The sequence below is a fragment of the Roseobacter sp. HKCCD7870 genome (assembly GCF_037830315.1).
GTDB lineage: Bacteria > Pseudomonadota > Alphaproteobacteria > Rhodobacterales > Rhodobacteraceae > M30B80.
Map to the genome: position 1 here is coordinate 280,197 of NZ_JBBLYO010000002.1, position 112,303 is coordinate 392,499.

The window sequence follows — 112,303 nt, forward strand, 5'->3', positions numbered from 1 at the left end:
AGTTGAATGTTGACGGCGGTCTGTTTGAAGACCAGAGGGAGATCGAGCAATTTTTCTCGTTTATAGCAAACGAGGTTGTCAGCCATCGGCTGACAACCTCGTCTTTCTCCCAGTCTGAGGTGGTGGCGCCCACAATCGAAGAGGGAAGCGAGCAGCTATTCTTCGTTGTGAATCCCGGAGCGAAGCTTGACCTCAGTGGAGACTACCGCAGCGTGATGGCGTTTCTCACTGCGATAAGGGACCTAGACAAGGAAATTGTCGTGAGTGAGCTAGTGCTGGGGCATCCTGAAGTGCCGCAGGGTAATGCCGATGTTGCCCAATCTGGCGACCTAGCTTTGTCGTTAAGTCTTCAGGTATTTCGATTTGTGAGTATTGCACAATGAGACGACAACGGCCGCATCTTTGTAGTTTGGTGATATTAACGTCTGCGGGATTGTTGGCCTCGGCTGTTGCGCCGGCCCAAACTATTCCACCGAATCCATTTGTTAGCAGGCTAGAGGCCCCTGGCCGTCTGGAACCAGTCGGCATTGACGCGTCCATAAGCGATCAGGAAGACACCGCGGACGAGCTCGAAATTGGCTTGGAAGTGGTGGGCGCTGCATTGAGCGGAGAAGTCCGCATAATTACATTGAGACGGGATCAAGGCCTTGTATTCAGTGTTGCGGAGGGGGAGGTGATCGATGATAATCTCAAGGTTATTGAAATCGGTGACCATCATGTAACCTTGGAGCGTATTGATGATAACACGCTTCTGCAAATAGAGTTAATCGGGGGTTATGATGATTAGAATTCGATTTTCTTTGATGGCCCTAATGCTCTTGATTGGTTGCGACAATATTGGGCCGTCGCTTGATGTTGATGCTGGTGAAATTGCCAACGAGACCATTTCTGAGGTGCGGGAGCGAGGTGCGTTCTGGGATCTGTTCCGGCCCACGCCGGGTGGGGCTAGTGCGCTATTGCCCTCGGGTAGGACCGTGGTCGCTCAAGAGGTGTTGGTTCGCGCGCCGGTTATAAGTGACGCTATTCCAGATAGTTACCCCGATATTTCTGTATCTGTGACAATGCGTGATGTTGATGTGCGGGAGGTTTTAGACGTGATGCGTTCTCTCGCCAACATAAACATGGTTGTAAGTAGTGAAGTAAGTGGAGTGACGTCGGTCGCCATGGAAAGTATCCCCTGGCGCTCGGCAATGGAAACAATTCTATCATCTAACCGTCTCGGTTTTAGGACAACGCGCGGGTCGAGTGTACTAGAAATCTACACTCTGTCGGAATTGAGTGAAATTGAGGCAGCAGAACTAGCCCGAGCGCGCCAGTCGGTTGAGTTGCGTGGTTTGCGCGATGGTGAGACTTATCAAGTCACGACTGCTTTCCACCGCGTACGCTACGCCGACATTGAAAGTGTGGCCGAGCAAGTGGCGCAGCTCTTTGGTGCATCCACAGAGGACAGTGAGGGAACGCAGAGTTCCAGTATTGTGCCGCCCCTCGTCATTGTGCCAGACCTAAGGACGAATTCTGTCATGCTGCGGGGATTGGAACATGAAGTTGTGGCTGCATCTGACTTGCTCGAGACACTCGACGTTCCCACGCAGCAGGTCCTAATAGAGGCGATTGTTGTCGAGGCTTCGCAAAGTTTTGGATCTGCCCTTGGTATGAGACTGGGTGTGGACTGGGCGTCTACAAGTGGCAGTGTCACGGTTGGCGGATTGCAAGGCGGTCCAGCCGCGCAGGCTCTTGGAAGTTCCGCTGGTACGGTATTTGATTTCAATCCGGGTGGGAGTAATGCGGCGATTGGCATACTGAGAGAAGTCGGGTCGACCGATCTGCGCGCCGAGATAACCGCGCTACAAGAGGAAGGCATTTCGAGGATTGTTTCTAATCCCCGAGTTTACGCAGTTGACAATGCTGAGGCACGCATATTTCAGGGGATTGAAATTCCTTATGAAAGTGGCGCCGCCGAAGGAGAGCCGACATTCAAGGAGGCTGGACTTAGCCTTGTTGTGACCCCCTCAATTACTGGAGACGGAAACGTATTTTTGGATGTTCAAATCAATAAAGACAGCCCAAATTATTCGCAGAGCTCTACCTTCCCCTCTATAGACAGGTCCGAGGTATCTACTCGCCTACTTGTGGCAGATGGCGCTGTAGCTGTCATTGGCGGCATCATGGAAAGCAGCAGGTCTGAAAATCAAGAAAACCTTCCCGGGGCGACTGGGATATTTCGTAACATTTTTGGGGGGTCGGCGACTGAGACGTCTGATAAGGAATTAATCATATTTCTGATACCGCGAATTCAGTAATCGCAGGAAGCTTGACGACTGAGACTGCAGCACTACATAATTGAGATTAAAATATGTGTTGAGGATCCACTGGAATGCATGCGCTGAACGAGGATGAACACAGTCAATCGGAGCACTCTTCAACGATCGCTTCGTTGCGTACATCGGAAACAAACCCTGTGAAAGTTGCTGATATTCGGCATAGGGCGTTCCCGCAAGTCAGTTTGTGCCTGGATGCGATTGTGGCCGAGGCCATGGATGCTGGCTCCAGTGACATTCACATCGAGCCGTATGAGGTTGAGTGTCGTCTTAGGATTCGAGAGAGCGGTGTTCTAGAAGAAAAGAGAGGGTTCGCGCGCTACATAACTCAAAATTATGATGCGCTGATTGCCCGCATTAAGATTGTAGCTGGCCTCGACATTGCTGAGAAGCGCTTACCGCAAGATGGTGCATTCACCTATAAAGTGAAGAACAGGGAAATTGACCTGCGGGTGTCGATATTGCCCACTAAGCATGGCGAGCGGGTGGTCATGCGACTGCTAGATAAGTCTGGGTTTGAAATATCGCTCGCAAATTTGAACTTACCTACTGACAGTCTCAATCTGTTAATCCGCTCTATATATCGCACGCAAGGTTTAGTTCTCGTGACCGGCCCTACTGGAAGTGGTAAGTCCACTACTCTCTATGCAGCCCTCACGGAACTGAATTGTGCGGAGCGAAATATACTGACGGCTGAGGACCCGGTTGAGTATCAGCTTGATGGGGTGGGCCAAGTGCAAGTTAGGGAAGACATTGGTCTCACATTTGAGGCCGCACTTCGCTCGTTTTTGCGTCAGGATCCTGAGGTCCTACTCATTGGCGAAATTCGCGATCGTAACACGGCTGACATCGCCATCAAAGCTAGCCTGACCGGTCACTTGGTATTGAGTACCCTTCACACCAATGACGCGGTTGCCACCGTTACCCGTCTTATAAACATGGGAATAGCTCCCTATCTCATTTCTGCATCACTGGAACTGGTTGTTGCGCAGCGTCTACTGCGAAAGATTTGCCCTCACTGCAAGGCGCCTCACCCCAACCAGAATGAGCTGTGGGAACAGGCGCATTTTATGTACGGTCATAGCTTCATGTCTGATAAAAGAATTTTTTATCATGGGACGGGCTGCGAGGCTTGCAATCACACTGGCTACAAGGGCCGAATGGCGATTTACGAGATGTTCTCGCCAAGCGATGCGGCCAAGAACCTTATCACGAACGGAGCCAATTATTCGGCGCTCTACGAGCAGGCCAAGGCAGACGGCCTGCACACACTTATCGATGACGCGGTGCGATTGGTCGACGCGGGTGAAACGTCACTGTCGGAGGTTGTGAGGGTCTTGAGTTCATGAACACTTTCGTTTGGTCTGGCTTTGTTTCTGGCGAGCGTAAGGAAGGTGTGGTGCAGGCCCCGTCAATGGAAAATGCGGTGTCGCTTTTACGTTCTCAGAGCGTGATCATAACCAAAGTCACTCCTCAGACTGTTGAGTTGGGTGCTGACGATACGATCGGGCCCCCGCAAGACCTTGATAAAGTCGTGAGAATTAAAGTCCCCGCGAAAGAGAAGTTAATTCTTCTGAAGAAATTGCAGACCATGCTATCTGCAGGTCTGCCGATCGTTGACAGCCTCGAGATGATAATCGCGCAGTCCTCTAAGAAGATGAGGCCGATCGTTCAATTCATTTACCACGACGTGCTAGAGGGTGTGCCGCTGTCGGATTGCTTCCAGAAGTTCCCAAAGCAGTTTGATACGGTTGTAATCAACTTGATCAGCGCTGGTGAGATGAGCGGCCAGCTCGATGAGTTCCTTAGTAAAGCTGTAGCATACACAGAGCGGCAGGCAGGTATTCGCAAGGCTCTCAAGTCGGCCGTCACTTATCCCGCTGTCTTGTTGACCGTAGCAGTTATGGTCGTCACGGTCATGATGGTGAAGGTGGTGCCCTCGTTTCAGAACTTATTTTCCAGTGGTGGTAAAGAACTGCCCGTCCCAACTCAGGTGGTCGTCGATATCAGTAATTTCATGCGCACGCCTGATAAAATTCTGCCTGTTGTAGCGATAATTTCCGCATTGTTAGTCGCTCACCTATTTTTTTCGCGCCGGCGCGTTGGGTATAGGAGGCGCTATCACCTGTTTTTGCTTAAGCTCCCCGTTGTCAAAGGACTTATAATTAATTCGAATTTGGCAAAAGTTTCTATGATCGTTGGCAACCTGTACGAAGCCGGAGTGTCTCTGATCGACACCCTAGAAGTTACCAACAAATCGGTTACTTTTGAGCCTATCAAGGACGCACTTCACCAAGTGCGATATGGCATTGTCGAGGGGCGCTCGCTGTCCCAGTCCTTTTCACTTTATCCCAGCCTTTTCCCCCCTACTTTTACCGCGCTGATCCAAGTGGGTGAGAATAGTGGCCAGCTGAGTAAGATGCTAAGCTCTATCAATGAATACTTTGGCGCAGAATTCGACGACAGTGTTAAGCAATTCACCGCATTGCTTGAACCTATCATGATTGTTTTCATGGGTATTGTGATTGGGGGTATCCTTGTGGCGATGTACATGCCTATGTTTTCGATGGGGGAGGCCTTTTAAATGCGTGGAAGTACTGCACTTTTGTCGGCGATGTTTTTAGTTACAGGTGCCGCAAACTCATGGGCGTGCACCTATTCCGACTATTTGCTGACTTTAGGGAACCACAATTCGGCCTTTGAAGACTTTTTGGTGGCATCTGACCAAAACGTTGGAGATTTGGATGGGCATATTGTTGAGGCGGCTTACCCCGTATGCGATAGGGCTGATCTCTTTAATTTTGTGTATTTTTACATCGCCGGTGACGCTGTTGGCCTCGTAGGAAATTCCGTCACCTTCGGGGCGGTGAGTGACGCGGAGGCATATTATTCTGAAATTCTAGCACATTTATCAGCTGACTATGACCTGGAGGAAAGTAGAACCGTCCAAGGAGATGACGGGGTTATTAGCGAGCGGCACGCGCGCCTCAGTGGCCAAGCTGGTACCCTTACCCTCAATCTGGCGATGGTCACGGAATATGATTTTGGGGAGTATGCCGTGTATCTTGAGAGCTATGCCGGTCAGAGTCATCCTCTGTTGCAGGAGGCGCAATGATTTCTGTTATGCAAATGACGATCTCTCGGCTTTCTGCTCTGCTGTTTCTGGTGGCTCTTACAATGGGTGGTGATCTCCAAGCTAAAGCGCCTCCGCCTGGTACAAATGCCTCAAACGGTGCGGCCGACATATATTTTGCGATTGACACGTCGGGTAGTATGTCTTGGTCGCCCAACGGCTTTAATCTATATGCGCGCGGGATGGCGCAGGGTTGCTCTAGTTCGTATTACACTTATCGTTACTCAGGAATTTCATCTACAAGTCGATACTATTATTATAGATATTATAGATACGGTCGCTGGTATACCACATATTATTATTTGCCATATTACAACAGCCAAGATCGCCGATATTACCAATATCGTAGTTATTCCTATAATCAGAACGGCCGCTACTACTACAACTCTAATATGGGATTTGTCACGAGGGCACTGAGGGATGTCGTGACTGAGCCAGACTTGGCCGCTAACGCACATTTTGGACTGAATACTTGGTCCAGCTATGACATCAATAGATTTTATCCTTCGTCAACTGGTGGAGCGACCATTAATAGGATGGTTGAGCAGTGTGACGCTGCCTTTCGTCCAAGTGGAGGTACATCGCCAGATCATCCGCTTGAGGAAGCATATAGATATTTCGCTAGACAGGGATCAACCGTGAATACATGCGGCGGCAGGCAACGCGCAGTGATTTTGCTCTCGGATGGCCAGTGGAGTTCTTACACCCAAAGCAGAGCTATCAGTTGGGCTAACAGTTTGCGTGCCATTGGCGTCTCAACATTCGTGGTTGGTTTCACCACACTGACGAGTAATTCTGCTGCTGGCAGAAATTACTTTGACTTGGCGGCAGCTGGCGGCACCACGCCAATATTATCCAGTAATATCCAGACTATCACAAATGAGATAAAAAATTATATTCGGTCGATAGTGCAAGCCAATCTCTCCTTCACTTCGCCCGTGATTCTGCCTTCGATTTCAGGAAGTGACAGAGTTTACCAGCCAGATTTTGTATTTAGCCAGCAGGGGCAGTGGCGTGGTAGCCTACGCGGGTATGAGCTTCTGCCAAACGGCTTTATTAACCAAACTCGCGGCGAGTTGTTCGATGCAGGAGAGCTGCTGAACAGTGTTCGAGCGGCCGACCGAAGGATTTGGACTGTTATGCCGGGTCTTGGTTACTCAGCGTCAGGTGGTGTGGGCAATTTGACGGCCACGCATCTGGCACATATCCATGCGCAGACCTCGGCAAGTACTGGTTTTTCTCAGTCTCTCTACACGAGCCAAATGATAGATTTCATCCGTGGCGTGGACGTTTTTAATGATAACGACCTCCCGAATAATGCCCATAATGAGCGTTGGAAGTTGGGAGATATATATAACTCGACCCCAACGCTAGTAGGCCCGCCCACTGCCGATGTTCGCAACACTGCCGTCAGTAGTGTGCGAGATGTTTCAAGTGCGTCAGAGTATCGCTCTCTAACAAACTATCGATCTTTCCAGTCTGGCACCTCATGTGGGACCCGCTGCTCAAGCCGACCGGACGTGATCTACGCGGGCTCGAACGGTGGACTGTTGCATGCATTTGATGAGAACGGACGAGAGCTTTGGGCGTTTATGCCGTATGCGTTCCGCCACCAATGGGGTACCAATAATCCTGAACGCAGGTTGCAGCGCCGTTCTACCGCAGTGTACGGCGTTGACGGTCAAATTGTTGCACAGGATGTATTTGTTGGTGGTCAGTGGAGAACTTACCTAGCATTTGGGATGGGGAGGGGAGGCAGAGCTTTTTACGTTCTAGATGTGACCGACCCGAATGCCCCAACTTTGGTGTATGGAGTTGAAAATAACTTGGCCAATGGCGAAGTCTTAGTACTGACTGGGAATGGTAATGTTCGTCGTTGGTACTCTAACCAACCAGCAAGTGACATATCAGATTACGAATTTCTAGGTTTTACTACCAGTACGCCGCGTATAGAACTTAAAAACGTCGCCGGATTACCTCGTTGGGTCTTGTCTATACCAGCTGGCTATGACTCGAGTTCGGCGACGCAGGTTGGAAAAGCACTTTTTGAGTTAGATTTGGACACGCTCCAACTGATTAATGGCGGGGCAGTGTTTGTATCGGACGATGGTGGCGATGGGATTGCGAATGCCGTAATTGCGGATGCTGACCTAGTAGACAAATCTCTGTTCATTCCTGCTGGTAGTCGGGTCGACTATGCTACCATTCTAGCTGAACGTGAGGGCGTCCTTTCAATCGTGGACGGAGGCACTTACGGCCGACTTGTTGATTTAGAGGCATCCTCAGCGCTCGACAGGCAGTTATTTTTTAGCCCGACAACTGCATATGACCGGCGCGGTGTGATGAATATTTTTGGGGCCACTGGGGACTATTTCAATATTCAAAACCGCGATCGCCGTAACGCGAACGTGGTGTTTGGCGTTGACTTAGATACTCAGCTGCTAGGTAATGCTGGGATTGGGGCAAATGGCAATCAAATGCTGTTGCCGGCAGTCGTAAGCCAATTGAGCGGTATGTGGTCAGCCAATTCAAATTCGAGTTGCCCCTTGTCGGAAGATTGGAGGTACCAACTTAATACCTATGAGAAAGCCTCCGGTGGCGTGGCAATCACGTCCTCATCGGTCTTTGTACCGGCTTACACACCTGCTGCAAATTGTATTGGTACTTCCAGGCTACTTGAGCTCGACCTCAATTGCGGCATTTTGTTAAACTCATACAGTTTAGGCGAGGGGATGGTAACCACACCAGTAGTCTATCGTAACAGAATTTACGCAGGAATCAGTTCTAGGACCACCCCACAGGGTGGGGGACAATACCAAAATGCGGTCAGGGAGGGTAACCTAATTGTTATTGAGCCTGCGCAAGCCATATCACCCGATGGAGAACTGACTTTTGAGAGTTGGACAGAATATTAGAAATGAGCTGGGCATTTTTAGTATTTATTCTTATTATAGGGGCTTGCTGGGGAAGTTTCATCAATGCCGTTGGTGGACGAATGCTTCGTAGACTTTCTGCTGATAACCCTGACGTATATGTAGAACATGGGTTGGCGCTCAGTCACCGCTCAAAATGTTTTAATTGTCAAAGCCTATTAGGCCCAACGGAACTTATTCCGTTATTATCATATTTATTTCAATTTGGTCGCAGTTCTTGCTGTGACAGGCCCCTACCAATAAATTATTTTGTTTCCGAAGTTCTGTTTTCTTTGGCGTTTCTATATTTAGGTATTCGTGAGATCTCTGCCACTGAATTTTTCAGTCTCATAGTATTGGCTTCTGCGCTTTATCTGCTTTGTCTTGCAGACCTGCATAGAATGGAAGTGCCCATATTTTTAATCATAATTCTTTGGATCATTTCAGCAATTTACTGCTTAGTAATCAAAGAAGAAAGTTATCTAGTCTACATCTCTTCTATAATAGTGGCCTTCACACTTCTCTTTTTGCCAGGTTTCCTAACGTCAATGATTATAAAAAAACCAAGCTTAGGGATAGCAGATCCCCTGGTGTTTTCGGTATTATCTCCGTATTTCGAACTATGGCTACTGCCTTATTTTATGCTTTTGTCGTCTGTAATTGGTATTTTTTGGTGGATTTTAAATAAAGATCGCGGAAAAGTTCCATTTCTGCCTTCTATTGTTCTAGCATTCACAATCCTTTACGTCGCTCAACAAGCCGCGATTTATGGAATAACCTGATCTGATCGGCACGGCGTGTTTAGCTCAGAAACTGAGTTGGCTTAAAAGTTGTTGGATTTCTAATTATAGTGTAATTGAAGCGTTTTGTGCGCGTCAATAAACTCCCAGTCATAAGCCACGCCAAGCCCTACGCCATCAGGCAATTGGACCGTGCCGTTTTCGTCAATGCAGTCCAGTTGGTCAGTGTAGCCGCATTCATACACTGGCGGCACTGCATTTGGGCAGTCAGGCCCCACCAGGGCCACCTCGTAGAAGTTTGAGTTACGACTGCGGGCGATCATGTGGCGATGCGCGGGCCCACAGGCATGCACCTCGACATCCACGCCAAAACTTTCGGCCATATTATGAATTTTAAGGCAGCCCGTGATCCCCATGTCATATTCTGGATCAGAGCGCAGGAAGTCAGTGCCGCCCGCAATTAAGAAGTCAGCTTTGGGTTCAACACCACGCACGTGTTCAGTTTGTAGCAGCGGCGTGCGCAACATTTCGCGTAATTTCTTGTGGGCAAAAGCTGAGACGCCGCTGTCGCGGTAGGGATCTTCAAGCCAAAAGTAATTGGCTTCGTCGCAGGCCTTCCCGACATAGAGAGTGTCTGCGAAATTGCGCAACTGACAGGCTGGGTCGAGCATTAGCGTCATCTCATCGCCAACAGCCTTACGCACGTGAAGCACTAACTCTGCCTCCTCTCGGGCATTGCCATCATGCCAGCCGTGGATTTTAAAGGCGCGATATCCCATTTCCTTGCAGGCCAAGGCGAAGTCACCGTAGGCCTCCTTGCAGTCTAGCCCGCCACTGCGGTCGCCGTGGTAGGTGCTGGCATAGGCGGGGAATTCCCGCCGGTGGCTACCGAGTAGTGTTGCTATTGAGCACCCAAGCGCTCTCCCCTGCCAATCCCAAAGGGCGATATCAAGCGGCCCATGACCCATGTGATCAAACTGGCGGGCCTCACGCTTGAGGTCGTCGTAAATCCCCTCACGCTCCTCCGCGTCCCGGCCAATTAGCATTGGCGCCAGCATCTGCATTTGCCCGAATACCGAGAGTGATGCCCCCCAGTTCACGACGTAACTTCCAATGCAGCCATCTCCGGTCTCGATTTCGACGGCGTACTTTTTGATTGGAGTTGATGCGCCCGGCCTGTAATAGAGCCCGCCGATTGAGCTACCACCGGCGGATGGTGCCAGATTTGCGGCCTCGAATTCAAATTCAGTGAGGGTGACTCGCGTAATCTTGGTCATTCAAAAGTTTCCTAATTCAATTGATTGATGAGGGGCAGGCCCTCAGCCAGGCGCGTGATGTTGTCCGCGATTGTTGCCTGCCGCCGCGCTATGGTGCCGTTTGTCCATCCGGACATGTGCGGCGTCATAACTATGTTCGGTAGATCTTCGAAGCGACGTGTCGCGGGGCGGTGTGGTGTGGAGGCATCAGTTGGATAACTGTACCAAGTGTCTATGATTGCGCCGCCAATTGTCTCGTCCGCGAGGGCGTCATACAGCGCGTCTTCATCTACCACGCCTCCGCGGCCAACGTTCAGGAAGACGCAGTGGCGCTGCATGGCGGCGAAGGCTGAGCCGTTAATCAATGAGACTGTGGAGGGCGTGAGCGGGAGCGTGTTGACCACAATGTCGACCGCGCCCAGCATATTGTTGAGTTCGTCGAGACCGTAAACGGCGGTATAGCGTCTGTCGGTGACGGGGCTTCGATTGGCAACGTGCACCGCCATGCCAAAGGCTACCGCCCGATCCGCGACTGCCTGCCCGATGTGGCCATGGCCAATGATCCCAATGCTCTGAGCGCCCAGTTCGGTTCGCAGAGCCGTGGGGCCTGCGCCCGCCCAAAAATTCCAGGCGCCCGCTCTCAATTGAGCGTCTGCCGTCGCCAGGGGGACATGACGGGACAGGAGGGCGGACATCACATATTCGGCAATCGCATTCTCGTGACCGAAGGCGTTACACACTTTGCAGGTGGCCGGAAGAGCGTCAAATGCCACCTGGTCGTACCCTGCCGCGGGTAGCTGGAACAGTTGCGCATTTCGAGCTGTGACGGGGGACTTGAAGTGGACACCCACTACAACGTCTGCCGCGTTAAGTGCATCCTGAGCAATTTGATCAACCGCGTCTGGTACGCTGGTGATCTTATGGGGGATCGTTAACAGGTCGGATACTCCCGGTAGAAAACTTACTGCATTCGCTCCGTAGAAGACAATTTTCATTCTGATCACCCTCAGAGAACTGAAATCATGCCGCCATCGGCATAGATAATTTGTCCTGCAACGTAGTTAGAGGCGTCCGACGCAAGATATATGCACGTGCCGGCTAATTCCTCGGGCCGCCCCCATCGCCGCATTGGTGTGCGTGACTTGACCCACTCATCAAACTTTGGGTTGTTAATAAGCGCCTCGTTCATGTCTGTGACCATGTAACCGGGTCCAATAGCATTGGCCTGAATGCCCAATTCTCCCCATTCCGCTGCCATGGCTTTAGTAAGCATTTTGATGCCGCCCTTGGCTACAGTGTAGGGAGCCACCGTCGCACGCGCGAGCTCTGAGGTGAGCGAGCCGATATTGATAATCTTGCCGTGGCCGCGTTCGGCCATCCGCTTAGCTGCCTCGCGACCAACAATGAAGGCGGCAGTCAAATTTGTGTCTAGTACGCGATGCCAGTCCTTAGTCTCCAGTTCAAGCATTGGTTTGCGAAACTGGATCCCCGCATTGTTGACCAAAACGTCAACTTTAATTCCGTTTGCATCAAGTTCTTGGAACGCACAGATAACGGATTGCTCATTGGTGACATCAAAAGCGGAAACTCTAGTGCTCAATCCCAGTCCCTGTAGCTGAGCGCGGGCAACCTCGAGGTTCTCGCCGTTAGTACCATTTAGGATTACACTTGCTCCGGCCTGTGCCAGACCCTTAGCAAAAGCAAGTCCCAGCCCGCGTGAAGACCCTGTAACCAGTGCGGTCTTTCCTGTCAGATCGAAGAGCGTAACGGTCATATTAACCCTCCTAATAATGCCCTTTGGAGAGCTTGGCTTTTAAGGCGTCAGGAAGCAAGGCCATCGCAATCTTAGTTAAATTTTGGTCAGGATTAAAATAGACCAATGAAAAACAATCTTTAAAACCAGGATTTTTGCCTAGGATGCTCTAGCACGCTTCTGTTTACAATGTATTGAGGTGTTCTCCGGTCAGCGTATGACAGAACGCTCCCGATCGCATCTCGTGCGATGTTATCGAAGCATTCATCTGTCCAGCATAATGAGTGAGATGTAGTGATCACATTTTCCATTTTGAGCAGTGGGTTCGCCATGTCTACAGGCTCTTGTTCAAAAACATCCAACCCTGCGCACGATAGATAATTTTTTTGAAGCGCCTCGATCAGATCAACTTCCTTAATCACTGGACCACGTGCCACGTTTATTAGAGCTGCAGTTCGCTTCATTCTGGACAACTTACTCATGTCCACCAGGTGATAAGTATCCTGGTTGAGTGATGTCGCTATAATTAGGACATCACTTTTTTCAAAAAGCTCCTCAGTACTTAACTTTTCCGCGCCCAAAGCACTTAGTTCTGCTACGGAGCAATTTGGGTCGGCGGCTGCTAATTTCATTTCAAAAGGTTGCACAAGGCGAAGTATTTCTTTGCCGATGCTGCCCGCCCCGAGGACACCTAACACCTTACCAGTCAGCCCCGTGCCCATGTAATCTGCATTGTGGGACCACCCGCCGGCACGCGTCAAATTATGCTTCTCAATAATGCGATGGGTCGCAGCCAACATCATAGTTATGGCCATCGTAGCAACCGGGCGGCGCACCGCATCAGGAGTATTGGTGACCATAATTCCTAAGTTGCTCATGCCATCAATATCAACGGAGTCAAAGCCCACTCCGTGGCGCGCCAGCAGGCGTAACCGACCAGTAAAGGGGCCAGTGCGTGGCGCTATTTGTGAGAATGAAACTTTCTCCAGCATTAAGTAGATCGCATTGAAATTTTCGGCATCGTTCGCGCCAATTTCGGTCTTTTCTGCCGGTAGGATCGTGGCATCAATGTCCGGGCGATCCATGAGTTTTTGCAAGATCTGTGGATCGAAGCACGGTGCACCGTCACTTCCAAAAATTGAGCCCGATATGCCTACTCTGAACTTCTGCACATCAATTCTCTACGTTTTTGTTACTGAGAGAATTGATGAAATTAATTCCGCTGTTTAGCTCCGCCTTGAGCAAAATGTGATCTATGCCATAGGCAATCATACGAAATCCATGCCCCCAATACTCCTCGGCGATCGCTTTGTTGACGGCCATGAAGCCTGAAAGTTTCCCATTTTTGTTGGCTGCAGATACAATCCGCGACACAGCGGCAAGATAGTCGGGGTGATCTAGTTGCCCGGGTATACCCATAGAGCTGGTTAGGTCGAAATGTCCCAGCCATAGCACGTCAATACCCTCGACGGCAGCAATTTCGTCCACGTTTTTAAGCCCTTCAGCTGTTTCGATCATGGCGATTAAAATGGTTTTTTCATTGGCGTCTGCCATAATCGCCGCCGGGGCCCTGTCTGAGTAGTCGTCGTGTGCCACACCAAATGCAGTGCCGCGCTTGCCAATCGGTGGGTAGTAGGCCCGCTTTACAAGGTCTCTTGCCTGGTCAGCACTTTCTATCATGGGTATCATCACACCATGGGCGCCTATATCTAGTGCCTGACCGATTGTGTTCCCTTCCACCGTAGGCACCCTAACAAACGGCGCTATATCGAGCCCCCTGCATGCCGCCATTTGATTTTTTAATGTCTCAAATCCAATTCCGGTGTGCTCCATGTCATACATCAGAAAATCAGCACCCGCGGACGCGGCTATCATGGGCATCCCAGTGGAGAAAAATTCGAAGACTAGCATCCCGGAAAGGTGGCCTTTAGCCACCTTAGTCTTTGTTACGCTTTTTTTGTTTTCTAGAACCATTGTCTCGACACCTTTTGATCAAACAAACTGTGTCTAGTGGACCACTTAAAAAGCAAGAAAATTTTAACCGCGTACCGATCCATTTTTTCTAGCAACTCCGCCAACGCGCTCCTGAAACTGGCCTAAATTGAGGGCTATAGACGTAATCTCCATCTAACGAAAATTGATGGCCAGTGCGCTGTAAATTTGTCATTCTTTGATTTTTACAAGTTAAAGAAAAGGTGCATCATGATTGAAAATCCGCCCAGGTTAATCATCAAGAAGAATATTAGCCGTCCTACCAAAGCGCAGGTCGCGGCTTTTCAAAATGTACCGACTAGCTTTGTTGCAGATGCGCTAGATGGAAAAGGCGCTCTGAGTGAGAACATTCAACCTCTGGGTGCGGGCCGAGACATCAAGTGTGTCGCGGCAGGACCAGCAATAACGGCTTATTCGGGTCCGGCTGATGTTTTGGCTAGCTTTGCTGTACTGGATTTAATCGAAGGCGGCGAGATGGTAGTTGTGTCTTCTGACGCCCATCAGGGTTGCGCTGCGGCTGGCGATCGATTGATAGGAATGTACAAAAACTGCGGCTCTGCTGGATTTATAACCGATGGCCCCGTCCGCGATTATTCAGGCATCGTCGAAGTAGGTCTGCCGGTTTGGTGTACAGGCCTCACACCTGCGTCTCCCTACATGTCGGGGCCCGGAACAGTTGGCTTTCCAATTCAAATTGGTGGCCAACAGGTTGAGACCGGTGACATGATTGTTGCTGACCTTGACGGAGTAGTTGTAGTTCCCTTTGCCAAGATCGATGATGTTATTCAAAAGCTGGAACGCATCAAATCTCTCGAAGCCGAGTTGGATGCGCAGGTCGCACAAGGCCTTAAAATGCCAAAGTGGTTGCCAGATTTAATGAAAGGCAGTGATGTCAGATACGAAGATTAGAAGTGCCTAAGACTTAACGCGCTGCATTTCACTCAATGCTAGAAAACTAACTAATTTCAGCCACGCCCCCTGCGCGCCTGGAGGTTCAGTTTAACCAAAATAGGCCGCTCCTACCGTGAAGCCTACCAGACCACACAGAAACTGGGATTTAAGCACAAAATGGCGCGTCGCTGGTCCAGCGGTGGATTGGTATGTGGCTCTGCGTCGAGAGTTTCTTCCGCGCTTCTTCCCATGATTTTTTCCAAGCTTTCCAGTCTGTCAGAACTTGGCCTGGATTTGCTTTGCTACGCGCAATAAATTCTGGGAAGTGTGATCTACCTGTAGGCTGCCCGGTTTTGTTGAAGCGTATATCGAAAGACCACCTGAATTTATCCGTCATGTTGTCTAGTGAGGCGTGGGGCGTCAACGGATGTAGGATTAAAATACCACCCGACTTAACTGGCAAAGGTATTGCACTACTTTGTTCTATAAAGCCGTCCGCTATCGCGGTCTGCCGCTGCGGGCAATGAGGCAATAGGCTCTGCTCAGTTTTCTTTGGAATAACTTGCAGGCAGCCGTTACTGACAGTCGCGTCGTTTACAGCACACCACACGGTAACCATGTCGGTGGTGTCGGCTTCGTCGTGGGCAACGCCGCGGTCTTGATGCCATGCAGTGTTGCCAATGTGAGCACGCACCTCGTCCTGGTGCAATCTTTTCGCCGGTGGTTTCAATCGAACATGTTGGATTGGGTTAGAAGTGATTTCAGGACCAATGAGATCTTCCACGATATCAAGAAGTCGGTCAGCGGTGAGGAGTTTGAAAACGGCGGGACCAAAGTGCATGGGCGTGTTTTCAGTGATTTCATCCCCCGGCAGGGAAATATCCATCGGCTGGAACCAGTCACACCCTGCTTCATAGCAGTGCATAAGCTTGGTGTAGAAGTCTTCTTTTTTTATGCTAGCTGCTATTTTCCCTTCGGAAATCCAGCCGTCAACGAGCTCATCGAGTAGGTTTTCGTATTCTTTGCGTACGGGTTCCAAGATAGTTTCTTGGTCGAACACATCCTCGACCACGAGGTAGCCATTGGCGTGAAAAGATTCTTTTTGTTTATCTGTCAGCACATCAATGCCCTCCCAAGCTCAATTCACCACGCATCTGAGAATTACAGTCACGCTCTAAGCTAATCAGCAGATAAAAATTTGGTCAAGTTTTTAGCGTATTAGGCCGGTCTCTCAAAAATTGTAGCAATCTACAGGAGGACTTCGAAGGTTCTGCCTAGCTGCTTGGCATACGTGTTATTTGATAAAAACTGGAAAAACCTTTTCATTAGTGTGAATTTTTTTTGCCAAATAAGGAAATTAAAATAGCCATGCTCAGTGCAATCGAAGGGCCAATCCCAAATGCGAATAAAAGAGTTCCGATGCCCACAATTCCACCAAGCAGCCAGCCTACGGTCACCACCAAAATTTCAATAGCGCTGCGAACCCATACAATCGGTAATCCCGTAATCCTCTGAGCTCCTGTCATCAGGCCATCACGCGGTCCCGGGCCAAGATTGGCAATCAAATAAATTGCTCCACCAAATCCAGTCGTGAATACACCCAATGCGCCTTCAGCTACTTTTAAGACTGGTTCCTCAAAAACTGGGATATGTGGCAGCGCCAAATCCATCACTGAGGCCACGATGATAATGTTTAGAATGGTCCCGATGCCCGGCATTTGTCTTAGCGGGATCCACAGAAGAAGCACTGCACAGCTGACCACAAAAGTCGTCAAACCTATGCTCCAGTCGGTAAGGCGTGAAATCCCTTGAGCAAAAACCGTCCATGGGCTCACTCCTGATCCGGATGCGATCAGGAGTGTCTCCCCAAACCCAAAAATTATTAGCCCAAATATGAGCATGGCACACGATGCAAAAGGGGGGCGCACACTCAGTGGGACCGGCGCACTCCAAAAGAGCTGTGGTATGGTTTTAATTTTGAGAAAGCTCAAGAATGCTCCGAAGTCATATCGTTTATGTTGTGATCATGACGCTCACACAGGATCTAAAGTGGCAATAAATAAATCAACTATGGAGGCAAACTATTCAGTGTTTGCTAGCCGCTATGACGAGGTTCCAGATTTTCCCTGGTTATAATCTCCACGGGCACGTGAATGTTGTCACTTTGCCCGTTGATTAGGTAGTTTAGGCAAACATTTATGGCGCGCTCAGCCATCAGTCTCATATCTTGGTGAAGAATAAATTGAAAAATGCCCTCTCCTAGATGACTTCGGGTTCTGCGTGTTAGGTTGTGTGCAATGACGCAAATTTCTGAAGTTAAATTGGCCTCACACAGCGCACGCACAATTCCTTCGTTGCCGCCACCTACATTGTACAGCCCGACAAAGCCGGGAGTGTCACGGATAATTCGGCTTAAGTGCTCATGATTTTGTTCCGCGGTGTCATGGCCTAGCACAGTTTCCAGTATTTTAAGGTGCTTCGCGTGGCTCCTGAGATAAGAGCGAAACCCCATTTCTCGATTTTCGTGGGAACGATACAACTGGCCGCCCGAAATAATTACAACTTCGCCGCCGTGAGGGCATGCTAGTCCCATTAAGAGCCCCGCAGTTCGCCCCGCCGCGCGTCCGTCACTACCAACAAACCCAATAACTGGCGCATTAGGCAGGGGGGAGAGAAGACTAAGGCAAGGCACTCCTCTATTATTGAGATAGGAGACAGCATCACGAACTCGTGGATCTTCTAGAGCCTGAAATATAACCACGTCCCATTTGCCTGAGCCACAGTTGCGTAGTTTGCGAGCCAAAGCGGCAGGCTCTAGCTTGGGCGAAAATGCGCATTCGACAATGGCATTCCCCAAAGCGCCAAACTCGTTAAAACATTGTGCAAGATATTCAGTAGATAGCCCGGCCATTTCAGGCAAAATCACCTTTACATGCCATGGCCTAGGGCTGCGCGCCGTCCACGCACCACTCTCTATTGCAGATTTGGCTTGGAGAACCTTTTGTCTGGTTGCGTCCGACACATGGCTGCGCCCATGTATAACCCTATCGACAGTGGCACTGCCAACATTGGCGAGACTTGCAATTTCCTTGATACGAGCGCGACCAGTCATAGGGTACTTAATACATCAAAATACATCAAATAAACTCGTTTAAAATCACATATCACATCAAAATTCATCAAATATGAAAGTTGCAAGTGATTTTTCTTGGCTTTTGGCCGCTTGTGCGGTGCTTTTTAACGGCGGATGGCAAGCACAACGGTGGAGGGTGATTATGAAGGCAGCGGTTGTTGGCCTTGGGGATATGGGCAGCGGCTTGGCTTTGAATTTGATCAAGGCTGGCTTTGAGACTTGGGGCTTTGACATTGATCAGAAGCGAATGGCTAGTTTTTCTGAGTTTGGAGGAAAACCGGCAGAAAATTTGTTCGAGTTAGGCCGCAATGTCGACGCAGCCTTCGTAATGGTGATGACTGGCGCGCAGGCCAAGGAGGTAATCTTTGGAAGGGGTGGGCTAGTGGAGGCCATGCGTAAAGGCGGAATTATTCTGATCACTGCCACAATCAAGCCGCATGAGCTTGAAGAGATCGCAGAAGGATTAAAATCGACTGGACTGGATTTGGTCGATACTCCAGTGTCGGGCGGGTTCCCGGGAGCGCAATCGGGCACACTTACAATGATGGCCGCAGCTCCTTCAGATATCCTTGATCGTGCGGCGCCTGTCATGGAGGCTGTGTCAGCCAAAATTCATTGGGTTGGGTCAGTCCCCGGACAAGGTCAGACAGTTAAGGCGTGCCTGCAGACAGTAATTGGATCGATTTTCGCAGCGAATTTTGAGGCGTGTGTTCTTGCTGCAAAGGCGGGCATTTCGGGGCAAGTGATCCACGATGTTTTCACCACATCCGGAGCTGGATGTGGCGTTACTAAGGCGGCTCTAGAGAATATAATCGACCGTAAATTCGAGGGGACGGGCAGTCACATCTCTACCATGCACAAGGATTTAACCATTTCCCTTGATTTGGCACAGCAAATGACTGTGCCGCTGCATATGGCTGCTCAAGCGATGCAAGTGTTTCATGCAGGTAAAATAAAGTACCCCAATGGAGACAATTGGGTTTGTACGCGGGTTATTGAGGAAATAGTCGGTGTAGAATTGCACCGCGATGGGGCGAGGGCAATTAGATGAAACTTGGTGTGATTTGTGACGGTATCAGCCGGGATCTCTACCATGCCGTCGATGTAATGGATGAGTTCGACCTAGAATACGCAGAGTTACAATTTGTTTGGGATGCCGAGGTGGGTGATCACACGCCAAAGCAGATCAGAGAAATGGACAGTCTCTTGAGAGATCGCGGTAAGCCCGTCTCCTGCCTCTCCCGTCACATCTTTGCGGGTATGACCCAAAACAACAAACCCGGTGACACACTCCACACAACCCATATGGACGCACTTAAACGCGTCATCGACATGGCACACATTTTAGATGCGGGATTAGTACGGATCATGACGCCAAAGAAGGAGCAAATACTTTGGGGTAGTCATGGAGCAGAGCAATGGAACGTCGCGAAGGGCGCGTGGGACGCTATCCTGCCGCTGATTGCGCCAGCAATCGAGTTGGCCAGGGCTGAACGTGTCAAGTTAGTTGTTGAAACGGGTAATGGCACGATGGTTAATTCCAGTTACACGGGTCGTCGTCTGATTGATGATCTGGATGCAAAGGACGTCTTGGGCGTTCTGTGGGATCCAGCTAATAATTGCTGGTGTCACGAGGAGGCATTTCCTGATGGCTACATGGAATTGAGCCAGGGTTACTTAGCCCACGTTCATATCAAGGACGTCCAAGTTGACACCCCACGGGCACACCTTGAAGTGCGCCGAATGGACGAGGGACAGCTTGCACCCTACTTTCCCAAAATTGCTAGTTCCTTACGACAAGACAGCTACCAAGGAGTAATCTCTTTTGAGAGCGTATATCACAAGGGAGACGGAGACTTTGAAGCTGGTTTCAGGAGCTGTATTGATCGCTTTAAGGCGCATTTTTCTAGTTAGAATTGTAAGCCTACTAGTGCCCAAATCTTCTCAGATTTGAAAATCGTGAGAGTGATGGGTTTTGAAAATCAACGTTCATTTGAGTTCGCATCAGAGCGTAGGGCCTTGAAGAAATGTTGACCCTAAGCATGGGAACGCCAGCTTTTTCTGTTAAGCCTAGGCCATGGCCTACGAATTTAGTCCCAATCGGCGATGTATTGGTCAGCTGGTCGTTGGCCTGCATCGTACCTTTGTCCAACTCATAAGCCATTCGCGCGGCCGTGCCCGTTCCAGTGGGACACCTGAAGATCGTGTTAGGATGTCCATAAATTGCTCCTGCGCTTTCGAATTTGTCTGAACCGGCCTGAGTTATAGGCCCAAGGAAATTCACAAATTTAGGTGCCTCTAACGGCCCCAACACTGGGTGGGTTGCGTCAAAGTCAGGTTCGATTGCTTCGCAAATCGCAAGTCCGATAGTTTTCATTTTCGCAAGATCGGCTGTGTTGATTTCTAGACCGAACTGCTCAGCATCAACCGTGACGAATAGTGCCCCACTCCATACAAGAGCTACATCGACCTTACCATGATCGGGCAGGGCAAGCCGTATCTTTGGATTGATCACGTACGAGGCGTCACCTTCGACAATCATCTCTTCGATGACATCACTCCTTACTGTGGCTGTCGCTTGGATCAAACCAGCTGGCACTTCGTGAGTGATTTTGTTGCTCCCCTCCGATTTTGGTAGCATGCCGGCCTCCATCAGAGCGAAAAGCGTTGCTGCTGTGTTAGACCCAGAAAAATATGGATACCCCATACATTCCATGATCACTTGGCCAAACGGTGCCTCGCTAGTTGTTGAGGGAAAAGTTAGGTTGGCACACATATCTTCATGGCCCATCGGCGGCGCAATCATTAAACTTCGCAGAGTGTCAAATTCAGAAGTTATTAGGTGGCGCATTTCAAAGGCTGATAAACCTTTTGGTATCGGAATTCCGCCAATAATAACCCGATGGTAATCCCCGCCGACATCCACGTCGGCTATATCAACTAGCCAATTATCTTCGGGCATAAGGTTCACCAAATTTTTTCCATTTTGCATCTGGAACCACAACAATATTGCCGACGTAGTTCTTTGCCTGGAAAGTCTTTTGTGCGTGGTGCAATTGCGACAGAGGAAAAATTCCGCCGAGAGTTGGACCAATTTTACCGGCCTCAATGTAGTCTATTATTCGAGCAAAATCCTCGGGTTGCCCTTGAGAGGAACCATGGATGTTCAAAAATGCCATGTATACGGTATGTAAATTGATGCGTGGCGTGTATCCGGAAATAGTACCTGCAGAGATATAATGTCCATCAGGCCGCAGGGCTTGCAAAAGACCGTGGAACATGGATCCGCCGACCTGATCAATTACGACGTCGATAGACCGATCGCTAAGGGCGGCTCCTCTAACTGCAACTAAGAATGCATCCTTATCGAACTTGCCACTTTGATCTGTGAAATCCTGGCGGCAGATACAGGCCTCTGCTCCAAGTGATAAGATCTGCTCCTCTTTTCCACGGCTGGTAACGGCATAGGGTATTGCCCCGCGTGCGCGGGCAAGTTGGATGGCAGCAGAGCCCACACCGCCTCCTGCGCCCGTAATCAGAATTTTGTCTCCCGATTTTGCGTTGACCCGCGACAACATATGCTCAGCAGTCAAAGTGGCGCAGCCAAATGTTGCCAATGCTGCATCTGGGATATTACGCTGGATTTTGTGCGCATTGAGCGCGGGGACGACCACATAGTCAGCGAAGCCCCCGTCTGCTCCGTGCCCAATATAGTCGACATTGTACAAATCCATTCGAGGACTGCCGTTTGTATCTTTCGCATGATAAATGCTGAAATCTACCAGAACGCGTTCTCCCAGACGATTTCGCGGCACCTTGTTGCCAACCGCCGCAATACGGCCGACGATGTCTGCCCCTTGAATGCGAGGAAAGCTAAGTCCTGTCTCACCATTGGTGGCGGCGATAGAGGCTGCGGCACTGGCCTCGTCTAGATCGCTGTTTGGGTCAAAATCCACTGCGTATTGAGCTTCGCGAACTTTGATGTCCGTATTGTTTAATCCGCAAGCACTCACTTCTATGAGTACATCGTGCGCGCCTGGTTGAGGTACTGGGAAGTCATTGTAGTAAACTAGCTTCTCGGGTCCACCATGCCCCGTTAACACCATCGCCGACATTGTTTTTGGTATTGGCATGCTTTCCTCTCAATCTAATTTGGCGATCAGGCGTGAACAGACTGAAACAAGCTAATCAAATCATCAAGGTGTAATACGTAAGAGATAAATTTTGTGGATATCCCATGAAGAGTTCAGGGTAAGCTTGGTGCCAATTAAGGTCAGCTTAGGTGGCCTTGCTTTTAGTTTTTTGGGATGTCTTTTATTGCCATGCGGGTCAAAGTTTCTTGGCTCGCGCTTGAGGTTTAAGTGCGCTACCAGTTTTAGCCAGATGGTTATATTTTGCGAAAGTAGTCCCTGGTGGCAAACGAAAACATAGATACCCGTTCGGGCCTCGCATTAGCTGTATCAGCTTACCTGCTTTGGGGAATACTTCCTATTTACATGAAGCTACTTGCCCATGTGCCACCGGCTGAGGTTGTCGCTCATAGGGTGGTTTGGTCTGTTCCAATAGCTGCCGCAGTTTTGATATCGCTGGGTAGAGTGTCTGACCTTGTGCAGGCCCTAAAGTCGCCGAAGATGTTGTCTATGGGCCTTTTGACCGCGGCACTCATCTCTTTCAATTGGACAGTTTATGTTTGGGCGATAGCTAACGACCACGCGCTAGATGCCGCGCTAGGCTACTATATTAATCCCCTCTTTAGCGTTGCACTTGGGGCTATTTTTTTGAAAGAGCGCCCTAACTTAATTCAGCTTGTGGCAATCAGTTTTGCAGTAATAGCGGTGGTAATACTGACAGTTTCAGCGGGTAACCTGCCTGTGGTGACAGTGGCTCTTTTTGTGAGCTGGGGTGTATACGCACTGGCCAAAAAACGTTTGCCCATTGGCCCCAATCAAGGCTTCCTTTTAGAGGTCTTAGTTTTGCTGCCATTTGCGTTGGGTTACATATTTTATTTAATTCTAACTGGAGCGGATAGCTTTCTCGCAGAGGATCCCGTGACAACGCTGTTGCTTCTGGGGTGTGGTGCGGTGACTGCTGTCCCTTTGTTGTTGTACTCCAATGGCGCTAAGCGGCTGCGTCTTACAACTATTGCTATTTTACAATACATTGCTCCGACCATGATATTCTTATGTGCGGTGTTCATTTTTAAGGAACCGTTTACTGGGCCTAAAGTAATTGCTTTTCCACTTATTTGGATCGCACTTGTCGTGTACACAGCGTCATTGATTAGTAGCCTTGGAAGCACAAAGTCGGGCTCAAAAATTCACTAAAGCGAAAATATTTTTAAAGGTTAAGTACAACGCTAAACCGCGCAGGCTGGTTTTTTGCAGTGTATTGGAAAAATTGAGATAACTAGTTGTGCGCCGCTAGAACACTATGAACCCAATAAAGCTGGGTCAAATGGATAGGTTGAGAGATTTTCGTATCCATCGTCAGTGATGATGACCTGATCTTCCAATTTGATCGAGAAATCCTGGCCCACTTCACTCACCAATACCTCGACGCAGAGCGTCATCCCCGGCTGCAGAGTGTCGTCGAATGCCCCCGGGACCTCCTGGTCGGGATAAGCCACTAGCGGCCACTCGTCGCAAAGTCCGACGCCGTGCATAAAGCACCCATACTTTTGGGCTTGGTATTTGTCTTCCAGTCGGTGCGACTTCGCCACGAGCTCTGGGATGCTGATGCCGGGCCTCAGTAAGCTCATGTTCGTCATCATATGCTCGTGAGCGTGCCGCATTGCCTCCACCATATCGGGGCGAGGGCGCTGATCGCCCACCCACCAAGTCCGGCTCATGTCAGTGCATATGCCATAGCTTCCGATTAGGTCGGTGTCGAAGGCTATGATTTCATTGTTCTGCACAATCCGTCCGCCGCACTCTTGAAACCATGGATTGGTGCGCGGCCCCGAGGTGAGGAGGCGTGTCTCGATCCACTCACCCCCTCGGCGAATGTTTTCCGCGTGCAGCACCGCCCATATGTCGTCTTCTGAAACTCCGCCGCGCGGCACCTCAGCGCGGGCAAAGTCCTCCATCTTCTGCATGGCGGTCTCGCAGGCGTGGACCGCGCAGCGCATGGCCCTTATCTCGTCGGGCCCCTTAATTGAGCGGGCCTTCTCGGTCAGCTCCTCGCCCTCCATGATTTCTAAGCCCTGCGCCTCGAGCGCGCGGAGCCCGTGGATCATGATTTTGTCAACGGCGAGGCGGTGATTTTGGCCTGCGTGCTCCTCAACGAGGATCCTCACTTCATTGGAGAATTGATCCGCGGCCACGTCAATTTTGTCGCCGCGGTCGAAATAGAAGAGATCAGCCCCGGACCGGACGTCGCGCACTAGGGGATTGAACTGTGACAGGAATGGCGCGTTCTTATAGTCCCACATGACCATATACCCGTCCGCACAGAGCAGGACTGCGCGGAATGGGTTGTGGGTGTTCCACAGCTGCATGTTGGTGCTGTCAGTTGCATAGCGAATATTGAGGGGGTCAAAGAGCAAGAGGCCGGCGTAGCCGCGCGCTTGAATTGCCTGCGTCAGGCGAGCCCAACGCAACCGTCGCATCTCCTGCAAATCAGGCAGGACCAGACCCGCATTGGCCCACTCTGCATAGGCAAGCTGGGTCGGGCCAATTTCAATTCGATCTTGGTCATTGGGGGTATTGTCGCCGGTGACGGCGCCGCGACTGGGGTCAATCTTGCGACTGTCTCGAAAGTGATTGTTCATGGCACTCCTCCCACAACCAGCGTGGTGAGGGTTCGTCAATTGAACGCGCCGATTTGCGACGGCGGCACCGGCATAAATGCCGCTTTTGTTGTCTGAGTGCGCGCTACGCAGTGTGGCTGGGCACTAGCCATCGCCTGATCGAACGCTTCTCATGTGACGGGCTTCGGCAGTGCTATTAACGCCCTTTATAGGAGCTCCAGAGCGTCATCATGCGCTCAATGTTTCGCGCCCCCCAGCTCAAAAGGCAGCCGTGACCACCAATTTCTTAGGGATCTCGCTGAATTGCGTGCTCAATGCGCTTGCCCAAGTTCATCGCAATTTGCGTCCCAAATGCCACGCAATACTTATGATTGTCGGCCACGACTGCCGGGAGGTTTGTCGTATCGCTCAATGCCTTGTCGATACCCGTGAGGCCCGCTCCGCCGCCGGTGAGAACGAGCCCATGTTCCTGAATATCCCCCGCCAGGTCGGGCGGCGTCTGCTCCAGGAGTAGCATCACGGCCTCGCAGATATTGTTTACCAATGGCCGCAGTGCCTCAGCTATGTCTGCCTGAGTGACCTCGATTTCTTCCGGGAGGCCGCTGACGCTATGGCGACCGCGCACTTTTGTCTTCCTCCCGACGCCGTCACTGGGGGGGGTGGCGGTCCCGATCTCGAACTTCAGCATTTCACACGTGGCAAGACCGACGTTGAGGTTGTATTTCTTTTTCAGGAATGCCGCTATCGCTGCGTCGAAGTGATCGCCGCCAACTCGGATGGATTGCGCCACGACAATGCCCCCGAGAGACAGAACCGCGACTTCGGTCGTGCCGCCGCCAATGTCCACAATCATGGAGCCCGTGGGCTCCAAGACTGGCATTCCGGCGCCCAGTGCGGCCGCCATCGGCTCCTCGACAAGGCCAACACGGCGACCACCGGCCGCCTCAATGGATGCCTTGATCGCGCGCTTCTCCACCGGGGTGGCGCCATATGGCACGCACACGAATACGATCGGCTTCCTGAAGGCAAAATTATTCAGGACCTTTTTGAAGAAGGCAGAAATCATGTCCTGGGCCGCGTCAAAATCCGCAATCACGCCATCGGACAGGGGGCGGATGGCCAATATACTCTCCGGCGTCTTTCCCAGCATGAGTTTGGCGTCATCCCCAACCGCCAGGAGCCGCTTCTGACCATTTTTCATCTGGTAGGCGATAACCGAGGGCTCATCTAAGACGACGCCATTCTTGTTGTCGACGATGACAATATTGGCCGTACCTAAGTCAATGCTGATTTCATAAGCCAATAATTTGACCTCACGATTAAGTTCCTGGCCTTTTGATGACGCATGTTAGTGGCCGACTGCGTTGCCCTTGGAATTCCAACGCGCTCCGGTCTTCATTTTTTCATTCAACCAAATTCACAAAAATATCAAATGTGATCAATGCTTTTTTCTGAGCTGCAAATTCTTCTACACACTTTCCCAAACGTTGTGCTCTGCCTTCTCAAGGTATCGAGCTAAAACTGCATAGGTCCGCCAGCCGCCCGCACGCATTATGGCGACGCTGTCGTGTCCCCTCCGGAGTAATTCCTGCGCGGCGCCGACCCGGAGTGAGTGCGAGCTGAAATCACCCACGACTCAGGGGTCGTACCCAGCCGCACGCGCGCTCGACTTGATAATGTTTTTTACCATGGAACCAGAGAGTGACCGATTGATCGCCACGCCGCGATAGATTGCGCAGAAGAGGGGCCCTATCTCGCTGCCGCGCCACTTCAGCCAGTCGCCCAAGAGACTGGCAGAGCGCGGCGACGTGAAAGCAATTCGGCCGCAACCGGATTGATCTGTTTTGGACCGGCGCAGGATTACCTCCAGCGTGCCGTCGCGGCGCCAACTCACATCCTCGCTGCGGAGCGCGGTGATCTCTGATCGGCGCGCCAACAAGTCATAGCCCAGCGAGAGCAGGGCCCTATTGCGGAGCCCCCAAGGCGTGCCCGGCTGCACGTCGAGGAGTTCGTGTAATGCGGCGAGGCTGAGCCCCCGAGCCTGCTTGGGCCGCGCCCGAGCGATCCGGCGCAGGCACAATTCCACTTCTGGATTATCGGTGGGGTCAGACACGCCCGCCAGAGTGAAGACGCGGCGGGCGCTGTAGACGCGCCTCAGGACAGTGCCATGGCACATGCCACGTTTGGCCTCATGCTCTAAGAAGTCACAGACATCCTCTGGCGATAAGGCATTCCAATTGAGGTCGTGCCTCACGCACCAGTCGACTAACGTGCGCATGTCGGTATAGTATGACTTGATATTAGCGGGCGCGTATGCGCCTTTGAGGCGTTCAATTTGGGCCGTCCAAATATGCGAGTCGGATTGTTGCATACTACAAATATGGTCTATTTTGGATCTTAATTGAAGGCTAAAATGATTACAGGCGACCAATTAAAAGCGGCGAGATCTGTCTCTGGATTTTCAGTGCAGCAACTTTCCGATGTTACTGGGCTCGCCACAATGACGATAAAACGTTACGAGTCGTCGAGAGGTGTCCCAAAATCACGCAAAGGCCACCTCGAGCTGCTTAAGACATTCTTTGAAGCCCGCGGCATTGAGTTCGTGGGCGCGCCCGGCGACGGGCCGGGCATCCGGATCTGGGGTCGGGCTGGCGGCTAGCGTGGCCGCGTCACAGCCTCTGGCAGTTTCATATAAAGCGGAGCAAGAGGCCCCAATTTGTGAACTTCCCGCTCACTATTACCGCATGTCCAGGGCCTGCGGCGGCTCTGGACCAGATCTGGCTCAACGTCACGATATCCCGCACAGCTTGCCCATCATGAGATAAACGCTAGCTAATACTACAACTAGTGTAGAAGAGGGGCGTGCCGGATGAACTTTAAGGCAATTAAAATTTCAGTGTGTGCCGCGTTAGCGTCTGTAGCTCCCAGTTTCGCGATCGCCCAGTCGGGCCTGGCGGACGCCTTCTGCCAGGCCTACATGCCCGTCGTGGAGCAGTCTCTTTACATGCGCGACCAGGGCATCCCCATTGGCGTGTCGAAGGACATGGCCGACTCCGCATTCGACACCAATCGCGAGCTGTGGCTGTGGCTAAATCAGGCCATCGAACTGGCATACCAGGACCCGGGTCTCGTCCGCGCGGCCATCAGCGACGGGCGCATGACGCAGAGCTGCGTCGCCTCCGTGCGCGGATATTGAGGGCCGGCAGATGAAGTTCTCATTCTCAGCCCTAATAGCTCTCGCCCTGGTCACATTCGCGGGTCCGGTGGCGGCCGCCTGCGGCGCGGGCGAGGTCTCCGTATTCTCCTGCTCGATCGCCTCGAACGGCAACCGCCTCGAAGTGTGCCGATCGGACACGTGGCTGGGATATAGCTACGGCCCTGCGAAGGGCAGCCCCGATCTCGAGCTGTCGGCAGACATCTACACTGACTTCCGCCCGTGGCTCGACGGCGACGCCGCGCGAGAGGACATATTCCGCTTTCGCAATGGCGACTACCGCTACGATGTCATCAGCGGCCTGACGGCCTCGGGCAATGACGACGTGGCCTACGGCCGCGTGGACGTCTACCAGAACCAGGACCGGATCGCGTCTCTCGAGTGCAACCCGTCCTCTCTGATGACCCAGTCATCGGCCCTCTACGAGGAGCTGGACGGGTTGGCGCTCTGCTGGAATGACGGCCTCGACCGCTGGGCCGAGTGCCCCGAGGCGGAGCCCGAGCCCGAAGTGGGCTCGGTGCCCGGAAAGCCACCCCTGCCAAGCACAGGCAATAATCCGGCGCCGGGCAAAGTCCCGCAGCCACAGGCGCCTCCAAACCAGCCCGCCCCGCCAGTGGACGCTGGCAGCGACACGCTGAACACGGTGACCGAGACCCAATGGACGCTCTACGGCACGCCATCCTGCGGGATTGGCGGAGAGGTGACGGACTACCAGCGCTTCCTGCCGACGGAGTACTACAACGTCATCACGGGCACTGAGTACCACGCCGACGACATGCGCGTGGAGTACTTCCGCGTGGACGAGGCCCGCCGCCGTTTTGAGGCCAGCTACTCAACCTGGGTGGCCATGGCCCCGGCCCACCCCTGGACGATTATAGAATACGTGGGCGTGCTGCAGGCAGACGGCTCCATGGAACTCTCAACAGTGATACAGCAGGTCGACTTCGACACCGTGAACGACCTCGTCCCGCGCTACGACACGACGCGCGAGGAGGAGACGCTGTGGCCGTGCGACAACCTCCCCGAGGCGTCGGCTGGATCCGATGGCGCGACGCGCGTGCTCGTACAAGTACCCGACGGCCTAGACCCTGAGGCATATGATAGCTGCGACGCGGTATTCAGTGCGGCGTTCGACGGTCTGGACGTGCCAATCATGACGGTATTCGAGCAGGTGGATGGGACTTGGCAGGCCGAGAACTTCCACACGGCCCATTGCGAGGAAAACAGCCCAAACATGTGCCCCCTCATCGGGGGTGAGTGGACCCAGAACCCCCGCGAAGTCTCGTCGAACCCGATCGTTCTGGAGATCACCAACGACGGCTGCATAAGCAGCTATGAGTTCATTCTCGAGGGGCGCTCGGGCGTCGCAAACGGCTCGAGCCGCGGCGACTGCGCGTTTGGGGGTGAGCCCTTCACCTACGCAGTGATCGACTGCGCGCAGTAAACACCCGCGCCCACCCAATGCGTGAGGGGAGGGCGCGAGACACCACTCAGGGCGTTGACGCGCCCGGAACGCGGTTCAGAGAACAAAATATAAGCCACTGAAATTATTTACTGAAACGCGTTCCACACGCGCGGCTGCGTGCTCAAAAATTTTTGGGATTTCTAAATTCCCGATAAGGTCACTTCCAGTTTGCGTTAACGTGGTGTGCTTTCTCATCTTTGGATAACTGGTGTAACCTCGAAATGGCCCATCTCAAGAATTGGATCGAATGCGGCATCAAGCTGTTCGAAAGTCTCGGCCTCTAGGATCATGTAGCTGGTGTGTTCTAGGCGATTTGAATAGTGGCCATGGACTTTGATCCCATGATCGCCCACGTTTGCTAATGTATCTCGAAACAGTGGGAATTTTTCAGGGTGATGAGCCTGACACGTGGAATAGTCATGCGTCAGCTTTACGACAAATAGCATTGGGTTCTCTCTTTTAGATTGATCTGGATAAAAGAATGAAGGCTAGTTGGGTAGGCGTGGTTAACTCCCTGTATGGATTTTGCTGTCGAAAACTAGTTTAGGTATTGGCGAAGGAGATGCGTGTACGTCTATTCCGTGCACGTCTTTGGCAAATTGAGCAAATTCGGCGGGCATTGATCCCATGATTTTAGCCCAGCCGGCGGCTGGATCTTCGCCTTCTAAGGTTATGATCAAAAAATCACCGGCAGGGGTCTCCTGGACAAATGTGCGTTCGTGGACCCCGGCGGAGTCTCTGCTCTGAGCGAATTCAGGAGTTGATTTCACATGATCCATCATTGCGTTCCATTGCTCCATTTTACCGGGTAATATGGGCATGCAGATTGCGAGTATTGGCATTCTAGTTCTCTCCTGTTTTCATTGTCGAAACCTATTTGATCGTCATTCCACCTATTTTTGGTACCTCTAACGGTTTCATCGCTCATTCGGTTGACGACCATTACGGCTTTCGTTGACTGGCAAGGCGCTTAGAGGATGCCCGCAATTTTTGTGATTGATCGCATGTCGATTTCGACACCATTTACTAACTGTGCATAATCAGCGTTGCCCGCTAGTGCATCATACGTTCGCTCAATGGCAGACATGTCAGGATATGTTACGCCAAGCATATACTTTCCGAGATCGGAACCAGTAAGAACTTGGCCCATACGCATAGTTTGAGCCCCCGATGCTTTAAAAACGGAGGCTGTCTTATTCAACAAGCCTAACATTTCAGCCTCGTCCAAAGATGTGCGATGTGCGCGTGTTAGCATCAGGTATTTCGGCATAGGCTCTAGCTTTGGTTCAAACTCAATCGGCTTGCCTCGAAACAAGTTTCTGGAGAATGGAGTTACTGCATGGCTGTCAATCATCCGTGAGTACGCAGACGATTTTGGGATCATGTTCATAACACTCTCAAACCCAGTGAGGTCGTCAAAGAACTGGACGAATATCAATGCTCCAGGGTGACGACCTGAAATTACGCTGCCGTATGTGACACGCACTGCACCACTCTCTCGACACTCTTGAGCGAAATGTGCCATTTCCTCGAGCGCACCCTGCCTACTCCCAGTGGGGCAATTGGCAGCTGTGATGGCAATAAAATTAGGTTTTGACATGATGATACCTCCAAGGCGTGAAGCGCTTCACTTTGGCGCGTGACAATCTGAGGTTGACTGCAATCTTAGATGCAATCTAGTCTATTAGTTAAAGTGGTTTGGAGGTTCGAAATGTTGGATGCGGATATCGTTGAAAAAGAAATGTGTCCAATAGGACTCGCTAGTCACCTACTTGTTGATAAATGGGTTCCAATAATACTCAGGGATATTGCTCTGTTTGATCGACGTGGCTTCAACGAAATTTTAAAAAAAAATCGCGAGGGAATTTCGGCGGCATCTTTAGCGACACGACTTAAGTACATGGTGCAATTAGAGTTGCTGCATGTAGAAAAATCAAATGAGCATTCACAGAAGAAACTCTACTTTCTTTCTGAAGCAGGGATAGCTTTCGTACCCATTTTATTCCAACTAGCCGGCTGGACAGCCAAGTTTCGTAATCCTGCGCCAGAGATTGTACAGCTGACACACCCATTTCATACCGACCAAAAAGATTTGCAGGAAAAAATGATGAAACAATTGCGCAAAATTCATATTCATAAGAAAGTTGATCCTGACCCAATGTGGTGGTTGGCAGATGAGTTGGAGCAATTAGCGATTTAAGTTTTTGTCAAAATGTGTCCCGTAGTTAACGTCTTGGAGTTGCGTTTGGCTTAATCTCACCGCCATAAGGTCTTTGCTTTGCGCATGGTGTGATCAGAACTGGCGTCTGATTATTGCCTCTTGGCTGGTAACATTGCGCAGAGGCATTAGCGCGAAAGCGACGGCATACAAAAGCCTAGACGACCTTTGTTGGGTTTCGCCGTCCTCCAACTATCGATAGCAACTCGTAATTATGAAAGAGGTGTTGCCCCCGTTTCCATGCGGATAATCTGCCCGTCTTTGAGCATGCAAACCACCATAACCGCTTCTCTTGTGTCGTCGGGGTACGAATTGAATTCATGAGAAACCAAAATTTCATCATTCTCATAAACACAGCGCGAAGATTCATTTATGAATTTTGGATTCTCCATCATGCCTGCGGCCATGGCCAACCAATCATTTTTGGTGAATTGATTGCCAGACTTGTGAAAGATGATTTTAGCGTCGTCGTGAAGAAGCTGACCATAAGCATCCACATCCCGTTCAGCCATAGCCTTAGCTAATTTTTCGTACAGCATATTTATGTTCCTTGGTCTTTAGTTGATTGAGTTATTTGTAGTGAACTCAGGCGAATAACTGCCCCTATGTTCACCTCAATTAGCTGTCGGTCACCTAGTGAAAGACTCTCCACTCATTGGTGTTACCACTGTTGTTTCCAAGATTGCTCCTGCTGCGGCTCTTTTGGCTTTGAGTTCTTCGTGGCCGGCAAAAGCTTTCATGGCTTCGGGAGATTCAAAATCGATAATGACTGTTAACTTATTGTCGTTATCTTTATCTGTGCCTGCAAAAACAAGCCTCCCTCCAAGTGCATTCAGAGTGGCCTCATTCTCGTGAAACATATCTTTCCAAGGTTTAAAGCCACGAGCCAAATCCTGAGTAAGTTTTACTATCATCACAAACTCCTTTCTGAGTGCACACACCATGGCATTCCCTGACATGGCATTAGCTTTCAGGCGAAAGATAGATTTCAGTTGGCAGGCACTACGTGATACATCTGCTGCCCTGTGCTCAGCATACCTGTGACGGTGGCAGTAAATTCTTGGCCAACCAAGGGTTCATATTTCCCGCTTCCGGCAGTCAGCGACCCAATATATTCCATTTGTGGTGTGATCTCACCGAAATATATGGCCAAATCACCATCGGGATCCATCATGCTACAAACACCCACTCCACCGGTTGGCTGTCCGTCAGTTGTGAGTGCGACAGACTGAGTACACTTCGCAGTTACAAGCGATGGAAATCCCTCAGGTGCAGCAGACCAATCCCATAGATCAGTGGATGACGCCAACATAATAGAACCCGTAGTACCTTCAATCATTTCCATCGTTGATGGTGCATTTGCAAGGCCGACCATGTTCCACAATCCGATAGGTCCATCTGCAAACATCGGGCTTGTGCTGCCGACCAATATAATTGCAGCCAATTTTGGTAATTTGTGCACGTTTTTTGCTCCTAGATTGTAAAATTAAAGATCAATTTTTGCCGATAATTCGGGTTTAGAGCGTTTCAATGACCTCTCCGTTGGCAATTAGAACATCTCCAAATTCAGTGAGTGTGCCCACAAAAGATTGGAAGTTTTTCCAGCTTTGTCCGGCAGCCAAGTGTTGATCTATTCCCTCGTCCATCACGTATACTTCGTTGATAGAATAAAGGACCCGATTAGTAGTCCCTTGACTGGGGTCAGCAATGCTTACAAGCTCATTTGCTCTCGACACGTAGTAGTGAACCAACTGTATTTTACTGCTGTCATAGCTATGTGTCTGTCGCATCCAGTCAGCATGATCAGATATTGCAGATTCAACTCGGGCTGCTGCGTCTAAAGGTACAGAAAGGGCGAAATTGAAAGTTCGTTGTTTCAGTTGGACGCTCATACTTTCTCCTTTGTTTTCTATGCGATCGACAGCCACTCTCCACTGAAGAAAACGCTACTTTCATCAGATCCAGCGGCTTAGTTGGAAGTAGCAGGGTCCTTTTACCCATGAATACCCATTCAGGGTTGCACCCTATCATCCAGCTATCTAGTCTAAAATTTAAAGTGGTTTTCTTAAAAGTAATTTGCAGCGCTGGATTTGGCGTAGGAAGAATAACTAGTCTCCGTCGCTTTGGCATCGCATTCATTTTTTGGTGAATGTCAAAAGCTCAAGCCTGACTTGAGCAGGCCCATAATACGAGGGCACTTACGCAGCGACCACCAAATAACTGGATACCATCACTAATCTAAAACTACTTTAAACTTAAAAGTAGATTTTCTGATGGTAAATGCAAAGCTTCTTTGAGTTTTTCAATTAAGTTCTCAGGAGAATAAAATGACGTCGATGTACGGTAAATCCTTCAACGAGCCAGATGAGGTTAAAGCACCTCCAAAAGCGCATGTATCTGTTATTAAGTTGGGTGATATGAATGCCTCAAAGCTGGTGTTGGAGCCAGGATGGAAGTGGTCAGAATGTATCCAGCCCACCGTTGGTGGTCATAGCTGCCAAGCTGGTCACGTTGGAGTGATTGTGCAGGGGCAGTTAATGTGTGTGCACGACGACGGTACTGAAGTGTTAGTCAAAGCAGGAGATGCATATTATTTCGCACCGGGACATGATGGATGGGTTGTGGGAAATGAGACTGCAATTTTGTACGAGATCGTTGGCGCAGGTAAGGACTTTGGTCCATGGAAGTCTGCTTAAACGTATCATAATCCTCGTCAAACCCTGTCTACAATTTCGCGCATTGCAGTGAGGAATTGTGCAACTTCGGTTTCGGTGTTGTAGTGGCACATTGAGACGCGCACGGCGGCGTCGAGGCCCAAGGGAGAAAGCACATTGCCTGAATAGTGATCCGCCTTGCGGGTGTGGGTGCGGATACCGCGTTCGCGCAGTTTGGTGACAACATCGGGCGCGGCTTGGCTTTTGACAGTGAGACAGACCAGACCCTCGCGGGCAGGGTTCTCTAGGCCACCGATGATTTCGACCTCCGCCATATCTTTTAGGCCTTTGATATTGCCAATGCCGTTGATCATGGCATCGGTGAGGCGTTTTTCATGGGCGTGGATCGCCTCGCCTGCCGCGACAATCCGCGCGCGTGGGTCGGTTTGCTCAGAGACTTCACCGCCCAGCCAAACGAAATAATCCACTACATCCGAAAAGGTCACATAGGCGCCCGTATCGCGGGTGCCGAATTCCCATGGGTTTCCGGGCGCATCAATCAGATGTTCGTGCTTGATCGCATGCAGCCTGTCGCTGACCCAAGCCACGCCATAGCCATGACGCGAGAAGACCTTATAGGGCGAGATGACATAGCCATCGACATCATAGCTCTCGATATCAAGCCTGCCATGCGCGGCGTGCTGGATGCCATCAACGATAATGATGCAATCAGGCGCGATTTTGCGGATTTCTGCGGCAATCGCGCCTACATCCACCCCCATGCCCGTGACGGGCGAGGTGTGCAGGATCGTGGCCACGTGGGTATCTTGGGTGATTTCGGGGCGATAGGCCTCGGGGCCGACTGTGCCCGTGGCGTCATCATGCGCGACAAGAATATGGGGTTTGCCCGCCACTTCGGCCCAATGGGCGGCGGCACTGCGCGAGGCGGGATGTTCCAATGTGCTGCCCAAAACGTGGCCTGCGCCGGTGCCCACAATCGCGGTTCGGATCAAGCGAAACAGCAATTCTGTGCCGCTTTCGCCGACGAAAAACTGCCCCTTCGGTGCGTTGAAAAACAACCGCATATCGGCCTTTGCTTTGTCAATCAGCGCCACAAGGGCGTGGGCGGCAGGGTTGTCACGGCCTTGATTGTCGGGGATGGCGGCGAATTTGGCCGAAGTCTCGACCACAGAATTCAGCGTCAATGCACCGCCTGCATTCTCGAAAAATACCCGAGGCCCTTCAAAGGGGCAGGTGTCCACATGGGCGAAGCGACCGCGAATTTCATCCAACAAACCCGATTTTTCACTCAGCATTTGACCATTTCTTTCTAGACAGTAAGGTTGCGCCTCTTAGGGCAGAGGGCGATAAAACGTCCCAAATCAGCGCGCCTATAGGAGTGAGGAAATCGCAAATGAGCAACCCCCTTTTTGACGCTTTATTGGCCCCTCATCAGGGCAAGGAGAGCAGCTTTCTCATTTTGCCGGACGGGTCAGAAATGGCACATAGCGCATTCCTTGGTTTGGCCAACCAAATGGCGCATGCTTTGCGCGCCGCCGATGTGGGGGTGGGGGATCGGGTTGCGGTGCATGTTGAGAAAACCGCGCCTGCCTTGGCGCTTTATGCGGCGTGTATCACGGCGGGTGCTGTGTTTTTGCCACTGAACACCGCCTACACGCCCGCAGAACTATCCTATTTCATCACTGATGCTGACGCGGCGCTCGTGGTCTGTGATCCATCTGAAATGGCCGCTTTGACCGCAATTGCCGAAACCTGCAACGCGGCGATCCTGACCTTGGATGCGTCAGGGAAGGGCAGTTTGACAACCGCAGCGGAGCAGCATTCTACGAACTTCACGCCTGTGCCCCGCAGGCAAGATGATCTCGCGGCGCTTCTTTATACTTCGGGGACAACGGGCCGCTCAAAGGGGGCGATGTTGACCCATGAGAACCTGCTGTCAAACGCGAGCGCCTTGGCCGAGGCATGGCGCTTTAAAGGGGATGATGTGCTGCTGCACGCTTTGCCGATATTCCATTCGCATGGGCTTTTTGTGGCTTGCAATGTCAGCTTGTTGGCAGGCAATGCGATGATCTTTCTGCCAAAATTTGACCAAGAGGCAATTATGCAGCTCTTGCCGCGCGCCACCACGATGATGGGCGTGCCAACCTTCTACACGCGGCTGTTGGAGGATGCCCGCTTCACCCGTGACTTGGTCGCGCATATGCGGCTGTTTGTGTCTGGCTCTGCGCCGCTTTTGGCGGAAACCCATCTGGCTTTTGAGGGGCGCACAGGTCACCGCATTCTTGAAAGATACGGGATGACTGAGACGAATATGAACACCTCAAACCCCTATACGGGGGATCGGCGCGCAGGAACGGTAGGCTTTCCCCTAAAGGGGGTAGAGGTGCGTGTTTGTGATCCTGAGACGTGCGTAGAATTACCCACGGGGGAGATCGGGATGCTTCATGTGCGCGGGCCCAATGTATTTTGTGGCTATTGGAATATGCCTGAAAAAACCCGTGAAGAACTGCTTGAAGATGGGTTTTTCGTCACGGGCGATTTGGCCAAGATTGATGCGGATGGCTATGTCACCATCGTGGGGCGGGGTAAGGATCTGATCATCTCAGGCGGGTTTAACATTTACCCAAAAGAGATCGAGATGTTCCTCGATGCGCAGTCAGGGGTTAAGGAAAGCGCTGTCATCGGTGCGCCGCACCCTGATTTTGGTGAAAGCGTGGTGGCGGTTTTGGTGCCTGAGGCAGAAGACAGTATTGATTTGGATGCAATCCTTGCCGCGGCCAAGGTGGAACTTGCAGGGTTCAAGCGTCCCCGTCATTTTGTCATTGTCGAGGCCTTGCCGCGCAACACAATGGGCAAAGTTCAAAAGGCCGAGATGCGCAAAACCTATGCAGATGTGTTTCAGGCCTAGACAGGTGGTGTCGGGCGGCGTTGCAAATCTGCGCGCCGCTCACGTGCGAAGACATAAAGTCCTGATCCCACTATAATCGCGATACCTAACCAAGTTAGGCTGTCTGGGAAATCTCGGAACAGGAAATACCCCACCGCGACCGATCCCGCGATTTCGAGATATTGCAGCGGCGCGATTGTAGCTGTGGGTGCCAGTTTTAAGGCGACTGACAGCAACAGATGAGAAATTGTGGCCAGGATACCCACGGCCAATAAGGCCATTATGGCAAATTCACTGGGCCAAACGGGATCTAACCATGGGTTGTTCGTGCCCTCAAACCCAATAATGAGGGGCAGGATTAACAGGGATGCCCCCAAGGCCGTATAAGCCTGAAGCGCGATTGGATGTTGGCGGTCTGACATTGTGCGCGTGAGGATCATATAGGCGGCAAATGTCACAGCCGTGCCAAGGGGGAGTAACGCCACAAACCCCAATTCCTGAAAGCTTGGTTGGATCACAAAAAGCGCACCGATAAACCCAATAACACAGGCGGTTATACGGCGTGGGCCAACCTGTTCACCTAGCAAAAGGCCCCCCATGAGGGTTAAGATGAATGGCTCGACAAAGAAGATGGCCATAGCATTTGCAATCGGCATGTATCGAATGGCTGAGAAAAAGCAAAATGTTGCCAAGAGCAGCATCAAGCCGCGCATCAGATGCCCCACAACATCGCGCGCCGTGGGACGCATGGCGACACCCATCATAATCGCCAAGGGGATCAAGATCACAACTTGGACCCCGAAGCGCGCCGCAACAATTTGTAGCACGGGCACCTCATTTGGGGTAAGCTTGGCCATCCCGTCCATAATTGGGGCGGTGATGCAAAAGCCGATCATAAAAAGAATACCCAAAACAGGCTTATCTGCGGTGCTGCGCATGCTGTGATCCATCGTGATACTGGCCCATACAAACAGGGACGTATGCCGCATCACTGGCACGATCACACGGTTTTGGGAATGATAATTTGCGGGCGCGGGTTTAGGCCATGACCTCATTGTGATCATCATCGCGCAAGGGGACTTGGCGATGGGCGGGTGTCGCAATTACGATCAACCCCATCACATCTTCTCCACGATCTTGGCGAATTGGGGCTTTGGTGATCTTCGGAGGGGCAAAACCCGCTTGCGCAAGAAGATCAGTGATATAGTTCTGTGAATGTGTGAAACGGCGTGATGCCATTAGACGCACGGGCGCATCACCTGCCTCGACCGTGAAACAAAGACGCCCTTCGGGCAAAAGCGCATCGGCGCACCATCCGATTACCTGTTCCAAAGCACCGATATAATTGAACACATCCGCCGCCACGATCAGGTCATAGCTTGCACCGATAAGTGCCAATTCTGTGATGTCGCATTTGTCTAGCCTGTCGTAACAGCCTTTTTCCTGTGCCTCGGACAACATGGCCGCAGATAGGTCATACCCAACAAGCCGCGCCGTAATTGGGCGCAATAGAACCCCCATTAGGCCCGTGCCGCACCCCAAATCCAGTGCAGCATCGGTGTGGCGAAGGTCTGTGCGCGACAACTCTTCAGCAATCAATTCTGGTGCGCGATACCCAAGCCCCTCGCGCAGTGATCTCTCGAAGCGCGGCGCGTATTGATCAAATAATGTCTCGATAAAGGCCGCGGGCATGCGGTCGGTGATGGGGTCAGCTCGCGCGATAAGATCGCATTTCATCGCTGCACCGAAAGGATCGCTTGGGTCGAGGCTCATAGCCTTACGCCAAGCTGCAAGGGCCAAATCTGCTTCGCCTGTGGCCTCGTGATATTCACCCAAACGATACCACCCAGCCGCCCAATCAGGGGATAACTCAAGCGCGGAATTTAACGCCTCGACCGCGCCTGCAGCATCGCCTAAATGGGCGAGGGTCTCGGCAAAAGATGCGCGCCTATCTGCCGCCGTATCGCCAGAGGAAAAGGTGTTAAACCCCATGATTTTTTAACTTTAAACCTTGGCCTAACGTCTTTGTTGCGTCCGTGGCCATGAAACTACGGCTGAGCCCCGTAGCAAAGTCGCAAATATGTCCTGACTGTCCTGCAGTCAAGCACCTTAACACATTAAATCAAGGTATCACTTTGGCCTTCAATTTTTGTTGTAATCTTTGGATTTGGTAGCTTGCACGCAGATGCGATTAATTATTTACGACATGCTGACGTCACGGATCATTTGAAAGCCCGTATAACCGTTCTTTGCTATATCTTCACAACGGGCGCTGTAGACATCTAGCCCGCCAGCATACGGCATGAACACACGTGGTTTTCCGGGAATATTAGCTCCCAAATACCAAGAGTGGTTTGCCTTAGGTAGCAGGGTGTTACTCGCAACTGTATTCACGTGTTCTGTCCATTGAAACATCGCTTCTTCACGAACCTCAACGGATCGAACTTTGTTAGATTCGGCAAATTGTAATAAGTCAGTAATCCAATTCACATTTTGCTCAATCGATCTTGGCATATTGGTTAAGACTGATGGGCTGCCTGGCCCAGTAACAATGAACATATTTGGAAAATGAGCTACGCCGACACCTAGGTAGGTCTTTGGTCCTTCGCGCCACGCGTCACACAGTCGAAGGCCGTTTTTTCCGACTATGTCCATATTAAGAAGTGCGCCGGACATCGCATCAAAGCCAGTGGCAAATACTATGATATCGACTTCGATCTTTGTCCCGTCCTCAAGAACCAAACCGTGCTTGTCTAATTTCGAAATCGGGTTTTCACGAACATCAACAAGATGAACATTCTTGCGATTGTAGGTTTCGAAATAATTTGTATCTATCGGGGGACGCTTTGTCGCGAATGGGTGATCGGACGGCAGTAACTTTTTAGCGGTGTCTTGGTCCCCGACAATTTCAAATATCTTTGAGCGTATAAAATCGGACATGATTTTATTTGATTGCTCGTTGAATAGAATGTCCTGAAAACTTTCACGGAACCGAAGGCCTCCTATCTCCCAGGCTTCTTCTAAAATCTCGGTCCGTTCGTTTTCAGGTGTTTCAACTAGATTCCTTGGAGGAGCTGTCCATGGATGGCCATGCCGTGATGATAGCATCTGAGCCCTTACATGGTTTCGTTCTTCTGTAAATTTTGAATGAAAATCGGGGTGCAGTGGAGCATTTCTAGCTGGAACACTGTAATTGGGGGTGCGCTGTAAGACAGTTAACTGCTGCGCCTCTTCTGCAATCACTGGAATTGCCTGAATTCCGGTTGAGCCTGTGCCAATAATCGCTACCGATTTGTTGTGAAAATCTACGCCATCATGAGGCCATTGACCCGTATGGTATATTTGACCTTCAAATTCTTGCGCGCCATCAAAATCTGGAGTGTTTGTCGAGGACAAGCAGCCCACCGCCGATACCAGATATTTTGCTTCAATACTAAAGCCACTATTGCACTGTATTTCCCAGCATGCCGTGTCTTCATTCCACACAGCTGTTTTGACGCGTTGATCAAGATAAATGTCACGTCGCAAATGCAATTTGTCTGCACAAAAATTCAGATAGGAGAGTATCTCAGCTTGGCCCGGATATCGCTCTGACCATCTCCATTCGTTCAGAATTTCGTCCGAAAAATAATAACAATATGTGTGGCTTTCTGAGTCACACCGAGCGCCCGGGTACCGGTTCCAGTACCAAGTCCCCCCAACACCAGCGCCAGCCTCAACAATAGCGGCTTTCAAATGCAAGTTATCCCGCAATAAATGAAGCTGATATAGGCCGGAAAATCCAGCGCCGATGATGAGGGCATCAAGCTGTAATTTCGATCCTTTAGCCACGGGGTGTTGAACAATCGATGCGTTCGCCATTGTCTTTTTAAACTTTAGTGTTTCAGAATTTCCTCTAGGAGGTAGCACTGTAACGTGACTATTCTAGTCTGGACAGAGCTAAGGCAGTTGTTGAATTGACAATGAAAACTTTGTGATGTGTCTGTGGAAGCTAGTAATCTGATAAATAAAAGAAAAGTGGTGAAATTTGACTAATAAAATTGGGATTGTTTGGGCAAATCAATCCGCATCGTTAAAAAGTATTTTTTTGATGATAGCATCCACTTTCTTTGCTGCGACGATGCATGTTCTTGTAAGGATTAATACCGAAGACTTGCACGCCTTTGAGGTCGCTTTTTTCAGGAGTCTCTTTGGGTTTATCGTGATTTTACCGATGATAGTTCGATCACGTTTTAAGTTTCTAAAAACGACTAAGTTACGGTTACACCTTGTCCGTGGTCTCTTAAACACAACTTCAATGCTAATGTTCTTTTCTAGTTTAGGATTGATTACGTTAGCTCGCGTTAATTCGCTAAGTTTTACAGCCCCAATCTTTTTGGCAATATTAAGCGTGATCTTCTTGGGTGAGCGCTTCCGGATTTATCGTTGGATGGCAATTGTCATGGGCTTCATAGGAATGCTCATCATTCTTCGCCCAGGTTGGTTGGAAATTGACACTGGTTCGATATTGGTGCTTGCGTCAGCTTTTTTTTGGGCTGGATCAATGCTATTTATTAAAATCTTATCAAAAACTGACGATAGCTTGACCATAGTTTCTTGGATGGGCGTCACCACGATTATTTTATCGTTCATTCCAGCTATTTTGGTTTGGAAAACCCCAGATTTTCATCAACTTGTTTGGCTAGCCGTTATTGGATGCCTGGGATCTGCTACGCAGCTCACCCTTAGCCAAGCATTCAAGGAGGGGGACCCAACTTTATTGATGCCTTTTGACTATGTTAAGTTAATTTGGGGCATTGTATTCGGGTTTTGGCTCTTTGGTGAAGTCCCTGATGTTTTCACTTGGATCGGTGGAACTATAATTTTTGCCTCAGGAGTGCTCATTGCTATGAGAGAAAAGAAAAGTAACGCGAAGCCCGCACATGCATCGACCTCAGTGGTTTAATAGTATCCGATGAAGCCTCATGGTCAGTCAAGCAATGGACGCCCACGATAAATTCGAGAAATTGGAAGTCAAATCAGCAAACGAACTGCGCGATTGGCTAGTTAAACACCACGCTCAATCTGAGAGTGTTTGGCTAGTGACATGGAAGAAAGCTGCAAACGCCCCTTACGTGTCTCGGGATGAGGTTCTCGATCAGCTTATTGCGTTCGGCTGGATTGACGGCATCAGGCGACAGCTCGATAAAAAAAAGACCATGCAACTTATTTCACCCCGCAAACAGCAAGCGTGGGCGAAATCCTACAAGGACAGAGCAGAGAAATTAGAAGCTAGCGGCCAGATGCACGAAGCTGGCCGTGCCGCGATAATGTTTTCAAAGCAGAGTGGTCTTTGGAATGACACCGATGAGGTGGATGCGCTGATTATTCCAAAGGATTTGCAGGATGCGCTTTCTTCCAACGAAGTAGCTTGGCAATTTTTTGGTGCGTCTGCACCCAGCTATCGCCGAAACGTTCTTCGGTGGCTTCACGCTGCGAAACGTAAAGAAACACGCGCTGGTCGAATTTCCAAAATTGTTGCGCTGTCCTCTCAGTCCGTGAAATTGCCAAACCTTTAACACACAAACGACAGCAATGCGCGTGCGCGCGGGAGCAAACACGCAGCCACGCGCGTGCGGGACGGTGGTTCGGGTTTAGCATGAAATTACGTCTAAGTTCAGCTGATGATTTGCCAGATTGGCCTATTTTACGAAATTTTTGCCTTGCGCGTATCGCCATTTACTTGTGTGGACGCCATGCGGCGTGGGGACGAATGTGGGGACACAGAGCTTGGAAATTTACTAAGCTATTGAAATTATTTTATATTTGGGGGAGATGTGGCAGCCCGTAGGGGAATCGAACCCCTCTTTCCAGGTTGAAAACCTGGCGTCCTAACCGATAGACGAACGGGCCACGCTTAGTGTGGGCGGTTCTTAGGAAATGTGCGGCTGAGGCGCAAGAGGATTCTGTACTACTGCGCGCTAATTTTTTATTTCATAAATTGATCTAGGTCTAACTCAGCTTGCTTGGCCATCTGCCCACGCGGCATCTTCAAGGCGCAATTGTACTTTGCTGCGGCCCTGCCAATAGTTCAACTCGAGCCGCCCTGCGATGTGGATGTTGCGTCCTGATCGCTGTGCCTCTTGTAAAGCAGGACCAAGCGGGCCCTCCATAGCTCCAAAAGCAATGCCGTCTATTTTCGTAGGACCGCCATCGGTGGCAGTGAATTTTAAATGAGTTTCGCCCACCGGTTTTGAGAAGATGATTTTCATATTTGGAAAGCCAAGGCGTGGAGCGGGGGCTGAGGCACCGAATGGTCCTACTTGGTCCAACAGTTCTATTAATTCCGTCGTGGCTCCCGAGGGTAGGATTATAGCGTCGACCCGTAAATCTTGATGTATGGTGAGACCTGAACCTTGACGAGCTAGAAGATCTGACAAGCGTGCCATCGCGGGTTCTAGTTGCGCGCGATCGAGACTTAGACCTGCAGCCATTTTGTGCCCGCCGCCTTTTTCAATCAGGCCCTCTGCCGCTAACTTTTGTATGGCTGCGCCTAGGTCAATACCCGCAACTGAACGACCAGATCCCTTGCCGGCATTCCCATCAAAGCCGATGACAATGGCTGGACGGTTCGATGCTTCTTTTAGTCGGCTTGCAACAATACCTACCACACCAGCGTGCCATCCATCGTTTGCAGCCCAGACAAGCGGTGCATCCAAACCGCGCGCTTCTGCTTGCGCAAAAGCTGCATTACGTACTGCAGCCTCGATTTCGCGGCGGTCTGTGTTGAGGCTTTCGAGCTTGGTTGCTATCGCTTGGGCCTTATTCGGCTCAGTCTCGCACAAAAGTTTCGCACCAAGATCGGCTTCTCCAATACGTCCTCCTGCATTGATGCGTGGGCCGAGGACGAATCCTAAATGGTAGGCGCTTGGAGGACGATCAAGGCGAGCTACATCGCATAGCGCCACAATCCCTGGACGCGCACGTCTTGCCATGACAGCTAGTCCTTGACGCACAAATGCGCGATTTACCCCGATTAATGGCGCAACGTCAGCCACTGTAGCCAGAGCAACTAGATCTAGCATTGCCATTAGATCAGGGCCGATTTTGTCATGAACTTTTCTTAGCTCACGGTTCATTTCCACTAATACTAAAAATACAACAGCAGCCGCACAAAGATGACCCCATTCTCCAGTTTCGTCTTGGCGATTTGGGTTTACAACGGCGACACAATTGGGCAACTTAGCACCACCCAAATGGTGATCGAGAACCACCACATCACAGTTTGCTGCTGCGATTGGCTCATGTGACAAGGTCCCACAATCAACACAGATGATAAGATCATGTGAAGCGCCTAGTTCCTGCATTGCAGGGATGTTTGGGCCATAGCCTTCGTCAATTCGATCAGGCACATATATGGTGGCGTCGTGGCCCAATTGACGCAGCCAGTCGACCAAAAGTGTGGCAGAGCTAGCCCCATCGACATCGTAATCTGCAAAAATTGCAATCTTTTGGCGCGTGGTGGCGGCGGTCAAGATACGAACTGCGGCCTTATTCATATCCAGCAAATTGCTTGGGTCAGGCAGCAGGTCGCGAAGTGTTGGGTTCAAAAAACTTTTGGCCTGCTCAGACAATACTCTGCGCTGCGCCAAAAGCATGGCCACAGGTTGGGGGAGTTGCGCTTCACGCGCAATTACGGTTGCATGGCGCGCCATTTCAGTTGCAGGCGCGACCCATCTTTTGCCCGTAAGCGATACCTTTACTTCAAGGCAGATATTCGCGTTCAAATCATCTGTCATAACAGATTTCGTGGTATGAGCTCCGTGGGTTTTGTAGTGTTGGTCATTTAGCGACCCGTAGGATGACGGTAGCTCATACGGCGAATTGATCCCGTTTTGGAGCGCATTAAGACCGTTTCTGTGGTCAGCCAACCTGGTTCTCTTTTGATGCCGGAAAGGATCGATCCTGAGGTCACACCTGTGGCAGCGAAGATCACATCCTCTGTTACCATTTCATCGCGCGTGTAGACGCGTTCAAAATCGCTGATGCCTGCCTTGGTGGCGCGGGCGCGTTCATCGTCACTGCGGAATACCAAGCGGCCCCACATCTGACCGCCCATGCATTTCAGGGCTGCTGCGGCTAGAACTCCTTCCGGTGCACCACCTTGGCCCATATACATATCAATACCAGTCAGATTAGCCTCGGCGGTATGAATGACGCCTGCTACATCGCCGTCGGTAATCAAACGGATCGAGGCGCCTGTGCCGCGAATTTCCGAAATTATCGCCTCATGTCGGGGGCGCTCAAGAACACAGACTGTGATATCGTTTGGGCTGCATCCGCGCGCTTTGGCAAGAGCCGTAACACGTTCTGAAGGAGTCATATCTAGGTTGAGGATGCCTTCAGGATAGCCAGGCCCAATTGCAAGCTTATCCATATAAGTATCAGGCGCGTGAAGCATAGATCCACGTGGCCCCATCGCAATCACGGTCAAGGCGTTTGGCATGTCCTTTGCGGTCAGGGTAGTCCCTTCAAGCGGATCGAGCGCTATATCCACAGCGGGGCCATTTCCCGTGCCAACCTCTTCGCCGATATATAACATTGGGGCTTCGTCTCGTTCGCCCTCACCGATCACAACCACACCCTGGATATCGAGCAGGTTCAACTGCTGGCGCATGGCGTTTACGGCGGCTTGGTCGGCGGCCTTTTCATCGCCGCGGCCAATAAGATCTGCCGAGGCAATCGCCGCCGCTTCAGAAACACGGGCCAAGCCCAAAGAGAGCATACGATCATTGAAATCGGATTTTTGCGACATGGCGGTATGGCCTTTCTTTCAGACGTCTTCGATGCGCAGGGCGACAGGGGGGCTCATCAGCACACCCGTCTGCGGCAGGGCGGCAAGCGCCTCTTGCAACGCGGGCTGTGCGGCTTTGTGGGTCACAATCAAAACAGGCGCGGCCTCGTCTGGGTGATCATATTGGCGCATCCGATCAATAGAAATGCCATTATCCCCCAAAACTGTGGCAGTTTTTGCCAAAGCGCCCGGTTTGTCGGTCAAGGTCATGCGGATATAGTAGCAAGCCGCCGAAGCCGCTGATGCAGGAGGGGCTGCCTTGAGCGTTTTTGCAGGTTGGCCAAAGGTCGCAACCCGTATGCCGCGCGCAATGTCGCAAATATCAGACAGCACCGCGCTGGCGGTTGGGCCTTCGCCTGCACCCGCGCCGCGCAGCACGATTTGACCAACATGATCGCCTTCGACCACCACCATATTCGTGCCGCCCTCAAGCTGTCCTAAGGGGGAGGAGGCGGGAACAAGGCAAGGGCTCATGCGCTGCTCTAGGCCACGGCCCGTCATCCGCGCCACGCCCAAAAGTTTGATCTTGAACCCCAGATCAGCCGCGCGATTGATATCTTCGATGGTGACAGCACCGATCCCCTCAAGGCGCATGCCGTCAAAATCAACCTTTGTGCCAAAGGCGATAGAGGACAGAAGCGCCAATTTATGACCCGCATCAATGCCGCCTACGTCAAGCTGTGGATCCGCCTCCAAATAGCCAAGACCATCGGCTTCGGCAAAGGCCTCCTCATAGGTGAGGCCCGCATTTTCCATCCGCGTGAGGATGTAGTTGCAGGTTCCGTTCATCACGCCCATCACGCGGGTGATCTGGTTGCCTGCCAAACCTTCGGTCAAAGATTTGATGATTGGAATGCCACCCGCCACTGCAGCCTCAAAGCGCAGGACAACGTTCTTATCCTCTGCCGCTTCGGCCAATTCTTGCCCATGCAAGGCCAAAAGCGCCTTATTGGCTGTGACAACATCTTTGCCTGCGGCAATCGCGGCCTCGGTCGCGGCCTTGGCAGGGCCATCCGAGCCGCCAATCAGTTCAACAAAGACATCCACATCCTCGCGCTTGGCAAGTGCTACGGGGTCATCTTCCCATGCGTATTTCGCCAAATTCACGCCGCGATCTTTGTCACGGCTGCGGGCGCTTACGGCGGAAATGGTGACCTTGCGCCCTGTGCGGGCTTCAATGAGCGCGCCATTGTTCTGAATCATCTTGATGACACCTGTGCCGACGGTGCCAAGACCTGCGATTGCAAGACGCAAAGGGCGTTTCATGATCCCGAACCTCCAAATACTTATGGGCAAGGCGCACATTCTTAAGTTGAACCCCTGTTAGCCCCTTCCAATGCAAGGTGCAACGCAGGCAGGGCAACTATTCCACACGGATTTAATTGAGTGGCGCGTTGGCCAAGGCAGCGGCGCGGTGGCGCATGTCTTCTGCGCGCTTGGACAATTCCCCAACAGTGGCCTCAGCGGTGCTCGGTGTCTCGGCGCGGGTCGGGTCACGCACTCCCTCAACTTCAAGCGCGCCAAGCGGCAAAAGCGCGGGGTAACTTGCGGCGCGCAGATCTTGGCGCGCGGTGTTCTGTGCGCTGCAAGCAGACAGCGCGAGGGGCAAGACCAGCAAAAGGGACGTGATATATCGCATGATCTTGCGATAGCGCGTCAATCGGCTTGGGTCTAGCCTTGTTTGCGTGCTCAGGCCTTTGCCATTTGGCAAATTGGCGGTTTTTGTGGTTAGAGTGACGCGGGGAACACGAAAGCACCGATAAACTGGTCTTAGGCTTGGTGCGATTAGAAAAGGGACATTGCGCCATGGAAGACACAGCCTTGCACCCAACCGCGATCCACGAGAACCCTTATCGTGGTTCGGGTCTGCCTGATTTGCAGTGCTTTCCCAGTCAGGATGCAAGCCCCGTTCAGGCGCTATTGGAACAGTGTCCCGCTTATGCACCCACGCCCCTTTTGGTGCGCGACGATTTAGCCAAAGCGGCAGGCACAGCCGCGTTTTTCGTCAAAGATGAGCGCGCGCGTATGGGGCTTGGAAGCTTCAAAGCCTTGGGCGCAGCCTATGTCATCGCCCGCGCTGCGCGCGCAGCCATGGAAAATGGGGCCACTGACTACAGCACGGCCCTGACAGGCCGCGCGTTTATCGCCGCAAGTGCTGGCAATCATGGTCTGTCTGTTGCGGCAGGCGCGCGTGTTTTTGGCGCGCGTGCCATAATTTATCTGTCTGACACTGTGCCTGAGGCTTTTGCCAATCGTTTGCGCGCGCAAGGGGCGGAACCGCGCCGTGCAGGGGCAACCTATGAGGAAAGCATGAAGGCCGCCGAGGCTGCAGCCGCGGCGGGGGAAGGCACGCTTTTGCCCGATAGCACATGGGCGGGTGAGATGACCCAAGGCTATCTCGTGATGGAGGGGTATTTGCAAATCGGGGCGGAAATGGCCGAAGCACTTGACAGCCCCCCAACCCATATTTTCTTGCAAGCAGGTGTGGGTGGCATGGCAGGGGCCTTGGCCGCCCATGCGCGCGCCACATGGCGGCAGACCCCGCAGATTATCGTGGTTGAGCCTGACGCAGCCCCCGCCCTGCAAGATGCGGTTATCGCGGGTCATGTGCTCGACAGCCACGGCCCTGTCTCAATTATGGGACGGCTTGACTGCAAAACCGCCTCGCTTGTGGCGCTTGCGGGGCTGGCGCGCGATGCAGATCAGTTTTTGACGATCTCAGATGGCCAAGCGGCCTCGGGCGTAGCGCGCTTGACCGAAGCAGGGCTTGCCTCCACGCCATCGGGTGCCGCGGGCGTGATTGCTGCGGCCTATCTTGGCTATGACTTCCCACCCGATGCGCGGGTTCTTTGTGTGTTGAGCGAAGGGCCAGAGGATGTCTGACCTGTTCCCGCCCTCTGAATATCACCGCCGTCATAGCGCGATTCAGGCCCGCCTACAGGCCGCAGACCTAGATGCAATTTTGCTGACCCAAGCCGCGGATATTTTCTATGTTACGGGTTTTCTCACCCGCTTTTGGGAAAGCCCCGCCCGGCCTTGGTTTGTGGTGATCCCCGCCACAGGCACCCCAATCGCCGTGATCCCCGAGATTGGGGCCTATCTTATGGGGAAATCGGTGATCTCCGATATCCGCACATGGCCCGCGCCGCGCCCCGAAGATGATGGGGTCAGCTTGTTGGCTGAGGCCTTATGTGACGTCACATCCAAAGACAGAAAGATCGGTGTGGCCATGGGCCTAGAGACGCAGCTGCGGATGCCTTTGGGGGATTTCTTTGCGCTGCAAACCCGTCTCGCCCCCCGCAGTTTTGTGGATGCGACAGATATCATGCACCGTACCCGCGAGATAAAATCAGCGCTTGAGATTGAAAAACTGCGCGCCGCCTGCGCCATTGGCAATCGTGCCTTTGCCCGCGTTGATGAAATTGCCCGTGTTGGCACGCCCTTAGACGCGGTGTTTCGGGCCTTTCAAATCCTGCTGCTCGAGGAGGGGGCTGACTGGGTGTCCTATGTCGCAGGGGGCGCGGGCGAGGGGGGCTATGGTGATGTGATCTCACCTGCCGCGCCGACACCCCTGCAGAGTGGTGATATTTTGATGCTTGATATAGGCGCGGTGAAAGACGGCTATTTTTGCGACTTTGATCGCAATTTTGCCATCGGCACCCCACGCCCTGAGGCGGCCCGCGGGCATCAGATTTTACAAGATGCGATCCATGCGGTGATGGAGGGGATCGCGCCGAATATACGCGCCTCAGACCTGCACGCCATGCTATGCCGCGAAATTACGGCGCGCGGCGGCACGCCTTGTGGTGGTCGCTTAGGGCACGGGTTGGGCGTGACGCTGACCGAATGGCCATCTCTTACACCGCACGATCAGACAATGCTGCCCGCAGGTATGGTTCTCACGCTTGAGCCATCTGTTGATCTAGGGCAGGGGCGAATACTGGTCGCCGAAGAAAATATTGTCCTGACAGAAAACGGGGCGGAGTTTTTAACAAACCCCGCCCCGCGTGACATCACAATTTTATAGGCGCTGTCAGATGCTTGGATAGATGGGGAAGCGCTGGCAGAGTGCCTTCACCTCTGCGGCAACTTTCGCCTCTACGGCGCCATTACCGTCTTCACCATTCGCGGCCAAGCCATCGACCACTTCAACGATCCAATCCGCAACTTGGCGGAATTCGGTCTCGGTAAAGCCACGGGTTGTGGCCGCAGGTGTTCCCAAACGCACGCCTGAGGTGATCATCGGCTTTTCGGTGTCAAACGGGATGCCGTTTTTGTTGCAGGTGATGTTGGCACGGCCAAGCGCCTTTTCAGTGGCGTTGCCTTTCACGCCTTTGGGGCGCAGGTCAACCAACATCAAATGCGTATCTGTGCCGCCTGTGACGATATCCAAGCCCCCCTTCATCAGCTGATCCGCCAGCGCCTTGGCATTGGCAATCACTTGGGTCTGATAGGCCTTGAATTCGGGGCGCAGCGCCTCACCAAAGGCCACAGCCTTGGCGGCGATCACATGCATCAACGGCCCGCCTTGAATGCCGGGGAAGATGGCAGAATTGACCTTCTTGGCGATATCTTCGTCATTGGTCAGGATCATCCCGCCGCGTGGCCCGCGCAGGGTTTTATGCGTGGTGGTGGTTGCAACATGCGCATGCGGGAAAGGCGAGGGGTAATGACCCGATGCCACAAGCCCCGCGAAATGCGCCATGTCGACCAAAAGATAAGCACCGACACTGTCAGCAATCTCACGCATTTTTGCAAAATCAATGACGCGCGGAATGGCCGAGCCGCCCGCGATCAGCATTTTGGGCTTATGTTCAGCCGCAAGTTCGGCAATCGCTTCATAGTCGATTTCCATGTCCTGCTTGCGCACGCCGTATTGAATGGCGTTAAACCACTTGCCCGATTGGTTGGGCTTGGCGCCATGGGTCAGGTGGCCGCCTGCATCAAGGCTCATGCCCAAGATGGTATCGCCGGGCGTCAAAAGAGCTGTGAAAACCCCTTGGTTCGCCTGGCTGCCTGAATTGGGCTGCACATTGGCATGCGCACAGTCAAACAATTTGCAGGCTCGCTCAATCGCAAGGTTTTCTGCGATATCGACATAATCGCAGCCGCCATAATACCGCCGACCTGGATAACCTTCGGCATATTTATTGGTCATCACCGAGCCTTGCGCAGCCATCACAGCAGCCGAGACGATGTTCTCGGAGGCGATCAATTCGATCTCTTCCCTTTGACGACCGAATTCTTTGGTAATCGCGCCAAAGATTTCAGGGTCACGGGTGCTGAGGGCTTCAGTGAAAAATCCATCGTCACGGTGGGGCGCAGTCATAGTGAGGGCTCCTTACATCGGGGGCGCGTTTTGTTGGGTCACGCGCGGGCGCTGTCTATCGCATGGTGTTTAGGGTAGAACAGCCCCTTGGAAAAGGGTGAAAGCGGCAATTCGACAGAGAGTCGCGCCCTGCCGCCCTGCAAGGCGGGCAAATTTGCACTGTTTTGCGGGGTCTTGTGTTTCGGCATGGCAGGGAACAGGATGGCGTCACCCCTGTCTCGCAAAGGTCGCGCAGATGAGCAAAGATTTGAAAATAGCCTTTTTGGCCTCGCGGGCGCGGATGGCGCAGGCAGCCCTTGCGGAATTGAGCGCGGCTTATGGCCAATCAACGCCTCAGGAGGCCGATATCATCGTGGCGCTTGGCGGGGATGGCTTCATGCTGTCGACCTTGCATGAAACCCAACCGCTCAATCGTCCTGTCTATGGAATGAACCGTGGTACGGTCGGCTTTTTGATGAATGAATATTCTGCCGATGGTTTGATGGCCCGCCTCACTGCGGCGGAGGAGGCGCAGATCAACCCGTTGCGCATGAAGGCGCGGCGCGCGACAGGCGAAACAGTCGAGGCTTTGGCAATCAATGAGGTCAGTTTGCTGCGTGCAGGCCCCCAAGCCGCCAAGCTGCGCATCCATGTTGATGGAAAGCTGCGCATGCAAGAACTGGTCTGCGATGGCGCGTTGTTATGCACGCCTGCAGGCTCGACCGCCTATAACTATTCCGCGCATGGCCCGATTTTGCCCATTGGTGCAGATGTTTTGGCGATGACCGCCGTGGCGGCCTTTCGTCCGCGCAGGTGGCGGGGGGCGCTGCTCAATAAATCATCCAACGTAATTTTCGAAGTGGTCGATCCTGACCACCGGCCTGTGATGGCAGATGCCGATAGCGTTTCGGTGAACAATGTCACCCATGTAGAGATATCCAGCGCGCAAGACGTGACCCATCGTATCCTGTTCGATCCAGGCCATGGTTTGGAAGAACGGCTTTTGCGCGAGCAATTCGTGTAATCCAAACGGGATTTACCCTTTCCTAGGTGATAGTTTAACGTTAAACTAATTGCGGAGGGCGGCCGTTTGCGGCTGTTTGGCGACCATAGCCGATTGGGAATAGATCATGACTGAAGATAGCAACGACAGTTTGCGCCAGCGCGCGCTTGCCTATCATGCAGGCCCAAAACCAGGAAAATTAGAGGTGCGCGCGACCAAGCCTTTGGCGAATGGGCGCGACCTGTCCTTGGCCTATAGCCCCGGCGTTGCTGAAGCCTGCCTTGAAATCAAAGCAGACCCCGCCCATGCCGAAAGCTATACAGGACGCGGCAACCTTGTCGCCGTGGTGACCAATGGCACGGCTGTGCTAGGCCTTGGTAATATTGGCGCACTCGCCTCAAAGCCTGTGATGGAGGGGAAGGCCGTTCTTTTCAAGAAATTCGCTGGCATCGACTGCTTTGACATTGAATTGAACGAGAGCGACCCCGAGAAATTGGCGGATATTGTTTGCGCGCTTGAGCCAACCTTTGGCGCAATCAATCTTGAGGATATCAAAGCGCCAGATTGTTTTATCGTAGAAAAACTGTGCCGTGAGCGAATGAATATTCCCGTTTTCCATGACGACCAACATGGAACGGCGATTGTCGTGGGCGCGGCCGCAACCAATGCGCTGCGTCTTGCGGGGAAATCCTTTGCCGATATCAAGGTCGTGTCTACGGGCGGCGGTGCGGCGGGGATTGCCTGCCTCAATATGCTGCTGAAACTGGGCCTCAAGCGTGAGAATGTTTGGCTCTGCGATTTGGATGGTCTGGTCTATCAGGGCCGTGAGGCGGGAATGACCCCGCAAAAGGCCGAATATGCCCAAGGGGATAGTCCTGCTTCCTTGAGTGATGTGATCGAGGGGGCGGATTTGTTCCTTGGCCTGTCTGGCCCGGGTGTTTTAACGCGCGAGATGGTTGCGCGCATGGCAGATCGTCCTGTGGTCTTTGCCTTGGCGAACCCGAACCCAGAAATCACCCCCGATGATGTGCGCGCGGTAAAGCCTGACGCGATCATTGCCACGGGGCGGTCAGATTTTCCTAATCAGGTGAACAACGTCTTATGCTTTCCGTTCATCTTCCGCGGCGCCTTGGATGTCGGCGCAAGCGAAATCAATGACGCGATGCAAATTGCCTGTATTGAAGGCATCGCCGCCTTGGCGCGCGCCACCACCAGTGCCGAAGCGGCGGCGGCCTATAAGGGCGAGCAGCTGACCTTTGGCCCTGACTACCTGATCCCCAAGCCGTTTGACCCGCGCCTGATGGGTGTGGTGGCCAGTGCCGTGGCCGAGGCGGCTATGAGTTCGGGTGTGGCGAAGCGGCCCATTGATGACATCGCCGCCTATCGCGCCAAACTTAATCAGGCGGTGTTCCGCTCTGCGCTTATCATGCGCCCTGTCTTTGCCGCAGCGGCCACTACGACCCGCCGTATCGCTTTCGCAGAAGGCGAGGATGAGCGCGTTTTGCGTGCGGCCCAAGCCATGCTTGAGGAAACCACAGACACCCCCATTCTTATCGGTCGTCCCGATGTGATTGAAATGCGAGCCGAGCGGGCAGGCCTGACCATCCGCCCGCGGGTGGATTTCGAAATCGTAAACCCCGAAAATGACCCGCGCTATCGGGATTATTGGGGCAGCTATCACAGCGTGATGGAACGTCACGGGGTGACCCCCGATTTGGCCCGTGCGATTATGCGCACCAACACCACCGCCATCGGCGCGGTCATGGTGTATCGCGAAGAGGCAGACAGCTTAATCTGCGGCACCTTTGGCCAGTATTTGTGGCACTTGAAATATATCAGCCAGCTTTTGGCCCGTGACGGGTTACATCCTGTTGGGGCGCTGTCCTTAATGATTTTGGAAGATGGGCCGCTCTTTATTGCCGATACGCATATTCATGCGCAGCCCACCCCAGACCAAATCGCCGAGACGGTGATTGCCACAGCCCGTCATGTGCGCCGTTTTGGCATCGCGCCAAAAATTGCGCTGTGTTCTGGCAGTCAATTCGGCAATCTCGACAGTGATAGTGGGCGGCGGATGCGTGCGGCGCTCGATATTCTGGACGCGATGTCGCTTGATTTCGCCTATGAGGGCGAGATGCATATCGACAGCGCGCTTGATCCTGAACTGCGCGCCCGAATTTTCCCCAATTCGCGCCTTGAGGGGCAGGCCAACGCGCTTGTCTTTGCCAATACTGATGCCGCTGGGGCGGCACGGAACATCCTAAAGATGAAGGCGGGCGGGCTGGAAGTCGGGCCGATTCTTATGGGGATGGGCAATCGCGCGCATATCGTCACCCCCTCAATCACCGCGCGGGGGCTGTTGAATATCTCCGCCCTCGCAGGCACGCCTGTCGCCACCTATGGCTGACAGGCGCACTGCCGCGCCTTAGCCAAAGGTGATGCGCAACAGTGTGAGAAACATCAATGCGGTTGCCCCAAGCGCCGAGATGATCAGTGCGGGAAAACCCCAAATCAGAACGGCCGAGGCAACAGCCGATACAACCATGATAATAAGGGCAAAACTGTTGTCTACTTCGCCCTCGACCACCTCGCGCGCGATGCGCCCGATGACGGGCAGGCGATAGGTGACATGGCGTGTGATATAGTGGCTTGTGTCTTCGTTTAAGGACATGGTCATGGTGGAGGCTCCTGTTCGATATTCCTCCATCTAACGTCCCCGCCGTTAAAACAAAGTGGCGCATGGTCGCAGTTTTCGCGCCTGCGTCAAAGTCACCTTCTTGCGCAAGCTATGGTTGAAGGGATAGAAAATTGCGCAAGCAAAGGGAGGCCCGCATGAGCTATCAAAAGATTTATGAGTATGCCCGTTCCAACCCAGAAGGGTTTTGGATGGAGGCTGCTTCTGCCATTGATTGGGATGTTGAACCATCCCACGCGCTGTCCGATGAAAACGCGCCTCTTTATGAATGGTTTGCAGATGGTCAACTGAATGGTTGTTGGAACGCGGTCGATCGCCATGTTGCCGCAGGCCATGGGGATCGCACCGCTATCATCTATGACAGCCCCATCACCAGCACGGTTCAGAAGATTTCCTATGCAGAATTGCAAGAACGTGTCGCGCTTCTGGCGGGTGGCCTTCAGGCCAAAGGTGTGACCAAAGGGGATCGGGTCATTATCTATATGCCGATGGTGCCACAGGCAGTTGAGGCGATGCTTGCCTGCGCACGTATTGGCGCGGTGCATTCGGTGGTCTTTGGCGGCTTTGCTGCGGCTGAATTGGCGGTGCGCATTGATGATGCGCAACCCAAATGTATCATCGCCGCCTCCTGTGGCCTCGAGCCGGGCCGCGTGGTGCATTATAAACCGCTTTTGGATGCGGCTATCGAGGCCGCCGCCCATAAGCCAGATTTCTGCGTGATCTTTCAGCGCGAGCAAGAAGTGGCAAGCTTGACCGATGGGCGCGATGTCGATTGGTATGGCTTCCAACACGGGGTTGCGCCTGCGCCTTGTGTGCCCGTCGAGGGCAACCACCCCGCCTATATTCTCTACACCTCTGGCACAACGGGCCAGCCAAAGGGCGTTGTGCGCCATACAGGCGGCCATCTGGTTGCGTTGAATTGGTCAATGCGCAATCTCTACGACATGAACCCCGGCGAGGTGTTTTGGGCCGCCTCTGATGTGGGTTGGGTCGTGGGGCATTCCTATATTTGTTACGCGCCTCTGACCTTTGGCTGCACCACAATCGTCTTTGAGGGCAAACCTATTGGCACGCCTGATGCAGGCACGTTCTGGCGCGTGATTGACGAGCATAAAGTTAAATGCCTGTTTACCGCCCCAACGGCCTTTCGCGCGATCAAGCGCGAAGACCCAGAAGGCAGCTTTATTGGAAAATATGACATCTCTAGCCTTGAATCGCTGTTCTTGGCGGGTGAGCGTGCCGACCCTGACACAATCCAATGGGCGCAGGCAAAACTTGGCGTGCCAGTGATTGACCATTGGTGGCAAACCGAAACGGGTTGGGCCATTTGTGGCAACCCATTGGGTATTGAAAAATTGCCTGTCAAAATCGGCAGCCCCTCGGTGCCAATGCCTGGGTATGATGTGCAAATTTTGGATGAGGGCGGGCATGAATTGCCTGCGGGCGAATTGGGCGCGATTGCGATTAAATTGCCCTTGCCGCCTGCAACCTTGCCTACGTTGTGGAATGCCGAAGCCCGCTTCCGCAAATCCTATCTTGAGCATTTCAAAGGCTATTACGAGACGGGTGATGCGGGATATAAGGATGAAGACGGGTATCTTTATATCATGGCGCGCACGGATGATGTGATCAACGTGGCGGGTCACCGCTTGTCGACAGGTGGGATGGAGGAGGTTCTTGCCTCCCATCCAGATGTGGCTGAATGCGCGGTGATCGGTGTGGCAGATGATCTCAAAGGGCAAATGCCTCTGGGGTTTTTGTGTCTCAATAAAGGGGCGACCAAAGATGCGGCAGATGTCGTGTCTGAATGCGTGAAACTTGTGCGTGACAAAATCGGCCCCGTTGCGGCGTTCAAATTGGCCGTTGTGGTGGATCGCCTGCCCAAAACCCGTTCGGGTAAGATTTTGCGCGGCACAATGGTGAAAATCGCCGATGGCGAAAGCTATAAAATGCCTGCAACAATTGATGATCCTGCGATTTTAGACGAGATTGCAGTGGCCTTGAAAACTTTGGGCTACCCCAAAGCCTAAGGCGGGTTTGACGAGACGGGATGAAGGGCGGGCCTTTGGGCCCGCTTTTTCTTTCGCCTTGCGTGCATCGGTTCGTCAGGACAGATTGAGGCAACGCAATTCAAGGAGTGCGGATCATGCCCCAGACAAAGACACCAGACCCCGCATTGATGGCCGCCGCCGCAGAAATCCGTCCGCGCGCCTATGCCCCGTATTCGGGCTTTGCAGTCGGTGCTGCGCTGCGTGGGGCAGATGGGCAGATTTACCAAGGGGTGAATGTCGAAAACGCGGCCTATCCCCAAGGCACCTGTGCCGAGGCGGGCGCAATTTCAGCGATGATTGCCGCAGGCTGTCATGAGATCCTAGAGGTTGCGGTGATCGCAGATAGCCCCGTTCCTGTCGCCCCTTGTGGAGGGTGTCGCCAAAAATTGCGGGAATTCAGCAGAGATGAGGTGCTGATCACCATGGCCACAACGCGCGGCACAGGTCAGGCGATCCTGAGCATGGCGGACATTCTGCCTGGCGCCTTTGTCAAATCGGCGATGGAATAGGGCAGATCATGGCCGATCCGCGCAGCATCTTGGCAAAATTGCGAGAGGGGCAAGCCCTGACCGAATTTGAGATGTTTGCCTTTGCCGAAGGGTTGGCGGATGGCACTGTCAGCGATGCGCAGGCGGGGGCCTTTGCGATGGTCATATGTTTGCGCGGTCTCAGCCTTGAGAACCGCACCCATCTGACCCATGGGATGCTGGAAAGTGGCACGGTTCTGGGGTGGTCACTGGATGGCCCTGTGATCGACAAACATTCCACAGGCGGGGTGGGCGATTGTGTGTCGCTGATCCTTGCCCCTGCCTTAGCGGCGTGCGGGGCCTATGTGCCGATGATTTCAGGGCGCGGCTTGGGGCATACGGGCGGCACTTTGGACAAACTTTCGGCAATTTCGGGCTTGCAGATTGATGTCTCCATTGAGGATTTGCAAAGCATTGTGGGGCAAGTGGGCTGTGCGATTGTCAGCGCCAATGCCGATATCGCCCCTGCGGATCGCAGGCTTTATGGATTGCGTGATATCACCGCCACTGTGCCAAGCATTGATTTGATCACGGCCTCTATTTTGTCCAAGAAATTGGCAGCAGGGCTAGAGGCCTTGGTGTTAGATGTTAAATGCGGCACGGGTGCCTTTATGCAAACCCCGCAAGAGGCCGTGCAACTGGCTCAATCCTTGGTGGATACAGCGCAAAGTGCGGGCTGTAAAACCACGGCGCTTGTCACCGATATGAACCAACCGCTTGCGCGTGCAGCGGGCAATGCTTTGGAAATGATGGAGGTGATGGAGGCGCTGTGCAGTCCAAAGCTCGACAGTGATCTGATCCGCGTAACCATCAGCCTTGGGGGCGAGGTTTTGGTGCAAGCGGGGCTTGCGGTTGATGCGGCGGCAGGTGAGATGGCACTGACAAACGCGCTGACCCAAGGTCACGCCGCCGAGGTTTTTGGCCGTATGGTCGCGGCGCAAGGGGGCGCTACGGATTTTGTGGCGCGTTGGCGAGATCGCTTGCCTGCAGCGCCCTATGCGGTGGATATTTTCCCGCAAAAGACGGGCTATATTCGCGCAATTGACGCCCGCACCTTGGGCGAGGTTGTGGTGCATCTTGGCGGGGGGCGCCTACAGGCAGAGGATCAGATCGACAAACGCGTGGGTCTGTCCGACATCCAGCGGATTGGTGATTTGGCCGACCCTACGACCCCGCTTTTGCGCCTTCATGCGCGCGACCCTGAGATTGCCAAACATATGGGGGCAATCCTGTTAGACGCCTTCATCCTCTCCGAAGAAAGACCGCCGCGCCCTGTCTTGATCCATGAAAGGATCGGCTGAATGGCGCGCGGATTTTTGGTGGTGATGGATTCTGTTGGTATCGGGGGCGCGCGAGATGCAGACCGATATTTCAATGTGGGCCATCCCGATACTGGTGCGAATACCGTGGGCCATATCGCGCAGGCACAGGCGCTGAGAGTGCCGAATTTGGATGGTCTGGGTCTTGGGGCCGCTTTGCATCTGGCAAGCGGCATTTGTCCTGCACCCCTGACATCGGCCGCACCGAATGCCATTTGGGGTGTGGCCGAAGAATCCGCCAAAGGCAAAGACACGCCATCAGGCCATTGGGAATTGACGGGCTGCGCCTTGCCTTGGGATTGGCACTATTTTCCCGCCACCGTTCCCAGTTTCCCTGAGGCTTTGGTCGCGGCGGTTCGATCTATCGCAAGTGTTGGGGGGATTTTGGGCAATTGCCACGCCTCTGGCACTGAGATCATCGAACGCCTTGGGGCGCAACATCTGCAAACGGGGCATCCGATTTGCTACACCTCCGCCGATAGTGTCTTTCAGATTGCCGCGCATGAAGAGGTCTTTGGGCTAGAGCGTCTCTACGACCTGTGCGAAAGGCTCGCCCCGCAGTTGCACGCGATGCGGGTAGGGCGGGTGATCGCGCGGCCCTTTACGGGTCGCGTAGGCGCATTTGAGCGCACTGAAAACCGCCGCGATTACGCGATGATGCCGCCCAACCCAACCCTGTTGGATCACGCATCTAAGGCAGGGCGCGCGGTCATTGCAATTGGCAAAATCAGCGATATTTTCGCGCATCGTGGTATCACAGAAAGTCATAAAGGAAGTGATGCCCGGCTGATGGAACATCTGGCCCACGCGGTTGATTGCGCCCCCGATGGTAGCCTCACACTCGCCAATTTCGTTGAGTTTGATGCCCGTTTTGGCCATCGCCGCGATGTGGCGGGTTATGCGGGTGCGCTGGAATGGTTTGACGCAGCGATTGCGCCAATTATCGCTGCGCTGCGCGCGGGTGACATGCTGATTTTAACCGCGGATCATGGTAATGATCCCACATGGGTTGGCACGGATCACACCCGTGAACGTGCCCCATTTTTGGTCGCGGCCCCTGACCATGCACCCCAAGGGCTAGGCCTTCGGGCGTTTGCCGATATTGGCGCAAGTCTTGCTGCGCATTTGGGGCTTGGCCCCCTTCAGATTGGAACCCCTGCCTTATGAGCCAGATTGACAGCCAAATCATCTATGCCGCCATGACCTTTGTCGCCGCCCTATTTGGTGTGCGTTTGGCCGCGCGGGTCTTGTCGCAGCGGGTGATCTCATGGCGCGCGGCCACCTTATTTGCCATATTGGTCACCGCGCTTGGCTATTATTTCTAGGGGAAGTGCAATGCCAGATATGGCCCGCGTCAAAAAGGTTGAATTGCACCTTCATCTTGAGGGGGCGGCACAGCCTGATTTTATTGGTCAGGTTGCCTTCGAAAAAAAGGTGGATTTATCGGGTATTTTCACCGCGCAAGGCGGCTATGACATTCATGATTTCGTGCATTTTCTACGCGTCTATGAGGCGGCAACATCGGTTCTCACCACGCCCGAAGATTATGCGCGTCTGACGCGGTCTGTGCTTGAGGCATCCGCAGGCCATGGGGTGGTTTATTGCGAAACCTTTTTGTCCCCTGATTTTTGTGGTGGGGGGGATATTGGTGCTTGGCGTGAGTATCTTTTTGCAATGACCGAAGCCGCAGATGCCGCCGAGCGAGATTTTGGGATCACGATGCGGGGCGTGATTACGGCGGTTCGTCATTTCGGGCCAGATCAGGCGAAACGGGCCGCGCGCTGTGCTGCGGAAACGGCGGGACGCATGATTTGCGGCTTTGGAATGGCGGGGGACGAAAAGATTGGCCATGTGCGCGATTTTTCATGGAGCTTTGATTGCGCGGCCGAGGCAGGACTGCCCTTCACCATTCATGCAGGCGAATGGGGGGGCGCGCAATCGGTGCGCGAGACGCTAGATGCCTATAATCCGCCCCGTATCGGGCATGGTGTCGAGGCGATCAGTGACCCTGACTTGGTCGCACGCCTTGCCGATACGGATGTTGTTTTGGAATGCTGCCCTGTGTCGAATGTCTTTCTTGGGGTTTTCCCAAATTGGAAAAGTCATCCGCTTGCGCGGCTTCGCGAGGCTGGGGTCAAGGTAACCGTGTCAACCGATGATCCGCCCTTTTTTCACACCAATATGAGCCGTGAATATGAGGCCTTGGAACAGCATTTTGGATGGGGTGAGGCAGAATTCACGGAAATAAACCAAACCGCGCTTGCGGCGGCCTTTTGTGATGAGGAGACCCGCGCGCGCGTTGCAAAACGGCTTGAACGCTAGGGGGAAGACTATGCCAGAATTTGATACGCTGACCATCGTGACCCATCCGCTTGTGCAACATAAGCTGAGCTTGATGCGCGACAAAAACTGCGCGTCCCAAGATTTTGCGCGCCTGTTGACCGAAATTTCGATGCTGATGGCCTATGAGGTTACCCGCGATTTGGCGGTTACAACCACCGCCGTTGAAACCCCGCTTGAGGTGATGGATGCGCCGACACTTGCAGGGAAAAAACTGGCTTTGATTTCGATTTTGCGGGCGGGCAACGGAATGCTTGAGGGGATGCGCGCCGTGATCCCTGCTGCGCGGGTTGGATTTGTCGGGCTGTATCGCAATGAGGAAACGCTTGAGCCCGTGGATTACTATCTCAACCTGCCCTCGCACCTGTCCCAACGTCATGTCATCGCCCTAGATCCCATGCTGGCCACGGGCAATTCGGCGGCTGCGGCGGTGGATAAAATCAAATCGGAAGGGGCCGTTGATATCAGTCTGATGACATTGCTGGCCGCCCCTGAGGGTGTCAGGACATTCGCCGCTCGCCATCCTGATGTGCCAATTTTTACCGCGGCCTTGGATCGCGGTTTGAACGAAAAGGGGTATATCCTTCCGGGTCTAGGGGATGCGGGGGATCGGATATTTGCCACCAAATGAGGGGCGGATATCTATTTTTTCCTTTATGTTCCTTTACTATGTCTAAATATTGATTTATTTTTGCCCCAACTCGGGGGCTTGAATGGTCAAAAAAGCAGTAAAATTTTGGGGCAGCATGGGATTTGCTGCAACGGTTCAGGCAACAGCCATGCCCGCAGTTTCCGTGACAGGTGCATTGGTTCGCGCCGCCACCTATAGCACGCGAAACGAAGCCGCGCAGACCGCCGCGCAATTGGCCCAATTTGGCATGACTGCACGGCTTGGGCGTATGGGTTTGGGATATGCGGTTCTGGTGGGCCCGTTTTCAAGTGATCCAGCAACGCAACGCGCGGAATTGGTCCTGGGTGCGGCAGGGTTCACCTTGGCCCGCATTCAGTGATCTGTTCACTCAGTGCAAATCTCCTGTAGGGCAACCCATCTCGTATCTTCTAACAAGGGCGCATTTGGCGCTGTCCGAAGGGGGTCTGCCTCGATTAGGCTGAGGGTGTTTTCACCCGAAATATCGAGTGCGTAGGCGTAAGGCTGCGAGGAAATCTCGGCCTGTGCAAATTGCGATAAAAGCGCCTCATCGGCAACATCTGTTGGTGTTTCGGTCAGCAGACTGGCGGCGCGCGCAGCCAGATGCGTTTCGCTGATCTCGCCTGTGGTCAACAGTCGAAATGTCGCCCACAAACCCGCCTCTTGCAGCAGGGCTTGGGTGGGGTTGCTGTCAACCAAGCGGATATATTCCGACAATAAAAACCCTGCCAACACATCAGGGCTTTGGTAATCCTCAACCACGGATCGGTTCAGCACGATCAAATCGCCGGGCAAATGTAGGCTTGCGGGCAGACCATCACGCAGAACCACAAGCCGAGGCACGGTTGGCGTGGCAATGAACACCCGCCGCGCAAGGGTTGCAAGCGCGGCTTGCCCTGCGGTTTGATTGCAGCTTGGCCCCGTCAGTTGGATCATCTCTGTGAGAATATCCTGACCTATTTCGCGCTTTTTTGCCTCGGGCAAGAGATGCACTGTCTGGCGCACCAATGCATCGGGCAACCAAAACAGGCCCAAGCCCAGAACCACCGCCGCGGTTGTGGCCGCCAGAATGCCACGCAACCGCCCAGGATGGGGGCGATGGCGGTCAATCATACTGCGCAGCTTTTCGATTGCGGCGATCATGTCCTCATCCGCGATCTCGAGGCTTTCGTCACTGCCCTCAACAGGCACATAAAGGGCGGGCAGCTCGCCTGGATTGACGCGGATCACCGCGGCCAGCGACCAATGGGTGAGCGCGGTTTCGGAAAGGGTCGAAATGATCAAAGAAGTGTTGCCCAAATTGATCACCACTTCGCGGCGTTGGCTGTCGCCAACATCGCGCCAAAGGCCTGTGGCCTCTAGTTTTTGATATTCCTCTAACGCGGTCACGCAATGCCCTCGCGCTTATGCATCGCGAAACCCGTCATCTTTGCCCAATGTTGGCGCAGGCATCAGGTCATAGGGATGTGCCCAATTGGATTGGTGGGCCAAGCGGGTCAGCCATGCCGAAATCGCAGGATAATCGGCGCGCGTGAAATTGAAATTTTCAGGGTAATAGAGATAGCCCGCGCAGGCGATATCCGCCGCTGAGACACTGTCGCAGGCAATCCAGTCGCGGGTGCTGAGCACCCCTTCAAGAATGGAAAGCGCGGCCTGCATCCGCCCCGTCAAATACCCAATAACGCCCGCATCTCGTTTGTCCTCGGGCGCGAAATTCATCAAGAACCGCAACGGCCCCGCAGTGCCCGAAACCTTTTGATTATCGAACAAAATCCACCGAAAGATTTCTTGACGATCTGCGGCACTCGCCCCTGCGAGTTTGCCTGTTTCATCCATAACCCAAGTTTGTATCAACCCTGATTGGGTCAGGATTTTACCCCCTGCATCTAGCACGGGAACTTCGCCCATTGGGTTTATTGCGCGAAACTCTGCACCGCGCGCCTCGCCGTTAAAGAAATCAACAAAACGGGGCTGCCAAGGCACACCTGCCAATGTCAGGCACAGCGCGGCTTTATAGGCATTTCCAGATTCCCCAAAACAATAGAGGGTGTTGGTCACGGCTCGGTTTCCTTATGTCACGTTATGACTGTGGGTCTTGATCCGATTTTCGGTCTGCCAGCATTTGCGCCACCAAATCAATTTGACTTTGCAAATCACGAATGGCTTGGCCTAACTCGGTATATTGTGCCTGCATATCGTGCAATCTTTCACGCCCAACTTCTAGGCTTCTTTCCAGTTGCGTCACTTGATTGTCGCCAAGTGCATAAAGGTCAAGCAATTGTCGCATCGCCTCTAGGCTAAAGCCAAACCGTTTGCCCTGTAAAATCAGTTTAAGACGCGCTTGGTCACTGCGGGAATAAAGCCGCTTTTGTCCCACACGCAAGGGGGCCAACAGCTCCTTGCTTTCGTAGAACCGCAGGCTGCGCGGCGTCACTTGAAACAGGGCGCACATCTCGCCGATGGTGCGAAAATCGGCCTCGCGCTGTGGGGCGTCTGATGGCATTTGCGGCATCCTCGGCTGATCCATGATGTGATCGCAGCTTATCATAGAATTGGTATCGATGTAATTTGCGCATTGCCGCGGGCACGCGCCGCGCGTTAGATGGTGCAGACCATTAACCTCAATTTGTTGGATTATGCCCGTGCCCTCCGACCAGTCGGATACCCTCCATGTCGCGCAAAGTTTCATCACGCAACTGTCCTATGCGGCGGCGTTGCAGATGAACATTGTTGCCCTTGGATCTGGGGCTGCGGCGATGACGATGCGGGTTCTGCCTGATCTCTGTGATGCGGTGGGGGCGCTGCATGAAGGCGCACTCACGGCGCTGATGGACACCTGTGCAGGCACGGCAGTGGTGGCGCATGACAGCAAACCCCTTGCGACCGCGACCTTAGATCTGCGCCTTGATGTGATGGGCCAGAGTGCAAAAGGCACAGTTCTGGCCAAAGCGGAGTGTTACGCCATCAGGGGAAATGTGGCCTTTGTCATTGTGGCGGCCACTGATCAAGAGACAGGCGCGCTTTTGGCCAAAGCCAGCGGAAGTTTCACGGTCGAATATGGGCCAGAGGGCAAGGGTGTCTTGGAGATGGTCAACCCGCAAAAGAGGCAGGGCTGATGCAGCAGATTTTGAACCAGCTGCCCTATGCGCGGTTTTTGGGCCTAGAGGGCCAAGAGGGCGGGGTGATCAAATTGCCTTATCGTGGCGTTTTGATTGGCAATCCGATTTTGCCCGCGCTGCATGGCGGGGTTACAGCATCGGTGCTGCAGATCGCGGCGCAAACCCATGTTATAGATGCGCTCTCTATCCCGCTGACAAGCCCGCCAAAGTTGATTGATTTCACTGTGGATTATTTGCGCCGCGGCCTGCCCGAAGATGGGTTTGCCAAGGCGCAGCTGACCCGCGCGGGGCGCCGTTTTGCCTCGATCTCGGTCACGATGTGGCAAGGTGATCCAGACACCCCCATTGCCGCGGCGCATGGCCATTTTGCCTTGGTGACAGCCCCATGAAGGATCAGACCCCGCCCTTGACCCATGAGCGGGTGTTGCGCATCGCCGTGCCTGTGGTTTTGTCAAACATCACAGTGCCGCTTTTGGGTTTGGTCGACACGGGCGTTGTCGGCCAATTGGGTGATGCGGCTATGATCGGCGCGGTGGGCTTGGGTGCGATATCCATGACCACTGTATTTTGGATTTTTGGGTTCTTGCGCATGGGCACTGTCGGTTTGGCCGCGCAGGCCCATGGGGCAGGGGATCAGGCAGAAATCTCGGCTTTGCTGTCGCGTGTTTTGATGATTGGCGTGGTGGCTGGTGTGCTTTTGATCCTGCTGCAATCGGCAATTTTCGCGGCTATTTTTGCGATAGCCCCCGCAAGTGATGCGGTCGAGGCTTTGGCGCGCGATTACATGGCAATCCGCATTTGGTCTGCCCCCGCTGCAATCGCGATTTATGGCATCACGGGGTGGTTGATTGCCGCTGAACGCACAGGCGCCGTGTTCGTTTTGCAGCTCTGGATGAACGGGTTGAACATCCTGCTGTCAGTGGGGTTCGTGTTGGGTTTGGGCTATGATGTCGATGGTGTGGCCGCGGCCACGGCCATTGCAGAATGGTCGGGCTTGGCGCTTGGGCTTTATCTGTGTCGCGCGGGATTTTCGCAGGCTGCATGGCGCGATTGGCCGCGCGTTTTTGATCGCAGGCGGCTGTTGCATATGGCGCAGGTCAACACCGATATTTTGATCCGTTCCGTCTTTCTGATGGCGGGGTTTACCTCATTTATCTATATCGGCTCGGATTTCGGGGATACGACCCTCGCTTCCAATCAAATTCTTATGCAATTCATCCATATTACCGCCTATGGGTTGGATGGGTTTGCTTTTGCCGCCGAAAGTCTTGTTGGAAAATCCTTAGGGGCCAAAAACCGTGCCGCCTTGCGCCGCAGCGCCATGATGACGGCGCTTTGGTCGGGCGGTGTGGCGGTGGTGATGGCCGCAGCTTTTTGGGTCTTTGGAGGCGAGATTATTGATATTCTCACAACTGCGCCCGAAGTGCGAATTGAGGCGCGTGATTACCTGTTTTGGATGGTGCTTGCACCGCTTGTTGGGTTTCAAGCATGGATTTTGGACGGGATATTCATTGGCGCAACCCGCACCCGTGACATGCGCAACATGATGGCCCTGTCTTTCGCAGGCTATGTGATACTGTGCCTGACGCTGATGCCCACCTATGGAAATCACGGGTTATGGGCCGCGTTGTTGGGGATGTTCATCCTGCGCGGTCTCAGCCTTGGGGCGCGCTATCCCGCACTTGAGCGCAGCGCGACCTAAAGCAGCCTGAGGATGTTTTCAGGCGGGCGGCCAATCGCGGCGGCGGTTTCACTGATCAAAACAGGGCGTTCAATCAGGCGCGGATCATCGGCCATGGCAGCTAAGATTGAGGCCTCATCCGTCAAATCCACCCCCGTTTCGCAGGCCTCTTTTGCGCGGATCAGATCGCGGGCAGGGCGGCCTAGTTTTGCGATCACTAGGGCCAGTTCAGCATGGGTGGGCGCGGCGTCAAAATAGGCGCGCGTGTCAAACTCGATGCCCCTCTCTGTCAGCAATGCCAAAGCCTGACGGGATTTCGAACAGCGTGGATTATGCCAGAGGGTCAAAGCCATGCGTCAACCCCCGTGCCGATGGCAGATTGCAAACTGTCATGGCCATCTTGCGCAAGAGCGGCGTCAAGACCTTGAAGGATATCGGCAACCAAACCCATACCCCCATAAACAAGCCCCGTGTAAAGCTGCACCAAATGCGCGCCCGCTTTGATCTTGGCATAGGCTTGATCCGCATTGGCCACGCCCCCCACACCAATCAAGGCAATCTTGCCGCCTGTTTGCTGCGACAGTCGTGCCAGAACTTGGGTGGATCGCTCGAACAAGGGCTGCCCTGAGAGGCCCCCTGTTTCGCGCCGATGGCGCCCGCGCAACCCCTCGCGTGAAATGGTGGTATTGGTGGCAATGATCCCCGCAAGCTGCATCCGCAAGCCAAGCTCTGCAATGGCGTCAATCTCGTCATTGGTCAGGTCAGGTGCAATTTTCACAAAGAGGGGCACGGGACGGGCGAGATCAAAATTCGCATCCATTACCCCTTGCAACAAGCGCTCAAGCTGGTCTGCGGCCTGTAGGTCGCGCAGGTTCTCGGTGTTGGGCGAGGAGATGTTGATCGTAGCAAAGTCGATCAGCCCCCCACAACGGGCCAAAACCAAAGCGTAATCTGCCGCGCGATCCGTGCTGGTTTTATTGGCGCCCAAATTCAAACCCAACGGAATGCGATGGGGGCGGTCGGCCAGACGTTTGGATGCAGCCTCCATGCCTTCATTGTTAAAGCCAAAGCGATTGATCACCGCGCGGTCACGCGGCAGGCGAAACACGCGGGGTTGCGGGTTTCCTGGCTGCGCCTGTGGCGTTATTGCCCCCACCTCAATGAACCCCAACCCTGTTTCCATTAAGGGCGCAATTGCGGTGGCATTTTTGTCAAAGCCCGCCGCAAGGCCAAGCGGGTTTGGGAAATTCATCCCCGCCACAGTTGTTGCCAAACGTGAGGTGGTAATTGGCCCTGTTTTGGGGGCAAGCCCCATCTTCAGCGCGGTCAGCGCAAGACCATGCGCGCGTTCAGGTGAGATCAGGCGCAAGGCGGCAAGGGCGGCTTTTTCAAACATCAAATATCCTAATCTCTCATCACCCGTTCAAATCGGGCAGAATGTGAAGACCATTTTCAAGCGTCAAATCATGATGCCATAAAACCCCGTCAAAGGGCAGCTTGCCATATAAATGTGGGAAAAGATCGCCGCCGCGCGACACCTCCCACCGCAGGGCATCGCCAAAGGCACCGGCGTCATAGGCGGCAAGGATCAAACCTTCGACAGCTGAAAAATGCTTAGCCAAGGTTTCGGCCACCTGCGCTGCGGTCGAGAAATGGATATAGCCATCGGCCTGATCAATCGGCGCGCCAAGGGTTTCTTTCTGGGCGCAAAGCGCGTCCCATTCGGAAGGGCGGAGAATTTTGAATATTAACATATGTGTGATGTGCGGAAATCCGCATCATAGGTCAAGGCTCATTCATCCTTGACGAAAACGGGGCGATGACTTACCCAACATTCCAGCGCGCGGGTATGGTGTAATGGTAGCGCCCTAGCCTTCCAAGCTAGTCGTGCGGGTTCGATTCCCGCTACCCGCTCCAAGCTTCTTTCTCGACTATTGATGTATTATGTCTTCTCTAGAGGCAAATAACAGCCGTTTTCAAAAATATTAGATTTGGCTGAGTTAGTTTGAGTTATCGATTTCAAATTCTAAAGTACTGGACAATGATGTCGCTCAAGGGTGGTAATCTTGGCCTTTCAAAGCCTGCTCTAGTGCAAATCTGCATCTACTAGCAAAACAATAAAATTTGTCATGCCTTGTTCAGAAGATCTCGTGTTGCTTCTCCAAGTAAATTTATTGCTTTTATTCTTTGTCGATTGCGATATGGCGCTCAGTATGATTTTATTTGACAACAACTTTAGAACAACTTTGTTTAGAGTGTGTCGTGCTATTAGGAAAAACCGCCATTGTTACCGGAGCAAGCCGAGGTATCGGTAGACAAATCACCATTGCTTTAGCGCAGGCAGGTGCTGATGTCGTCGTACAAGGTCGCAGCGAGGACACGTTAAAAAATTTGCAGGAGGCTGTTGTTCAAATGGGCCGGACAGCAGCGATTGTAATTGGTGATGTGACGGAAGTCCAAACTGCTGCTGAAACGGTGAGGGTAGCTGAACAAATAAGGGGTCCGATTGACATTTTGGTCAACAATGCAGGCATGAATAGCCGTTCCTCGACACTCGATATGGCGTTGGAGGACTGGCATAGAGTAATTGATGTAAACCTCAACGGCACATTGCATTTTTGTAGGGCGACGCTGCCAAAAATGATTGCTCAAAAATATGGTTCTATTGTGAATGTAAGTTCAACAACTTCAAAAACCCCACATCGCAACGCAGCTCCATCTTATGGAGCTTCAAAGGCAGCCGTTAATTACTTGACTATGCATTTGGCTCAAGAAATGGCCCAGTACAATATTCGAGTTAACGCGGTATGCCCCGGTCCAGTAGAAAGTGACATGACTGCAGAATGGAGTGAAGAATATCGCCAAGCTACTTTAGCACGTATTCCTTTGGGCCGGTTGGGAACGCCGCAAAGTATTGCGGAGATAGTACTTTTCCTGGCTTCCGACATGTCCAATTTTGTCACTGGTGAAACGATTAATGCGAATGGCGGGACGTATATGAATTGATGAGCAACAAGCTGGTTATTATCGCGGATGATTTAAGCGGTGCACTTGACACTGCTGCCCCATTTTCTTCCGCTCCAGGCGGGGTGGTAGTTTTCACTAAGCCTAAGGCGATGCGGAATATAATTAATGAATCTGTGTTAAAAGCTGATGTCATCGCAATCTCCACCCGATCCCGCGAAATGAGTGCTGAGGCCGCGCGTGCTGCAGTTGATAATTTGTTAAAATACGTGCCAAAGGGAGTTCGTATCTTCAAGAAGATCGACTCAAGGATGAAAGGTAATATTGAGGCTGAGCTCGATCCTTTAAAAGGAGACATGTTAGTTGTTCCCGCCGTCCCAGAATTTGGACGAGTAGTATGCGAGGGGCAAGTGCAAGGATTTGGAGTTCCTAAGCCTATTTCTATTGCGGAACGACTTGGCTCACATGCTGCAAATTCGCTAATTCCTGATACGAAAACATGTGAAGATATCGCTTTTGCTTTGCGCAGTGTGGATCACCGTTTGATGGTTGGCGCGCGAGGCCTAGCCTTGGCATTGGCTGCCCAAATGGGTTTAGATGAGACACGGTTACCCATCAAGCTTGACCGGCCCTTGGTAATTTTGGTTGGCTCAACGGATAAAATAACGCTCAATCAGGTGACCAAGTTGAGAGAAGCCTGCCCAAGTTTGCGGTACGTTGCCGCTTATCTGGGAGAGATCCCCAATGTGGATGACGAAATTGCAAATTTGACGCTCGTCCAATCCCTTCATGGCCCCAAACAACTAATGTTAGAGGACGCTTCAAAACAATTTGCAAAAGCTGCAGTGAGTTGGATAAAAGATGCCCCTTCGATATTATGCACTGGTGGAGCGACTGCAGAGGCCATGCTGGACGTAATGGGCATAGAATGCCTGCATTTGTTAGGTGAGGCCTTGCCGGGATTACCAGTAGCTCGAGCCGATAATCGTTTAATTGTTACCAAATCAGGAGGATTTGGGGCCCCTGATTGTTTTTTGCATTTATAACGAAAGTTATTAATCGTCCTATGAGGAAGAGTTGATGACCAATGAAGTAAAAAAACTCGGTCGTAGAAGCCTCTCAGACACAGTGTTCGAACATCTTTTTCGAGCAATTAAGTCCGGTGCTTATTCTGAAGGAGAGAGGTTGCCAACCGAGCACGATTTGGCATCAGAATTTCAAGTCTCACGTCCTATCGTAAGAGAGGCATTACAGCGTCTAAGAGACCAGGACTTAGTTTCTTCAAGGCGCGGGGCGGGTAGTTTCGTTCGTAACTCAGGTTTGCGCAATCCGTTGGGATTTGGCGCCGTTGAGAGTATAGCTGATCTGGAACGGTGTTACGAATTTCGTATAACAATGGAGTCAGAGGCCGCACGCCTTGCAGCTGAGCGGCACAATGAAAGGTCTTTGGCGCAGATAAAAGACGCCTTAGACTTGCTGCGTGATGCGACGTTGCGACAAAGGCATCGCGAAGACGCAGATTTTTCGTTTCATTTGGGCGTTGCGAGAGCTAGTGACAATCAATATTTCGTAACAGCAATGGAAGCGCTAAAAGACCATATAGCAGTAGGAATGCAGTTCCACGGTCAATCTCTTAAGAAATCACCAGATGGTCTCAACCAAGTTTACGAAGAACACCTAGCTATTTTTAACGCAATACGAACAGGTCAATCGGCCTTGTCTCGCGACTTAATGTTTGTTCATCTCTGTGGGTCGCGTGACCGTTTGTTTCAAGGTCGTCGTACGCGATCTTTTGAGAACAAAAATTAATTATTTTTCGGCACATGATGCACTTTAAAGTGAGGCAGTACCGCTGGCCTTGCTGCCCTAGAACTTACTGGCGCCATGTCCTATCTAATTCGATACATCGTCCAATGCTTATTCTACTCTAACCAAAAAATAATCCTTGGCGTTTTACCAATTGGATACAAGTATGGCTTGGATAAAGGCGGTTAAAAAGCCGCTTTGTAAATATCTTCAGCTTGATCAATAGACATGTCTCGCGGGTTATTATCCATCAAGCGGCGAATACCATGCGCTTCCTCAGCCCAAGCCCGTAGGACAGTGGAGCTGATGCCATAGTTTTCTAATGACATGCTGATCCCAAGTTGTGTGCAAAAACTGTGCGCTTGTGCCAACACCTCTGCTTGGTCGTTGCATTCGGAAAGTCCAAGCAGGTTTAAAATTTCTTTAGTTTTTGCAGTTTCAACAGGAGTGTTGAAGGCGAGCACATGGGGAAAAATTATTGCGTTGGATATGCCGTGCGGTAGGCCGGCGTGAGATCCCAAAGGATAGGCGAGCGCGTGCCCTGCTGCCGTGTTAACTGGGCCAAGACATAATCCACCATAAAATGATGCGAGCAACATGCCCGCTCTTGCCTCAACATCAGCCCCGTCTTGCACCGCACGTATCAAAAACTTTCCGGCAAGCCTCATACCCATTCGGGCAAACTCGTCAACTACTGGATGTGAGTTGATATTTGTAAAAGCTTCGACGCAATGTGCTAGAGCATCAACTCCCGTAGCAGCTGTTACGGCAGGCGGTAGGCTCATCGTTAGATCTGGATCGAGTACCGCAAGATCTGCGCGCAAAAAGGGACTTTCTACGGCCATTTTCGCATTGGTTTTGCTATTGGTGATCAGTGCCCGAATTCCACTTTCAGAGCCGGTACCTGATGTGGTAGCAATTAATGCTAAAGGTGAACTCTTGCCGGAAATTTTGTTGGGGCCCACAACTTCATCTAATGTTTGATTGGAATTCCAGAGTGCTGCCACAAGTTTAGCGACATCCATTACTGAGCCACCGCCTAAACCGACCACCAAATCTGGACGAAAGTTACGGGCTGCCTCCATTGCCGCATTCAGGTCGATATCTTTAGGCTCAGGATCGATGCCCTCAAAAATCTCCACATCACCTGATAATTGTAACTTGCTCACCATGCTGGCTGTGATCGGTTGCGCCAAAATGAAGATACGCATTCCTTTACCAGCCCAATGCCCAACCTTGGCTGAGGCGCCTTTGCCGATTTCGATTTGAGAAGGTAAGTGCAGCGAAATGGAACGTGAAATATCCATAGGTATTCTCCTCCTAACTCAGGCGATCCATTTCTGTCCATATATCTGCGCGCTCTGCTTCCGTTAACTCAACGAGAGGAGGCATTAGATTGAGCCAACCAATATCTCCTCGCGAGCGAGCGAGCATCGTTTTAACGGTTGGAAGCTGGACATAACGGTTGGTGAGTGACCTCCAGTCATTGATCCGGGCTTGTGCGGCTTCAACGTCATTAGCGCGGAGCGGATCGTTCCAGAAGTCCCAGACCATACGGAGGTCGTTGGCGCGTAAATTGGAAGTTGCAGTGATGCACCCAGCACCGCCAATTTTTAGCAAGGGAAGCATTAGAGGGTCAGCGCCTGCCAGTACTGCCAAATCAGGGAAACGCTCAACCATGCTATTCATATTCTTCAGATCGCCTGAGCTATCTTTGATTGCGACAAATGTTCCGGGATAGGCGGTCATTAAGCGCTCAATCAAATCGTGCGACAGCGGGATTTGAGTGACCTGAGGGATATGATAAAAAACTACTTTTAGGGCCTCTGCGCCGACACCTTCAACAATATGAGAGTAGAAGCGATACAAACCTTCGTCACTTACGTTTTTGTAATAGTAAGGTGGGAGTAACACTACGCCTTTCACCTGATTTTTCACTGCATGCTTGGTCAAAGTCAAAGTGTCAGACGTTGAGGGCGCAGAGGTGCCTGGTAAAAGTGCCTCTGCGGGCACGCCATCTGATAAAATATAATCCAAAAGGGATTGGCGATCCGAAAGGCCAAAGCTATTCGCTTCTCCAGTGGTGCCTAATATTGCTACGCCATGGCAACCCTCACTCAAGAGAGATTTGCAGTGATTGCTGAAAAGCTCAAAATTAGGGCTGCCGTCAGCGGTTACCGGGGTAGCCGCAGCGCAGTTAACGCCCTGGATTGTGAATGTCATCGGTTTAGCCCTGTTCTGAGTTTTCGCGCGTAGGAAATAGCTTCGATCATATTTGAGTGGTCTGCTATGCCTTTCCCTGCAATGTCAAAGGCGGTGCCATGATCTACTGAAGTGCGGTCTATGGGTAGGCCGAGCGAAACATTCACAGCGGTATCAAAGGCCACTAATTTCACAGGTATGTGTCCTTGGTCATGATACTGAGCCACCACTAAATCAAAGGCGCCATTGTAAGCGCGATGGAATACTGTGTCCGCGGGAATTGGACCGCACACGTTGATCCCTTCTTTTTGTCCAGCTTCTACCGCTGGAAGAATGTTGATCTGATCTTCATTGCCAAAAAGACCTCCTTCGCCGCAATGTGGGTTAATACCTGCAACTGCTATTCTCGGATCTTCGTAACCGAGGCGTTTAAGATGCTTATCGCCAATGCGAATTGTTTCTAGAATTGATGTAGGGGTTGCTCGCGAAATTGCGTCTTTTAGAGAAACATGTGTGGAATTGTGAATGACTTTTAGTCGTTCAGATGCAAGTATCATCCAAGCTTTTGGCGTGTTCGTTAGATATGCCAACATGCCCGTGTGGCCATCGTAATGATGACCGGCAGCATTCAAAGATGCCTTGTTTAATGGTGCAGTTACTATGCAATTGATTTCACCGGCTAACGCGGAGTGAACTGCTGCTTGCATGTTCCGAAATGCTGCGTCACCACCGCGGGCATCTTCTTTTCCAAATATCAGTGGCGCATCTTGTACAGGGATGTCGGTAATCGAAATATCCGATCCTAGCTTTAGGTTCATTCCAAGAATTTCTTGAGCCGCTGAAAGAGTTTTGACGCATCCAAAAATTCGTGTGCGAGCCCTTTCTGACGCATCCATATCTGCCACTGCTCGCAGAGTAATTTCTGGGCCTACTCCTGCCGGATCGCCGATTGTGATGCCTATCATTGTTGATCCAACCAATCTTTGGTCAATCTTACGTGTTTGATAGCACGGCGATGATATGTGTAGGCTAGGTCTAGAGAGCCATCTGGCCCCTCGAGTAGTGCGGGATAGGACATCTCCTGATTTTTGCCGTCTATACTATTATTCGTCAAACATGTGCCCGGCCCGTCTTCTACAACTATGCGCTTGGGAAACGTGTGACCGCCATCTATAGAAAAGCATATTGATAAAGGTCCTCGCGGCACGCCCCATATGGGATTGCAGCCACCCTCGGCTTGCGGTCGATTGTCATCCTCACCTAGTTCATCATACAAGCCCTCACGCCGAGCGTTTGGATGCATAGCTGCATTTACTGGATTGCATGCTATCGCGATGCGCCCATCAGACATTGTAATTGGACAAATTGATGAATTGTTATTGGGAACATCCGTCGCTTTAGGCACGGACCAAGTTTCGCCACCGTCAGTGCTCTCGGTTCTATATATGAAATCAGCCTGTCGGCGGCGAAAAAAAGCAGCAAAGTGATCAGATGTTAATCGTACCAATGTCATGTGGACGCAGCCGATTGAACCTGGAACGTCTACCTCTCTCCAAGTTTTGCCTTTGTCGGCGCTGATCGCTAGTGCAGCTGTGTCATGACTGCCTGTCCATCTGTGTCCAGGACGCGGCACGCAGCGGAAGAGTGGTAGCAGCCAAGCACCATCCTCGCGAACGGTTAACGCACCGCGAATAAAGGTGCCTTTGGGAAGTGGGAGCACTACGGCTGCCTCACCTGCCGCGCGCATACACACGACGCATTCATCTTGGTTTCCACCTGGTTGCGCTGTGTTTAAAATTAATTGCTGCCCGTCCATGGGATCAAACTGAATAGGATTTTGCTCAGATCTTAAGGGGTCATCGGTTAATTGTTCAGCGCGTGACCAGACATTGTGTTTAAGTGTCGAGCGCCAAATTGAGATATCAGACTTTCCTTCTAATGAGCCACCAAACCACAAGCAGTTTAAGCCATGAGAGTTGCGAGATAAAAATGCTGCGTGGTTTTGCACAGTTGCAGCGGGCAGCAGTGCTTCGAAGCGGCCAGGGACGATCTGTTTTAGTCGGCCATCCATTGCGGAAGCAATTTGCTCTGGTGTCGTCAGCTGCAACATTTCTTCAATCCGTTCAAAGTCATATGAGCTAATATGGAATTTTTTTTACAAAAGTTGTCAAGTTGAAAGTAATCAAGTGTAGCTATAAAAATGACTTTTTTTTCATTTAACATATTCAAATTAAATAATAATTTTATCAAATTTTTGAAGCGCTAAAATTCCGAAAAGAATCTATTTGACATTTTATGGTGCTCTGTCACCCTTTGGTTGTTACGGCGCATTGGGAGCGTACAGCTAATGTCAACGCTGTTGAGGGGTGCATTTAATTTGGATCCAAAAGCTATTTTAGCCGTTGGGCTAATGGCGCTGGTGGCAGTGTTTCAATCAGTCGATGCTGTTATCGTGCGGCAGCTATCACCTCAGGTGCATCCATTTACCATCGGATTTGGCCGTGCATTTTTTGGGCTTTTGGTTGTATTGCCGTGGATATTAACTAAGCCGATTATACTGCGCTCGAACTACACTTACTTACACATTTTGCGCGCAGCCCTCAAACTTGGTTCGCTTGTCGCGTTCTTTGCGGCGTTTGCCTTGGCGCCCCTTGCAGATGTTACTGCGATTGCCTTCACGTCACCAATTTTCGTGACAATAGGATCGTGGCTTTTTCTGGGTGAGCGACCCCGACGCATGCGCATATTCGCAGTCATACTTGGTTTTTTCGGAGTAATTTTTGTATTACGTCCTGGCCAACCAGAAGTGCCCGCTGGGATAATTTTTGCACTCGTAGGCGCTGTCCTAATGGCAATTATCCAACTGATCTTAAAACCAATGTCAGCTCGAGATTCGACTGAAACACTTGTAGCATGGAACCTCATTATCACGGCTCCACTTGCAGCAATCCCACTCATTTGGTTCTGGGATAACCCAACGGCTATGGAGTGGTTGCTGCTCGTCATCCAAGGCGTTCTTGGTGCTGCCAGCATGGCGCTTATCACCTACGCATTTTCAATTGCAGAAGCGACTTTGATAGCTCCGCTCGATTTTTTACGCTTACCGCTTGTTGCTTTGGCGGCCTGGTTTGTCTTCGGCGAAAGTGTACCAGTAACCACCTGGGTGGGAGGGTTTGTAATTTTTGCAAGCACGCTGCTTATGGCGCGCAGCGCTTCAGCTCCATTGAGAAAGTCTTTGTAGTGCACAAAATATCAATAACTTTTCTCAAAAATATCACATATGCAACGGGCTACTCGGTCGTGCATGAGCGAGTCCCTAGCCGTATTGTAACTCAAGTAAATTCTTGGGTTGAAACGGGGATCGATGTCGACTTCTCGGTAAACGAGATTGGCCATTTGCAATTTGCGCGCAGAGCTAGGGACCAGCGCAATGCCAATTCCCTGATTAACCATGGCAAGCATTGTCTGAGTTTGACTAACCTCAAGTTTTATCTTTGGGGCGATGCCCTCCGATATAAAGAGTGTGTCGTGCAAATTTCTCAAAAAGCCCCCGCGATCCGAAGAATAGCCTACAAAGCTAGTGCCACTAATATCCGAGACCTTCACATTCGGCGCCACAGCCAATGGGTGGGTTTTGTAAATAGCGAGATGAAACGGCTCGTTAATGATCTCGATAGATTTGACGGATCCATCCTCAGACGGCGCGCGGGTCAAACCGAAGTCCACAATACTAGACCGAAGCGCTTCAACTATTTCGTAGCTCATCATCTCCATTGGTCTGAACTGGATATATGGAAATTTTATGGCAAGCGTCTCCGCTATGCTTGGGACGACATCTACGCCCGCGGACGGCACGAACCCCATGACAATCGATCCAGCTTCACCTCTTGCCGCTTGTTGAGCTTTGAGCACGGCGTGTTCACTTCTTTGAAGAATGTCTTGAGCACTAAAAAAAAGACTTTCACCGCCCAGGGTAAGGCATACGGTTTTGTTGTTGCGCTCAAAAAGTTTCACACCGATGGCATGCTCAAGCAATTTAATGTGTCGGCTAAGCGGTGGCTGCGTCATGTTCAGGCGCTTAGCGGCTCGCGTGAAATTAAGTGTTTCAGCCACGGCAACGAAGCATCTGAGCTGATTTATTTCAATAGTTCTCCTCATCGGGGCAGACCTCTACAAATGAGTGATGCGCGCAAAGTAATGATACCTTTTTTGTATCACATCAAATCACATTTGAAATATAAAAGCGGATCGCAGCCGTTAAATTCAAATGTAGACAATCTCGTCCATATGGGGGGGATATAACGAAAAGCAGTCCGCGAAACTGCTTAAACCGGGAGATTGGGAGGACCAAAATGACCCAGAAAATAGGCCGTGTCGTAGCGGCGATTATTGCTACAACAATTGCTAGTCAGGCTCTGGCAGAGGACTTGACAGTCGTTCTGTCTGAAGAACTTGATATTGTGGACCCTTGCGAAGCTTCACGCTCTAACGTTGGACGTGTCGTATTGCAGAACATCGCTGAAACCGTCACGGAAATGGTGCCCGGTAGCGGGCTTCAGCCGCGCTTAGCAATAAGTTGGGAAGATCAAGGCGGCGGTACTTGGCGTTTTAATCTTCGTGAAGGCGTGACTTTCTCGGATGGATCAGCTTTTGACGCTAACGACGTTGCTCATTCGATTGCAAGAATTAAAAGTGAAGCGATCTCTTGCGAAATCGGAGCTAAGTATTTTGGCGGTATTGAACTGGAAACCAACGTGATCGACGATAACACTATCGAGATTACGGCTGACCCGGCTCAACCCATTTTGCCGCTCCTAATGTCTACCGTGACCGTTGTTTCTTCGGATACGCCGATGGACTCATTTGTTGACAGTCCAATTGGCACTGGTCCCTATACGTGGGATGAATATGTGCGCGGACAACACATTAAATTGTCAGCACGTGGTGACTATTGGGGTGACGCACCAACTGTAACCAATGCAACTTACATATTCCGTTCAGATAGCGCAGTTCGGTCTGCCATGGTGGCAGCCGGTGAAGCAGATATTGCTCCTAATATTGCGTTGCAAGACGCCAATGATGCATCAATGGACTTTAGCTACCCGAATTCCGAAACAGTGTACATGCGCCTTGATCATGATACTGCACCGTTAGATGATCTGCGGGTACGACAGGCTCTCAACCATGCCATTGATAGAGAGGCTTTCGTTGGCAGCATTCTTGCAGATGGTACGTTGCTCGCAACGGGCATGACGCCTCCATCCACATTAGGATACAATCACGACCTTAGTCCCTACACATATGACGTTGAGCGTGCACGCGCCTTATTGGCTGAAGCGGCCGCAGATGGTGTGCCAACAGACACTGAGATTACTCTGATCGGGCGCATCAATAACTTTGCCAACGTCCAAGAAACTATGGAGGCTTTACTGGCGATGTGGCAAGATGCCGGCTTTAACATGAGCCTGCAAATGTTTGAAGTTGCTGAATGGCTAGAGCATTACAGCAAACCTTTCGCTGATGGTCGTCCACCGGAAATTGTCGAAGCGCAACACGACAATGCTAACGGTGATCCAGTATTTTCAATGTACTTTAAGTATGCCTGTGAAGGATTACAGTCTGGCCTGTGTGATCAGAACCTCGATGGTATGATCGCCGATGCGACTGCTGCGACTGGCGCAGAGCGCGAAGCTTTGTGGAGCGATACATTTAGTTACATCCACGAAAACGCGGTTGATGTAATGCTGTTCCACATGGTTGGTTTCAGCCGAGTAAATACTCGTTTGGACTTTACGCCTACAATCAAGACGAACTCTGAGCTTCAGCTGGCTCAAATTGAGTTTAATTGACAATGTCATTTCTGGGGGCGGCAATCCCGCCCCCAGACCAAATCTCGGTGCACTTATGAAGTCTTTTATTGGAAAGCGCGCAATCACGAGCGCCATATCCTTAGTCGGTTTGATTATTCTAGTATTTTTTCTTTCTCGTCTCACGGGTGATCCGACTGATCTCTATCTTCCATTAACGGCCAATCAAGAGGCGCGAGATAACTTTCGAGCAATACATGGTCTGGACCAACCTCTGATTGTTCAATTTGGTAAATATCTCACTGACCTAAGCCATTTAGATTTTGGAATGTCTATTCGACGGGCTGAACCTGCCATTGATGCTGTTCTAAGGGGGTTTGAATGGACGCTATGGTTAGCAGTAATCACCATGACCTTGGTAACGGGTGCAGCACTGCTAATTGGCTCGCTTGCAGCTTTTCGAGTGGGGGGCGTTTTTGATCGAATTGCAACATTTTTTTCATTGATTGGTGCAAGCGCGCCCGACTTTTGGATTGCAATTGTGGCAATCGTAATTTTTTCGGTGAACTTAGGCTGGGTACCAACATCCGGGACTGGAACATTCTGGCATTGGATTATGCCGATCGGGGTTTTGTTTATTCGACCTTTTGGTTTGATACTGCAAGTTGTCCGTGGTTCGATGATCAGCGCATTGAGCTCAGCCTACGTGAAAACTGCCAGAGCGAAGGGCGTAAAAAATGGTCCAATCATATTTATTCATGCCCTCCGTAATGCCTTGTTACCGGTAATCACTGTTATTGGAGATCAAGCAGCAGCATTACTGAACGGAGCTGTGATTGTTGAAACTATTTTTGGGTTTCCTGGTGTCGGTAAATTGATGATTGACGCAATTATGCAGCGCGACTTTCCGGTGGTTTTGGCTGCAATTTTTGTCACTGCACTTGCAATCTTCATAATGAACATCGTGATAGATCTGCTTTACGCGTTTCTTGATCCGAGAATTAGGTACTGAGTTTATGGACGAGCTACCAAAAGGTTTCGCAACTAATAATCCGCGCCCGTTTGTTCAAATAGCGATGATGCTGTGGCGCGATAAACTTGCCTTTTGCGCGGCGATTTTCATAAGTCTAGTGTTGATCTGCACGGTCTTAGGGCCGATTTTTATGGAAGACATAGCAACCAAACAGAACCTAAGAGGGCGTAATGCAGCACCTTTCGATTGGTCGCAGAATTGGGTCTTTTGGTTGGGTGGAGATGCGCTTGGCCGCCCTCTTTTGGCCAGGATCATAGTGGCGTCTCAAAATACGATAATGGTGGCGTCTGGCGCCGTTGCATCGTCATTAATTATCGGTACGACATTGGGCCTCATAGCTGGTTACACATCTAAGACCGCGAGTCTTTTAATTATGCGACTTGCCGATATTATTATGTCTTTTCCGTCATTGCTTTTGGCTGTCATCGTTCTTTACATGCTAGATCCGGCAGTCGGCAATTTGATAATAGTTTTAGCTATTACGCGGATTCCAATTTACCTTCGTACAAGCCGTGCGGAAGTTTTGGAAATTCGCGAGCGTATGTTTGTACAAGCAGCCAGAGTTATGGGTGCTTCAACTAACCGGATTGTTTTTCGTCATATATTACCGGTAGTTGCTCCTACGCTAATAACGATAGCGACTTTAGATTTTGCTTTCGTGATGTTAGCTGAAAGCTCTCTATCGTTTCTAGGAATTGGTATACAGCCTCCAGAAATTACTTGGGGTTTGATGGTGAGCCAAGGGCGACCATACCTGACAACTGCCTGGTGGTTAAGTTTTTGGCCGGGTTTGGCGATAATACTAACAACTCTAAGTCTGAACCTGTTATCCAACTGGATGCGCACTGCACTGGACCCGGTTCAACGCTGGCGACTCGAAATATCGAGGGGTAAGAAATGACCCACCTCCTCGAGATCCAAAATCTAAGTGTCAATTTCCATACCGCAGGAGGCACTGTTCATGCCGTTAGGGATGTAAGTTGGCATTTAGCACGTGGAGAAACCCTTGCCATCCTGGGCGAAAGTGGCTCAGGAAAGTCGGTCTCCGCTTTGACTGTAATGGGCCTTCTAGACACTCCGCCAGCCGAAGTCATATCGGGCACAGTTCTATTCGAGGGCCGTGACCTTCTTTCGATGCCTAGTCAAGCACGCCGTGCATTGAATGGGACTCGCATAGCAATGATTTTTCAAGATCCACTTAGTCATTTAAATCCAGTTTATAGTGTCGGATTTCAAATTACTGAGATCATGACTGCCCACGGAATGTCCAAAGTCGATGCAAAGGAACGGACACTTAAACTACTCGAGCGGGTTGGCATTCCTGATGCCAAAACAAAGATCGATGCTTATCCGCATCAATTCTCTGGCGGGCAACGCCAACGTTTGATGATCGCTATGGCGTTAGCATTGGAGCCGGACATTTTGGTTGCTGATGAGCCTACAACCGCGCTCGACGTTACAATTCAGGCACAGGTCTTGTCATTGCTAAAAGAACTTCAGGCTGAGACTGGCATGGGGTTACTAATGATTACGCATGATCTTGGTGTTGTTGCTGAGATGGCAGACCGGGTCGTGGTTATGAATTCAGGTGAAATCGTTGAAGAGGGTAAGGCTGCAGATGTGTATCGTAATCCAAAACACCCTTATACCAAAAAACTGATAGCGGCTGTCCCGGGCAAAGGTGCAATCACAACACATTTAAATGAGGGTTTGAAGCCGATATTAGAAGTTAATAACCTATCAAAAAAATACGGTGAGTTTGTGGCCGTCAGCGGACTCAACCTGACGGTTTTTGAGGGTGAAACGTTAGCGATTGTTGGGGAGTCTGGATCAGGAAAATCAACTTTAGCCAAGACCATATTGCGCCTTGAAGATGCCACCGACGGAGAAGTCCTATACGAAGGCCGTAATCTTTTAGAAATGCCACCAAAAGAATTATTTGGCCTGCGTCGTGATATTCAGATGGTGTTTCAAGATCCGACGCAGTCCTTGAATCCTCGAATGACAATTTACGAAATAATTTCGGAAGCTTTCGTCATACATCCACAAATCTGTCCCAGGGACATGTGGCGTTCAAGGGTAATGGAGCTTTTAGGTCAAGTTGGTCTTGAAGCTGAACACATGCACCGGTTTCCTCATCAATTCTCCGGTGGTCAACGACAGCGTATCGCGATTGCTAGAGCGCTGGCGCTTGAACCTAAGCTAATTATTTGTGACGAAGCAGTGTCCGCGCTGGATGTGTCAATTCAGGCGCAGATAATTACGCTTTTAGAAAAGCTACAAATTGACTTGGGACTAAGCTATTTATTTATCGCACATGATCTTCCATTGGTGAGAGACTTCGCTCATCGTGTTGTAGTAATGCGTTCAGGCAAGATTGTTGAGCAAGGCCCAGTATCTCAAATCTTTGATACCCCTCGAGAAGAATATACCCGTGATCTCATAGCCTCTTCACTTCATCCCGACCCATCAGTGCAGGCCGAACGACGCAGTGCGCGACTGTCACGAAAGGAGGTGGCGCAGTGGTAAAGCCAGAAGTCCTTTTGATGTGGCCCACGCGGCCAAACGCGATGGCCCAGTTAGAACGCTTATACCAATTACGCAGATATGATGAAGCCGAAGATAAAATGGCTTTCTTAACTAAGTACGGGCCGTCCTGTTTAGCTGTAGCCACTAATGGCCATGTTGAGCTATCTGAAAAACATCTCCAGCACCTTTCTAGCATAGGGATTGTTTCTAGCTCCTCTGCAGGATTTGAGAAAATTGATACGAAAGCTCTACAAAGTCGCGGGATCCTATTAACCAACACATCCATAGCCCTTCGAGATGATGTCGCAGATGCAGTTATAATGCTGACTTTGGCATGTCGCAGGCAATTAGTCGCGGCGCATAATTACGTGCAGATGGCTGATTGGGGTGTCAAAGGTATGTATCCTTTAACTTCGGGTCTCCGCGGGAAGCGTGCTGGTATATTTGGGTTGGGCTCAATTGGCCAAGCTATTGCCGACCGTTATTCAGTTATGGGGCTAGAAATCGGTTATCATTCCCGTACACCTAAAGCCAACAACTATACCTATTTTTCAAGTTTAAAAGAATTATCTATGTGGTCAGACATACTTGTGGCCGTTGTTCCGGGGGGTGCCGAGACAAAAGGGGTCATCGACCATGATGTATTACGAGCTTTAGGTCAATCAGGCACCTTTATTAATGTTTCACGCGGAAGTGTGGTGAATGAGACCGCATTAATTACGGCCCTAGAAAAAGGATGGATCGCTAATGCTGGATTAGACGTTTTTTGGGATGAGCCTACACCAAATCCAAGACTAACAGGCGCACCGAATGTGACCCTTTATCCACACCACGCTAGTGGCACTGCTGAAACGCGTGACGCGATGGCCCAGTTGATGGTCGACAACCTTAAGGCATTCTTTAATGGAGAGAAGGTTTTGACCCCGGTTTACGAGCTTACAGAGGCTGTAAAATGAAACTAGCGGCTACATTAATGTATCTCAGATGGCCTATCATTTTAACAGCTTTTGGCCTCCTGCTTGCTTTCTGGTTGGGGCTGAATACCACTAGCACTTTTTCTGGTGGCATGTCCTTTCTCATGATTGGTGCACTACTGGCGGTGTTAGAAATTTCTTTAAGCTTTGATAATGCAATTGTTAACGCAAATAAGCTAAATGGTATGACGCCCAAATGGCAGCGTCGTTTCCTTACCTGGGGGATCCTGATAGCAGTATTTGGAATGCGAATTATATTCCCACTGGTGGTTGTGGTTGTCGCAGCCAAAATCGGACCAGTTGCAGCTATCATCTTAGCTGCTAGTGAGCCTCAAGAATACGCTCGTATAATGGACGAAGCACACCTTTCGGTTGCTGCGTTTGGCGGTACTTTCTTAATGATGGTTTCTCTATCTTATTTTATAGACAAGAATAAGGATATAGATTGGCTTCACCCAGTAGAATCCTGCCTTAGATCTCTTTCTTCGATCCGCGGTTTTGAAATAGCAATTGTTGTTTTTACAGTACTTGTTTTTTCCTGGTTTTTACCCAGTCCAGATAGTTTAGATTTTTTAACCGCATCAGTTTGTGGATTACTAACCTTTCTGGCAGTAGATTATTTAGGGAAGTTATTAGATTCAGAAGGCGAGGTGGGGAATTTAGTTGCGCGAGGAGGTCTAGGAGCATTTCTCTATCTCGAGGTGCTCGATGCAAGTTTCTCATTTGATGGTGTTATCGGAGCCTTCGCTCTAACACAAAATTTGTTCCTAATTGCAATTGGTCTTGGTATTGGAGCTTTCTATGTGAGATCTTTGACGATTATGCTTGTTGAGCGTCGAACACTCACTCATTTCCGTTATCTCGAACATGGCGCATTTTACTCAATACTGGCTCTTTCCTGTTCAATGTTCGCTCAATCTTTGTGGCATGTACCGGAGCTTTTTACAGGGCTCATCGGAGCAGTGTTGATTGGCCTTTCACTTGTTTCGTCCATCCGTTTCAACTCGAAACTTAAAAAGGTCACCTAGCATGACTGATTTAGTGGTCCCACCCAAAGAGCTTAATGATGTTATCGCCAATTGCCTCCGCGATGCAGGTTTACAAAGTGATATGGCAGAGGACACAGCCAAAATTTTAACGGAGGCAGATCTCCTTGGCCACAGAACACATGGGCTGGCGATGGTGCCTACTTACTTGGATTGTTTGGGTGATGGTTCAATGGCGAAATCCGGGCAACCAGATGTTCTGAATGAACGGGGCGCTAGTGCTTTATGGGATGGCCATAAAATAGCCGGGGCTTGGCTCGTGTTGCGTGCTATTGAAGAGGCCGAGAACATGGCTCTCGTCTATGGTACTGGTACTGTTGTTATCAGGCGCAGCTTTCATATTGGTTGTCTCGCATCTTATCTAGAGGCTGTCACACGTAAAGGCTTGGTTTTGTTGCTGCAAACTTCAGCGCCTCACGCTGCTACGGTTGCTCCTCATGGCGGCAAATCAGCAGTGCTTTCGCCAAGCCCGTTGGCAATAGGATATCCAACGGATGGAGAACCTGTTTTAATCGATATATCGACTTCCGTTACTTCCAACAGTTTTGTCCGTAAACATGCTCTTGAAGGGAAGAAACTTCCATCCCCTTGGGTGATCGCTCCAGATGGTACTGCCACATCTGATCCAAGTTTAAGCGAAATAATTTTGCCGCTTGGAGGTCTCGATGCCGGTCACAAAGGTTTCGGAATGGGGCTAATGGTCGAGGCGTTGACCGCGGGTCTGTCGGCGACTGGTCGAGCTGAAGTAAGTCCTAGAATGGGTGGTACCGTTTTTGTGCAAGTTGTGGATCCGTCTGCTTTTGGTGGAGTTTATGAATTTGGGACGGTCATGGGGCACGTTACTCAAATGTGTCGTAGCGCTGATCCTATCGATCAAGCTTCACCAGTTAGAATGCCAGGGCAAGCTGCGCTTCAACGAAAATCGCTACATCTGAAGAATGGGGTAACAGTTGATGCAGATTTATGGAGCGCAGTGAGCCAATTATCAAATTCCTCAAAAAAATCATAATATTTTACAATAAAAATTTAAAGGGAGACCGCAGAATGTCGAAAAGTCCTAATGATTTGAGATCATCGCGCTGGTTTGCGCCTGACGATCTTCGCAGCTTTGGGCATCGGTCTCGCATGATGCAGCTTGGTTATGCGGAAGAGGAGTTTCGAGGGAAACCGATAATTGGTGTTTTAAACACTTGGTCAGAGATCAACTCGTGCCACGGGCATTTTCCTGAGCGCGCTAAGGAAGTTAAGCGCGGTGTGAACCAAGCGGGCGGCTTCCCGATAGAGATGCCAGTCCTCAGTTTGGATGAACAATTTACAAAACCGAGTTCTATGCTCTATCGCAACATGCTTGCCATGGAGACTGAAGAGGTTATCCGCTCTCACCCCTTTGATGGGGTTATATTGATGGGTGGCTGCGATAAGACGACGCCTGCTCTGATTATGGGAGCTCTTAGCGCTGGAGTGCCATTTATCTATCTACCTGCGGGACCGATGCTACGTGGCAACTATGCGGGGCAGATCCTCGGCTCTGGCTCGGATGCATGGAAGTACTGGGATGAGCGCCGCGCTGGCAACATCAGTGCGAAACAATGGCGCGGTGTTCAAGGCGGCATCGCTCGATCGCATGGCGTCTGCATGACTATGGGCACGGCGTCGACGATGACGGCGATAGCGGATTCAATGGGGCTAACACTGCCAGGGGCCTCTTCAATCCCTGCGGTTGATGCCAATCATTCGCGAATGGCGAGCGCCTGTGGCCGGAGGATCGTAGAAATGGTCTGGGAAGATGTCTCTATGCAAGACATTGTTACGTCAGCCAGTGTGAAAAACGCCGCCATCGTCGCTATGGCCACCGGCTGTTCCACTAATGCAGTCGTTCACCTCATCGCTATGGCCCGTCGCGCTGGGGTGGAACTCACGCTCGATGATCTCGATGCTTTGGGGCGCACGGTCCCTCTGCTCGCCAACGTTCGGCCTTCAGGTAAAGATTACCTAATGGAAGATTTTTATTACGCCGGAGGATTGCTGGCAATGATCAAGCAGATCGCTGATCGGCTCGACACATCAGCCATTTCGGTCAATGGAAAGACCCTGGCCGACAACATCGCGGAGGCTCAGGTCTACAATGATGACGTCATCCGTCCTCTGTCTAACCCAGTTTACCATGAGGGTTCGCTTGCAGTTTTGAGGGGAAACCTCTGTCCTTCGGGTGCGGTAATCAAACCGGCCGCCTGCGATCCGAAATATCACGTCCACGAAGGGCCAGCTCTCGTATTTGATAGCTACGCTGAGATGAAAACGGCGATTGACGACGAAGGCCTCGATGTGACGCCTGATCATGTCCTTGTCCTGCGCAATGCTGGGCCGCAAGGTGGCCCTGGTTTCCCTGAATGGGGGATGTTGCCCATCCCAAAAGCGCTGATCAAGCAGGGGCATCGCGACATGCTGCGCATTTCGGACGCGCGGATGTCGGGAACATCTTATGGCGCTTGCGTTCTTCATGTTGCACCTGAGAGTTTTGTTGGTGGGCCGCTGGCTCTTTTGCAGAGCGGAGATATCGTCCGCATGGACCTACCTAACCGGTCGCTGAACATGTTGGTGGATGAGGCAGAGATTGAGCGCCGCCGTGCAGCCTGGACACCGCCGGAACCCCGTTACCACCGTGGTTGGGGCTGGATGTTTTCCAAACACGTCGGGCAGGCCGATACCGGCTGCGATTTCGACTACCTAACCCGCGGACACGGCACCGCCGCAGGGGAACCGGATATCTTCTGATGGCACATGATCTCGACACTGCACTTGCTGGTATCTCGGGCATTTTGGTGACGCCTTATGACGAGGCTGGAGATGTGGCGCCCGTAAAGCTCACTCCGATTCTGGATCGGGCGCTTGCCGCTGGCGTTCATATGCCGGTAGTCAATGGCAATACCGGCGAATTCTATGCGCTGACAACGGATGAAGCTTGCACAATGGTGCGCGAGGTCGCAGCACTCGTGGACGGTCGGGCGCCGCTGCTGGCTGGCGTGGGCCGCGGAGTGCGTGATGCCTGCCGCCTTGCCAAGGTTTCTGCTGAGGCCGGGGCAACTGCGCTCATGGTGCACCAGCCGCCTGATCCTTTTGTCAGCCCACGCGGCACGGTCGACTACCTAAAGGCAGTGGCTGATGCTGGTGATGGGCTGCCGCTGATGCTTTATCTTCGCAATGATACCATGGGAATAGCGGCCATTGCCGACTTTTGTGCGGTGGACGGCGTGAAGGGCATAAAATGGGCGACCTCCAATCCGCTCAAACTGGCTGCTGCCATTGACGCCTGCGATCCAAGTCTCACCTGGGTGGCTGGGCTAGCAGAAGTCTGGGCGCCGTCACTCTATGCTGTGGGTGCGCGCGGCTTCACCAGCGGCTTGATTAATGTCTGGCCTGAACGGTCGGTCGCCATTCACACGGCTCTTACTTCAGGGGACTATGCAAAGGCGAATAGCCTGATCGCTGATATGCGCGCTTTTGAGGATATCCGCGCTGAAGAGCAGAACGGTGCTAATGTAACCGTGGTCAAGGCAGCCCTAGTCGCGCAAGGCCATAATTGTGGACCGACCCGTCCGCCTTCGGCATGGCCGCTCACGGCCTCGCAACAAAAACAACTAAATGCATTCATGATCGCAAACGGCTTGACCTGAGGATTAGAACAATGACTGATCACCCATTGAAACCAGAGACGAAAGCAAAACTTGGACAGGTCTCTGTCGCGACATTGGCGACAGCGCTTTTTAAGCGTGGCTTGCGCCACCAGGTTATTCAAGACGTACGACCTCTGTCGCCAAAGGGCAACAACATGGTAGGCCCAGCGTTTACGCTGCGCTATGTGCCAGCGCGAGAGGACCGCAACCAACTTGTAGAATTCCGCAATCCCGGCCACCCGCAGCGCGTCGCGATCGAAACCTGCCCGCCGGGCTACGTGTTGGTGATGGACAGTCGCAAGTCGGCCGCTGCCGCAAGTGCAGGCGATATCCTGATCACGCGATTGATGATGCGCGGCGGTGCCGGTGTCGTCACCGATGGCGGTTTTCGCGATGCGATGAACATCGCCAAGCTGGACATGCCTGCATATCATTCGCGCCCATCTTCGCCCACCAACCTCACAACCAATGAAGCCATTGCCATAAACGAACCTATTGGTTGTGGCGATGCACCGGTCTTTCCCGGTGATATTGTGGTCGGCGACGATGACAGTGTCATAGTTATTCCAGCCCATCTGGCCGAGGAAGTTGCAGACGAAGCCGTTGAGATGACGGCGTACGAAGATTTTGTAATTGAGCAAGTACAAAATGGTGCCACGATTATTGGTCTGTATCCCGCAACCAAGGAAGAAAATCTCAATAAATTTGCCAAATGGCGTAAGGCAAATAATCGTTAAATGAGCAAAAATAGCGTTAGTTAGAGATAGAAACTCGAATAGCTTACAAAAGGAGCTTCAAGTCACGCACTTTAAATTTATTGGCAGACCATTTGCCTTGTGGTTTGGTGAGATTGCCATTTACGAATTTAATGACGGAGACCCAAAATGACTGGGCCTGAGAATGTAAAACTGATTATATTTGATTGTTTTGGAACAGTTGTTGATTGGCGTGGTAGCATTATTGAGGACTTGTCTAAGTGGGGTGAACAAAAAGGCCTATCAATTGACTGGGCGCTGGTAGCAGATCTTTGGCGCGGCAGCTACGAGCCGCAAATGGGGCGCGTAAGATCAGGGGAAATTCCTTGGACTAATTTGGATGACTTACATTTTGAAAGTCTTCAGGCTGTGCTATCAGAACTACACGCACCTGAGCTTGGTCAGCTAGATTTAATGTATATTAACCGTGTTTGGCACCGTTTAAATCCTTGGCCAGACGCAGTTGAGGGGCTGGAACGCTTGAAGCGTAAGTTTGTGATTGGCCCATTATCTAATGCTAATGTTTCTCTTCTGGTTAACATGGCCAAATTTGCGAATTTGCCTTGGGATCATGCCTTTTCTTGCGAGTTATACCAGCATTATAAACCTGATCCTGAGACATACCTGGGAGTGTGTCGGATGATGTATCTGGATCCTGAAGAGGTGATGTTATGTGCTGCGCATAATTATGACCTTGTTGCTGCACGTGAATGTGGACTGCGGACGGCATTCATCCCAAGGTCTACCGAGTATGGTCCCGGGCAGAAGACTGATCTAACTGCCGAGCAAGAGTGGGATGTCATTGCGTCTGACTTAATTGAGTTTGCAACTGAGATGGGCGCCTAGAAATATAAGGCTCAATTAAACTTTAATTGAAACTTGTATGCGCTGCCATCTTGTATGAAGGTGGCTCAAGTATTCCGCTCGCAAAGGTACAAATATGAAGAATGCAGTAGTTATCGGTGGTACGGGCGGGATAGGCGCCGGTATTGCGCGCGTGCTATTGCGAGAGGGTTGGGATGTATTGGCCACAGGTCTTGATGAGTGCGAGATTGATGCTTTCTCAATTGCTGTGCCCAGCGTGGAAACCGCTGTATTAGATGTCACCGACCAAGGTCAGGTTACTGAATTTTTTAACCGGTTTGAAACTCTGGATGCGCTTGTTAATTGTGCCGGCGTTTTGTTTCGCGGTGCGGAATACGAAATGGATGTTTTCACCAAGGTCATCGAGATCAACCTCACTGGTACAATGCGTACATGTTTAGCAGCTCATGAATTGCTCGCCAGATCTAAAGGTGCGATTGTCAATACCGCCTCGATGCTCAGTACATTTGGCGGACCACTTGTGCCAGCCTATTCAGCCTCAAAAGGCGGCGTTTCCCAGTTAACCAAGGCTTTGGCTGGAAAATGGGCCGCCGATGGAATTCGCGTAAACGCGATTGCACCTGGATGGATTGAAACAGAAATGACAGCTGCCTTGCGCGAAGATCCAGAGCGCAATGGACCAATCTTGGCTCGCACGCCAATGGGACGTTGGGGCAAACCTGATGAAATTGGAGAGCTTGTAGCGTGGCTACTATCGCATCGCGCAGGCTTTATAACCGGTGCTATCTACCCTGTAGATGGTGGATACAGTGCAATGTGAGATAATATGCCCCTACAAAAAACTGACCAAGATCCAATGACCCCATATCAGCTTCCTTTTCCAAAAGATGCCTTGGAAGAGATAGTAGTGCCTAATGCTATTCCAGATGATGAAAGGATCTGGGTTCCGCAGGCTCCCAATGTATGGTTTCGTCCGCTGTGTTTGAATCGTTCTCAGGGTTATTGGATGAACCTTCTGAAGGTGAAAAAATCAGGTGTTCTATCGCGCCATCGACACCCTCAAGCAGTACATGGTTGGGTTCTTAAAGGACGGTGGTATTACCTTGAGCACGATTGGGAGGCGACCGAAGGCTCGTATGTGTATGAACCTCCTGGTGAAACTCACACTTTGGTAGTTCCCGAAGGGGTCGAAGAAATGATCACCTTTTTCCAAGTTAATGGGGTCATGTGCTATGTCGATCCTTATGGCGAGGTTTTGGGCTATGAGGATGTCTTTACCAAGATTGATCTGTGCCGCGCGCATTACGAACGCGTCGGGCTTGGCGCAGATTACGTTGACCAATTCATCAGATGACAGATCATGCGCCATCCCCGAATGCTGCGGAAGCTGGCTTTTGGGATGCGGTCTATCACGATCGGGCGGTTGATCAGCTTGGGTGGTATCAAGCAGATTACACCCACGTCCTTGCCCAAATCGCGGCGCTCAAGCTTGGGCCTGACGCGCCCATTCTAGATGCAGGGGCAGGGCGGTCAGGTTTGGTGCGTGGCTTGACGCTTGCAGGCTATCGCGATGTAACAGCCATCGATATTTCGGCCCATGCCATGACCCAAAGCACGGCGGCCTGTCGTGATCTTGACCATCCGCCGCGCTTCATTTGTGCGGATTTGCGCAACTGGCAACCGCCCCGCCACTATCACCTTTGGCATGATCGCGCGGTGTTTCATTTCTTAACCGACCCTGACGCGCAGGCGGCCTATGTGCAGATGATGGCCCGCGCTGTGATCCCCAAGGGTCATGTGATCTTGTCGGTGTTCCACCAAGATGGCCCTGAGCGATGCAGCGGCCTGCCTGTGCAGCGTTATGATGCCGCCACGCTTGCTGCGCGGCTGGGGTCAGATTTCACCCTGCGCGCGGCGGAGACAGCCACGCATCACACGCCAAGCGGTGTTGCGCAGCTTTTCCTTAGGGCGCATTTTGTGCGGGCGGCAGGGGTGTCGGGGCAGAGCCCTCAACCCGCAATTTAACGCGCCCGCCTACCATCACGCTTTGCCCGAATTCCAAGACTGCGCCGGATTTTGCGCAGATGTTAATCGCGGTGATTTCTAACAGGGCCGCGCCATGGCGAATGCCCAATTGATGTGCCTGCAATTTTGTGGCCGCGCGCGCGTCAATTTGCGTGTCGCGGCGCAGGTAATCGTCAAACCCATCCGCCGCAAAGGCCGCTGTAATCGAAGGGTCGCGTGTAAGATTGTCCAATAAATTCGGCAGCCTTGCGGCAGGAAAGCAAGATGAAAACAGCGACAGAGCCACCCCATCGGCATAGGATAGACCCTCTGCGTGATGCACCAATTCCCCCTCGCGGATATCGAGCATCTCGGCCTCTTTGGCATCAGCAGGGCGGCTGAACAATGCGGTGTAACGTCTATCGGGCACACGGCCTGTTGCGCGGATGGCTTGGGAAAACCGTACCCTTGGCCCAATCTGATAAGGGGTCTGGGCTTCGGTTACAAAAACGCCTGCGCCTTGGCGGCTAAGGGCCAGCCCCGCCTCAACCAGACTTGCGATGGCGCGGCGCACCGTATGGCGGTTCACGCCAAAGCGGGCGGCCAATTCCGCCTCTGTGGGCAATTTCGTGCCCGCTGCAAAGCGTCCCAAACGGATATCGGTTTCCAGGTCGTCTCGAATTTCTGTCCAGATCGTGGCTTTGGGCATCTGTCATCAAAATTTCATCAAAAGCCGCTTGTGAGGGGGCAGGGTTGAGCGTAAAGTTTGTCTAGTTGTATATTTTATCGGATAACTTCGCAAGATGTCGAATTTAGGCGAACACATCGAACGGCAAGCATGGCTGTCCACCATGGCACAGGCCTCCGCAGATCGCTTGATCGCGCTGTGTCAATCCGCAGGCGTTGAGGTGCCGCATAGCGTTTTGCGTGCGCCTGAAATTGGCACGGTCATGGTGCGTGGGCGCGCAGGCGCGGTGGGCGCTGCGTTTAATCTCGGTGAAATGACTGTCACCCGCGCCTCGGTGCGCCTCACCGAGAGCGGTGCGGTCGGGCATGGATATGTGCAGGGCCGCAGCCATGAGGCCGCAACCTATGCCGCGCTTGTCGATGCGCTGTGTCAGACAGATCAAGGGCCGGCTTTGATCGCCTCCGTGATCACCCCTTTGCGCGCGGAAAAAGCAGCGCGTGAGGGCGCGCGGGCGGTCCGCGCGGCGGGCACAAAGGTTGAATTTTTCACCATGGTTCGGGGGGAATGAGTATGGCAATGTCTGAGTCAAATGTGACCGACGCAATGGGGGGCGGATTCGCCAATCCCCCGCGCGATGCGGCAATTGCCTTTCGCGCGGCCTTGGATGTGATGGCCCGTCCTGGGGTGATCCGCGAGATTTCAGGTGGGCATCCGCCGCTGCCCTTATCCCCTGCGGCGGGCAGTTTGCTGCTGGTTCTTTGTGATCCTGAAACACGGGTTTACCTTTCCCCGTCTTGCGACACAGACGCCATTCGTGCATGGCTGCGCTTTCATACGGGCGCGCCTTTGGTTGTTGCGGATGAGGCAGATTTCGCCATTGGCCCATGGGATGAGCTTTGCGTTGATCTCAGGAAAATGCGTCAAGGTGTGCAAGATTACCCTGACCGCTCTGTCACATTGATCGTTGAGATGGATCATCTCGCGGCGGAGGGGGTGCGCTTGACTGGGCCAGGCATTCAGGCGGAGGCCTATCTCAATCTGCCCGAGACTGCGGCTTTTGTCGCCAATGCGCGCCGCTTCCCGCTTGGTTTTGATACGTTCTTCACGTCAGGCAGCCAAATAGCAGCCCTGCCGCGATCCACCCATATTGAGGGGGCTTCCTAATGTATGTTGCGGTAAAGGGGGGCGAGCGGGCGATTGACGCCTCCCATGAATGGCTGGCCGATGAGCGGCGCGGCGCAACCGATGTGGCGGAACTGAGCATCCCGCAAATTCGCGAACAGCTTAGCTTGGCTGTCAATCGGGTCATGGCCGAAGGTTCGCTATACGATCCTGATTTGGCAGCTCTGGCGATCAAGCAGGCGCGCGGCGATATGATTGAAGCGATTTTTCTAATACGCGCCTATCGCACCACCTTGCCCCGTTTTGGGGTTAGCGCCCCGATTGATACTGGCGCGATGCGCTGTGATCGGCGCATTTCGGCCACCTTTAAGGATCTGCCAGGCGGGCAGATCTTGGGGCCAACCTTTGACTATACCCACCGTCTGTTGGATTTCGCGTTGATGGCAGATGGGGCGGTCCCGTCCGAGGATGAGGGGCGCGCCCCAGTGGATGCCGCACCTTTGCCGCATGTCACCGAATTTCTGGATCGCGAGGGTCTATTGCAGCCCGAGCCTGAGGATAACACGCCCCCGCGTGATCTGACGCGCGAGCCCTTGGATTTCCCTGCGGATCGTCCGCTGAAACTTCAGGCCTTGGCGCGTGGCGATGAGGGGTTTGTTCTCTCCATGGCTTATTCCACGCAACGGGGCTATGCGCGCAACCACCCGTTCGTGGGCGAATTGCGGATCGGGCGCGTGGCTGTGTCGATGGATATTCCCGAATTGGGCTTTGCCATTGATCTGGGCGAGATCACGGTCAGCGAATGTGAAACCGTGAACCAATTCACAGGCAGCAAGATCGAGCCGCCGCAATTCACCCGCGGTTACGGTTTGGTCTTTGGGCAATCCGAACGCAAAGCGATTTCCATGGCCCTCGTGGATCGCGCCTTGCGATGGGACGAATTGGGTGAGGATAATGTGGGCGCGCCCGCGCAAGACGCAGAGTTTGTCCTGTCCCATTCCGATAATGTGCAAGCAACTGGGTTTCTCGAACATATCAAATTGCCCCATTACGTGGATTTCCAATCTGAATTGGAGCTGATCCGCCGCCTGCGCGCCGAGGCGATGATGGCATCTACGGGCCCACGGGAGGCTGCAGAATGAGCTATAATTTTGCCTATCTCGATGAACAGACCAAGCGGATGATCCGCCGCGCTATTCTGAAGGGGGTGGCCATTCCAGGCTATCAGGTGCCCTTCGCAAGTCGCGAAATGCCAATGCCCTATGGGTGGGGCACGGGCGGCGTGCAGGTTTCTGCCGCCTGCTTGACCCCCGATGATGTGTTCAAAGTCATCGACCAAGGTGCGGATGACACGACCAATGCCGTTTCAATCCGCCGCTTTTTCGAGAAAACCGCAGGCGTGGCCGTGACCGAGAAAACCACGGAGGCCACTGTCATCCAAACGCGCCACCGCATCCCTGAAACGCCGCTCAGTGCGGATCAGATTTTGGTCTATCAAGTGCCAATCCCCGAGCCGCTGCGTTTCCTAGAGCCGCGTGAAACCGAAACGCGCAAGATGCATGGGCTTGAGGAATATGGCCTGATGCATGTCAAGCTCTACGAGGACATTGCGCGCCATGGCGAGATTGCGACCGCCTATGCCTATCCCGTGAAGGTCGAAGAGCGCTATGTGATGGATCCGTCTCCAATCCCGAAATTCGACAATCCCAAATTGGAAAGCCCTGCCTTGCAATTGTTTGGGGCGGGACGTGAGCAAAGGATTTATGCCCTGCCACCCTATACCAAGGTCGTTAGTCTCGATTTTGAAGATTACCCCTTTGATCCGTCAAAAGCGGCACATCCTTGTGCGCTATGTGGGGCCGAAGACAGCTACTTGGATGAGGTGATCGTGGATGATGCGGGCGGGCGGATGTTTGTCTGTTCCGACACAGATTACTGCGCCAGCCGCCGCGAGACAGGAGAGGCCGCATGACCCCGCTTTTGCAAGTGCGCAATATTGAGAAACGATACGGCGCGCGGATTGGCTGCGCTGATGTCTCGTTTGATCTTTATCCAGGCGAAGTCTTGGGGATTGTGGGCGAGTCTGGGTCAGGCAAGTCCACGCTGCTCAATTGCCTTGCGGGGCATCTGAGCCCTGATCAGGGCGAAGTGATTTTTGACACCCGCGCCGATGGCCCCCGTGATGTCCGTCAGATGCCTGAGGCCGAGCGGCGGATGCTGTCGCGCACCGATTGGGCCTTTGTGCATCAAAATCCGCGTGATGGATTGCGGATGCGGGTATCCGCAGGCGGTAATGTCGGCGAGCGGTTGATGGCGGTCGGCGCGCGTCATTATGGCGATATTCGCCAGACCGCAGGTGACTGGCTGACCAAGGTTGAAATCGACACCGCCCGTATGGATGATCGCCCGTCGGCCTTTTCGGGTGGGATGCAGCAGCGCCTGCAAATCGCGCGCAATTTGGTGACGGGCCCGCGCCTTGTTTTCATGGACGAACCCACGGGCGGTTTGGACGTTAGCGTGCAGGCACGGCTGTTGGATTTGCTGCGCGGTCTTGTCCGCCGTATGGGATTGTCGGCCATTATCGTCACCCATGATTTGGCGGTCGTGCGTCTTTTGGCAGATCGGCTGATGGTGATGAAATCGGGCCATGTTGTGGAAACAGGTTTGACCGATCAGGTCTTGGATGATCCGCAACACGCCTATACGCAGCTTTTGGTATCTTCGGTTTTGCAGGTGTGAGGGATGACGATGATCACAGTCACAGATTTGGGGAAATCTTTTACCCTGCACAATCAAAACAGCGCGGTGATCCCCGTGCTAGAAGGCGCGAATTTTTCCGTAGCGGCGGGCGAATGTGTCGCCCTGACAGGGGAAAGCGGGGCAGGGAAATCCACTGTTATGCGCATCCTTTACGGAAATTATCTGGCGCAAGCGGGGCGTGTGGTGGTGAACGGGTTGGACATCACCACCGCCACCCCGCGCGAGATTTTGACCCTACGGCGCGAGGTTTTAGGGTATGTCAGCCAGTTCTTGCGCGTGGTGCCGCGCGTGCCTACCCTAGAGGTTGTGGCAGAACCGCTCTTGTCTCTTGGTGTGGCTGAGGACGAAGCGCAGGCGCGGGCCGCAGATTTGCTGACGCGGTTGCGCATCCCCGAACGGCTTTGGCCGTTATCGCCCACGACATTCTCGGGCGGTGAACAGCAACGCGTCAACATCGCGCGCGGATTTGCACATCGCTATCCTGTTTTGCTGTTGGATGAGCCAACAGCCAGCCTTGATGCCCAGAACCGCGAGACGGTGCTATCGCTGATCGAAGAGGCGAAGGCAGAAGGGGCTGCGATAGTTGGAATTTTCCATGACCTTGAAGCGCGCGAGCGGGTGGCGGATCGCGCCATCGATGTCAGCGTCTTTACCCCAAGGAAGATCGCATGAAGACAGGCCGCCTCATTGCGGTTGTTGGCCCCTCTGGGGTGGGCAAAGACAGCGTTATGGCAGGGCTGATGGCCCGCCATCCGGATTTGCGCGCGGCCAAACGCGTGATCACCCGCCCCAGTGATGCGGGGGGTGAGGCCTTTGATGGGGTCAGCGCAGATGAATTTGCGCGTCTCAACGGGCAGGGGGCCTTTGCCTTGTCATGGCAGGCGCATGGCCTCTCTTATGGTATTCCCGCTGAGGTGGCCGATTGGATTGCCGCAGGTCAGGATGTCCTTGCAAACCTGTCTCGCAATGTGTTGAGCGAGGCTGCGTTGCGATTTGCGCATGTAGTGGTTCTGTCCATCACCGCAAGCCCTGCGGTTTTGGCCACGCGTCTTGCCGCGCGCGGGCGCGAGGATGCACGGGATATCGCCGCGCGTCTGGCGCGACAGGTTCCTTTGCCCGAAGGCCTGAATATCGTGGAAATTGACAATAGCGGCACGATAGAGGTCGCCATCGCCGCCGCTGAGGCAGGCTTATTCAAAGGATAGACCAATCATGAGCATCGAAGTGATTTTCGGCAATGCGCAGATCGTTACTGTGGATCGGGTCTTTGCAGGCAGCGTGATTGTGCAAGATGGGGTCATTGCGGATATCCGCGAAGGCGGCACCTTGCCGCGTGGCGCGATTGATTGTGAGGGCGATTATCTGACGCCCGGTCTGGTTGAATTGCACACTGACAATCTTGAGCGGCACATGCAGCCGCGCCCGTCAGTTGATTGGCCCCATGATGCGGCCATTATCGCCCATGATGCCGAACTGGCAGGGGCAGGGATCACGACAGTTTTCGATGCCATGCGCATTGGGTCGATTAATTCGGGCAAAACCCGTTACGAACGCTATGCCCGTCCTTTGGCCGGCGAGATGTTGGCCCTGCGCGATCAAGGGATGCTGAAGATCAGCCATTTTCTACACTTGCGCGCCGAAATCTGTTCCGAAACCTTGGCGGAAGAATTGGCCGAATTTGGCCCAGCAGACCGCGTAGGTTTGGTGAGCCTGATGGATCACACACCAGGGCAACGGCAATTCCGTGATCTGTCCAAGCTCAAAGCCTATGTGATGGGCAAGAACAATCTCAGCGAGGATGAATGGTTAGACCATATCGCACAGCTGACAGATATGCGTGCGCGGTTTGGGGATATGCACGAACAGGCCGCAGTGGATCACGCCCGCCGCTATGGCGCGCTCTTGGCAAGCCATGATGATACCACCGCGGATCATGTCGCGAAATCGGCAGGCTACGGGATCAAATTGGCCGAATTCCCGACCACGCGCGAGGCGGCCGAGGCCTGCCATAGGCATGGCATCGCGGTTATGATGGGCGCGCCCAATTTGATCCGTGGCGGGTCACATTCGGGCAATGTTTCGGCTGCCGAACTGGCCGAAGCGGGCCTGTTGGATATCATCTCCTCCGATTATGTCCCTGCCGCGCTTTTGCTGTCGGCTTATCGCTTGGGGCAAATGTGGAATGATCTGCCGCGCGCCATGGCCACAGTGACGGCCAACCCTGCTAAGGCTGCGGGTTTGCAGGATCGTGGCCGCATCGAACAAGGCTTGCGCGGTGACGTTTTGCGCCTGTCTGTTGCGGGCGGCACACCGCGTTTGCGCGGGGTTTGGTCGCGCGGCCTGCGCGTTGCCTGACCGATGATATTTTTACGAAACGGTAACAATTCGGTCACGTAACTGAATCACTGCACGGCGATACGGTCCTCTAGATTTTGGAAGGGGGCCTTATGCTCGAAGTGCGCAACGTAACCCGGGTTTTTGGCAGTAAGATTGCCGTTGACCGCGTTAGCTTTTCTATCGACCGACCTGCCTTTGTCGGGATCATTGGCCGCTCTGGGGCGGGCAAGTCCACCTTTCTTCGGATGATGAACCGCCTGACCGATGCCACGGATGGCGAAATTTTGGTTGATGGCACCAATGTGCTTGCCTATCGCGGCGCGGATGCGCGCGCATGGCAAAGCCGCTGCGCCATGATCTTTCAGCAGTTTAATCTTGTGCCACGTCTCGATGTTGTCTCGAATGTGTTGCATGGGCAATTGAACCAAGCCTCGACCTTGGCCACGATGTTTAATCTTTGGTCAAAGTCCGATATTTCCCGCGCGATTGATATTCTCGATCGTCTGGGCATTGCCGAACAAGCGCCCAAACGGGCCGAGGCGTTGTCAGGTGGGCAGCAGCAGCGTGTCGCCATTGCCCGCGCCTTGATGCAAGATCCCCAGATCATTCTGGCCGATGAACCTATCGCCAGCTTGGATCCCATGAACGCCCAAATCGTGATGGATACGCTCAAGCGGATCAACACAGAAGACGGGCGCATGGTGATTGCGAACCTGCACACATTGGATACGGCGCGCCAATACTGCGACCGCGTGATCGGAATGCGGGACGGGCGCATCGTGTTTGATGGCACCCCTGCACAACTGACCACGGGTGTCGCGCGCGACATCTATGGCGCGGATGAAACATTCAACGAATTCGCTACCTCTACCAAGATTTCGGGTGCTGAGGCGGTGGCGGAAAAGCGGGCGATGAACCCCGCGATGTAAGGTCTGATCTAAGACCAAAACCCCAGTCCATCTGTTCGGACATCTCATCTCACGGAGACTTCTCATGAAGAAACTGGCAACCCTCCTCGCAGTGACAACAGCCCTTGCTGGGCCTGCTGCGGCACAGGAAATCACCGAATTCAATATCGGCCTTTTGGGCGGCGAAAACGCGCAAGACCGTTTGGCAAATAACGAATGCTTCCGCGCCTATGTTGAAGAGGCCCTCGGCGTTCCAACCCGTTTGTTCACCCCTGCAGATTACAACGGCGTGATCCAAGGCTTGCTTGGCGGCACGCTGGATTTCGCATGGTTGGGCGCGTCTTCCTATGCCGCGACCTATATCGCAGATGAAAACGCGGTTGAGCCTGTCTTGGTTAAGACCAATTTGGATGGCTCTTTCTCGTATCATTCCATTGGCTTTGCCCGCGTTGACAGCGGCATTACCGATTTGGCCGATCTTGACGGCAAAACCTTCGGCTTTGGTGATCCAAACTCGACCTCTGGTTTCTTGATCCCTTCGGTTGAAATTCCGCAGTTGGGTTACTCGATGGAGCCAGGCGATTTCTTTGGTGATGTGGTATTCACAGGCGGTCATGAGCAGACAATCATCGCCGTAAACAATGGCGACATTGATGCAGGCGTGACTTGGGCCGATGGTTTGGGCAACTGGGAAGACGGCTACAACTCGGGCGCGTTGCGCCGCGCGGTTGATGCAGGTCTGGTTGACATGAACGACTTAGTTGAAATCTGGCGCTCTAAGCCAATCCCAGAAGGCCCTGTCGTTCTGCGTCAATCGCTGCCTGACGATGTAAAGGCGACTGTAACCGAACTCTTGGCCAATCTGCACGAAACAGATGAGGCCTGCGCCTATGGCGTGGCGGCAGGTGAAACCGCAGGTTTCGCACCCATCAGCCACGAGGCCTATGAGACCATCATCGCTGTGCGTTTGGCACAAGGCAACTAAGCCCTTGTTGCACACTGGTGCATGATATTGGGGGGTGCGCAGATTTGCGCGCCCCCACCTTTACGAAAGGTGAACCATGACCGATATCACCTCATCCCAGATGGATCGAGAAAGACTGGAAACAGTGCGCGAAGATTATCTGCAGATGACGCAGCGCCGCCGTCTCTATTCAGGTCTGCTTATTTTGATCTTTGCGGTGATGTTGATTTCTGGCTTCTCTATTGCAGAAGATCGCAATGCAGGTGGTTTCTTGGAAGGCCTACATCGCCTTTTTGATTTCCCTGCTGATCTAATTTCTGAGGCGATTGAAAAAGCAGCAAATCTGCCCGGCCATATGGTGGATGCACTGCCTGCTTTGATTGAGACGCTTAATATTGCGGCGGTCGCGACTTTGCTTGGCTGCGCGGGTGGGGTGGTGTTCTCGCTCTTGGGCACACGCGGGCTGGCCTATTGGCCGCGTCTGATCCCGTTCTTTCGCCGTATCACCGATATCTTGCGCGCGATCCCTGAGGTTGTGGTGGCATTGGTGCTGATTTTTATCATGGGCGGTGGCCCCGTGCCTGCAATGATTGCAATTGCGCTGCATACGATGGGTGCCATGGGCAAATTGTTTTCCGAGGTGAATGAAAACACCGATATGAAACCTGTCGAAGGGTTGCAGTCTGTCGGTGCAAATTGGGGTCAACGGATTTGGTTGGGTGTCATCCCACAGGTTTTGCCCAATTACCTCAGCTATGGGTTGCTGCGCTTTGAGATCAATATCCGCGCGTCAGCCATTCTTGGTTTTGTGGGCGCGGGCGGCATTGGCTACGAGCTGAAAAACGCGCTGACCTTTGGGCAGGGCAAGTTTGATGAGGCCGCCGCCGTTTTCGTGATCCTGTTTTTGACGATTGTCGCGGTTGATCAACTCTCAAGCAGCCTGCGCAATTATTTGACGAAGGGGACGTTCTGATATGGTCATGGCTACCCAAGATGTTGCGGCCTTGCGTGCCTCCGAAATCCGCCGCATTGGGCGCAAGAAACTGTTTGGTTTTGCGATCCCAGCGGTGATCCTTGCCTATGCAGTCTATGTCTTTTTTGCCTTTGACATTCTGAGTCTGGCAGAACGGGCGCGGATGGATAACGCGGCGGTGTTGGTGTCGGATGCGGTCAGCTATAAAACCCATGTCACGCGCGATAATCGCTCAGGCGAGATCACGGTGGCCATTGAAGGTTCACGCCGTGCCACCTATGCGCCTGATCAAATCCCCGCTTGGGCCGAAGTGGCAGGTGAAACAGCCGAAATCGAACTGCGCCATGGGCATCGCGTGACCTATGCTGGGCCGCTGATCACCTATCACCATCCTGAATTTGGCGATATTGTCATTGATACCTCAAATGGGGTTGATTTGCGCCTATCCGCCGAGGCGGTCCCTGATTTCATCAATGCCTCGGGCAATCGCGTCTCGATTGCGACCGAAGGTGGGCGGCTGTCGGTCACCCGCAACCGCACAGAAACCATGCGCTATTTCGCGGGATGGGAGATGTTCTTTTTCGATCTGGCCAGCCCCTATTCAGGCATGAGCGCGGGCGAGCTTTTCGCAACCATCACCCGCGGCGCGCAAATTGACCCCGCGCATTCCAATTTTGGTCTGATGCTGTCGAATGTCTGGAACAATTCAATCTGGCGGCATGGGGATGTTTATTGGGCATTGGGGGAAACGATCCTGATGGCCTTTCTGGGCACATTTGGCGCGGCAATGATTGCGCTGCCTTTGGCGTTTTTTGCGGCAACAAATTTCGCTCCGTCCAAAGCGGTGCGGTTTGTCATCCGCCGCCTGTTTGATTTTGTGCGTGGCTTGGATGCGCTGATCTTTACCATCATCTTATCGCGGGCCTTTGGGCCAGGGCCGATGACAGGGGCCTTGGCTATTTTGCTGACAGATACGGGCAGCCTTGGGAAACTGTTTTCCGAGGCCCTTGAAAATGTAGATGAAAAGCAGATTGAGGGGCTGGCATCGACAGGCGCGAATGCAGTGCAGCGCAATCGTTTCGGCGTCTTGCCGCAGGTCATGCCCATTTTGCTCAGTCAGGTGTTGTATTTCTTTGAATCGAACACGCGCTCGGCCACGATTGTGGGCGCGATTGTGGGCGGGGGCATCGGTCTATTGCTGACCCAAGCCATCCAGACCACGGCAGATTGGGAAAAGGTCACTTATTATATAACCTTGATCGTGCTGATGGTGGTTGCAATGGATGCGGTTTCTGGTCGTATACGGGCGCGCCTGATCAAAGGCGATGGCTCAGGCAAGTGATAGGCCAACATGAGTGACGCAAAAAAACTGACAGCCGATACGCCCCTGATCCATCAAGGCTGCGAAATCGCCAATTCTACCTTCGGGGCTTATTGCGAGGTGGGGGCGTTCTCGCGCGTTTTGAACTCGGCTTTCGGGGACTACGCCTATTGTGACCGTATGGCCGATATTGCCAATGCCGATATCAGCAAATTTTCGAACATTGCCGCGATGACACGGATCGGGCCAACCGATCACCCGATGCGCAATGCGGCGCAACATCATTTCCTCTATCGCTCTGAGCTCTATTTTGATGACGCGTCAGACGATGCTGCATTTTTTGCCGCGCGTGTGGCGCGCCGTCTTAGCCTTGGGGCCGACTGTTGGATCGGTCATGGTGCGATTATCAAACCCGAAATCCGCGTGGGCATCGGCGCGATTGTTGCCGCAGGCGCTGTGGTGACCAAGGATGTGCCAGATTTTATGATTGTGGCAGGCACGCCCGCAAAGCCCTTGCGCATGCGCTTTGCCGATGAGGTCGCGCAAGATCTCATGGATTTGGCGTGGTGGGACTGGGATCATGCCCGTCTGCGCCGCGCATTACCTGATTTCCGCGCGATGCCTGCGGCGGAATTTGTTGCCAAATATCGCGGGCCGCGTCCCTGATTTAATTTCTGCGCACATTAGGTCGCGCCACGCGGGGCTTGTTTGATGAGCCGTGCCGCTTTATCCCACTTTCACAGATTGAGGATAAACGCGACCATGACCACCCAAACCGATGCCGCTAAGGCAGCAACGCCTGCAAAGGCCGCCAATGCCGCGGAGGAGCGTGCGCGCTCCAAAAAGATTGGATCGCTGCGTGCGCTTGTGCCCTTTCTCGTGCCGTATCGTGTCTGGATCATCGGGGCGGGTTTGGCGCTTGTGACCACGGCGCTTGTGGCGCTGATTATGCCCTTGGCCGTGCGCCGTGTCGTAGATGGGTTTGAGACAAACACCGCCGCCCTCTTGGACAGCTATTTTCTTGCTGCCTTGGGGATCGCGGGCCTTTTAGCGTTGGGGACGGGCGCGCGCTATTACCTCGTGACACGATTGGGCGAGCGCGTGATTGCCGATATTCGCAAGGCTGTGTTTTTCCGCATGATCTCCATGAGCCCAAGTTTTTATGAGAAGGTCATGACGGGTGAGGTGCTCAGCCGCATCACCACAGACACCACTCTTTTGCTCAGCGTGATCTCCTCCTCGGTGTCGGTTGCCTTGCGCAATGCGCTGATTTTGATGGGCGGCTTGGTGATGATGGTTGTCACATCGCCCAAGCTGACGGGGATGGTTCTGCTGCTTGTGCCTGCGATTATCGTTCCGATTGTGGTTTTGGGACGCAAACTGCGTGCGTTGTCGCGTGAAAACCAAGATTGGATTGCACAAAGTTCTGGCGCGGCCTCCGAGGCGCTTTTGGCGGCTCAAACGGTGCAGGCCTTTACCCATGAGCGCGCCTCGTCCAACGAGTTTTCCAATGTGACCGAGGCCAGTTTCACAAGCGCTAAACGCCGCATTTCAACCCGCGCCTTCATGACTGTCATTGTGATCTTCCTCGTTTTTGCGGGGATTGTGGGTGTGCTTTGGGTGGGCGCCCGGGATGTGCGTGCAGACGCGATGAGCATCGGCGCCCTGATCCAATTTTTGATCTATGCAATTATGGTTGCGGGTGCGGTAGGCGCGCTGTCCGAGATTTGGGGCGAATTGCAGAGGGCCGCGGGTGCGACCGAGCGGTTGGTCGAACTTGTCTACGCAGAAGATACAGTCACCGATCCCGCTCGCCCTGTGCCCCTGACCCATGGGGGCAAGGGGGATATCGTGTTTGATGGCGTGGGTTTTGCCTATCCAACCCGTGCGGAAACGGCGGCCCTCAAGGATGTGAGCTTCACCATTAAAGCAGGCGAGACTGTGGCACTTGTCGGGCCATCAGGCGCGGGTAAATCCACAATCTTCCAATTGCTGCAACGTTTCTATGATCCGCAAATAGGCAAGATCACCCTTGATGGGGTTGATCTGCGCGATATGCGCCGCGAGGGGTTCCGCGCGGCTATGGCGCTGGTGCCGCAAGACCCTGTGATTTTCGCGGCCTCTGCGCGTGACAATATTCGCTTTGGCCGTCCTGACGCCACCTATGCTGAGGTCGAGGCCGCCGCCCGCGCCGCCGCCGCGCATGAGTTCCTTGCGGCTATGCCCGAAGGCTATGACAGCTATGTGGGCGAGCGGGGGATTATGCTGTCTGGGGGACAGAAACAGCGTATTGCCATCGCCCGCGCCATTTTGCGCGATGCGCCGATCCTGCTGCTAGACGAAGCGACCAGTGCGCTTGACGCTGAAAGCGAGCGGTTGGTGCAGCGCGCGGTCGCAGATCTCAGTGCCGAGCGCACGACCTTGATTGTTGCGCATCGTCTGGCAACGGTGAAAAAGGCCGACCGCATTTTGGTCTTTGATGCGGGGCAGATTGTCGCCGAAGGCAGCCATGATGCGCTTGTCGCGGAAGGTGGACTTTATGCACGTCTGGCGCGGTTGCAATTCACCGATGGAATCGCCGCACAATAAGCACTGCGTGCTTGCGAAAACGCGCTTTTCTCTTCATTCTCACGCAAAGCCTGCCGTGCGACCGCGTGCATCGTGACCGCAGGATCATTTGGGAGAATGATGGGGGGAGGCAAGGCCATGCTGCCTTTTGCGAATAATCGAGATGTGCGCAAAATTGAGACAGATCACCCGTGGCCTGCGGCCGCGCCTGCGCAAAGCATTTATGAATTGCTGACTGACATTGCAGCGCGCCATCCCGCGCGCCCCGCGGTCACCTTTCAATTGTTTTCAGATCCTGACGCAAAAGCAGAGACATTGGATTGGCAAAGCCTCAGGGCGGAGGTGACCCAACTGGCCAATCTGTTTGCAAGGCTTGGCATTGGCCCAGAGGATGCGGTGGCCTTTGTGTTGCCCAATAGCACCGAAACTGTCTTGACCCTTCTGGCGGGGATGGTTGCGGGCGTTGTGGTGCCCATAAACCCCCTGCTTGAGCCTGATCAAATCGCAAGCATCTTGCGTGAAACGCAAGCGCGGCTTGTGGTGACTTTGGCGCCATTTCCAAAAACCGATCTTGCACAAAAAACCGCCGCAGCCGTGGCCATGGCCCCCGAAGTTGAAACAGTGGTGGAGGTTGATCTTCTGCGCTATCTGACGGGGATCAAGCGGGTGATAGTGCCCTTGCTGCGGCCCAAGGTAAAGGTGACGCATCAGGCCCGCCTGTTGTCCTTGCGCGCAGAAATGGCGGGCGAGGCGGCGGATTGCTTGCGCCATCCAGATCAGGGCCGAGATCGTATCGCGGCCTGTTTTCATACAGGCGGCACAACAGGCATGCCCAAAGTGGCGCAGCACAGCTATTCGGGCATGATCTATAATGGTTGGGTGGGTCACAGTCTGTTGTTTACAGAAACCGATACCGTGCTCTGCCCGCTGCCGCTGTTTCATGTTTTTGCAAGCCATGTGATCCTGATGGGGGGATTGTGTTCAGGCGCCCATACGGTCTTTCCGACCCCGCAAGGCTATCGCGGGGCAGGAGTGTTTGATAATTTCTGGAAATTGGTCGAACGCTGGCAGGTCACCTTCTTGATCACGGTGCCAACTGCGCTTGCGGTGTTGATGCAACGGCCTGTGAATGCGGATATTTCATCGGTGAAAACCGCTTTTTCAGGGTCAGCCCCCTTGCCTTTGGAATTGTTCCGCAGATTTGAGGGGGCAACGGGCGTCAGCCTTGTCGAGGGATATGGCCTGACCGAGGCCACTTGTCTTGTCTCCTGCAACCCAGTTGAAGGTGAGAAAAAGGTCGGATCTGTTGGGATCCCCTTTCCGCATTGTAATGTGATCATCCTCAAAGATACGCCCGAAGGCCTCACAGAATGTGCCATTGATGAGATAGGCGAGATTTGCGTGGCAAGCCCCGGCGTGACAGAGCAGGGTATTTACAAAGACGCTATAAAATCGGCGGCGCTAATGTATGAGGGCCAATATTTGCGCACGGGCGATTTGGGGCGGTTTGATGCGGACGGGTATCTCTGGATCACTGGCAGGGCGAAGGATTTGATTAATCGCGGTGGTCACAACATCGATCCTGCAATTATTGAGGAGGCTTTGGCCACTCATCCGTCAGTGGCAATGGTAGCGGCCATTGGCCAGCCTGATCCAATCGCTGGCGAACTGCCCTGCGCCTATGTGGAATTGGTTGAAGGGGCAGATGTGACCGTGGATGCCTTAATGAAACATGCCCGCATCCATGTTACCGAACGTGCTGCAGCGCCCAAATATGTCGAAATTTTACCTGAATTACCGAAAACTGCCGTAGGTAAAACCTTTAAACCTGCTTTACGCAAACTTGCGATTGCTCGCGTATTAGACGCAAGCCTTGCTGAGGCGGGTTTTGCGGCCCGTGTTGTATCAGTGCGCGATGATATAAAATTTGGTCTAATTGTTTGTTTGAATAGTAATATTGATGAGGAGGAAGCAAAGATATCGCAGGTTATGGATAGGTTTTCATTGAAGTGGGAGTATCGAGCTGAGCCTCAACTGATCTCAGAATTATTGACCAAATGATTATAAATTCTGTATCTTAAAAATTATAAAATCTTGATCCCGTATACTTCCGATGCAGTGCCGCTAAACAATGACTGTCTCTCCTCGTTTGAATAGTCATTGGTAGAGGTGTCGAACCCTGAAAAAATAGTATTGAAATCTCCGCACAAGCCGTCCACCGGGAAGTTTGACGCAAACATAGATCTGTCAGGCGAGAAAATATCAATTGCCCTTCTGATGATGTCGCGATTGTCAGCTAGGGACCAAGGCTTTCCTGGAACACCTAATCCTGAAATTTTGATAAATGTTTGGGGAATTTGCGCAAAATCTTTTAGCGCTTCGTACCACCCAGCCAAACCCTCGGCGGATCTATCAGAAGGAAGTCCAGTGTGATTGAGTATAATTGGCACTTCTGGAGCCATATCTGCCATCGATTTTACTTCATACAAGTGCCACCACGGGGTCTGTAAATCGAACATCAGGTTTGATTTTGCTAAGGCTTTGTAACCGGCTTTGAAATATGGGTCTGTCATACCGCCCGGCGGTCCTCCTGGAGATGCATTGAACCGTGGTTTATGGCGTACGGATTTGACAATTGGTAGATTGGCTAAAGTAGAGAGAACCTCATCTAAATCGTTTTTGTCCAACCATGCTTGAGCGACATGCGCGGCTGGTTTTCCTGTACTATCTGCAACTTTTTGCATCCAAATTGCTTCACCAGTTGGGTCCGCGGGATCCCATTCTCCCTCCATTGTTACATTTGCAACAATCTCCCAATCTGCTGATACTAAATCGTATTCTTCATGCATAAACCTTGTGCGGATACTGGAGTAATCACCATATCTAAATGGGATTTGGGGCTCGTCGCGGAGCCAAGGATGGTAATTTAAGTCTGGATCCCAAAAGTGATGATGAGCGTCGATGATTTTCATATTTCGCTCCCGATAAAGATAAATCAGCAGAAAGTTGGGTTATTGTAGATAATTAAATTACTGCATTAACGTGTCTTGTGCGCAGTAATAAACGAAAAGCTTGAAGCGTCGCGCTGACAGAGGCGACGCCTTGACCCGCAATATCAAAAGCAGTGCCGTGCGCAGGGGTGACGATTGGTATTGGTAAACCGCCTGCAACGGTTACTCCACGCTCAAACCCCATCAATTTCATCGCGATTTGCCCTTGGTCGTGATACATTGTAACCACAGCATCCACTTCGCGGTTCTGCGCTTTTAAAAACACAGTGTCAGAGGGCCAAGGCCCAGTGACTTTCATCTGACTTTGTTGGTAATTCTGAATTACTGGCCCAATTACATCAATCTCTTCGCGCCCAAATTTTCCGTTGTCTCCAGCATGGGGATTGAGTGCTGCAACCGCTATGTGAGGGTATTCAATTCCGAAGCGTTTGAGAGTTACAGCGGCTAAATCAATGGCTCGGCTGATTGATAACTCATTTATATTGCGGGCCACTTCGCCCAAGCTTATGTGGCTTGTGACCCTGGTGGTCATGATGTCGTCCAAGACATTTATTTCAGAGTGATGGCCAGAAAACCCTATATACTTGGCAATAAATTGATGCTCGTCCTGTTCTTCCATGCCTGCAAGTGTCAACGCTGCCTTATTAAACGGTGAGAATAAAATACCATCGATAAGACCACGTTTAGCAAGATCTAGGGCGCTTTCCAGGTTGCGTAATGAAGATCTTCCGCTTGCCAAACAAATATTGGCCACTTCAATTTCTTCAGGTTCACAGGTCTGTAAATTGAGGTGTGCAACTCCTTCAAAACTGGAAATTTCTGAACGGGGTATTGTATTTAGATCTACATCTTTTCTGGCCTGCTTCGCGCCTTGTTTCCAAATATGAGCATCACCTACAAGAAGGATATTCGCCGCTTCTTTTACATCTGTTTCTTGTAATAATTTCGCGATAAGCTCAGGCCCAATACCGGATGGATCTCCTGGAATAATAGCAATTCTTGGTTTCATTGGATGCTTCACTTTCAAAAGTCCTCTATCATATCCGTAGAGTTTAAAATCGTGTTGGAGAAATCACTGATCATGGACATTTGGGGCTCGAAATAGACGACAGATATCACCTGCATTAGCTCATTCCCCAGTCCAATTAGGGCGTCTTTTCGCCATAAAAGCTTGAACGCCTTCTTGAAAATCTGAACTCCCATAACAAAGCTCGATCAAGTCCTCGCCGCTAGGTAAATTTGCAGTCCTTAAACGTTGAAGTGCTTTTTTACTTGCCGTGATGGTGAGGGGCGCCATGGAGCATAGCTTTTCAATCAATTCATCGCTCGCAGTGTCCACCTCCTGGGGGGGGACTACGCGAGCTAGAAACCCAGTTCCGGCAAGCTCTTCGGCGGTCATTAGTTCTGCTAAAAACAACATTCGTTTTGAAGCGGGTTCGCCAATAAGACTGATCATATTGGCATAGTTGCGCATAGAGAGGCAGTTTCCCAGTGTTCTAGATATCGGAACACCAAACCGAGCGCCTGTAGCAGCTAGTCTCAAGTCGCATGATGCTGCAATATTTAGGCCACCACCAATCGCCAGGTCGTCAATCACTGCCAGAGTAGGCGCCGGAATCGACACGAATTCATTGAGTATTCGGTCCATTTTTTTTTCATACTCAACGCCATGCTCACTGCGATCAAAATCGGAAAATTGATGTATGTCCGTACCTGCGACGAAGGCTTTACCACCCACACCACGTAAAACTATCGCTCTTAGCTTTGACATTGTTTGTAGACGAAGACTTATTTTTTCAAAGTCATTGTACATCTTCCAAGTCATCGAATTCATTGCTTCCGGTCGATCAAACCAAATTCTAGCAACAGATCCCTCGACTTGCATATGTACCTCACCGCTACTCACTCAAAAGCTCCTTCTGCGCGTAATTTGTTAGTATCTAATCCTAGTTCAATTGCTAGTTCATGAGTATGCTCCCCCAGTAGAGGCGGAGGTAAACGTACTTGTTGTGGGGTGTCTTGCAACTTTACTGGGAAGCCCAAAGATTTTATTGGCCCTTCAACGGGGTGATTGATTTCCAGAACCATGTTGCGTTCCAAAGTATGATCAGCACTTAAAACTTGCTCAAAGTCGTTAATTGGGCCTGCTGGAACACCGTAGTTTAAAAACTTTGCGACCCAAAACCCCACGTTTTGTTCGATGAAAATAGGCTTGAGTTCGGCTTCCAGTTGGCTGCGGTTAGCGACGCGATCCATGTTAGTCATAAACCGTGGGTCTTCTTTTATTTCCGGGCGTTTAATCACATCACAAAATAACTCCCATAATTTTTGGTTTGCAGCGCCTACAACAAACATACCATCGCTTGCCATGAATGCTTGGTAGGGCGCGCTCATACGATTTGCTGTACCGAGTGGCTGGGGCGATTTGCCTGTGGCCCAAAATTCGGTGGTTTCCCAGATCGATAGAGATAGCGCTGCCTCAAAAAGAGAAGCGTCAATATATTGACCCGTACCAGATTTTGTGCGGCCAATTACTGCGCTTAGAATGCCATAAACGCAGAATAAGCCTGCTCCCAAATCGCCAACAGAAACGCCAGACTTTACTGGCCCCATATCGGGGTGCCCCATGGCGCTCATAACGCCAGACATAGCTTGTGCCATAAGGTCGAAACCTGGACGCTGAGACCAAGGCCCAGTCTGTCCAAAACCAGATATGCTTGCATAAATCAGTTTAGGGTTAATTTGTTTGAGAGTTTCATAGTCTATGCCCAGCCTCTTTGTGACACCTGGTCGATAGTTTTCAACCAGCACGTCGGCTGTTTTAACGAGCTCTATGAACATGGTCATGCCTCCAGAGCTCTTTAGATTTAAGACAACTGATTTTTTATTCCGGTTCAACGCAAAAAAACCGGGACTGTCATTTCCTTTCATCCGAAAGCCCATTGCCGCTCGGGTTTGATCACCTTTTGGCGGCTCAACTTTTATGACATCTGCCCCCATATCTCCAAGCATCATGCAACAGAATGGCCCAGCCATCACCTGTGTCAGGTCAATTATTCTCAATCCTGTTAGTGGTAAGTTTGAAGTGCTTATTTGGCTGGGCATGTCTCTATCAGTTCTTTGAGGTCGCAATTTGTTTGCAATATGAGAGACTATAAATTGGCTGAGTCCA

At 52.2% G+C, this 112,303-nt stretch carries 113 protein-coding genes and 2 tRNA genes (1 of these 115 running past the window's edge); 67 read left to right on the top strand and 48 right to left on the bottom strand.

Going from position 1 to position 112,303, the window contains the following annotated elements; genetic code table 11:
• Window positions 1-383 carry the 3' portion of a hypothetical protein gene (locus AAC637_RS09795; RefSeq protein WP_340303398.1) on the top strand. The gene continues 277 nt to the left of window position 1, outside the view, so 383 of the gene's 660 nt are visible here — the last part of the coding sequence; the start codon falls outside the window, past its left edge; the stop codon is at window positions 381-383.
• Between the two features lie 110 nt (window positions 384-493).
• On the opposite strand, the gene AAC637_RS09800 is transcribed toward AAC637_RS09795, so the two are convergent.
• Window positions 494-718 carry a hypothetical protein gene (locus AAC637_RS09800; protein ID WP_340303399.1) on the bottom strand — a complete coding sequence of 75 codons (225 nt, stop codon included), beginning with the start codon at window positions 716-718 and terminating at the stop codon, window positions 494-496.
• Window positions 719-803: 85 nt separating this feature from the next.
• Between AAC637_RS09800 and AAC637_RS09805 the strand changes: the two genes are divergently transcribed.
• The 6 genes from AAC637_RS09805 to AAC637_RS09830 all read left to right on the top strand — a co-directional run bounded on the left by AAC637_RS09805 (window position 804) and on the right by AAC637_RS09830 (window position 9,145).
• Complete coding sequence (locus tag AAC637_RS09805) at window positions 804-2,300, top strand: secretin N-terminal domain-containing protein (protein WP_340303400.1); 1,497 nt, start codon at window positions 804-806, stop codon at window positions 2,298-2,300.
• A gap of 74 nt (window positions 2,301-2,374) precedes the next feature.
• Entirely contained in the window at window positions 2,375-3,667 is a 1,293-nt protein-coding gene (locus tag AAC637_RS09810) for a GspE/PulE family protein (RefSeq protein WP_340303401.1), read from the top strand.
• The gene (locus AAC637_RS09815) at window positions 3,664-4,902 is read left to right on the top strand and encodes a type II secretion system F family protein (protein ID WP_340303402.1); all 1,239 of its coding nucleotides are present in this window, start codon (window positions 3,664-3,666) and stop codon (window positions 4,900-4,902) included. The genes AAC637_RS09810 and AAC637_RS09815 overlap by 4 nt, the downstream gene beginning before the upstream one ends.
• The gene (locus AAC637_RS09820) at window positions 4,903-5,433 is read left to right on the top strand and encodes a hypothetical protein (protein WP_340303403.1); all 531 of its coding nucleotides are present in this window, start codon (window positions 4,903-4,905) and stop codon (window positions 5,431-5,433) included.
• Window positions 5,430-8,366: a pilus assembly protein gene (locus AAC637_RS09825; RefSeq protein ID WP_340303404.1), complete on the top strand. Its 2,937-nt coding sequence runs from the start codon at window positions 5,430-5,432 to the stop codon at window positions 8,364-8,366. Before AAC637_RS09820 ends, AAC637_RS09825 begins: the two co-directional genes overlap by 4 nt.
• Window positions 8,367-8,368: 2 nt before the next feature.
• Window positions 8,369-9,145 (top strand): prepilin peptidase, encoded by a 777-nt coding sequence (locus AAC637_RS09830; protein ID WP_340303405.1) that lies wholly within the window; start codon window positions 8,369-8,371, stop codon window positions 9,143-9,145.
• Window positions 9,146-9,204: 59 nt separating this feature from the next.
• On the opposite strand, the gene AAC637_RS09835 is transcribed toward AAC637_RS09830, so the two are convergent.
• The 5 genes from AAC637_RS09835 to AAC637_RS09855 form a co-directional block, all read right to left on the bottom strand.
• Window positions 9,205-10,380: an enolase C-terminal domain-like protein gene (locus AAC637_RS09835; RefSeq protein ID WP_340303406.1), complete on the bottom strand. Its 1,176-nt coding sequence runs from the start codon at window positions 10,378-10,380 to the stop codon at window positions 9,205-9,207.
• Window positions 10,381-10,391: 11 nt separating this feature from the next.
• Window positions 10,392-11,354 (bottom strand): 2-hydroxyacid dehydrogenase, encoded by a 963-nt coding sequence (locus tag AAC637_RS09840; protein ID WP_340303407.1) that lies wholly within the window; start codon window positions 11,352-11,354, stop codon window positions 10,392-10,394.
• Between the two features lie 11 nt (window positions 11,355-11,365).
• Window positions 11,366-12,133, bottom strand: coding sequence for an SDR family oxidoreductase (locus AAC637_RS09845; RefSeq protein ID WP_340303408.1), 768 nt, complete (start codon window positions 12,131-12,133; stop codon window positions 11,366-11,368).
• A 119-nt stretch (window positions 12,134-12,252) separates the two neighbouring features.
• A complete protein-coding gene (locus AAC637_RS09850; RefSeq protein ID WP_340303409.1) occupies window positions 12,253-13,209 on the bottom strand; it encodes a 2-hydroxyacid dehydrogenase in 957 nt (318 codons plus the stop codon).
• A 76-nt stretch (window positions 13,210-13,285) separates the two neighbouring features.
• Window positions 13,286-14,086 carry an HpcH/HpaI aldolase family protein gene (locus AAC637_RS09855; RefSeq protein WP_340303410.1) on the bottom strand — a complete coding sequence of 267 codons (801 nt, stop codon included), beginning with the start codon at window positions 14,084-14,086 and terminating at the stop codon, window positions 13,286-13,288.
• Window positions 14,087-14,314: 228 nt separating this feature from the next.
• On the opposite strand from AAC637_RS09855, the gene AAC637_RS09860 reads away from it, so the two are divergent.
• Window positions 14,315-15,013 carry an RraA family protein gene (locus AAC637_RS09860; RefSeq protein WP_340303411.1) on the top strand — a complete coding sequence of 233 codons (699 nt, stop codon included), beginning with the start codon at window positions 14,315-14,317 and terminating at the stop codon, window positions 15,011-15,013.
• Window positions 15,014-15,161: 148 nt separating this feature from the next.
• Here the strand turns inward: AAC637_RS09860 and AAC637_RS09865 are convergent, their stop codons facing one another.
• From AAC637_RS09865 to AAC637_RS09875, 3 genes are all read right to left on the bottom strand, one after another.
• Window positions 15,162-16,115, bottom strand: a complete 954-nt coding sequence (locus AAC637_RS09865; protein WP_340303412.1) for a phytanoyl-CoA dioxygenase family protein — start codon at window positions 16,113-16,115, stop codon at window positions 15,162-15,164.
• A gap of 205 nt (window positions 16,116-16,320) precedes the next feature.
• On the bottom strand, window positions 16,321-16,896 hold the full coding sequence (gene yczE, locus AAC637_RS09870) for a membrane protein YczE (RefSeq protein WP_445322737.1): 576 nt from the start codon (window positions 16,894-16,896) through the stop codon (window positions 16,321-16,323).
• Between the two features lie 194 nt (window positions 16,897-17,090).
• Window positions 17,091-18,107 (bottom strand): LacI family DNA-binding transcriptional regulator, encoded by a 1,017-nt coding sequence (locus tag AAC637_RS09875; protein ID WP_340303414.1) that lies wholly within the window; start codon window positions 18,105-18,107, stop codon window positions 17,091-17,093.
• A 163-nt stretch (window positions 18,108-18,270) separates the two neighbouring features.
• On the opposite strand from AAC637_RS09875, the gene AAC637_RS09880 reads away from it, so the two are divergent.
• Window positions 18,271-19,179 (top strand): NAD(P)-dependent oxidoreductase, encoded by a 909-nt coding sequence (locus tag AAC637_RS09880; RefSeq protein WP_340303415.1) that lies wholly within the window; start codon window positions 18,271-18,273, stop codon window positions 19,177-19,179.
• Window positions 19,176-20,042, top strand: a complete 867-nt coding sequence (locus AAC637_RS09885) for a sugar phosphate isomerase/epimerase family protein (protein ID WP_340303416.1) — start codon at window positions 19,176-19,178, stop codon at window positions 20,040-20,042. Before AAC637_RS09880 ends, AAC637_RS09885 begins: the two co-directional genes overlap by 4 nt.
• Window positions 20,043-20,055: 13 nt before the next feature.
• Here the strand turns inward: AAC637_RS09885 and AAC637_RS09890 are convergent, their stop codons facing one another.
• Together AAC637_RS09890 and AAC637_RS09895 are read right to left on the bottom strand one after the other, a co-directional pair.
• Window positions 20,056-21,090, bottom strand: coding sequence for a proline racemase family protein (locus AAC637_RS09890; RefSeq protein WP_340303417.1), 1,035 nt, complete (start codon window positions 21,088-21,090; stop codon window positions 20,056-20,058).
• Window positions 21,077-22,243, bottom strand: a complete 1,167-nt coding sequence (locus tag AAC637_RS09895; RefSeq protein WP_340303418.1) for an alcohol dehydrogenase catalytic domain-containing protein — start codon at window positions 22,241-22,243, stop codon at window positions 21,077-21,079. Before AAC637_RS09895 ends, AAC637_RS09890 begins: the two co-directional genes overlap by 14 nt.
• A gap of 294 nt (window positions 22,244-22,537) precedes the next feature.
• On the opposite strand from AAC637_RS09895, the gene rarD reads away from it, so the two are divergent.
• Complete coding sequence (gene rarD / locus AAC637_RS09900; RefSeq protein ID WP_340303671.1) at window positions 22,538-23,452, top strand: EamA family transporter RarD; 915 nt, start codon at window positions 22,538-22,540, stop codon at window positions 23,450-23,452.
• Window positions 23,453-23,556: 104 nt separating this feature from the next.
• On the opposite strand, the gene dddP is transcribed toward rarD, so the two are convergent.
• From dddP to AAC637_RS09915, 3 genes are all read right to left on the bottom strand, one after another.
• A complete protein-coding gene (dddP, locus tag AAC637_RS09905) occupies window positions 23,557-24,897 on the bottom strand; it encodes a dimethylsulfonioproprionate lyase DddP (protein ID WP_340303419.1) in 1,341 nt (446 codons plus the stop codon).
• Window positions 24,898-25,162: 265 nt separating this feature from the next.
• A complete protein-coding gene (locus tag AAC637_RS09910) occupies window positions 25,163-26,179 on the bottom strand; it encodes a rod shape-determining protein (protein WP_340303420.1) in 1,017 nt (338 codons plus the stop codon).
• A 333-nt stretch (window positions 26,180-26,512) separates the two neighbouring features.
• Complete coding sequence (locus AAC637_RS09915; RefSeq protein WP_340303421.1) at window positions 26,513-27,247, bottom strand: tyrosine-type recombinase/integrase; 735 nt, start codon at window positions 27,245-27,247, stop codon at window positions 26,513-26,515.
• A 498-nt stretch (window positions 27,248-27,745) separates the two neighbouring features.
• Between AAC637_RS09915 and AAC637_RS09920 the strand changes: the two genes are divergently transcribed.
• The gene (locus AAC637_RS09920) at window positions 27,746-28,072 is read left to right on the top strand and encodes a hypothetical protein (RefSeq protein ID WP_340303422.1); all 327 of its coding nucleotides are present in this window, start codon (window positions 27,746-27,748) and stop codon (window positions 28,070-28,072) included.
• A gap of 10 nt (window positions 28,073-28,082) precedes the next feature.
• Window positions 28,083-29,534, top strand: a complete 1,452-nt coding sequence (locus AAC637_RS09925; RefSeq protein ID WP_340303423.1) for a hypothetical protein — start codon at window positions 28,083-28,085, stop codon at window positions 29,532-29,534.
• Window positions 29,535-29,746: 212 nt separating this feature from the next.
• Here AAC637_RS09925 and AAC637_RS09930 read toward each other — a convergent pair whose 3' ends face one another.
• The 3 genes from AAC637_RS09930 to AAC637_RS09940 all read right to left on the bottom strand — a co-directional run bounded on the left by AAC637_RS09930 (window position 29,747) and on the right by AAC637_RS09940 (window position 31,155).
• Window positions 29,747-30,001 carry a DUF3303 domain-containing protein gene (locus tag AAC637_RS09930; protein ID WP_340303424.1) on the bottom strand — a complete coding sequence of 85 codons (255 nt, stop codon included), beginning with the start codon at window positions 29,999-30,001 and terminating at the stop codon, window positions 29,747-29,749.
• A gap of 60 nt (window positions 30,002-30,061) precedes the next feature.
• Window positions 30,062-30,355 carry a hypothetical protein gene (locus tag AAC637_RS09935; RefSeq protein WP_340303425.1) on the bottom strand — a complete coding sequence of 98 codons (294 nt, stop codon included), beginning with the start codon at window positions 30,353-30,355 and terminating at the stop codon, window positions 30,062-30,064.
• Between the two features lie 170 nt (window positions 30,356-30,525).
• The gene (locus tag AAC637_RS09940; RefSeq protein WP_340303426.1) at window positions 30,526-31,155 is read right to left on the bottom strand and encodes a DUF6854 domain-containing protein; all 630 of its coding nucleotides are present in this window, start codon (window positions 31,153-31,155) and stop codon (window positions 30,526-30,528) included.
• 111 nt (window positions 31,156-31,266) lie between these two features.
• Here AAC637_RS09940 and AAC637_RS09945 point away from each other — a divergent pair, with 111 nt between their 5' ends.
• Window positions 31,267-31,755, top strand: a complete 489-nt coding sequence (locus AAC637_RS09945) for a winged helix-turn-helix transcriptional regulator (RefSeq protein WP_340303427.1) — start codon at window positions 31,267-31,269, stop codon at window positions 31,753-31,755.
• Between the two features lie 230 nt (window positions 31,756-31,985).
• Here the strand turns inward: AAC637_RS09945 and AAC637_RS09950 are convergent, their stop codons facing one another.
• The 4 genes from AAC637_RS09950 to AAC637_RS09965 all read right to left on the bottom strand — a co-directional run bounded on the left by AAC637_RS09950 (window position 31,986) and on the right by AAC637_RS09965 (window position 33,665).
• On the bottom strand, window positions 31,986-32,312 hold the full coding sequence (locus AAC637_RS09950; protein ID WP_340303428.1) for a nuclear transport factor 2 family protein: 327 nt from the start codon (window positions 32,310-32,312) through the stop codon (window positions 31,986-31,988).
• Between the two features lie 90 nt (window positions 32,313-32,402).
• Window positions 32,403-32,687, bottom strand: a complete 285-nt coding sequence (locus tag AAC637_RS09955; RefSeq protein WP_340303429.1) for a DUF3764 family protein — start codon at window positions 32,685-32,687, stop codon at window positions 32,403-32,405.
• Between the two features lie 74 nt (window positions 32,688-32,761).
• Window positions 32,762-33,235 carry a hypothetical protein gene (locus AAC637_RS09960; protein WP_340303430.1) on the bottom strand — a complete coding sequence of 158 codons (474 nt, stop codon included), beginning with the start codon at window positions 33,233-33,235 and terminating at the stop codon, window positions 32,762-32,764.
• Between the two features lie 55 nt (window positions 33,236-33,290).
• Entirely contained in the window at window positions 33,291-33,665 is a 375-nt protein-coding gene (locus AAC637_RS09965) for a hypothetical protein (RefSeq protein ID WP_340303431.1), read from the bottom strand.
• Window positions 33,666-34,100: 435 nt separating this feature from the next.
• Here AAC637_RS09965 and AAC637_RS09970 point away from each other — a divergent pair, with 435 nt between their 5' ends.
• Entirely contained in the window at window positions 34,101-34,469 is a 369-nt protein-coding gene (locus AAC637_RS09970) for a cupin domain-containing protein (protein ID WP_340303432.1), read from the top strand.
• A gap of 17 nt (window positions 34,470-34,486) precedes the next feature.
• Here AAC637_RS09970 and AAC637_RS09975 read toward each other — a convergent pair whose 3' ends face one another.
• The gene (locus AAC637_RS09975) at window positions 34,487-35,743 is read right to left on the bottom strand and encodes an aminotransferase class V-fold PLP-dependent enzyme (RefSeq protein WP_340303433.1); all 1,257 of its coding nucleotides are present in this window, start codon (window positions 35,741-35,743) and stop codon (window positions 34,487-34,489) included.
• Window positions 35,744-35,841: 98 nt separating this feature from the next.
• Here AAC637_RS09975 and AAC637_RS09980 point away from each other — a divergent pair, with 98 nt between their 5' ends.
• Window positions 35,842-37,356 carry a malonate--CoA ligase gene (locus AAC637_RS09980; protein ID WP_340303434.1) on the top strand — a complete coding sequence of 505 codons (1,515 nt, stop codon included), beginning with the start codon at window positions 35,842-35,844 and terminating at the stop codon, window positions 37,354-37,356.
• Here the strand turns inward: AAC637_RS09980 and AAC637_RS09985 are convergent.
• The 3 genes from AAC637_RS09985 to AAC637_RS09995 all read right to left on the bottom strand — a co-directional run bounded on the left by AAC637_RS09985 (window position 37,353) and on the right by AAC637_RS09995 (window position 41,196).
• A complete protein-coding gene (locus AAC637_RS09985; protein ID WP_340303435.1) occupies window positions 37,353-38,402 on the bottom strand; it encodes a DMT family transporter in 1,050 nt (349 codons plus the stop codon). The genes AAC637_RS09980 and AAC637_RS09985 overlap by 4 nt on opposite strands.
• A complete protein-coding gene (locus AAC637_RS09990) occupies window positions 38,374-39,327 on the bottom strand; it encodes a class I SAM-dependent DNA methyltransferase (RefSeq protein ID WP_340303436.1) in 954 nt (317 codons plus the stop codon). The genes AAC637_RS09985 and AAC637_RS09990 overlap by 29 nt, the downstream gene beginning before the upstream one ends.
• 207 nt (window positions 39,328-39,534) lie before the next feature.
• Window positions 39,535-41,196, bottom strand: a complete 1,662-nt coding sequence (locus tag AAC637_RS09995; protein ID WP_340303437.1) for a flavin-containing monooxygenase — start codon at window positions 41,194-41,196, stop codon at window positions 39,535-39,537.
• 166 nt (window positions 41,197-41,362) lie between these two features.
• On the opposite strand from AAC637_RS09995, the gene AAC637_RS10000 reads away from it, so the two are divergent.
• Both AAC637_RS10000 and AAC637_RS10005 read left to right on the top strand, forming a co-directional pair.
• Window positions 41,363-42,280 (top strand): DMT family transporter, encoded by a 918-nt coding sequence (locus AAC637_RS10000; protein ID WP_340303438.1) that lies wholly within the window; start codon window positions 41,363-41,365, stop codon window positions 42,278-42,280.
• 19 nt (window positions 42,281-42,299) lie between these two features.
• Entirely contained in the window at window positions 42,300-42,893 is a 594-nt protein-coding gene (locus tag AAC637_RS10005) for a YdeI/OmpD-associated family protein (protein WP_340303439.1), read from the top strand.
• A 259-nt stretch (window positions 42,894-43,152) separates the two neighbouring features.
• Here AAC637_RS10005 and AAC637_RS10010 read toward each other — a convergent pair.
• The 5 genes from AAC637_RS10010 to AAC637_RS10030 form a co-directional block, all read right to left on the bottom strand.
• Window positions 43,153-43,227 (bottom strand) — tRNA-Glu (locus AAC637_RS10010).
• Window positions 43,228-43,331: 104 nt separating this feature from the next.
• Window positions 43,332-45,113, bottom strand: a complete 1,782-nt coding sequence (gene recJ, locus AAC637_RS10015) for a single-stranded-DNA-specific exonuclease RecJ (protein WP_340303440.1) — start codon at window positions 45,111-45,113, stop codon at window positions 43,332-43,334.
• Between the two features lie 47 nt (window positions 45,114-45,160).
• Window positions 45,161-46,129: a class II fructose-bisphosphatase gene (glpX, locus tag AAC637_RS10020; RefSeq protein WP_340303441.1), complete on the bottom strand. Its 969-nt coding sequence runs from the start codon at window positions 46,127-46,129 to the stop codon at window positions 45,161-45,163.
• 18 nt (window positions 46,130-46,147) lie between these two features.
• On the bottom strand, window positions 46,148-47,434 hold the full coding sequence (locus tag AAC637_RS10025; protein ID WP_340303442.1) for a homoserine dehydrogenase: 1,287 nt from the start codon (window positions 47,432-47,434) through the stop codon (window positions 46,148-46,150).
• A gap of 112 nt (window positions 47,435-47,546) precedes the next feature.
• Window positions 47,547-47,807, bottom strand: a complete 261-nt coding sequence (locus AAC637_RS10030) for a hypothetical protein (protein WP_340303443.1) — start codon at window positions 47,805-47,807, stop codon at window positions 47,547-47,549.
• A gap of 167 nt (window positions 47,808-47,974) precedes the next feature.
• Here AAC637_RS10030 and AAC637_RS10035 point away from each other — a divergent pair, with 167 nt between their 5' ends.
• Window positions 47,975-49,051, top strand: a complete 1,077-nt coding sequence (locus AAC637_RS10035; RefSeq protein ID WP_340303444.1) for a pyridoxal-phosphate dependent enzyme — start codon at window positions 47,975-47,977, stop codon at window positions 49,049-49,051.
• On the top strand, window positions 49,044-50,195 hold the full coding sequence (locus AAC637_RS10040; RefSeq protein WP_340303445.1) for a M24 family metallopeptidase: 1,152 nt from the start codon (window positions 49,044-49,046) through the stop codon (window positions 50,193-50,195). Before AAC637_RS10035 ends, AAC637_RS10040 begins: the two co-directional genes overlap by 8 nt.
• Window positions 50,196-50,201: 6 nt before the next feature.
• On the opposite strand, the gene glyA is transcribed toward AAC637_RS10040, so the two are convergent.
• Window positions 50,202-51,497, bottom strand: a complete 1,296-nt coding sequence (gene glyA / locus AAC637_RS10045; protein ID WP_340303446.1) for a serine hydroxymethyltransferase — start codon at window positions 51,495-51,497, stop codon at window positions 50,202-50,204.
• 235 nt (window positions 51,498-51,732) lie between these two features.
• On the opposite strand from glyA, the gene AAC637_RS10050 reads away from it, so the two are divergent.
• Window positions 51,733-52,500 (top strand): NAD kinase, encoded by a 768-nt coding sequence (locus AAC637_RS10050; protein WP_340303447.1) that lies wholly within the window; start codon window positions 51,733-51,735, stop codon window positions 52,498-52,500.
• A gap of 106 nt (window positions 52,501-52,606) precedes the next feature.
• A complete protein-coding gene (locus AAC637_RS10055) occupies window positions 52,607-54,886 on the top strand; it encodes an NADP-dependent malic enzyme (RefSeq protein WP_340303448.1) in 2,280 nt (759 codons plus the stop codon).
• 18 nt (window positions 54,887-54,904) lie between these two features.
• Here the strand turns inward: AAC637_RS10055 and AAC637_RS10060 are convergent, their stop codons facing one another.
• Complete coding sequence (locus AAC637_RS10060) at window positions 54,905-55,156, bottom strand: hypothetical protein (protein WP_340245188.1); 252 nt, start codon at window positions 55,154-55,156, stop codon at window positions 54,905-54,907.
• Between the two features lie 155 nt (window positions 55,157-55,311).
• Here AAC637_RS10060 and AAC637_RS10065 point away from each other — a divergent pair, with 155 nt between their 5' ends.
• From AAC637_RS10065 to AAC637_RS10100, 8 genes are all read left to right on the top strand, one after another.
• Complete coding sequence (locus AAC637_RS10065; RefSeq protein WP_340303449.1) at window positions 55,312-57,204, top strand: propionyl-CoA synthetase; 1,893 nt, start codon at window positions 55,312-55,314, stop codon at window positions 57,202-57,204.
• Window positions 57,205-57,320: 116 nt separating this feature from the next.
• Complete coding sequence (locus AAC637_RS10070; protein ID WP_340303450.1) at window positions 57,321-57,734, top strand: cytidine deaminase; 414 nt, start codon at window positions 57,321-57,323, stop codon at window positions 57,732-57,734.
• A gap of 8 nt (window positions 57,735-57,742) precedes the next feature.
• Complete coding sequence (locus AAC637_RS10075) at window positions 57,743-59,053, top strand: thymidine phosphorylase (protein WP_340303451.1); 1,311 nt, start codon at window positions 57,743-57,745, stop codon at window positions 59,051-59,053.
• Entirely contained in the window at window positions 59,054-60,238 is a 1,185-nt protein-coding gene (locus tag AAC637_RS10080; RefSeq protein ID WP_340303452.1) for a phosphopentomutase, read from the top strand.
• Complete coding sequence (locus AAC637_RS10085) at window positions 60,235-60,396, top strand: hypothetical protein (protein WP_340303453.1); 162 nt, start codon at window positions 60,235-60,237, stop codon at window positions 60,394-60,396. The genes AAC637_RS10080 and AAC637_RS10085 overlap by 4 nt, the downstream gene beginning before the upstream one ends.
• A 10-nt stretch (window positions 60,397-60,406) precedes the next feature.
• Window positions 60,407-61,393 (top strand): adenosine deaminase, encoded by a 987-nt coding sequence (locus tag AAC637_RS10090; protein ID WP_340303454.1) that lies wholly within the window; start codon window positions 60,407-60,409, stop codon window positions 61,391-61,393.
• 10 nt (window positions 61,394-61,403) lie between these two features.
• Window positions 61,404-62,042: a uracil phosphoribosyltransferase gene (gene upp / locus AAC637_RS10095; protein ID WP_317655453.1), complete on the top strand. Its 639-nt coding sequence runs from the start codon at window positions 61,404-61,406 to the stop codon at window positions 62,040-62,042.
• Between the two features lie 82 nt (window positions 62,043-62,124).
• Window positions 62,125-62,421 carry an SPOR domain-containing protein gene (locus AAC637_RS10100; RefSeq protein ID WP_340303455.1) on the top strand — a complete coding sequence of 99 codons (297 nt, stop codon included), beginning with the start codon at window positions 62,125-62,127 and terminating at the stop codon, window positions 62,419-62,421.
• A gap of 5 nt (window positions 62,422-62,426) precedes the next feature.
• On the opposite strand, the gene AAC637_RS10105 is transcribed toward AAC637_RS10100, so the two are convergent.
• The 3 genes from AAC637_RS10105 to AAC637_RS10115 are packed head-to-tail and all read right to left on the bottom strand — an operon-like array spanning window position 62,427 to window position 64,563.
• Window positions 62,427-63,449, bottom strand: a complete 1,023-nt coding sequence (locus AAC637_RS10105; RefSeq protein ID WP_340303456.1) for a hypothetical protein — start codon at window positions 63,447-63,449, stop codon at window positions 62,427-62,429.
• 15 nt (window positions 63,450-63,464) lie between these two features.
• Complete coding sequence (locus AAC637_RS10110; RefSeq protein WP_340303457.1) at window positions 63,465-64,118, bottom strand: glutathione S-transferase family protein; 654 nt, start codon at window positions 64,116-64,118, stop codon at window positions 63,465-63,467.
• Window positions 64,119-64,140: 22 nt separating this feature from the next.
• The gene (locus AAC637_RS10115; protein ID WP_317655448.1) at window positions 64,141-64,563 is read right to left on the bottom strand and encodes a MerR family transcriptional regulator; all 423 of its coding nucleotides are present in this window, start codon (window positions 64,561-64,563) and stop codon (window positions 64,141-64,143) included.
• Window positions 64,564-64,696: 133 nt separating this feature from the next.
• Between AAC637_RS10115 and AAC637_RS10120 the strand changes: the two genes are divergently transcribed.
• From AAC637_RS10120 to AAC637_RS10130, 3 genes are read left to right on the top strand one after another with little or no spacing between them, the layout of a single operon-like run.
• Window positions 64,697-65,176, top strand: a complete 480-nt coding sequence (locus tag AAC637_RS10120) for a PaaI family thioesterase (RefSeq protein ID WP_340303458.1) — start codon at window positions 64,697-64,699, stop codon at window positions 65,174-65,176.
• The gene (locus AAC637_RS10125) at window positions 65,176-65,568 is read left to right on the top strand and encodes a PaaI family thioesterase (protein ID WP_340303459.1); all 393 of its coding nucleotides are present in this window, start codon (window positions 65,176-65,178) and stop codon (window positions 65,566-65,568) included. Before AAC637_RS10120 ends, AAC637_RS10125 begins: the two co-directional genes overlap by 1 nt.
• Window positions 65,565-66,881: an MATE family efflux transporter gene (locus AAC637_RS10130; RefSeq protein ID WP_340303460.1), complete on the top strand. Its 1,317-nt coding sequence runs from the start codon at window positions 65,565-65,567 to the stop codon at window positions 66,879-66,881. Before AAC637_RS10125 ends, AAC637_RS10130 begins: the two co-directional genes overlap by 4 nt.
• On the opposite strand, the gene AAC637_RS10135 is transcribed toward AAC637_RS10130, so the two are convergent.
• The 3 genes from AAC637_RS10135 to AAC637_RS10145 are packed head-to-tail and all read right to left on the bottom strand — an operon-like array spanning window position 66,878 to window position 68,614.
• A complete protein-coding gene (locus AAC637_RS10135) occupies window positions 66,878-67,213 on the bottom strand; it encodes an ArsC/Spx/MgsR family protein (RefSeq protein WP_340303461.1) in 336 nt (111 codons plus the stop codon). The two genes, AAC637_RS10130 and AAC637_RS10135, sit on opposite strands and share 4 nt — an antisense overlap.
• Window positions 67,204-68,256: a quinone-dependent dihydroorotate dehydrogenase gene (locus AAC637_RS10140; protein WP_340303462.1), complete on the bottom strand. Its 1,053-nt coding sequence runs from the start codon at window positions 68,254-68,256 to the stop codon at window positions 67,204-67,206. Before AAC637_RS10140 ends, AAC637_RS10135 begins: the two co-directional genes overlap by 10 nt.
• A gap of 19 nt (window positions 68,257-68,275) precedes the next feature.
• Entirely contained in the window at window positions 68,276-68,614 is a 339-nt protein-coding gene (locus AAC637_RS10145) for a DUF952 domain-containing protein (RefSeq protein WP_340303463.1), read from the bottom strand.
• Window positions 68,615-68,703: 89 nt separating this feature from the next.
• On the opposite strand from AAC637_RS10145, the gene AAC637_RS10150 reads away from it, so the two are divergent.
• From AAC637_RS10150 to AAC637_RS10165, 4 genes are all read left to right on the top strand, one after another.
• A tRNA-Gly gene (locus AAC637_RS10150) sits at window positions 68,704-68,777 on the top strand.
• Window positions 68,778-69,083: 306 nt separating this feature from the next.
• The gene (locus AAC637_RS10155; RefSeq protein ID WP_340303464.1) at window positions 69,084-69,866 is read left to right on the top strand and encodes an SDR family NAD(P)-dependent oxidoreductase; all 783 of its coding nucleotides are present in this window, start codon (window positions 69,084-69,086) and stop codon (window positions 69,864-69,866) included.
• Window positions 69,866-70,870: a four-carbon acid sugar kinase family protein gene (locus AAC637_RS10160; protein ID WP_340303465.1), complete on the top strand. Its 1,005-nt coding sequence runs from the start codon at window positions 69,866-69,868 to the stop codon at window positions 70,868-70,870. Before AAC637_RS10155 ends, AAC637_RS10160 begins: the two co-directional genes overlap by 1 nt.
• A 34-nt stretch (window positions 70,871-70,904) precedes the next feature.
• Entirely contained in the window at window positions 70,905-71,633 is a 729-nt protein-coding gene (locus AAC637_RS10165) for a FadR/GntR family transcriptional regulator (RefSeq protein ID WP_340303466.1), read from the top strand.
• A gap of 182 nt (window positions 71,634-71,815) precedes the next feature.
• On the opposite strand, the gene AAC637_RS10170 is transcribed toward AAC637_RS10165, so the two are convergent.
• Genes AAC637_RS10170 through AAC637_RS10185 form a run of 4 tightly spaced genes read right to left on the bottom strand, consistent with a single transcriptional unit; the run spans window position 71,816 to window position 75,942 of the window.
• Window positions 71,816-72,937, bottom strand: a complete 1,122-nt coding sequence (locus tag AAC637_RS10170) for an iron-containing alcohol dehydrogenase (RefSeq protein WP_340303467.1) — start codon at window positions 72,935-72,937, stop codon at window positions 71,816-71,818.
• A 13-nt stretch (window positions 72,938-72,950) separates the two neighbouring features.
• Entirely contained in the window at window positions 72,951-73,853 is a 903-nt protein-coding gene (locus AAC637_RS10175) for a dihydrodipicolinate synthase family protein (RefSeq protein WP_340303468.1), read from the bottom strand.
• On the bottom strand, window positions 73,850-74,797 hold the full coding sequence (gene pdxA, locus AAC637_RS10180) for a 4-hydroxythreonine-4-phosphate dehydrogenase PdxA (protein ID WP_340303469.1): 948 nt from the start codon (window positions 74,795-74,797) through the stop codon (window positions 73,850-73,852). The genes AAC637_RS10175 and pdxA overlap by 4 nt, the downstream gene beginning before the upstream one ends.
• Window positions 74,794-75,942, bottom strand: a complete 1,149-nt coding sequence (locus AAC637_RS10185) for a sialidase family protein (protein WP_340303470.1) — start codon at window positions 75,940-75,942, stop codon at window positions 74,794-74,796. Before AAC637_RS10185 ends, pdxA begins: the two co-directional genes overlap by 4 nt.
• A 237-nt stretch (window positions 75,943-76,179) precedes the next feature.
• Between AAC637_RS10185 and AAC637_RS10190 the strand changes: the two genes are divergently transcribed.
• Window positions 76,180-77,073: a DMT family transporter gene (locus AAC637_RS10190; protein WP_340303471.1), complete on the top strand. Its 894-nt coding sequence runs from the start codon at window positions 76,180-76,182 to the stop codon at window positions 77,071-77,073.
• A gap of 11 nt (window positions 77,074-77,084) precedes the next feature.
• Here AAC637_RS10190 and AAC637_RS10195 read toward each other — a convergent pair whose 3' ends face one another.
• Entirely contained in the window at window positions 77,085-77,990 is a 906-nt protein-coding gene (locus AAC637_RS10195; protein WP_340303472.1) for a LysR substrate-binding domain-containing protein, read from the bottom strand.
• A 194-nt stretch (window positions 77,991-78,184) separates the two neighbouring features.
• Between AAC637_RS10195 and AAC637_RS10200 the strand changes: the two genes are divergently transcribed.
• From AAC637_RS10200 to AAC637_RS10265, 14 genes are all read left to right on the top strand, one after another.
• On the top strand, window positions 78,185-79,681 hold the full coding sequence (locus AAC637_RS10200) for an ABC transporter substrate-binding protein (RefSeq protein ID WP_340303473.1): 1,497 nt from the start codon (window positions 78,185-78,187) through the stop codon (window positions 79,679-79,681).
• Window positions 79,668-80,651, top strand: a complete 984-nt coding sequence (locus AAC637_RS10205) for an ABC transporter permease (RefSeq protein WP_340303474.1) — start codon at window positions 79,668-79,670, stop codon at window positions 80,649-80,651. Before AAC637_RS10200 ends, AAC637_RS10205 begins: the two co-directional genes overlap by 14 nt.
• A 4-nt stretch (window positions 80,652-80,655) precedes the next feature.
• Window positions 80,656-81,573 carry an ABC transporter permease gene (locus AAC637_RS10210; RefSeq protein ID WP_340303475.1) on the top strand — a complete coding sequence of 306 codons (918 nt, stop codon included), beginning with the start codon at window positions 80,656-80,658 and terminating at the stop codon, window positions 81,571-81,573.
• Entirely contained in the window at window positions 81,570-83,201 is a 1,632-nt protein-coding gene (locus tag AAC637_RS10215; RefSeq protein WP_340303476.1) for an ABC transporter ATP-binding protein, read from the top strand. The genes AAC637_RS10210 and AAC637_RS10215 overlap by 4 nt, the downstream gene beginning before the upstream one ends.
• A gap of 17 nt (window positions 83,202-83,218) precedes the next feature.
• Window positions 83,219-84,157 (top strand): 2-hydroxyacid dehydrogenase, encoded by a 939-nt coding sequence (locus tag AAC637_RS10220; RefSeq protein WP_340303672.1) that lies wholly within the window; start codon window positions 83,219-83,221, stop codon window positions 84,155-84,157.
• Window positions 84,154-85,203 carry a DUF475 domain-containing protein gene (locus AAC637_RS10225; protein WP_340303477.1) on the top strand — a complete coding sequence of 350 codons (1,050 nt, stop codon included), beginning with the start codon at window positions 84,154-84,156 and terminating at the stop codon, window positions 85,201-85,203. Before AAC637_RS10220 ends, AAC637_RS10225 begins: the two co-directional genes overlap by 4 nt.
• Window position 85,204: 1 nt before the next feature.
• On the top strand, window positions 85,205-86,230 hold the full coding sequence (locus tag AAC637_RS10230) for an Ldh family oxidoreductase (RefSeq protein WP_340303478.1): 1,026 nt from the start codon (window positions 85,205-85,207) through the stop codon (window positions 86,228-86,230).
• 35 nt (window positions 86,231-86,265) lie between these two features.
• Window positions 86,266-87,996 carry an L-arabinonate dehydratase gene (gene araD, locus AAC637_RS10235; RefSeq protein ID WP_340303673.1) on the top strand — a complete coding sequence of 577 codons (1,731 nt, stop codon included), beginning with the start codon at window positions 86,266-86,268 and terminating at the stop codon, window positions 87,994-87,996.
• Window positions 87,996-88,895, top strand: a complete 900-nt coding sequence (locus AAC637_RS10240) for a dihydrodipicolinate synthase family protein (protein ID WP_340303479.1) — start codon at window positions 87,996-87,998, stop codon at window positions 88,893-88,895. The genes araD and AAC637_RS10240 overlap by 1 nt, the downstream gene beginning before the upstream one ends.
• 11 nt (window positions 88,896-88,906) lie before the next feature.
• Complete coding sequence (locus tag AAC637_RS10245; RefSeq protein WP_340303480.1) at window positions 88,907-89,632, top strand: ribonuclease activity regulator RraA; 726 nt, start codon at window positions 88,907-88,909, stop codon at window positions 89,630-89,632.
• Window positions 89,633-89,779: 147 nt separating this feature from the next.
• Window positions 89,780-90,496, top strand: a complete 717-nt coding sequence (locus AAC637_RS10250) for a haloacid dehalogenase type II (RefSeq protein WP_340298689.1) — start codon at window positions 89,780-89,782, stop codon at window positions 90,494-90,496.
• Between the two features lie 94 nt (window positions 90,497-90,590).
• Window positions 90,591-91,295 (top strand): SDR family NAD(P)-dependent oxidoreductase, encoded by a 705-nt coding sequence (locus AAC637_RS10255; RefSeq protein ID WP_340303481.1) that lies wholly within the window; start codon window positions 90,591-90,593, stop codon window positions 91,293-91,295.
• 36 nt (window positions 91,296-91,331) lie between these two features.
• Entirely contained in the window at window positions 91,332-91,829 is a 498-nt protein-coding gene (locus AAC637_RS10260) for a 2,4'-dihydroxyacetophenone dioxygenase family protein (protein WP_340256446.1), read from the top strand.
• Entirely contained in the window at window positions 91,826-92,500 is a 675-nt protein-coding gene (locus AAC637_RS10265; protein WP_340254992.1) for a class I SAM-dependent methyltransferase, read from the top strand. The genes AAC637_RS10260 and AAC637_RS10265 overlap by 4 nt, the downstream gene beginning before the upstream one ends.
• Here the strand turns inward: AAC637_RS10265 and phnF are convergent.
• Window positions 92,439-93,188: a phosphonate metabolism transcriptional regulator PhnF gene (phnF, locus tag AAC637_RS10270; RefSeq protein ID WP_340260050.1), complete on the bottom strand. Its 750-nt coding sequence runs from the start codon at window positions 93,186-93,188 to the stop codon at window positions 92,439-92,441. The two genes, AAC637_RS10265 and phnF, sit on opposite strands and share 62 nt — an antisense overlap.
• A 94-nt stretch (window positions 93,189-93,282) precedes the next feature.
• On the opposite strand from phnF, the gene phnG reads away from it, so the two are divergent.
• The 15 genes from phnG to AAC637_RS10345 all read left to right on the top strand — a co-directional run bounded on the left by phnG (window position 93,283) and on the right by AAC637_RS10345 (window position 108,181).
• On the top strand, window positions 93,283-93,735 hold the full coding sequence (gene phnG, locus AAC637_RS10275) for a phosphonate C-P lyase system protein PhnG (RefSeq protein WP_340303482.1): 453 nt from the start codon (window positions 93,283-93,285) through the stop codon (window positions 93,733-93,735).
• 8 nt (window positions 93,736-93,743) lie between these two features.
• A complete protein-coding gene (phnH, locus tag AAC637_RS10280; RefSeq protein ID WP_340303483.1) occupies window positions 93,744-94,331 on the top strand; it encodes a phosphonate C-P lyase system protein PhnH in 588 nt (195 codons plus the stop codon).
• The gene (locus tag AAC637_RS10285; RefSeq protein WP_340303484.1) at window positions 94,331-95,431 is read left to right on the top strand and encodes a carbon-phosphorus lyase complex subunit PhnI; all 1,101 of its coding nucleotides are present in this window, start codon (window positions 94,331-94,333) and stop codon (window positions 95,429-95,431) included. The genes phnH and AAC637_RS10285 overlap by 1 nt, the downstream gene beginning before the upstream one ends.
• Window positions 95,428-96,261: an alpha-D-ribose 1-methylphosphonate 5-phosphate C-P-lyase PhnJ gene (locus tag AAC637_RS10290; protein ID WP_340255007.1), complete on the top strand. Its 834-nt coding sequence runs from the start codon at window positions 95,428-95,430 to the stop codon at window positions 96,259-96,261. Before AAC637_RS10285 ends, AAC637_RS10290 begins: the two co-directional genes overlap by 4 nt.
• Window positions 96,258-97,028 carry a phosphonate C-P lyase system protein PhnK gene (gene phnK, locus AAC637_RS10295; RefSeq protein ID WP_340303485.1) on the top strand — a complete coding sequence of 257 codons (771 nt, stop codon included), beginning with the start codon at window positions 96,258-96,260 and terminating at the stop codon, window positions 97,026-97,028. Before AAC637_RS10290 ends, phnK begins: the two co-directional genes overlap by 4 nt.
• Window positions 97,029-97,037: 9 nt before the next feature.
• Window positions 97,038-97,721, top strand: a complete 684-nt coding sequence (phnL, locus tag AAC637_RS10300) for a phosphonate C-P lyase system protein PhnL (RefSeq protein WP_340245286.1) — start codon at window positions 97,038-97,040, stop codon at window positions 97,719-97,721.
• Window positions 97,718-98,254 (top strand): phosphonate metabolism protein/1,5-bisphosphokinase (PRPP-forming) PhnN, encoded by a 537-nt coding sequence (gene phnN, locus AAC637_RS10305; RefSeq protein ID WP_340303486.1) that lies wholly within the window; start codon window positions 97,718-97,720, stop codon window positions 98,252-98,254. The genes phnL and phnN overlap by 4 nt, the downstream gene beginning before the upstream one ends.
• A gap of 7 nt (window positions 98,255-98,261) precedes the next feature.
• Complete coding sequence (locus tag AAC637_RS10310; protein WP_340303487.1) at window positions 98,262-99,404, top strand: alpha-D-ribose 1-methylphosphonate 5-triphosphate diphosphatase; 1,143 nt, start codon at window positions 98,262-98,264, stop codon at window positions 99,402-99,404.
• 92 nt (window positions 99,405-99,496) lie between these two features.
• Window positions 99,497-100,315 carry a phosphonate ABC transporter ATP-binding protein gene (gene phnC / locus AAC637_RS10315; protein ID WP_340303488.1) on the top strand — a complete coding sequence of 273 codons (819 nt, stop codon included), beginning with the start codon at window positions 99,497-99,499 and terminating at the stop codon, window positions 100,313-100,315.
• A gap of 64 nt (window positions 100,316-100,379) precedes the next feature.
• Window positions 100,380-101,279 (top strand): phosphonate ABC transporter substrate-binding protein, encoded by a 900-nt coding sequence (gene phnD, locus AAC637_RS10320; RefSeq protein ID WP_340303489.1) that lies wholly within the window; start codon window positions 100,380-100,382, stop codon window positions 101,277-101,279.
• A gap of 76 nt (window positions 101,280-101,355) precedes the next feature.
• Entirely contained in the window at window positions 101,356-102,231 is an 876-nt protein-coding gene (gene phnE, locus AAC637_RS10325) for a phosphonate ABC transporter, permease protein PhnE (protein WP_340303490.1), read from the top strand.
• 7 nt (window positions 102,232-102,238) lie between these two features.
• Window positions 102,239-103,573, top strand: coding sequence for a phosphonate ABC transporter, permease protein PhnE (gene phnE, locus AAC637_RS10330; protein ID WP_445322738.1), 1,335 nt, complete (start codon window positions 102,239-102,241; stop codon window positions 103,571-103,573).
• Between the two features lie 9 nt (window positions 103,574-103,582).
• A complete protein-coding gene (locus AAC637_RS10335) occupies window positions 103,583-104,218 on the top strand; it encodes a chloramphenicol acetyltransferase (RefSeq protein ID WP_340303492.1) in 636 nt (211 codons plus the stop codon).
• Window positions 104,219-104,314: 96 nt separating this feature from the next.
• Window positions 104,315-106,141: an ABC transporter transmembrane domain-containing protein gene (locus tag AAC637_RS10340; protein WP_340303493.1), complete on the top strand. Its 1,827-nt coding sequence runs from the start codon at window positions 104,315-104,317 to the stop codon at window positions 106,139-106,141.
• A gap of 117 nt (window positions 106,142-106,258) precedes the next feature.
• The gene (locus tag AAC637_RS10345) at window positions 106,259-108,181 is read left to right on the top strand and encodes an acyl-CoA synthetase (protein WP_340303494.1); all 1,923 of its coding nucleotides are present in this window, start codon (window positions 106,259-106,261) and stop codon (window positions 108,179-108,181) included.
• A gap of 23 nt (window positions 108,182-108,204) precedes the next feature.
• On the opposite strand, the gene AAC637_RS10350 is transcribed toward AAC637_RS10345, so the two are convergent.
• The 4 genes from AAC637_RS10350 to AAC637_RS10365 all read right to left on the bottom strand — a co-directional run bounded on the left by AAC637_RS10350 (window position 108,205) and on the right by AAC637_RS10365 (window position 112,236).
• Window positions 108,205-109,092 (bottom strand): amidohydrolase family protein, encoded by an 888-nt coding sequence (locus tag AAC637_RS10350; RefSeq protein ID WP_340303495.1) that lies wholly within the window; start codon window positions 109,090-109,092, stop codon window positions 108,205-108,207.
• A gap of 52 nt (window positions 109,093-109,144) precedes the next feature.
• On the bottom strand, window positions 109,145-110,152 hold the full coding sequence (locus AAC637_RS10355) for a 4-hydroxythreonine-4-phosphate dehydrogenase PdxA (RefSeq protein WP_340303496.1): 1,008 nt from the start codon (window positions 110,150-110,152) through the stop codon (window positions 109,145-109,147).
• A 108-nt stretch (window positions 110,153-110,260) separates the two neighbouring features.
• A complete protein-coding gene (locus tag AAC637_RS10360; RefSeq protein WP_340303497.1) occupies window positions 110,261-111,037 on the bottom strand; it encodes an enoyl-CoA hydratase in 777 nt (258 codons plus the stop codon).
• Complete coding sequence (locus AAC637_RS10365) at window positions 111,034-112,236, bottom strand: CaiB/BaiF CoA transferase family protein (RefSeq protein WP_340303498.1); 1,203 nt, start codon at window positions 112,234-112,236, stop codon at window positions 111,034-111,036. The genes AAC637_RS10360 and AAC637_RS10365 overlap by 4 nt, the downstream gene beginning before the upstream one ends.
• Window positions 112,237-112,303 lie beyond the last annotated feature (67 nt).

Excerpts from the sequence above, each read along its gene's own strand:
- AAC637_RS09800 (WP_340303399.1), bottom strand. The coding sequence starts at position 718 with ATGATGGTCACCGATTTCAATAACCTTGAGATTATCATCGATCACCTC.
- AAC637_RS09805 (WP_340303400.1), top strand. The coding sequence starts at position 804 with ATGGCCCTAATGCTCTTGATTGGTTGCGACAATATTGGGCCGTCGCTT.
- AAC637_RS09810 (WP_340303401.1), top strand. The coding sequence starts at position 2,375 with ATGCATGCGCTGAACGAGGATGAACACAGTCAATCGGAGCACTCTTCA.
- AAC637_RS09815 (WP_340303402.1), top strand. The coding sequence starts at position 3,664 with ATGAACACTTTCGTTTGGTCTGGCTTTGTTTCTGGCGAGCGTAAGGAA.
- AAC637_RS09820 (WP_340303403.1), top strand. The coding sequence starts at position 4,903 with ATGCGTGGAAGTACTGCACTTTTGTCGGCGATGTTTTTAGTTACAGGT.
- AAC637_RS09825 (WP_340303404.1), top strand. The coding sequence starts at position 5,430 with ATGATTTCTGTTATGCAAATGACGATCTCTCGGCTTTCTGCTCTGCTG.
- AAC637_RS09830 (WP_340303405.1), top strand. The coding sequence starts at position 8,369 with ATGAGCTGGGCATTTTTAGTATTTATTCTTATTATAGGGGCTTGCTGG.
- AAC637_RS09835 (WP_340303406.1), bottom strand. The coding sequence starts at position 10,380 with ATGACCAAGATTACGCGAGTCACCCTCACTGAATTTGAATTCGAGGCC.
- AAC637_RS09840 (WP_340303407.1), bottom strand. The coding sequence starts at position 11,354 with ATGAAAATTGTCTTCTACGGAGCGAATGCAGTAAGTTTTCTACCGGGA.
- AAC637_RS09845 (WP_340303408.1), bottom strand. The coding sequence starts at position 12,133 with ATGACCGTTACGCTCTTCGATCTGACAGGAAAGACCGCACTGGTTACA.
- AAC637_RS09855 (WP_340303410.1), bottom strand. The coding sequence starts at position 14,086 with ATGGTTCTAGAAAACAAAAAAAGCGTAACAAAGACTAAGGTGGCTAAA.
- AAC637_RS09860 (WP_340303411.1), top strand. The coding sequence starts at position 14,315 with ATGATTGAAAATCCGCCCAGGTTAATCATCAAGAAGAATATTAGCCGT.
- yczE (WP_445322737.1), bottom strand. The coding sequence starts at position 16,896 with ATGCTCATATTTGGGCTAATAATTTTTGGGTTTGGGGAGACACTCCTG.
- AAC637_RS09875 (WP_340303414.1), bottom strand. The coding sequence starts at position 18,107 with ATGACTGGTCGCGCTCGTATCAAGGAAATTGCAAGTCTCGCCAATGTT.
- AAC637_RS09880 (WP_340303415.1), top strand. The coding sequence starts at position 18,271 with ATGAAGGCAGCGGTTGTTGGCCTTGGGGATATGGGCAGCGGCTTGGCT.
- AAC637_RS09885 (WP_340303416.1), top strand. The coding sequence starts at position 19,176 with ATGAAACTTGGTGTGATTTGTGACGGTATCAGCCGGGATCTCTACCAT.
- AAC637_RS09890 (WP_340303417.1), bottom strand. The coding sequence starts at position 21,090 with ATGCCCGAAGATAATTGGCTAGTTGATATAGCCGACGTGGATGTCGGC.
- AAC637_RS09895 (WP_340303418.1), bottom strand. The coding sequence starts at position 22,243 with ATGTCGGCGATGGTGTTAACGGGGCATGGTGGACCCGAGAAGCTAGTT.
- dddP (WP_340303419.1), bottom strand. The coding sequence starts at position 24,897 with ATGAACAATCACTTTCGAGACAGTCGCAAGATTGACCCCAGTCGCGGC.
- AAC637_RS09915 (WP_340303421.1), bottom strand. The coding sequence starts at position 27,247 with ATGCAACAATCCGACTCGCATATTTGGACGGCCCAAATTGAACGCCTC.
- AAC637_RS09920 (WP_340303422.1), top strand. The coding sequence starts at position 27,746 with ATGAACTTTAAGGCAATTAAAATTTCAGTGTGTGCCGCGTTAGCGTCT.
- AAC637_RS09925 (WP_340303423.1), top strand. The coding sequence starts at position 28,083 with ATGAAGTTCTCATTCTCAGCCCTAATAGCTCTCGCCCTGGTCACATTC.
- AAC637_RS09930 (WP_340303424.1), bottom strand. The coding sequence starts at position 30,001 with ATGCTATTTGTCGTAAAGCTGACGCATGACTATTCCACGTGTCAGGCT.
- AAC637_RS09935 (WP_340303425.1), bottom strand. The coding sequence starts at position 30,355 with ATGGAGCAATGGAACGCAATGATGGATCATGTGAAATCAACTCCTGAA.
- AAC637_RS09940 (WP_340303426.1), bottom strand. The coding sequence starts at position 31,155 with ATGTCAAAACCTAATTTTATTGCCATCACAGCTGCCAATTGCCCCACT.
- AAC637_RS09945 (WP_340303427.1), top strand. The coding sequence starts at position 31,267 with ATGTTGGATGCGGATATCGTTGAAAAAGAAATGTGTCCAATAGGACTC.
- AAC637_RS09950 (WP_340303428.1), bottom strand. The coding sequence starts at position 32,312 with ATGCTGTACGAAAAATTAGCTAAGGCTATGGCTGAACGGGATGTGGAT.
- AAC637_RS09955 (WP_340303429.1), bottom strand. The coding sequence starts at position 32,687 with ATGATAGTAAAACTTACTCAGGATTTGGCTCGTGGCTTTAAACCTTGG.
- AAC637_RS09965 (WP_340303431.1), bottom strand. The coding sequence starts at position 33,665 with ATGAGCGTCCAACTGAAACAACGAACTTTCAATTTCGCCCTTTCTGTA.
- AAC637_RS09970 (WP_340303432.1), top strand. The coding sequence starts at position 34,101 with ATGACGTCGATGTACGGTAAATCCTTCAACGAGCCAGATGAGGTTAAA.
- AAC637_RS09975 (WP_340303433.1), bottom strand. The coding sequence starts at position 35,743 with ATGCTGAGTGAAAAATCGGGTTTGTTGGATGAAATTCGCGGTCGCTTC.
- AAC637_RS09980 (WP_340303434.1), top strand. The coding sequence starts at position 35,842 with ATGAGCAACCCCCTTTTTGACGCTTTATTGGCCCCTCATCAGGGCAAG.
- AAC637_RS09985 (WP_340303435.1), bottom strand. The coding sequence starts at position 38,402 with ATGATGATCACAATGAGGTCATGGCCTAAACCCGCGCCCGCAAATTAT.
- AAC637_RS09990 (WP_340303436.1), bottom strand. The coding sequence starts at position 39,327 with ATGGGGTTTAACACCTTTTCCTCTGGCGATACGGCGGCAGATAGGCGC.
- AAC637_RS09995 (WP_340303437.1), bottom strand. The coding sequence starts at position 41,196 with ATGGCGAACGCATCGATTGTTCAACACCCCGTGGCTAAAGGATCGAAA.
- AAC637_RS10005 (WP_340303439.1), top strand. The coding sequence starts at position 42,300 with ATGGTCAGTCAAGCAATGGACGCCCACGATAAATTCGAGAAATTGGAA.
- recJ (WP_340303440.1), bottom strand. The coding sequence starts at position 45,113 with ATGACAGATGATTTGAACGCGAATATCTGCCTTGAAGTAAAGGTATCG.
- glpX (WP_340303441.1), bottom strand. The coding sequence starts at position 46,129 with ATGTCGCAAAAATCCGATTTCAATGATCGTATGCTCTCTTTGGGCTTG.
- AAC637_RS10025 (WP_340303442.1), bottom strand. The coding sequence starts at position 47,434 with ATGAAACGCCCTTTGCGTCTTGCAATCGCAGGTCTTGGCACCGTCGGC.
- AAC637_RS10030 (WP_340303443.1), bottom strand. The coding sequence starts at position 47,807 with ATGCGATATATCACGTCCCTTTTGCTGGTCTTGCCCCTCGCGCTGTCT.
- AAC637_RS10035 (WP_340303444.1), top strand. The coding sequence starts at position 47,975 with ATGGAAGACACAGCCTTGCACCCAACCGCGATCCACGAGAACCCTTAT.
- AAC637_RS10040 (WP_340303445.1), top strand. The coding sequence starts at position 49,044 with ATGTCTGACCTGTTCCCGCCCTCTGAATATCACCGCCGTCATAGCGCG.
- glyA (WP_340303446.1), bottom strand. The coding sequence starts at position 51,497 with ATGACTGCGCCCCACCGTGACGATGGATTTTTCACTGAAGCCCTCAGC.
- AAC637_RS10050 (WP_340303447.1), top strand. The coding sequence starts at position 51,733 with ATGAGCAAAGATTTGAAAATAGCCTTTTTGGCCTCGCGGGCGCGGATG.
- AAC637_RS10055 (WP_340303448.1), top strand. The coding sequence starts at position 52,607 with ATGACTGAAGATAGCAACGACAGTTTGCGCCAGCGCGCGCTTGCCTAT.
- AAC637_RS10060 (WP_340245188.1), bottom strand. The coding sequence starts at position 55,156 with ATGACCATGTCCTTAAACGAAGACACAAGCCACTATATCACACGCCAT.
- AAC637_RS10065 (WP_340303449.1), top strand. The coding sequence starts at position 55,312 with ATGAGCTATCAAAAGATTTATGAGTATGCCCGTTCCAACCCAGAAGGG.
- AAC637_RS10070 (WP_340303450.1), top strand. The coding sequence starts at position 57,321 with ATGCCCCAGACAAAGACACCAGACCCCGCATTGATGGCCGCCGCCGCA.
- AAC637_RS10075 (WP_340303451.1), top strand. The coding sequence starts at position 57,743 with ATGGCCGATCCGCGCAGCATCTTGGCAAAATTGCGAGAGGGGCAAGCC.
- AAC637_RS10080 (WP_340303452.1), top strand. The coding sequence starts at position 59,054 with ATGGCGCGCGGATTTTTGGTGGTGATGGATTCTGTTGGTATCGGGGGC.
- AAC637_RS10085 (WP_340303453.1), top strand. The coding sequence starts at position 60,235 with ATGAGCCAGATTGACAGCCAAATCATCTATGCCGCCATGACCTTTGTC.
- AAC637_RS10090 (WP_340303454.1), top strand. The coding sequence starts at position 60,407 with ATGCCAGATATGGCCCGCGTCAAAAAGGTTGAATTGCACCTTCATCTT.
- upp (WP_317655453.1), top strand. The coding sequence starts at position 61,404 with ATGCCAGAATTTGATACGCTGACCATCGTGACCCATCCGCTTGTGCAA.
- AAC637_RS10100 (WP_340303455.1), top strand. The coding sequence starts at position 62,125 with ATGGTCAAAAAAGCAGTAAAATTTTGGGGCAGCATGGGATTTGCTGCA.
- AAC637_RS10115 (WP_317655448.1), bottom strand. The coding sequence starts at position 64,563 with ATGCCATCAGACGCCCCACAGCGCGAGGCCGATTTTCGCACCATCGGC.
- AAC637_RS10120 (WP_340303458.1), top strand. The coding sequence starts at position 64,697 with ATGCCCGTGCCCTCCGACCAGTCGGATACCCTCCATGTCGCGCAAAGT.
- AAC637_RS10125 (WP_340303459.1), top strand. The coding sequence starts at position 65,176 with ATGCAGCAGATTTTGAACCAGCTGCCCTATGCGCGGTTTTTGGGCCTA.
- AAC637_RS10130 (WP_340303460.1), top strand. The coding sequence starts at position 65,565 with ATGAAGGATCAGACCCCGCCCTTGACCCATGAGCGGGTGTTGCGCATC.
- AAC637_RS10135 (WP_340303461.1), bottom strand. The coding sequence starts at position 67,213 with ATGGCTTTGACCCTCTGGCATAATCCACGCTGTTCGAAATCCCGTCAG.
- AAC637_RS10140 (WP_340303462.1), bottom strand. The coding sequence starts at position 68,256 with ATGTTTGAAAAAGCCGCCCTTGCCGCCTTGCGCCTGATCTCACCTGAA.
- AAC637_RS10145 (WP_340303463.1), bottom strand. The coding sequence starts at position 68,614 with ATGTTAATATTCAAAATTCTCCGCCCTTCCGAATGGGACGCGCTTTGC.
- AAC637_RS10160 (WP_340303465.1), top strand. The coding sequence starts at position 69,866 with ATGAGCAACAAGCTGGTTATTATCGCGGATGATTTAAGCGGTGCACTT.
- AAC637_RS10165 (WP_340303466.1), top strand. The coding sequence starts at position 70,905 with ATGACCAATGAAGTAAAAAAACTCGGTCGTAGAAGCCTCTCAGACACA.
- AAC637_RS10170 (WP_340303467.1), bottom strand. The coding sequence starts at position 72,937 with ATGGATATTTCACGTTCCATTTCGCTGCACTTACCTTCTCAAATCGAA.
- AAC637_RS10175 (WP_340303468.1), bottom strand. The coding sequence starts at position 73,853 with ATGACATTCACAATCCAGGGCGTTAACTGCGCTGCGGCTACCCCGGTA.
- pdxA (WP_340303469.1), bottom strand. The coding sequence starts at position 74,797 with ATGATAGGCATCACAATCGGCGATCCGGCAGGAGTAGGCCCAGAAATT.
- AAC637_RS10185 (WP_340303470.1), bottom strand. The coding sequence starts at position 75,942 with ATGTTGCAGCTGACGACACCAGAGCAAATTGCTTCCGCAATGGATGGC.
- AAC637_RS10190 (WP_340303471.1), top strand. The coding sequence starts at position 76,180 with ATGTCAACGCTGTTGAGGGGTGCATTTAATTTGGATCCAAAAGCTATT.
- AAC637_RS10195 (WP_340303472.1), bottom strand. The coding sequence starts at position 77,990 with ATGAGGAGAACTATTGAAATAAATCAGCTCAGATGCTTCGTTGCCGTG.
- AAC637_RS10200 (WP_340303473.1), top strand. The coding sequence starts at position 78,185 with ATGACCCAGAAAATAGGCCGTGTCGTAGCGGCGATTATTGCTACAACA.
- AAC637_RS10210 (WP_340303475.1), top strand. The coding sequence starts at position 80,656 with ATGGACGAGCTACCAAAAGGTTTCGCAACTAATAATCCGCGCCCGTTT.
- AAC637_RS10215 (WP_340303476.1), top strand. The coding sequence starts at position 81,570 with ATGACCCACCTCCTCGAGATCCAAAATCTAAGTGTCAATTTCCATACC.
- AAC637_RS10220 (WP_340303672.1), top strand. The coding sequence starts at position 83,219 with ATGTGGCCCACGCGGCCAAACGCGATGGCCCAGTTAGAACGCTTATAC.
- AAC637_RS10225 (WP_340303477.1), top strand. The coding sequence starts at position 84,154 with ATGAAACTAGCGGCTACATTAATGTATCTCAGATGGCCTATCATTTTA.
- AAC637_RS10230 (WP_340303478.1), top strand. The coding sequence starts at position 85,205 with ATGACTGATTTAGTGGTCCCACCCAAAGAGCTTAATGATGTTATCGCC.
- araD (WP_340303673.1), top strand. The coding sequence starts at position 86,266 with ATGTCGAAAAGTCCTAATGATTTGAGATCATCGCGCTGGTTTGCGCCT.
- AAC637_RS10240 (WP_340303479.1), top strand. The coding sequence starts at position 87,996 with ATGGCACATGATCTCGACACTGCACTTGCTGGTATCTCGGGCATTTTG.
- AAC637_RS10245 (WP_340303480.1), top strand. The coding sequence starts at position 88,907 with ATGACTGATCACCCATTGAAACCAGAGACGAAAGCAAAACTTGGACAG.
- AAC637_RS10250 (WP_340298689.1), top strand. The coding sequence starts at position 89,780 with ATGACTGGGCCTGAGAATGTAAAACTGATTATATTTGATTGTTTTGGA.
- AAC637_RS10255 (WP_340303481.1), top strand. The coding sequence starts at position 90,591 with ATGAAGAATGCAGTAGTTATCGGTGGTACGGGCGGGATAGGCGCCGGT.
- AAC637_RS10260 (WP_340256446.1), top strand. The coding sequence starts at position 91,332 with ATGACCCCATATCAGCTTCCTTTTCCAAAAGATGCCTTGGAAGAGATA.
- AAC637_RS10265 (WP_340254992.1), top strand. The coding sequence starts at position 91,826 with ATGACAGATCATGCGCCATCCCCGAATGCTGCGGAAGCTGGCTTTTGG.
- phnF (WP_340260050.1), bottom strand. The coding sequence starts at position 93,188 with ATGCCCAAAGCCACGATCTGGACAGAAATTCGAGACGACCTGGAAACC.
- phnG (WP_340303482.1), top strand. The coding sequence starts at position 93,283 with ATGTCGAATTTAGGCGAACACATCGAACGGCAAGCATGGCTGTCCACC.
- phnH (WP_340303483.1), top strand. The coding sequence starts at position 93,744 with ATGTCTGAGTCAAATGTGACCGACGCAATGGGGGGCGGATTCGCCAAT.
- AAC637_RS10285 (WP_340303484.1), top strand. The coding sequence starts at position 94,331 with ATGTATGTTGCGGTAAAGGGGGGCGAGCGGGCGATTGACGCCTCCCAT.
- AAC637_RS10290 (WP_340255007.1), top strand. The coding sequence starts at position 95,428 with ATGAGCTATAATTTTGCCTATCTCGATGAACAGACCAAGCGGATGATC.
- phnK (WP_340303485.1), top strand. The coding sequence starts at position 96,258 with ATGACCCCGCTTTTGCAAGTGCGCAATATTGAGAAACGATACGGCGCG.
- phnL (WP_340245286.1), top strand. The coding sequence starts at position 97,038 with ATGATCACAGTCACAGATTTGGGGAAATCTTTTACCCTGCACAATCAA.
- phnN (WP_340303486.1), top strand. The coding sequence starts at position 97,718 with ATGAAGACAGGCCGCCTCATTGCGGTTGTTGGCCCCTCTGGGGTGGGC.
- AAC637_RS10310 (WP_340303487.1), top strand. The coding sequence starts at position 98,262 with ATGAGCATCGAAGTGATTTTCGGCAATGCGCAGATCGTTACTGTGGAT.
- phnC (WP_340303488.1), top strand. The coding sequence starts at position 99,497 with ATGCTCGAAGTGCGCAACGTAACCCGGGTTTTTGGCAGTAAGATTGCC.
- phnD (WP_340303489.1), top strand. The coding sequence starts at position 100,380 with ATGAAGAAACTGGCAACCCTCCTCGCAGTGACAACAGCCCTTGCTGGG.
- phnE (WP_340303490.1), top strand. The coding sequence starts at position 101,356 with ATGACCGATATCACCTCATCCCAGATGGATCGAGAAAGACTGGAAACA.
- phnE (WP_445322738.1), top strand. The coding sequence starts at position 102,239 with ATGGCTACCCAAGATGTTGCGGCCTTGCGTGCCTCCGAAATCCGCCGC.
- AAC637_RS10335 (WP_340303492.1), top strand. The coding sequence starts at position 103,583 with ATGAGTGACGCAAAAAAACTGACAGCCGATACGCCCCTGATCCATCAA.
- AAC637_RS10340 (WP_340303493.1), top strand. The coding sequence starts at position 104,315 with ATGACCACCCAAACCGATGCCGCTAAGGCAGCAACGCCTGCAAAGGCC.
- AAC637_RS10345 (WP_340303494.1), top strand. The coding sequence starts at position 106,259 with ATGCTGCCTTTTGCGAATAATCGAGATGTGCGCAAAATTGAGACAGAT.
- AAC637_RS10350 (WP_340303495.1), bottom strand. The coding sequence starts at position 109,092 with ATGAAAATCATCGACGCTCATCATCACTTTTGGGATCCAGACTTAAAT.
- AAC637_RS10365 (WP_340303498.1), bottom strand. The coding sequence starts at position 112,236 with ATGCCCAGCCAAATAAGCACTTCAAACTTACCACTAACAGGATTGAGA.